This window comes from Gordonia sp. 34D (genome assembly GCF_056682775.1).
Genome location: NZ_CM155293.1, coordinates 2,416,989 through 2,530,578, shown reverse-complemented (window position 1 = coordinate 2,530,578; position 113,590 = coordinate 2,416,989). Strand labels below are relative to the sequence as shown.

The 113,590-nt window shown below is 63.3% G+C and carries 112 protein-coding genes (2 of these 112 only partly in view); 66 read left to right on the top strand and 46 right to left on the bottom strand.

The window, feature by feature from the left end:
• Positions 1-470, top strand: partial view of a M18 family aminopeptidase gene (locus AC1L34_RS11730; RefSeq protein ID WP_424296382.1) — the 3' end only. It extends 802 nt beyond the left edge of the window; only the last 470 of its 1,272 coding nucleotides appear in the window; its start codon lies beyond the left edge, outside the window; its stop codon occupies positions 468-470.
• Positions 471-499: 29 nt separating this feature from the next.
• Here AC1L34_RS11730 and AC1L34_RS11725 read toward each other — a convergent pair whose 3' ends face one another.
• Positions 500-1,357, bottom strand: coding sequence for an NmrA family NAD(P)-binding protein (locus AC1L34_RS11725; RefSeq protein WP_424296381.1), 858 nt, complete (start codon positions 1,355-1,357; stop codon positions 500-502).
• 118 nt (positions 1,358-1,475) lie between these two features.
• On the opposite strand from AC1L34_RS11725, the gene AC1L34_RS11720 reads away from it, so the two are divergent.
• Positions 1,476-1,877, top strand: a complete 402-nt coding sequence (locus AC1L34_RS11720) for a winged helix-turn-helix transcriptional regulator (RefSeq protein WP_424296379.1) — start codon at positions 1,476-1,478, stop codon at positions 1,875-1,877.
• Positions 1,878-1,971: 94 nt separating this feature from the next.
• Entirely contained in the window at positions 1,972-2,631 is a 660-nt protein-coding gene (locus AC1L34_RS11715) for a GAP family protein (protein WP_424296377.1), read from the top strand.
• A 22-nt stretch (positions 2,632-2,653) separates the two neighbouring features.
• Here the strand turns inward: AC1L34_RS11715 and AC1L34_RS11710 are convergent, their stop codons facing one another.
• Positions 2,654-3,916, bottom strand: coding sequence for a PQQ-binding-like beta-propeller repeat protein (locus AC1L34_RS11710; protein WP_480034799.1), 1,263 nt, complete (start codon positions 3,914-3,916; stop codon positions 2,654-2,656).
• 316 nt (positions 3,917-4,232) lie between these two features.
• Between AC1L34_RS11710 and AC1L34_RS11705 the strand changes: the two genes are divergently transcribed.
• The 4 genes from AC1L34_RS11705 (at position 4,233) to AC1L34_RS11690 (ending at position 10,129) form a co-directional block, all read left to right on the top strand.
• Positions 4,233-6,770: an ATP-dependent Clp protease ATP-binding subunit gene (locus tag AC1L34_RS11705; protein ID WP_424294778.1), complete on the top strand. Its 2,538-nt coding sequence runs from the start codon at positions 4,233-4,235 to the stop codon at positions 6,768-6,770.
• 328 nt (positions 6,771-7,098) lie between these two features.
• Positions 7,099-8,058, top strand: coding sequence for a hypothetical protein (locus tag AC1L34_RS11700; protein WP_424325136.1), 960 nt, complete (start codon positions 7,099-7,101; stop codon positions 8,056-8,058).
• A 193-nt stretch (positions 8,059-8,251) separates the two neighbouring features.
• Positions 8,252-9,031 carry a hypothetical protein gene (locus tag AC1L34_RS11695; protein WP_424325135.1) on the top strand — a complete coding sequence of 260 codons (780 nt, stop codon included), beginning with the start codon at positions 8,252-8,254 and terminating at the stop codon, positions 9,029-9,031.
• Positions 9,032-9,226: 195 nt separating this feature from the next.
• Positions 9,227-10,129 (top strand): SGNH/GDSL hydrolase family protein, encoded by a 903-nt coding sequence (locus AC1L34_RS11690; protein WP_424323809.1) that lies wholly within the window; start codon positions 9,227-9,229, stop codon positions 10,127-10,129.
• A 78-nt stretch (positions 10,130-10,207) separates the two neighbouring features.
• Here AC1L34_RS11690 and AC1L34_RS11685 read toward each other — a convergent pair whose 3' ends face one another.
• A complete protein-coding gene (locus AC1L34_RS11685) occupies positions 10,208-11,692 on the bottom strand; it encodes an acyltransferase (RefSeq protein WP_424324514.1) in 1,485 nt (494 codons plus the stop codon).
• Between the two features lie 309 nt (positions 11,693-12,001).
• On the opposite strand from AC1L34_RS11685, the gene AC1L34_RS11680 reads away from it, so the two are divergent.
• Complete coding sequence (locus tag AC1L34_RS11680; RefSeq protein ID WP_424296263.1) at positions 12,002-13,030, top strand: alpha/beta hydrolase; 1,029 nt, start codon at positions 12,002-12,004, stop codon at positions 13,028-13,030.
• A 113-nt stretch (positions 13,031-13,143) separates the two neighbouring features.
• Here AC1L34_RS11680 and AC1L34_RS11675 read toward each other — a convergent pair whose 3' ends face one another.
• The 8 genes from AC1L34_RS11675 to kstR all read right to left on the bottom strand — a co-directional run bounded on the left by AC1L34_RS11675 (position 13,144) and on the right by kstR (position 20,762).
• Positions 13,144-13,401 (bottom strand): hypothetical protein, encoded by a 258-nt coding sequence (locus AC1L34_RS11675; RefSeq protein ID WP_424296986.1) that lies wholly within the window; start codon positions 13,399-13,401, stop codon positions 13,144-13,146.
• Position 13,402: 1 nt separating this feature from the next.
• Positions 13,403-13,786: an SgcJ/EcaC family oxidoreductase gene (locus AC1L34_RS11670; protein WP_424296988.1), complete on the bottom strand. Its 384-nt coding sequence runs from the start codon at positions 13,784-13,786 to the stop codon at positions 13,403-13,405.
• Between the two features lie 11 nt (positions 13,787-13,797).
• Complete coding sequence (locus tag AC1L34_RS11665) at positions 13,798-15,372, bottom strand: FAD-binding protein (RefSeq protein WP_424296990.1); 1,575 nt, start codon at positions 15,370-15,372, stop codon at positions 13,798-13,800.
• Positions 15,373-15,425: 53 nt separating this feature from the next.
• A complete protein-coding gene (locus AC1L34_RS11660; RefSeq protein WP_424296992.1) occupies positions 15,426-16,226 on the bottom strand; it encodes an IclR family transcriptional regulator in 801 nt (266 codons plus the stop codon).
• A gap of 299 nt (positions 16,227-16,525) precedes the next feature.
• Positions 16,526-17,431 carry a biphenyl-2,3-diol 1,2-dioxygenase gene (bphC, locus tag AC1L34_RS11655; RefSeq protein WP_424322894.1) on the bottom strand — a complete coding sequence of 302 codons (906 nt, stop codon included), beginning with the start codon at positions 17,429-17,431 and terminating at the stop codon, positions 16,526-16,528.
• Between the two features lie 33 nt (positions 17,432-17,464).
• The gene (locus AC1L34_RS11650) at positions 17,465-18,643 is read right to left on the bottom strand and encodes an acyl-CoA dehydrogenase family protein (protein ID WP_424294294.1); all 1,179 of its coding nucleotides are present in this window, start codon (positions 18,641-18,643) and stop codon (positions 17,465-17,467) included.
• A 50-nt stretch (positions 18,644-18,693) separates the two neighbouring features.
• On the bottom strand, positions 18,694-19,845 hold the full coding sequence (locus tag AC1L34_RS11645) for a 3-ketosteroid-9-alpha-monooxygenase, oxygenase component (RefSeq protein ID WP_424294295.1): 1,152 nt from the start codon (positions 19,843-19,845) through the stop codon (positions 18,694-18,696).
• A 257-nt stretch (positions 19,846-20,102) separates the two neighbouring features.
• Positions 20,103-20,762 (bottom strand): cholesterol catabolism transcriptional regulator KstR, encoded by a 660-nt coding sequence (kstR, locus tag AC1L34_RS11640; RefSeq protein WP_424294296.1) that lies wholly within the window; start codon positions 20,760-20,762, stop codon positions 20,103-20,105.
• A 134-nt stretch (positions 20,763-20,896) separates the two neighbouring features.
• On the opposite strand from kstR, the gene AC1L34_RS11635 reads away from it, so the two are divergent.
• The 7 genes from AC1L34_RS11635 to AC1L34_RS11605 all read left to right on the top strand — a co-directional run bounded on the left by AC1L34_RS11635 (position 20,897) and on the right by AC1L34_RS11605 (position 29,750).
• Complete coding sequence (locus tag AC1L34_RS11635) at positions 20,897-23,083, top strand: acyl-CoA dehydrogenase family protein (protein WP_424294984.1); 2,187 nt, start codon at positions 20,897-20,899, stop codon at positions 23,081-23,083.
• A gap of 116 nt (positions 23,084-23,199) precedes the next feature.
• Positions 23,200-24,291, top strand: coding sequence for an acyl-CoA dehydrogenase family protein (locus tag AC1L34_RS11630; RefSeq protein ID WP_424294986.1), 1,092 nt, complete (start codon positions 23,200-23,202; stop codon positions 24,289-24,291).
• The gene (locus tag AC1L34_RS11625; protein WP_424325041.1) at positions 24,291-25,457 is read left to right on the top strand and encodes an acyl-CoA dehydrogenase family protein; all 1,167 of its coding nucleotides are present in this window, start codon (positions 24,291-24,293) and stop codon (positions 25,455-25,457) included. The genes AC1L34_RS11630 and AC1L34_RS11625 overlap by 1 nt, the downstream gene beginning before the upstream one ends.
• Positions 25,458-25,466: 9 nt before the next feature.
• On the top strand, positions 25,467-26,498 hold the full coding sequence (locus AC1L34_RS11620) for a bifunctional MaoC family dehydratase N-terminal/OB-fold nucleic acid binding domain-containing protein (RefSeq protein WP_424294989.1): 1,032 nt from the start codon (positions 25,467-25,469) through the stop codon (positions 26,496-26,498).
• Positions 26,498-26,905 (top strand): MaoC family dehydratase, encoded by a 408-nt coding sequence (locus AC1L34_RS11615; protein ID WP_424294991.1) that lies wholly within the window; start codon positions 26,498-26,500, stop codon positions 26,903-26,905. The genes AC1L34_RS11620 and AC1L34_RS11615 overlap by 1 nt, the downstream gene beginning before the upstream one ends.
• Complete coding sequence (locus AC1L34_RS11610) at positions 26,905-28,083, top strand: lipid-transfer protein (RefSeq protein ID WP_424294993.1); 1,179 nt, start codon at positions 26,905-26,907, stop codon at positions 28,081-28,083. The genes AC1L34_RS11615 and AC1L34_RS11610 overlap by 1 nt, the downstream gene beginning before the upstream one ends.
• 44 nt (positions 28,084-28,127) lie before the next feature.
• A complete protein-coding gene (locus AC1L34_RS11605) occupies positions 28,128-29,750 on the top strand; it encodes an AMP-binding protein (RefSeq protein ID WP_424322892.1) in 1,623 nt (540 codons plus the stop codon).
• Positions 29,751-29,909: 159 nt separating this feature from the next.
• Here AC1L34_RS11605 and AC1L34_RS11600 read toward each other — a convergent pair whose 3' ends face one another.
• Positions 29,910-31,526, bottom strand: coding sequence for an ABC-F family ATP-binding cassette domain-containing protein (locus tag AC1L34_RS11600; protein ID WP_424322279.1), 1,617 nt, complete (start codon positions 31,524-31,526; stop codon positions 29,910-29,912).
• Between the two features lie 248 nt (positions 31,527-31,774).
• A complete protein-coding gene (locus AC1L34_RS11595; protein WP_424296164.1) occupies positions 31,775-32,227 on the bottom strand; it encodes a MarR family winged helix-turn-helix transcriptional regulator in 453 nt (150 codons plus the stop codon).
• 114 nt (positions 32,228-32,341) lie between these two features.
• On the opposite strand from AC1L34_RS11595, the gene AC1L34_RS11590 reads away from it, so the two are divergent.
• On the top strand, positions 32,342-32,725 hold the full coding sequence (locus AC1L34_RS11590; RefSeq protein WP_424296162.1) for a DUF5313 family protein: 384 nt from the start codon (positions 32,342-32,344) through the stop codon (positions 32,723-32,725).
• A gap of 25 nt (positions 32,726-32,750) precedes the next feature.
• Here the strand turns inward: AC1L34_RS11590 and AC1L34_RS11585 are convergent, their stop codons facing one another.
• Both AC1L34_RS11585 and AC1L34_RS11580 read right to left on the bottom strand, forming a co-directional pair.
• A complete protein-coding gene (locus AC1L34_RS11585) occupies positions 32,751-33,632 on the bottom strand; it encodes an SDR family oxidoreductase (protein WP_424296160.1) in 882 nt (293 codons plus the stop codon).
• Positions 33,633-33,678: 46 nt separating this feature from the next.
• Positions 33,679-35,289 (bottom strand): MFS transporter, encoded by a 1,611-nt coding sequence (locus tag AC1L34_RS11580; protein ID WP_424296158.1) that lies wholly within the window; start codon positions 35,287-35,289, stop codon positions 33,679-33,681.
• Positions 35,290-35,373: 84 nt separating this feature from the next.
• On the opposite strand from AC1L34_RS11580, the gene AC1L34_RS11575 reads away from it, so the two are divergent.
• Positions 35,374-35,502, top strand: coding sequence for a hypothetical protein (locus AC1L34_RS11575; protein ID WP_424296156.1), 129 nt, complete (start codon positions 35,374-35,376; stop codon positions 35,500-35,502).
• Between the two features lie 38 nt (positions 35,503-35,540).
• Here AC1L34_RS11575 and AC1L34_RS11570 read toward each other — a convergent pair whose 3' ends face one another.
• From AC1L34_RS11570 to AC1L34_RS11540, 7 genes are all read right to left on the bottom strand, one after another.
• Positions 35,541-35,972: a DUF6918 family protein gene (locus AC1L34_RS11570; protein ID WP_424296154.1), complete on the bottom strand. Its 432-nt coding sequence runs from the start codon at positions 35,970-35,972 to the stop codon at positions 35,541-35,543.
• 12 nt (positions 35,973-35,984) lie between these two features.
• On the bottom strand, positions 35,985-36,845 hold the full coding sequence (locus AC1L34_RS11565; protein ID WP_424296153.1) for a MaoC/PaaZ C-terminal domain-containing protein: 861 nt from the start codon (positions 36,843-36,845) through the stop codon (positions 35,985-35,987).
• Position 36,846: 1 nt separating this feature from the next.
• Positions 36,847-38,601 carry a 3-oxosteroid 1-dehydrogenase gene (gene kstD / locus AC1L34_RS11560; protein ID WP_424296152.1) on the bottom strand — a complete coding sequence of 585 codons (1,755 nt, stop codon included), beginning with the start codon at positions 38,599-38,601 and terminating at the stop codon, positions 36,847-36,849.
• 192 nt (positions 38,602-38,793) lie between these two features.
• The gene (locus AC1L34_RS11555; RefSeq protein WP_480034798.1) at positions 38,794-39,552 is read right to left on the bottom strand and encodes a class I SAM-dependent methyltransferase; all 759 of its coding nucleotides are present in this window, start codon (positions 39,550-39,552) and stop codon (positions 38,794-38,796) included.
• Between the two features lie 21 nt (positions 39,553-39,573).
• A complete protein-coding gene (locus AC1L34_RS11550; RefSeq protein WP_424324151.1) occupies positions 39,574-40,371 on the bottom strand; it encodes a VOC family protein in 798 nt (265 codons plus the stop codon).
• A gap of 242 nt (positions 40,372-40,613) precedes the next feature.
• On the bottom strand, positions 40,614-41,000 hold the full coding sequence (locus tag AC1L34_RS11545) for a hypothetical protein (RefSeq protein WP_424296148.1): 387 nt from the start codon (positions 40,998-41,000) through the stop codon (positions 40,614-40,616).
• A complete protein-coding gene (locus AC1L34_RS11540) occupies positions 41,000-42,163 on the bottom strand; it encodes a 3-ketosteroid-9-alpha-monooxygenase, oxygenase component (protein ID WP_424296146.1) in 1,164 nt (387 codons plus the stop codon). The genes AC1L34_RS11545 and AC1L34_RS11540 overlap by 1 nt, the downstream gene beginning before the upstream one ends.
• 162 nt (positions 42,164-42,325) lie before the next feature.
• Between AC1L34_RS11540 and hsaA the strand changes: the two genes are divergently transcribed.
• The 6 genes from hsaA (at position 42,326) to AC1L34_RS11510 (ending at position 48,227) form a co-directional block, all read left to right on the top strand.
• The gene (gene hsaA / locus AC1L34_RS11535) at positions 42,326-43,510 is read left to right on the top strand and encodes a 3-hydroxy-9,10-secoandrosta-1,3,5(10)-triene-9,17-dione monooxygenase oxygenase subunit (RefSeq protein WP_424322267.1); all 1,185 of its coding nucleotides are present in this window, start codon (positions 42,326-42,328) and stop codon (positions 43,508-43,510) included.
• 42 nt (positions 43,511-43,552) lie between these two features.
• A complete protein-coding gene (gene hsaC / locus AC1L34_RS11530; protein WP_424296142.1) occupies positions 43,553-44,467 on the top strand; it encodes an iron-dependent extradiol dioxygenase HsaC in 915 nt (304 codons plus the stop codon).
• Between the two features lie 10 nt (positions 44,468-44,477).
• Complete coding sequence (gene hsaB, locus AC1L34_RS11525; RefSeq protein ID WP_424296140.1) at positions 44,478-45,053, top strand: 3-hydroxy-9,10-secoandrosta-1,3,5(10)-triene-9,17-dione monooxygenase reductase subunit; 576 nt, start codon at positions 44,478-44,480, stop codon at positions 45,051-45,053.
• Positions 45,044-46,246 (top strand): hypothetical protein, encoded by a 1,203-nt coding sequence (locus AC1L34_RS11520; protein WP_424296167.1) that lies wholly within the window; start codon positions 45,044-45,046, stop codon positions 46,244-46,246. The genes hsaB and AC1L34_RS11520 overlap by 10 nt, the downstream gene beginning before the upstream one ends.
• 66 nt (positions 46,247-46,312) lie before the next feature.
• The gene (locus AC1L34_RS11515; protein ID WP_480034797.1) at positions 46,313-47,095 is read left to right on the top strand and encodes an SDR family oxidoreductase; all 783 of its coding nucleotides are present in this window, start codon (positions 46,313-46,315) and stop codon (positions 47,093-47,095) included.
• The gene (locus tag AC1L34_RS11510) at positions 47,088-48,227 is read left to right on the top strand and encodes a sulfotransferase family protein (RefSeq protein ID WP_480034796.1); all 1,140 of its coding nucleotides are present in this window, start codon (positions 47,088-47,090) and stop codon (positions 48,225-48,227) included. The genes AC1L34_RS11515 and AC1L34_RS11510 overlap by 8 nt, the downstream gene beginning before the upstream one ends.
• 201 nt (positions 48,228-48,428) lie before the next feature.
• On the opposite strand, the gene AC1L34_RS11505 is transcribed toward AC1L34_RS11510, so the two are convergent.
• A complete protein-coding gene (locus AC1L34_RS11505; RefSeq protein ID WP_424296134.1) occupies positions 48,429-49,298 on the bottom strand; it encodes an alpha/beta fold hydrolase in 870 nt (289 codons plus the stop codon).
• Positions 49,299-49,459: 161 nt separating this feature from the next.
• On the opposite strand from AC1L34_RS11505, the gene AC1L34_RS11500 reads away from it, so the two are divergent.
• The 3 genes from AC1L34_RS11500 (at position 49,460) to AC1L34_RS11490 (ending at position 52,073) form a co-directional block, all read left to right on the top strand.
• Positions 49,460-50,692: an Nramp family divalent metal transporter gene (locus tag AC1L34_RS11500; RefSeq protein ID WP_480034795.1), complete on the top strand. Its 1,233-nt coding sequence runs from the start codon at positions 49,460-49,462 to the stop codon at positions 50,690-50,692.
• Positions 50,693-51,075: 383 nt separating this feature from the next.
• Positions 51,076-51,627, top strand: a complete 552-nt coding sequence (locus AC1L34_RS11495; protein ID WP_424325351.1) for a hypothetical protein — start codon at positions 51,076-51,078, stop codon at positions 51,625-51,627.
• A 155-nt stretch (positions 51,628-51,782) separates the two neighbouring features.
• A complete protein-coding gene (locus tag AC1L34_RS11490; RefSeq protein ID WP_424324147.1) occupies positions 51,783-52,073 on the top strand; it encodes a DUF4333 domain-containing protein in 291 nt (96 codons plus the stop codon).
• 70 nt (positions 52,074-52,143) lie between these two features.
• On the opposite strand, the gene AC1L34_RS11485 is transcribed toward AC1L34_RS11490, so the two are convergent.
• The 9 genes from AC1L34_RS11485 to AC1L34_RS11445 form a co-directional block, all read right to left on the bottom strand.
• Positions 52,144-53,238, bottom strand: a complete 1,095-nt coding sequence (locus tag AC1L34_RS11485) for an acyl-CoA dehydrogenase family protein (protein ID WP_480034794.1) — start codon at positions 53,236-53,238, stop codon at positions 52,144-52,146.
• Positions 53,235-54,206 (bottom strand): acyl-CoA dehydrogenase family protein, encoded by a 972-nt coding sequence (locus AC1L34_RS11480; RefSeq protein WP_480034793.1) that lies wholly within the window; start codon positions 54,204-54,206, stop codon positions 53,235-53,237. The genes AC1L34_RS11485 and AC1L34_RS11480 overlap by 4 nt, the downstream gene beginning before the upstream one ends.
• 3 nt (positions 54,207-54,209) lie before the next feature.
• The gene (locus tag AC1L34_RS11475; protein WP_424325349.1) at positions 54,210-55,376 is read right to left on the bottom strand and encodes an acyl-CoA dehydrogenase family protein; all 1,167 of its coding nucleotides are present in this window, start codon (positions 55,374-55,376) and stop codon (positions 54,210-54,212) included.
• Positions 55,376-56,287: an enoyl-CoA hydratase gene (locus AC1L34_RS11470; protein ID WP_424295890.1), complete on the bottom strand. Its 912-nt coding sequence runs from the start codon at positions 56,285-56,287 to the stop codon at positions 55,376-55,378. Before AC1L34_RS11470 ends, AC1L34_RS11475 begins: the two co-directional genes overlap by 1 nt.
• Positions 56,288-56,357: 70 nt before the next feature.
• A complete protein-coding gene (locus tag AC1L34_RS11465; protein WP_424295888.1) occupies positions 56,358-56,807 on the bottom strand; it encodes a hypothetical protein in 450 nt (149 codons plus the stop codon).
• The gene (locus AC1L34_RS11460; RefSeq protein WP_424295886.1) at positions 56,804-57,397 is read right to left on the bottom strand and encodes a helix-turn-helix transcriptional regulator; all 594 of its coding nucleotides are present in this window, start codon (positions 57,395-57,397) and stop codon (positions 56,804-56,806) included. Before AC1L34_RS11460 ends, AC1L34_RS11465 begins: the two co-directional genes overlap by 4 nt.
• Positions 57,398-57,399: 2 nt before the next feature.
• Positions 57,400-57,750 (bottom strand): ferredoxin, encoded by a 351-nt coding sequence (gene fdxA, locus AC1L34_RS11455; RefSeq protein ID WP_424295884.1) that lies wholly within the window; start codon positions 57,748-57,750, stop codon positions 57,400-57,402.
• Entirely contained in the window at positions 57,747-58,358 is a 612-nt protein-coding gene (locus AC1L34_RS11450; RefSeq protein WP_424295882.1) for a DUF2249 domain-containing protein, read from the bottom strand. Before AC1L34_RS11450 ends, fdxA begins: the two co-directional genes overlap by 4 nt.
• Positions 58,359-58,421: 63 nt before the next feature.
• Positions 58,422-59,297 (bottom strand): IclR family transcriptional regulator, encoded by an 876-nt coding sequence (locus AC1L34_RS11445; RefSeq protein WP_424295880.1) that lies wholly within the window; start codon positions 59,295-59,297, stop codon positions 58,422-58,424.
• 52 nt (positions 59,298-59,349) lie between these two features.
• Between AC1L34_RS11445 and cysD the strand changes: the two genes are divergently transcribed.
• Positions 59,350-60,318: a sulfate adenylyltransferase subunit CysD gene (cysD, locus tag AC1L34_RS11440; RefSeq protein ID WP_424295878.1), complete on the top strand. Its 969-nt coding sequence runs from the start codon at positions 59,350-59,352 to the stop codon at positions 60,316-60,318.
• Positions 60,318-62,213: an adenylyl-sulfate kinase gene (cysC, locus tag AC1L34_RS11435; protein WP_424295876.1), complete on the top strand. Its 1,896-nt coding sequence runs from the start codon at positions 60,318-60,320 to the stop codon at positions 62,211-62,213. Before cysD ends, cysC begins: the two co-directional genes overlap by 1 nt.
• 18 nt (positions 62,214-62,231) lie before the next feature.
• Here cysC and AC1L34_RS11430 read toward each other — a convergent pair whose 3' ends face one another.
• Together AC1L34_RS11430 and eccA are read right to left on the bottom strand one after the other, a co-directional pair.
• Positions 62,232-62,507: a hypothetical protein gene (locus AC1L34_RS11430; protein ID WP_480034792.1), complete on the bottom strand. Its 276-nt coding sequence runs from the start codon at positions 62,505-62,507 to the stop codon at positions 62,232-62,234.
• Positions 62,508-62,552: 45 nt separating this feature from the next.
• Positions 62,553-64,274, bottom strand: coding sequence for a type VII secretion AAA-ATPase EccA (gene eccA / locus AC1L34_RS11425; RefSeq protein WP_480034791.1), 1,722 nt, complete (start codon positions 64,272-64,274; stop codon positions 62,553-62,555).
• A gap of 154 nt (positions 64,275-64,428) precedes the next feature.
• On the opposite strand from eccA, the gene purL reads away from it, so the two are divergent.
• From purL to AC1L34_RS11390, 7 genes are all read left to right on the top strand, one after another.
• Complete coding sequence (purL, locus tag AC1L34_RS11420) at positions 64,429-66,714, top strand: phosphoribosylformylglycinamidine synthase subunit PurL (protein WP_424295873.1); 2,286 nt, start codon at positions 64,429-64,431, stop codon at positions 66,712-66,714.
• Between the two features lie 76 nt (positions 66,715-66,790).
• Positions 66,791-68,488 (top strand): alpha/beta hydrolase, encoded by a 1,698-nt coding sequence (locus AC1L34_RS11415; RefSeq protein ID WP_424295871.1) that lies wholly within the window; start codon positions 66,791-66,793, stop codon positions 68,486-68,488.
• A gap of 103 nt (positions 68,489-68,591) precedes the next feature.
• Complete coding sequence (locus AC1L34_RS11410; protein WP_424322253.1) at positions 68,592-69,146, top strand: CD225/dispanin family protein; 555 nt, start codon at positions 68,592-68,594, stop codon at positions 69,144-69,146.
• A 14-nt stretch (positions 69,147-69,160) separates the two neighbouring features.
• The gene (locus AC1L34_RS11405) at positions 69,161-69,619 is read left to right on the top strand and encodes a DUF2752 domain-containing protein (RefSeq protein ID WP_424322252.1); all 459 of its coding nucleotides are present in this window, start codon (positions 69,161-69,163) and stop codon (positions 69,617-69,619) included.
• Between the two features lie 153 nt (positions 69,620-69,772).
• Entirely contained in the window at positions 69,773-70,258 is a 486-nt protein-coding gene (locus tag AC1L34_RS11400; protein ID WP_424322251.1) for a CD225/dispanin family protein, read from the top strand.
• Positions 70,259-70,263: 5 nt separating this feature from the next.
• Positions 70,264-70,746, top strand: coding sequence for a DUF2752 domain-containing protein (locus AC1L34_RS11395; protein WP_424322250.1), 483 nt, complete (start codon positions 70,264-70,266; stop codon positions 70,744-70,746).
• Between the two features lie 12 nt (positions 70,747-70,758).
• Positions 70,759-71,475: a hypothetical protein gene (locus AC1L34_RS11390; protein WP_424322249.1), complete on the top strand. Its 717-nt coding sequence runs from the start codon at positions 70,759-70,761 to the stop codon at positions 71,473-71,475.
• A gap of 24 nt (positions 71,476-71,499) precedes the next feature.
• Here AC1L34_RS11390 and AC1L34_RS11385 read toward each other — a convergent pair whose 3' ends face one another.
• Together AC1L34_RS11385 and AC1L34_RS11380 are read right to left on the bottom strand one after the other, a co-directional pair.
• On the bottom strand, positions 71,500-71,862 hold the full coding sequence (locus AC1L34_RS11385) for a hypothetical protein (protein WP_424295864.1): 363 nt from the start codon (positions 71,860-71,862) through the stop codon (positions 71,500-71,502).
• Positions 71,863-71,967: 105 nt separating this feature from the next.
• Entirely contained in the window at positions 71,968-72,633 is a 666-nt protein-coding gene (locus AC1L34_RS11380; protein WP_424295862.1) for a TetR/AcrR family transcriptional regulator, read from the bottom strand.
• Between the two features lie 51 nt (positions 72,634-72,684).
• Between AC1L34_RS11380 and AC1L34_RS11375 the strand changes: the two genes are divergently transcribed.
• From AC1L34_RS11375 to AC1L34_RS11340, 8 genes are all read left to right on the top strand, one after another.
• Positions 72,685-74,127: a carotenoid oxygenase family protein gene (locus tag AC1L34_RS11375; RefSeq protein WP_424322247.1), complete on the top strand. Its 1,443-nt coding sequence runs from the start codon at positions 72,685-72,687 to the stop codon at positions 74,125-74,127.
• 87 nt (positions 74,128-74,214) lie between these two features.
• Complete coding sequence (locus AC1L34_RS11370; RefSeq protein WP_424322246.1) at positions 74,215-75,300, top strand: NAD(P)H-dependent amine dehydrogenase family protein; 1,086 nt, start codon at positions 74,215-74,217, stop codon at positions 75,298-75,300.
• Positions 75,301-75,341: 41 nt separating this feature from the next.
• Positions 75,342-75,851: a TM2 domain-containing protein gene (locus tag AC1L34_RS11365; protein ID WP_424295856.1), complete on the top strand. Its 510-nt coding sequence runs from the start codon at positions 75,342-75,344 to the stop codon at positions 75,849-75,851.
• A 42-nt stretch (positions 75,852-75,893) separates the two neighbouring features.
• Positions 75,894-76,769, top strand: a complete 876-nt coding sequence (locus AC1L34_RS11360) for a PHP domain-containing protein (protein ID WP_424295854.1) — start codon at positions 75,894-75,896, stop codon at positions 76,767-76,769.
• Positions 76,770-76,771: 2 nt separating this feature from the next.
• The gene (locus tag AC1L34_RS11355; RefSeq protein WP_424322245.1) at positions 76,772-77,161 is read left to right on the top strand and encodes a sterol carrier family protein; all 390 of its coding nucleotides are present in this window, start codon (positions 76,772-76,774) and stop codon (positions 77,159-77,161) included.
• 92 nt (positions 77,162-77,253) lie between these two features.
• On the top strand, positions 77,254-78,855 hold the full coding sequence (purF, locus tag AC1L34_RS11350; RefSeq protein WP_424295850.1) for an amidophosphoribosyltransferase: 1,602 nt from the start codon (positions 77,254-77,256) through the stop codon (positions 78,853-78,855).
• A gap of 112 nt (positions 78,856-78,967) precedes the next feature.
• Positions 78,968-80,053 (top strand): phosphoribosylformylglycinamidine cyclo-ligase, encoded by a 1,086-nt coding sequence (gene purM / locus AC1L34_RS11345; RefSeq protein ID WP_424322244.1) that lies wholly within the window; start codon positions 78,968-78,970, stop codon positions 80,051-80,053.
• A 244-nt stretch (positions 80,054-80,297) separates the two neighbouring features.
• Positions 80,298-81,299 carry an IS481 family transposase gene (locus tag AC1L34_RS11340; RefSeq protein WP_480034790.1) on the top strand — a complete coding sequence of 334 codons (1,002 nt, stop codon included), beginning with the start codon at positions 80,298-80,300 and terminating at the stop codon, positions 81,297-81,299.
• A 185-nt stretch (positions 81,300-81,484) separates the two neighbouring features.
• Here the strand turns inward: AC1L34_RS11340 and AC1L34_RS11335 are convergent, their stop codons facing one another.
• The 3 genes from AC1L34_RS11335 to AC1L34_RS11325 all read right to left on the bottom strand — a co-directional run bounded on the left by AC1L34_RS11335 (position 81,485) and on the right by AC1L34_RS11325 (position 83,941).
• Complete coding sequence (locus tag AC1L34_RS11335; protein ID WP_424322225.1) at positions 81,485-81,664, bottom strand: DUF3073 domain-containing protein; 180 nt, start codon at positions 81,662-81,664, stop codon at positions 81,485-81,487.
• Between the two features lie 175 nt (positions 81,665-81,839).
• Positions 81,840-83,006 carry a CAF17-like 4Fe-4S cluster assembly/insertion protein YgfZ gene (gene ygfZ, locus AC1L34_RS11330; RefSeq protein ID WP_424295514.1) on the bottom strand — a complete coding sequence of 389 codons (1,167 nt, stop codon included), beginning with the start codon at positions 83,004-83,006 and terminating at the stop codon, positions 81,840-81,842.
• A 77-nt stretch (positions 83,007-83,083) separates the two neighbouring features.
• A complete protein-coding gene (locus AC1L34_RS11325; RefSeq protein ID WP_424295515.1) occupies positions 83,084-83,941 on the bottom strand; it encodes an SDR family NAD(P)-dependent oxidoreductase in 858 nt (285 codons plus the stop codon).
• A 105-nt stretch (positions 83,942-84,046) separates the two neighbouring features.
• Between AC1L34_RS11325 and AC1L34_RS11320 the strand changes: the two genes are divergently transcribed.
• From AC1L34_RS11320 to cydC, 5 genes are all read left to right on the top strand, one after another.
• Positions 84,047-84,910 (top strand): aminodeoxychorismate lyase, encoded by an 864-nt coding sequence (locus AC1L34_RS11320; protein ID WP_424295517.1) that lies wholly within the window; start codon positions 84,047-84,049, stop codon positions 84,908-84,910.
• Positions 84,911-85,014: 104 nt separating this feature from the next.
• Positions 85,015-86,574: a cytochrome ubiquinol oxidase subunit I gene (locus tag AC1L34_RS11315; protein ID WP_424322226.1), complete on the top strand. Its 1,560-nt coding sequence runs from the start codon at positions 85,015-85,017 to the stop codon at positions 86,572-86,574.
• A gap of 12 nt (positions 86,575-86,586) precedes the next feature.
• Positions 86,587-87,651 (top strand): cytochrome d ubiquinol oxidase subunit II, encoded by a 1,065-nt coding sequence (cydB, locus tag AC1L34_RS11310; RefSeq protein ID WP_424322227.1) that lies wholly within the window; start codon positions 86,587-86,589, stop codon positions 87,649-87,651.
• Complete coding sequence (gene cydD / locus AC1L34_RS11305) at positions 87,648-89,330, top strand: thiol reductant ABC exporter subunit CydD (RefSeq protein WP_424295523.1); 1,683 nt, start codon at positions 87,648-87,650, stop codon at positions 89,328-89,330. The genes cydB and cydD overlap by 4 nt, the downstream gene beginning before the upstream one ends.
• Positions 89,331-89,346: 16 nt before the next feature.
• Complete coding sequence (gene cydC, locus AC1L34_RS11300) at positions 89,347-91,002, top strand: thiol reductant ABC exporter subunit CydC (protein ID WP_424324128.1); 1,656 nt, start codon at positions 89,347-89,349, stop codon at positions 91,000-91,002.
• A 64-nt stretch (positions 91,003-91,066) separates the two neighbouring features.
• Here cydC and AC1L34_RS11295 read toward each other — a convergent pair whose 3' ends face one another.
• Positions 91,067-91,684, bottom strand: a complete 618-nt coding sequence (locus AC1L34_RS11295) for a heme-binding beta-barrel domain-containing protein (protein ID WP_424293214.1) — start codon at positions 91,682-91,684, stop codon at positions 91,067-91,069.
• Between the two features lie 377 nt (positions 91,685-92,061).
• Between AC1L34_RS11295 and AC1L34_RS11290 the strand changes: the two genes are divergently transcribed.
• The 10 genes from AC1L34_RS11290 (at position 92,062) to AC1L34_RS11245 (ending at position 100,462) form a co-directional block, all read left to right on the top strand.
• On the top strand, positions 92,062-92,757 hold the full coding sequence (locus AC1L34_RS11290) for a 3-oxoacid CoA-transferase subunit A (RefSeq protein WP_424293215.1): 696 nt from the start codon (positions 92,062-92,064) through the stop codon (positions 92,755-92,757).
• Complete coding sequence (locus AC1L34_RS11285; protein ID WP_424293216.1) at positions 92,754-93,419, top strand: CoA-transferase; 666 nt, start codon at positions 92,754-92,756, stop codon at positions 93,417-93,419. The genes AC1L34_RS11290 and AC1L34_RS11285 overlap by 4 nt, the downstream gene beginning before the upstream one ends.
• A 178-nt stretch (positions 93,420-93,597) precedes the next feature.
• The gene (locus AC1L34_RS11280) at positions 93,598-94,506 is read left to right on the top strand and encodes a LysR substrate-binding domain-containing protein (protein ID WP_424294080.1); all 909 of its coding nucleotides are present in this window, start codon (positions 93,598-93,600) and stop codon (positions 94,504-94,506) included.
• Between the two features lie 138 nt (positions 94,507-94,644).
• Positions 94,645-95,031 (top strand): hypothetical protein, encoded by a 387-nt coding sequence (locus AC1L34_RS11275; protein ID WP_424294079.1) that lies wholly within the window; start codon positions 94,645-94,647, stop codon positions 95,029-95,031.
• Positions 95,032-95,072: 41 nt separating this feature from the next.
• The gene (locus AC1L34_RS11270; protein WP_424294078.1) at positions 95,073-96,023 is read left to right on the top strand and encodes a ferritin family protein; all 951 of its coding nucleotides are present in this window, start codon (positions 95,073-95,075) and stop codon (positions 96,021-96,023) included.
• The gene (locus AC1L34_RS11265; RefSeq protein ID WP_424294077.1) at positions 96,020-96,313 is read left to right on the top strand and encodes an MmoB/DmpM family protein; all 294 of its coding nucleotides are present in this window, start codon (positions 96,020-96,022) and stop codon (positions 96,311-96,313) included. The genes AC1L34_RS11270 and AC1L34_RS11265 overlap by 4 nt, the downstream gene beginning before the upstream one ends.
• Positions 96,314-96,356: 43 nt before the next feature.
• On the top strand, positions 96,357-97,901 hold the full coding sequence (locus AC1L34_RS11260) for a YHS domain-containing protein (protein ID WP_424323322.1): 1,545 nt from the start codon (positions 96,357-96,359) through the stop codon (positions 97,899-97,901).
• Positions 97,902-97,904: 3 nt separating this feature from the next.
• Positions 97,905-98,231 carry a phenol hydroxylase subunit P4 gene (locus tag AC1L34_RS11255; RefSeq protein WP_424294075.1) on the top strand — a complete coding sequence of 109 codons (327 nt, stop codon included), beginning with the start codon at positions 97,905-97,907 and terminating at the stop codon, positions 98,229-98,231.
• A 12-nt stretch (positions 98,232-98,243) separates the two neighbouring features.
• Positions 98,244-99,314, top strand: a complete 1,071-nt coding sequence (locus tag AC1L34_RS11250) for a 2Fe-2S iron-sulfur cluster-binding protein (protein WP_424294074.1) — start codon at positions 98,244-98,246, stop codon at positions 99,312-99,314.
• 209 nt (positions 99,315-99,523) lie between these two features.
• Complete coding sequence (locus AC1L34_RS11245; RefSeq protein ID WP_424323321.1) at positions 99,524-100,462, top strand: hypothetical protein; 939 nt, start codon at positions 99,524-99,526, stop codon at positions 100,460-100,462.
• A 72-nt stretch (positions 100,463-100,534) separates the two neighbouring features.
• On the opposite strand, the gene AC1L34_RS11240 is transcribed toward AC1L34_RS11245, so the two are convergent.
• The 4 genes from AC1L34_RS11240 to AC1L34_RS11225 form a co-directional block, all read right to left on the bottom strand.
• Positions 100,535-101,026 (bottom strand): hemerythrin domain-containing protein, encoded by a 492-nt coding sequence (locus AC1L34_RS11240; protein ID WP_424293998.1) that lies wholly within the window; start codon positions 101,024-101,026, stop codon positions 100,535-100,537.
• Positions 101,027-101,203: 177 nt separating this feature from the next.
• Positions 101,204-101,509, bottom strand: a complete 306-nt coding sequence (locus tag AC1L34_RS11235; RefSeq protein ID WP_424293999.1) for a DUF1416 domain-containing protein — start codon at positions 101,507-101,509, stop codon at positions 101,204-101,206.
• 58 nt (positions 101,510-101,567) lie between these two features.
• The gene (locus AC1L34_RS11230; RefSeq protein ID WP_424294000.1) at positions 101,568-102,395 is read right to left on the bottom strand and encodes a sulfurtransferase; all 828 of its coding nucleotides are present in this window, start codon (positions 102,393-102,395) and stop codon (positions 101,568-101,570) included.
• Between the two features lie 133 nt (positions 102,396-102,528).
• Positions 102,529-103,443 (bottom strand): LmeA family phospholipid-binding protein, encoded by a 915-nt coding sequence (locus tag AC1L34_RS11225; RefSeq protein WP_480034789.1) that lies wholly within the window; start codon positions 103,441-103,443, stop codon positions 102,529-102,531.
• A gap of 114 nt (positions 103,444-103,557) precedes the next feature.
• Here AC1L34_RS11225 and AC1L34_RS11220 point away from each other — a divergent pair, with 114 nt between their 5' ends.
• From AC1L34_RS11220 to AC1L34_RS11185, 8 genes are all read left to right on the top strand, one after another.
• Positions 103,558-104,301 carry a winged helix-turn-helix transcriptional regulator gene (locus tag AC1L34_RS11220; RefSeq protein ID WP_424294002.1) on the top strand — a complete coding sequence of 248 codons (744 nt, stop codon included), beginning with the start codon at positions 103,558-103,560 and terminating at the stop codon, positions 104,299-104,301.
• Entirely contained in the window at positions 104,294-105,238 is a 945-nt protein-coding gene (mshD, locus tag AC1L34_RS11215) for a mycothiol synthase (protein WP_424294003.1), read from the top strand. Before AC1L34_RS11220 ends, mshD begins: the two co-directional genes overlap by 8 nt.
• 303 nt (positions 105,239-105,541) lie before the next feature.
• Complete coding sequence (gene pstS / locus AC1L34_RS11210) at positions 105,542-106,612, top strand: phosphate ABC transporter substrate-binding protein PstS (RefSeq protein WP_424321852.1); 1,071 nt, start codon at positions 105,542-105,544, stop codon at positions 106,610-106,612.
• A gap of 23 nt (positions 106,613-106,635) precedes the next feature.
• Entirely contained in the window at positions 106,636-107,685 is a 1,050-nt protein-coding gene (pstC, locus tag AC1L34_RS11205) for a phosphate ABC transporter permease subunit PstC (protein ID WP_424295685.1), read from the top strand.
• Between the two features lie 14 nt (positions 107,686-107,699).
• The gene (gene pstA, locus AC1L34_RS11200; RefSeq protein WP_424321853.1) at positions 107,700-108,560 is read left to right on the top strand and encodes a phosphate ABC transporter permease PstA; all 861 of its coding nucleotides are present in this window, start codon (positions 107,700-107,702) and stop codon (positions 108,558-108,560) included.
• Positions 108,560-109,336 (top strand): phosphate ABC transporter ATP-binding protein PstB, encoded by a 777-nt coding sequence (gene pstB, locus AC1L34_RS11195; protein ID WP_424295679.1) that lies wholly within the window; start codon positions 108,560-108,562, stop codon positions 109,334-109,336. Before pstA ends, pstB begins: the two co-directional genes overlap by 1 nt.
• A gap of 133 nt (positions 109,337-109,469) precedes the next feature.
• Positions 109,470-110,087: a TetR/AcrR family transcriptional regulator gene (locus AC1L34_RS11190; RefSeq protein WP_424295681.1), complete on the top strand. Its 618-nt coding sequence runs from the start codon at positions 109,470-109,472 to the stop codon at positions 110,085-110,087.
• A 123-nt stretch (positions 110,088-110,210) separates the two neighbouring features.
• Positions 110,211-112,379: a CocE/NonD family hydrolase gene (locus AC1L34_RS11185; protein WP_424321854.1), complete on the top strand. Its 2,169-nt coding sequence runs from the start codon at positions 110,211-110,213 to the stop codon at positions 112,377-112,379.
• Between the two features lie 447 nt (positions 112,380-112,826).
• On the opposite strand, the gene phoU is transcribed toward AC1L34_RS11185, so the two are convergent.
• Positions 112,827-113,489 (bottom strand): phosphate signaling complex protein PhoU, encoded by a 663-nt coding sequence (gene phoU / locus AC1L34_RS11180; RefSeq protein WP_424293709.1) that lies wholly within the window; start codon positions 113,487-113,489, stop codon positions 112,827-112,829.
• A gap of 98 nt (positions 113,490-113,587) precedes the next feature.
• Positions 113,588-113,590 carry the 3' portion of an LCP family protein gene (locus AC1L34_RS11175; protein WP_424321855.1) on the bottom strand. It continues 2,211 nt past the right edge of the window, so the window shows 3 of its 2,214 coding nt (coding positions 2,212-2,214); the start codon falls outside the window, past its right edge; the stop codon is at positions 113,588-113,590.

The window sequence follows — 113,590 nt, the reverse complement described above, 5'->3', positions numbered from 1 at the left end:
GAGCGTCGTCGGACTTTTTGGTCACGGTGTGCGAGCGCATCCTTGCCGCGACCGGCGGCAACCGTGACGACTTCTTGCGCACCATGGCCGCGAGCATCTGTGTTTCCGGCGACATGGCGCATGCGACGCACCCGAACTATTCCGACCGGCACGAGCCGTCGCACCACATTGCGGTCAACGGTGGTCCGGTGTTGAAGGTGAACCAGAACTTGCGGTATGCCTCCGACGCGATCGGTGAGGCCGAGTTCGCGCTGGCCTGCCGCGACGCAGAAGTGCCGCTACAGCGGTACATTCACCGCGCCGACCTGCCATGCGGTTCCACGATTGGCCCGCTGACGGCCACTCGGACCGGCTTGCTGACCGTCGATGTCGGTGCCCCGCAACTCGCTATGCACAGTGCTCGCGAACTGATGGGCACCGACGACGTCCCGATGTACTCGGCGGCCCTGGCCGCGTTCCTGCGACGCTGACGACAAGCCGAGACGTTGAGCGGCTTCCCCTACGTGAGTGCAGCCTTGACGACCTCGATGAATCCGGTGCTGGGCTTGCCTCGCAGGTCGGCGAGGTCTGTTGAATCCGACGCGAGTGCACCGCGGGCGGCCGACGCATCGGAGTTTGCGAGGGTCGCGGCAAAACCGTCGGGAACGCCTGCCGCCACGAGTCCGGCCGCGTAGTCGGCTTCCGGTAGGTCCTGATAGCTGACGGGTCGGCCGCTGGCGGTCGCGAAGGCTCCGGCAATGTCGGCGTAGGTCAGTGACTCGTCACCAACAAGTTCATAAATTGCGCCGGCCGGGGCCTCGAGGAGTGCTACGGCAGCGGCGTCGGCGTAGTCGGCGCGCGCAGCCGGATTGACGACGGCGGTGCCGCCGCTGCCAGCGAAGACGCCGGTGTCGATGGCCGGTGCCAGCGACTGCACATAGTTCTCCGAGTACCAACCGTTGCGCAGCAGGACGGTGTCGATACCGGTGCTGGCGAGTAGCTTTTCGGTTTGCAGGTGCTCGTCAGCAAGCAGCATTTCCGTGCTGTCGGCGCGGAGGATGCTGGTGTAGGCGATGAGACGGACACCAGCTGTCTGCGCGGCTTTGATGACGTTGCTGTGCTGGGGGAAGCGTTGTCCCACTTCAGATCCGGAGACGAGTAGGAGCTTGTCGACGCCAGTCAAAGCTGCCTCAAGTGCGGCCAGATCGGCGTAGTCGGCCACGCGGACTTCCACGCCCGCGTCGCGGAGCGCGCCCGCCTTGGCTTCCTCGCGCACGATCGCCACGATGTCGGCGGGATTGGTGCCGCGTTCGATCAAAGCGCGAATTGCCCCGCCGCCGAGGCCGCCGGTGGCACCTGTCACTGCGTAGGTAGTCATGGGATCCCTTTCGTCTTGGTGACCACGAAACGGCCACTTCCACAACATAATGCACTTACTAAAAGTAATGTGCAATGGTTTCAGTCAGTGCAGGTAAGTCTGTGGGTAAAATGCTGGTATGCCGGAAGCCCAGCCGCTTGAGAACGACGTCGACCCCACCCTTGAGGCCGACGTCTTCTCGCGGAACTGCGCCTCGCGCGGAATCTTGCAGAACGTCACCAGTCGCTGGGGTCTGCTAGCGCTGGTTGCGCTCCTCGATGGAGAGCTGCGCTTCAATGCACTGCGCCGTCGGGTCGACGGTGTCAGTGAGCGAATGCTGTCGGTGACGCTGCAGTCGCTGGAGCGCGACGGATACGTGAATCGTGAGATGTTGCAGGCGATTCCGCCTCGCGTGGAATACTCCCTGACCGAAATGGGACGGCAGGTTGCACAGCAGTTGACGACCTTGATCGACCTCGTTGAAGGACACGTACCCGCGGTCGGCGATGCGCGCGAAGCCTACGACGGCCATCACGAGTAGGTAACTTGATTGCTTGCCGCATCACCGGGCGGCGAGCAACTCGAATCCCGTAGCTTTACCGCTACCACCGTTAACCATCAGAAGGGCTCATCCAGTGGGCACAGTGCTTGGTGATCTATTGCCATCCGCGATCGGCGTCGCCGTTTCGCCAGTACCGATTATCGCGGCCATCCTCATGCTGTTGGGGAAGCATGCACGGACGACGAGCCTGGGCTTCGCGGCCGGTTGGCTGGTCGGAATCGTCGCCGCCGTAGTGGTTTTCGTCTTCGTCGGTGGTGCCATGAATACCGACGACGGCCCATCGTCGACAGTCTCCTGGACCAAACTCGTCCTCGGCGTTTTGCTTCTGGCGCTTGGCGTTCGGGATTGGCGTTCGCGGTCTGCCGCCGCCGCCGAGCCTAAATGGATGGCCGCGATCGACGAGATGAAGGTGCCCGCAGGTTTCGGTATCGGCTTCTTACTGGCTGCGGTGAATCCGAAGAACTTGATGCTGTGCATCGCGGCGGGCGTCACGATCGGCTCGGCCGCGCTCAGCACCGGGGAGTCGATCGTTGGCGTTGCGGTGTTTTCGGTGATCGCCGCAATTAGCGTCGTCGGACCGGTGATCGCCTACCAGGTTGCGTCGACCAAACTCGCCGGCCCCCTGGCTTCCCTCAAGGTGTGGCTGCAGGCCAACAACCAGGCCGTGATGGCCATTCTGTTCCTAGTTCTCGGCGTCTCGTTGTTCGGCAAGGGGCTTGGCGGTCTGTTCTAGACAACAGCACGATCAAGGACGGTTAGTTCGGCTCCAGCGCCGTGAGTGTGCTGCCCTGGCGAAGTGTCAGATAGCCGTCGACGTCTTCGACGGCACCGAGGACGCTTCGCGTCCACGCCTGCTGGCCGGAATTAATGTCGATGGCGGTGATCTGGTTGGGATTGGCGAATACCGCAGTCTGGGTGGAGGCGCCGACGCAATTTGCAGCATCGAGGTTGGCATCGGGCTGGTCCAGTGCGGGCGGGGCCATTGAGCCGCGGCGGGTGCCGTCGGCCAGATCGAAGAACACCCGCGAGCGGTCCTTGCGTGCCACCGACAGGATTGGGCCGCACGGACGTGCATTGGCCTTCGATACTTCGGGATCACCGAGCTGCCACAGGGCGTCGCCGGTGGCCGGATCGACGACCTCATAGTGTCCGGTCGCGAGCAAACTATCCGGGCCAGCGGGTGCGATTACCGGGAACGTGGACGGTCCGCGCACCACTCCTATACCTTGGGCGATCCCCGCTGGCTCGGCAGACACCTTGCCCGATGTGACGGGATAGAAGCTCACCGACTCATGGGCGTACGTCGAACTGGTTACCGCCAGGCCACCATCGAACACATCGATCGAACATTGCGAACAGGACACCTGATCCGATCCGTCAGTCGGATCCACGACGAAGTGGGCGTCGTCGGAGGTGTCCACAATCAACAGGCCGTGCTGCGCGCGTACCTTCGCGGCACCGGCAAAGGTTCGGCTCCAGGCAGTGTGACCCGCGGCATCGCGCAGACTGACCTGGTAGCCGGTCTGGTTGACGTGGACGAACTTATTGCCGAATCCCAGCAGTGAACTGGTGTCATCGCCGTCGGCAGTTCGCGTCGCCTCCCCGCTGTCACGGTCGACGAGGTAGAAGCCGTTGTCGCGGCTGTCGAGGCCGGTTCGGACGGCGCACCCGATCTGGCGGGCGTCGTTCACGGCGCACGCGCCGAACCCGGCGTCGATCGGTTGATCCCACTGCGGGTTGCCGGTGCGCGCATCCACCAGTTGGTAGCGGTGCTTGATTCCCGCCGTATACGAGATGAGCCAGTCGTCATCACTGCTGGCAGCGACCCGCACGGCCCCCTCTCCGTTGGCATTGGGTAGAACGGCATCGTCGAGCGTCCACGCTTCTGCGGGCTCGGCACTGTACGACTTCAACACCCCGTTCGCGTCGGCCCCGTCGAGCGCGGTGGGCGCGCCCCACATGACGATTCCGGCGGTCGCCACCAACGCGAGCGATCCGAGAGCGGCAACCGCGGCCATCCCACCGGGAATATGTCCCCGGCGATTGCGAGACCGGCGCGGTGACGACGTTTGTGGCGACATGCAGAACAGTCAACCACGGGCCGAAAAACGCACGATTGCGCGACGTTCGCTCAGGGCGTACGAGGTCGGGAACATTGCCGTTGAGCGCGGCGTTATCAACCACAGAACCCCCACGCAGCCGCGGGCCCCCGCCCGAGGACTGGTGTAACCATCGCACTGTCACCAGGGACCACTAGACTGGAGGCAGGGCTGGTCGCCAAGCACGTCACACTGTCGTGGCAGCGGCCGGGGCGCAAGCTATAGAGGGAGAACAATGTTCGAACGGTTCACCGACCGCGCACGCCGGGTTGTCGTCCTGGCGCAGGAAGAAGCGCGGATGCTCAACCACAACTACATCGGCACCGAGCACATCCTGCTGGGACTGATTCACGAGGGCGAAGGCGTTGCCGCCAAGGCCCTCGAGTCTCTCGGGATTTCACTCGAGGCCGTCCGTAGCCAGGTTGAGGAAATCATCGGTCAGGGCCAGCAGGCCCCGTCCGGTCATATCCCGTTTACTCCGCGCGCCAAAAAGGTGCTGGAGCTGAGCCTGCGCGAAGCGCTGCAGCTCGGTCACAACTACATCGGTACCGAGCACATCCTGCTCGGCCTGATCCGCGAAGGCGAAGGCGTCGCGGCACAGGTGCTGGTCAAGCTCGGGGCGGACCTGAACAAGGTGCGCCAGCAGGTCATCCAGTTGCTGTCCGGATACCAGGGCAAGGAGCCAGCCGAGGCTGGAACCGGGGCCCGGTCGTCCGAGTCCGGCACCCCGTCGACGTCGCTGGTCCTCGACCAGTTCGGTCGAAATCTCACAGCCGCGGCGGCCGAGGGCAAACTCGATCCCGTCATCGGTCGCGAGAAAGAGATCGAGCGGGTCATGCAGGTCCTGAGCCGCCGCACCAAGAACAACCCGGTGCTGATCGGCGAGCCCGGCGTCGGCAAGACTGCCGTCGTGGAAGGCCTGGCGCAGGCGATCGTCAACAACGATGTCCCTGAGACGCTCAAGGACAAGCAGTTGTACACGCTCGACCTCGGCTCGCTGGTTGCGGGCAGCCGCTACCGCGGTGACTTCGAAGAGCGACTCAAGAAGGTCCTCAAGGAGATCAACACCCGCGGCGACATCATCCTGTTCATCGATGAGCTCCACCAGCTCGTCGGTGCCGGTGCCGCCGAAGGCGCCATCGACGCTGCCAGCATCCTGAAGCCGAAGCTGGCTCGTGGCGAGCTGCAGACCATCGGCGCCACCACTCTCGACGAGTACCGCAAGTACATCGAGAAGGATGCTGCGCTGGAACGCCGTTTCCAGCCGGTCCAGGTCGGCGAGCCGTCGGTGGAACACACCATCGAGATCCTCAAGGGTCTGCGCGATCGCTACGAGCAGCACCACAAGGTCTCGATCACCGACGGTGCCCTCGCTGCTGCGGCGACCCTCGCTGATCGCTACATCAACGACCGCTTCCTGCCGGACAAGGCCATCGACCTCATCGATGAGGCCGGTGCCCGGATGCGTATCCGTCGCATGACTGCACCGCCAGACCTGCGTGAATTCGACGATCGCATCGCCGATGCACGCAAGGAGAAGGAATCGGCGATCGACGCCCAGGACTTCGAGAAGGCTGCCAGCCTCCGCGACAAGGAGAAGCAGCTCGTCGCAGAGCGCGCTGAGCGTGAGAAGCAGTGGCGTGATGGCGACCTCGATGTGGTCGCTGAGGTCAATGACGAGGAGATCGCCGAAGTCCTCGGTAACTGGACCGGTATCCCGGTGTTCAAGCTGACCGAGGAAGAGACCACGCGGCTGCTCCGCATGGAAGATGAACTGCACAAGCGGATCATCGGCCAGGAAGATGCCGTCGCTGCCGTCTCGCGGGCGATCCGTCGTACGCGTGCTGGCCTCAAGGATCCGAAGCGTCCGTCGGGCTCGTTCATCTTCGCCGGCCCGTCCGGTGTCGGTAAGACCGAGCTCAGCAAGGCGCTCGCGAACTTCCTGTTCGGCGAGGATGACGCGCTCATCCAGATCGACATGGGCGAGTTCCATGACCGCTTCACCGCGTCGCGCCTGTTCGGTGCGCCTCCCGGCTACGTCGGCTACGACGAAGGCGGGCAGCTCACGGAGAAGGTTCGCCGTAAGCCGTTCTCGGTGATCCTGTTCGACGAGGTTGAGAAGGCCCACCCGGAGATCTACAACACGCTGTTGCAGGTCCTCGAAGACGGTCGCCTCACCGACGGCCAGGGTCGCACGGTCGACTTCAAGAACACTGTCCTCATCTTCACCTCGAACTTGGGCACCAGAGATATCTCCAAGGCTGTTGGCATGGGCTTCAGCAAGGGTGACGGAACTGGCTCCAACTACGAGCGGATGAAGCAGAAGGTCAACGACGAGCTGAAGAAGCACTTCCGCCCCGAGTTCCTCAACCGTATCGACGACATCATCGTCTTCCACCAGTTGACGAAGGACGAGATTGTCCAGATGGTCGACCTGATGATCGGTCGCGTCGAGGCGCAGTTGAAGAACAAGGACATGGATCTGGAACTCACGCCTCAGGCAAAGAGCCTGCTGGCCAAGCGTGGTTTCGATCCGGTGCTCGGTGCTCGCCCGCTGCGTCGCACCATTCAGCGCGAGATCGAGGATCAGCTGTCGGAGAAGATCTTGTTCGATGAGATCAAGGCCGGCCAGATCATCTTGGTCGACGTTGAAGGCTGGGATGGCGAAGGTGACGGTGAGGACGCGAAGTTCACGTTCACCGGCACCGACCGTCCCCGCGTGGTCCCGGAAGCCGTTGAGCTGACGAAGGCCGCCGACGGCGACGCGAGCTAGCGTGCCGCGCGACTGACGCACTACCGACGCTGGCCGCCATCGGGAGCAATCCCGCTGGCGGCCAGCGTCGTTTTCTCACCCCCGACTTTCCCCTTTTCTGTCACGATTCGACCAGACCGTCACCGATCACGACGATCGGTGACGGCCTGGTCGACGCGCGGTCCGCGAATGTGACAGAAAAGGGGACAAAACGACGCTCGTCGACCAGAAAGAACACCCGTCGTTCGCATGAACGACGTCAATCCCGTGCCGACACGACAAGTCGGACAGCCTCGTTTTACGATTACCCAATGCGGCCGCACGGCCGCACGAATTTTTGGGGAGATGTATGAGTTACGGCCAACCATTCCAACAGCCGATGCCTGCGGGGCCGCCAGCAGTGGCATCGTCGGGGTTCTTGGCTCCGACGTCACCGCCATCGCAGGTTCGCACCATCATCGGCGCGGTGGCCGCAGTTGGCGCATTTGTCCTCATTGTCTTCAGCTTCTTCTCGTTCTACTCCGCGTCAGTTAAGACCAGCGTGATGGGCCAGTCGTCGAGCATGAGCATGAGCGTCACCGGTATGGGCTCTGTCAGCATGTCGTCGAGTGAGAGCTCGGCAGGGTCGGACGACGAAGATATCCAGAAAGCAGAGGACGACACCAAGAGCCCCGGCATCTGGACGGTGATCCTTGGGCTGGTGGTTGCTGCGGGCGCGGTACTCCTTCTGATCGGCCGCTATACCGGAATAGGTGCAATCGTCACCGCGGTCGGCGGATTGGCGGCGTCAATCGCGGCCGTTGTCTTTGTTTCTGACCCGGCCGACGCGGTCTCGAAGTCCGGAACGAGCAGCACGCAGCCAACCGACATGCCGGACATGCCGAACATGCCAGACCTGGGCATTGATGTCAGCGACGGCGCTGGCTGGGGTCTGTGGCTGGTACTCCTGGGCGCATTGGCGGCGCTAGCGGCCGGGGTCGTGGCGCTTTTGCAGGCATTTAATCCGAGCATGTTCGGCGGGAAACCCGCTCACGCCGGGATTCCCGGTCAGCCGCAGCAGTTCGGACAGCCACAGCAGTTCGGTCAGCCACAGTCGTTCGGGCAGCCGCAACAGTTCGGGCAACAGCAGTACGGTCAGCCAGCTCCGCAGCAGTTCGGTCAGCCGCAGCAGTTCGGACAGCAGCCGCAGCAGTACGGTGGCCAGCAGCAATATGGCCAGCAGCAGCCGGGCAACTACCCGTCCTACCCACCTCAACAGCAAGGTGGCTACCCGCAGCATCCGGGACAGCAGGGATTTCCGCCTAGGTAGAACCCTGTAGTTCTGCGCGAATACGACGGGCACATCGGAGAGTAACTCCGGTGGGCCCGTCGTCTTTTCGTTTGGTCGCGTTGGGGCAGCTTGTCCGACTATGCCCATTGACGTGGGCTAGGTCACTTGGCTGACAGCCAAGCGGTTCGACATGAGTCCGCTAGCCAACGACCGCACCGACAGGGGAAAGACAATGACTAACGGACAACCGCTTCAACCGCCGGTTCCCTCGGCCCCGCCGACCGCGTCATCCCCGCCATCAACGATTCGGACGCTCCTGGCCGCGGTTGCCGGGATCGCGGCTCTACTGCTTATCGTCTTCAGCTTCTTCTCCTGGTACTCGGGTTCGGCCACGACAGACAAGGCTGGGATGACCATCAGCATGGATGTTTCCGTGACCGGTATGGGCTCGGGCACCGCAGATATGGAGGTCGCGAACGTACCGGCAGGCTTGGAAAACGCCATAAACAAGCAGATGGCAAAGGGGGAGCAGGACTTCGTCGATAGCGCGGCCGAAAAGTCGAAGAAGCCGGGTATCTGGACCGTCGTCCTGGGATTGGTAGTGGCGGCTGGCGCCGCCTTGCTGATGATTGGCGGATTGTCGCGCATCGGTGCGCTGGTTACTGCGCTCGGCGGATTGGCCGCGACCATCGCCGCGATCGTCTTCGTCTCCGACCCCGAAGGCGCGCTCGGTATGAAGGACCAGAGTAGTCAAGCCGAGGACTTCTCCTCCGGTGCTGGCTGGGGACTTTGGTTGGTGCTTCTCGGTGCGTTGCTGGCCCTCGCCGCTGGCGGCCTCGCGGTCGCCACGCTGGCCAGGTCGGGGCGTGCTAGCCGCGCTCCGGCGGTTGCGGGCGCACCGGGCGCGTATCCCGATCAGCCGCAGCAGTTCGGTCAGGTGCCCCCGTCGCAGCCGGGTGAATTTCCGCCCGCGCCGCCGCAGCAAGGTGGCTACCCACCGCAGCCGCAATAGGCGGCAGCACGAGTCGTGCCTTCGCTCCCTTGGTTGGTCTTCGCCCTATCCCAAAAGGAGTGAAGACCAACCAACAATGCGAAAGTGCTCTGCGGGCCTCGGTCGTGCGTCGTACGGGTGGGATTGCTTACAAGGCAGAGGCTTTGCGGGATGCAGTTAGGGAATTCCACAGGTGAGTATGTGAAGATTTCCGGTATGCGTTCGTCCGTCAACCGTCCCGCCGCCGTGATTGCCGCCGTCGTCGCAGTGGTTGTTACGGCAGTGATTGGGATTGTGCTGTCGAGTAGTCGTGGTGCTACGGCACCAAGTGCTGCGTCAGTGGTGGCCGCCTCGGACAAGAGTGCCTCACCGAACTACGTGGCAATGGGTAGTTCGTTTGCCGCAGGCCCCGGTGAAGGGCCCATCGTGGACCGTCGTTGTTTGCGTACCGGAGACAACTACCCGAACCGTGTCGCCGACAGTCTTGGTCTCCAGCTCATCGACGTGACCTGTTCGGGGTCCACCGCGGCCGAATTGGTGAGCGGCCCTACAAAGAACCGTCACCACCGTCGCCCGCAGGTTGAAGCGGTCAACCGGAGCACGACGCTCGTCACGATCACAACCGGGGGCAACGACGTCGATTTCGTTGGTCGCATCATCGCGCAGACCTGCGCCAACATGCGAGCACTGGGACTGGCGCACTGTGGCTCCGGGCGGACACCTCCGAATGGGCCCGGCGTGGCTGACTACGCGCGACTCGAAAGGTCCCTCGTGGAAGCGGTCGACGCAATCCGGGCGCGCGCACCGAAGGCACGCATCATGCTGGTCGACTACGCCCCCGTCGTCGCCATCGACTCGCCCCCGTGCGAACTGCTCCCGCTAATGCCGTGGGAGGTGCAGCAGGAATCGCTGATCGCCTCTGAGATGTCTGCGGTGAACGATCGCGTCGCGAAACGGACCGGCGCTACACATATTTCGACGGCTGGGTTGAGCGCACAGCATTCCGTGTGTGGCCCTCTGCCTTGGGTCCGTGGCTTCGGCAGCAAAATGGTGTACCACCCGAATGCAGCGGGCAAAGAGGGGATCGCCGACCTGGTGATCAGCGCGCAGGGCGGCTAGAAACGTTCGAGAAACAAAAGTGTGGCGTGTGACTGCTGGGCAGTCACACGCCACACTTTATTCGCGTCAGCTAGGTCGCTAGCTCGCAACCGGCTTGGCGTCGTGCCCGGCGTTGCTTTGCTTCACGCCGACGACAACCGCGGACAGCAAGAGCAATCCTGCAGTGGCCGTGACGAGGACGCCGAGTTTGGGATCGACGGTCTCGTAGGTGGCGAAACCGATCGCAGCGGCAATTACGGCGACGAAGGCCGACCGGCCCCAACGCTGGATACGCCAGTCGATCCGCTCGCGACCGGTGGTGATCAAGCTGATGGGGCTGCGACGAAGCACCTCGACCAGGAATACCGTGACGATGACGGTCACGACGTAGGTCACCACGATGTTGAGCCACAGCGGGACCATGAAGTCGCCCCACAGGGGCTTGTCGAGGTACGGCCGGGTGGCAGCCAAGACAGACGACAGCACGATGACGTGTGCCAGGTAAATGCCAAACGAGCGGTCTGCGGCGGTCCGCATGATGTTGTCGGGCACAGATCCGGGGTGGCGTCTGTCCTGCCAGATGGTGCCAACGATGTACAGGATCACGATGATCGCCACGAACATGAACGAGTTGTGGACCATGAACACGTTGGTGGCCCGGAACATCTCCTCGCCGCTGTTGACGTTAATCACGTAGTACACGAGGGTCACCACGATTGTCACCAGGGCGAGAAGGACCAACGGTCGGCGGAAACGGCGCATGAAGCCGCTGAATGCGTCGTAGTGGTAGGCGGCGAGACAGCCGGCCAGGATAAAGAATTGGTACGGGAGCAGCGTGACGCCGAGGTAGCGCCAGAGCAGACCGAAGGCACCGTCCTGGAAGATGTCGTGTGGGGGTCGCACCATATGGAACAGGAGCCAGAAGTGGAATGCCAGGCTGCCTGCCAGCAAATAGCGGTGGTAGCCCCAGGTCCGCTTGATGACCCACAGAACTGCCGGGAACACCAAGTAGATCTGCATCGAGACCGACAGGAAGTACAGGTGGTAGGCGGCATTGCCGGTGATCAGGTCGTAGACGAGACTCTTGAGCGCTAATCGTTCGGACGTGCCGTCTTGGAAGATCTCAGTGATCCCGCCCCAACCGCCGTGCTGATAGTGCCGGTTGGTCCAGTAGAACAGTGACCACATCAGGAACGGCAGGCCGATCAGCTTGTAGCGGCGACGCCAGAAGGTCGGCGCATGCAGGTCGCGGTTGCGGTACTGGTACGTCAGCACGAAGCCGGTGAGCGCAAAGAAGCAGTAGCGCGTGTACCGCAGCATGAGGCCCACGCCCTGGGCGGCGACGGCGGTTGCCGGTGCCAGGCCGAGGATGACGTGGTCCAGAATGACGCCGCCGAAGGTGAAGAGGCGAACGAAGTCGATCTGGTAAAGGTGGCCGTCGCGCTTCTTTTTCTTGGGAGCTTCGGGCGTCGCGACATCCTGGCCTGGTGTGGGCGTAGGCGCCGGGGGCGCATCCGCGGTCTGCTCAGTGCTGTCAGCGGCACGCTCGGGAGCGTCGTCGATCTTCGGTTGGGCGTTTACCACCTGGCTACCCTGTCATCGGTCGGTCAATCGTTGGCGTCAACTGATCGTCAATCGGCTGTCGGGGAAATTCCCTTGCGATGTGTTGTTGGCGCTGTCGCGACGTTACTAGCAGAAGCTTGGAAAATACATTTTGCTGCCTGATGATGTGCCGGATATGCCGGGTGAGGGAGCAGTCGTGTGTGATTTGCAACTATCTGATTGCAACTAGCTGCACGGATTCGACCTTTGATCACGCCCCGGACTAGCATGTTACGAGAGTGACTCATGTGATACGAGGGGTGCATGGTGCGAAAAGTAAGTATGCGAACGATGGTGCTGACCAGTGTCTGCGCCACGGTCCTGGCAGGTTCAGCGGTGGTTGGTGCGGGGGCGTCGCACGCTGAACCGACGGACACTCCTAAGGCGAGTACGCCAGCGACGGCCCAACTCCCGGCGCGACTCGTCTCACTGACGAAGGTCTCGCCGCTCGAATCAATGGCCGAGGTCTACTCGGGCGCCATGGGAAAAAACATCCAGCTGAACATTTTGCGGCCTGCGGCGGCCGACACCCCGGCTCCGATCTTGTATCTCCTCAACGGCGCAGGCGGCGGCGAAGACAGTGCGACGTGGCGCGCGAAGACCGACTACCAGAAGTTCTTCGCCGACAAGCACGTGAATGTGGTGACACCTATCGGCGGCGCGTTCTCGTATTACACGGACTGGCAGCGCGACGACCCGGTGCTTGGTCGCAACAAGTGGCAGACCTTCCTGACCGAAGAATTGCCCCCGATTCTCGACAAGGCGCTGAACGCAACCGGCGCAAATGCGATCGCTGGCATCTCGATGTCGGGCACCTCGGTGTTCAACCTGGCCATTGCCAAGCCCAAGCTGTACCGATCGGTCGCCGCCTACAGCGGTTGCGCTCGGACCAGCGACCCGTTGGGGCAGGCGTACATCCGCACGGTGATCGGCGACCGCGGGCGCGGCGACATCACGAACATGTGGGGACCGACAGACGGGCCGGGTTGGCGTGAAAACGATCCGTATCTGCACGCGAGCGCGCTCAAGGGCGTCAAGGTGTACATGACGTCGGGTACCGGTCTGCCCGGACGTTACGACACGCTTGACGCGCCGCTGATCGACGGTAATCCTGCCGTCCTTCTCGATCAGGTGGTTATGGGTGGCCTCATCGAGGCCGCAGTCCGCGGGTGCACCACGCAAATGGAACAGGCACTCAAGACGGCTGGCGTCGACACGACCATCGTCTCCCGTCCTCTGGGCACCCACTCGTGGGAGTACTGGGAACAGGACCTGCAGACCACCTGGCCGATGATCGCGAAGGATCTGGGTACCAAGTAGTTCTCGGGCCCGCCCTCCCGTTCTCGCATGATGCGTCGATTCCCGCTCTATGTCAGACATAGTGCGGGAATCGACGCATCATGCGAGAACGCCCCGTAGGGGCTGGGTGGTGGCTAGCCGATCTGGCCGGGAGTGGGTTCTGCGCGGAAGGAGTTGGTGGGGATCTTGCCGGTTCGGACTTGGTCGTCGATGCTGGCACGCAAGGCGGTGCAACCGGGGAACGAATCCATGTCCTGGCCCTGCTCGGCGGCCGCGACAAACTCCGGGCACGACGTCCGCGCGTCCGTCGTCCACTGGATGCTCGTGTGAATTGGGCTGAACTTCTCCACCAGCACCTTATTACTGCAGGTGGCACATGTGACCTCGTACATGTCAGCCGACCACCATGTCGGACGGTGCCCAGAAAGCGCGCATCGACGTGATGAGGCCAGCGTCGTTGAACGTCATCACGTCAATCGGCTCCACCGTGTACGACGCCCCGCCCGCCTTCGTGACGACGCGGAAGGAGAACGCGGCCTCCCGGCCGACAACCCGTGCGGCGATCAGTTCGGTGCTGACCTCGCCCTGCAGGCCGCCATAAAATTCAGCGATCGCCTCGCGACCCTGCCGGGGCGGTGAGCCGACCGGATCCTCAAGCGTCGCATCATCGGCGTACAAGGCGGCCACCGCGGCACCGTCGCCCGACGCGACCGCTGCGAGGTAAGTCTCGATGATCGACGTAATCTCCGGTGCCGCAGCATTACTGAATTCAGACATGGGGCTTCTCCTTACTTGCCGCGCGCGACGATGTCGCGAACAGCCAAGTGACTAAACAGCATTGACGTACCGATCGGGTTACCGCCACCGGGGTAGGCGTAGCCGCTGGGAGCGGCCATCGTATTGCCCGCCGCGTACAGGCCGTCGATGGTGGAGCCGTCGGCGCGCAGCACATTGCCCGCCACGCCGGTCTTGAGGCCACCCTTGGTGCCAAGGTCCGACAAGCCAAACGCGGCCGCATGGAACGGGCCGGTCTTGATGGCGGCCAATGGCGGCTTGCCGCCGGAGAACGCGCGGTCGTAGGCCTCGTCGCCGCGACCGAAGTCAGGGTCGACGCCGGCTTCCACATGCTCGTTGAAACGCGCGACCGTTGCGGTCAAGGCCTCGGCGGGGACACCGATCTTGGTGGCGAGTTCTTCCAGAGTGTCTGCGGTGTGCCAGAGGCCCTTATCTCGGTAGTCCTGCGTCGGATAGAACTCGAAGTTGGCCGCCTTCACCGGCGGCTGTTCGCCCTCGGTGTCGTCGTAGATCATCCAGAACGGCAGGCTCGCGGTGCCCGCGTCCATCTGCCGCAGCACTTCGCGGCCGAGGCGGTCGTAGGGTGCGGACTCGTTGACGAACCGCTCGCCATCTTGGTTGACGAAAATGCCGCCCGTGAACCAGAGGGCAAATGCGCTACGACCGTCCGGGTGCGTCAGACCCGGCGACCACCACGCCTGCTCCATCAAGTCGGTGTCGGCACCGGCGGCGATCCCCGCGAGGTGTGAGAGTCCCTGATTCGTGTTGGGGCCCATAGTGTCTCGAGCTGTGCCTGGCACCCCGTAGGTGGCGCGCAGTTCATCGTTGGCTTCAAAACCGCCCGCGGCCAACACCACACCGCACCGCGCGCGGATCGCTTCGCGCTTGCCGTCGATCTCGACGATCGCACCGGTCACCACGCCATCTTCGACGACCAAATCCACCAGCGGAGTGTTCAGCATCTTGGTGGCGTTTGGGTAGTCGTCGATCGCATTCAAGAAGCGGGCGATCAGCGCACGACCGCCAATGTAGTAATTGTCGGGAGTCTCGCTGCCATGGCGTTCGACGTCGAGCGGGCCGCGAACAAGGTCCTTGTATGCGGGGGCCTTCGCGACACCGAGGGGACGCGGGGCGATGTGGCGCATGCCGTCGGTCTTGGCCTTGGGGGCCTTGCCGAAGTAGTCGGGCCACGGCATGGCCGCGAACTTGAGTTTGTCGTCTTTCTCGAGGTACTCGATGAGGTCGGTGCCGCCGCGGACGTAGGTTTCTTGCAGCTCCATCGGGGTTCGATCGCCGACGACCGAGTGGTAGTAGGTGAGAGCGTCGTCGAGGGAATCCTCGACGCCTTCGCGCTGCAGCACCGGATTGCACGGGAACCACACGCCGCCGCCACCGGAGTACGACGTGGTGCCGCCATACTTGTCGGACGCTTCGACCATCAGCACCGACAAACCTTCGCGTGCTGCGGTGTATGCGCCGCACACTCCGCCCGCTCCCGATCCGGCGACGATGACGTCATATTCCTGAATCCAGGTGGGTGTGGCGGTTGACGATCCCGGTGCGGTCATGCGGCGAGGCTCTTTCTCGAGAGGGGGAGGGGCTAAATCAGCGACGGGCAGTCTTAACCAGCGACGGGCAGGGGTTGGGGAGCCATCATGCGGCGGCGCTGCAAAGTTGGGGTGATGTGGACATCGTCGCCAGCGACGTTGCGCCACATGCCAAGTGCTGCCATGCGCAAGGGTGCGGCGAGACGGTTGTCGAACTTCAACTGGTCGACGGGGCCGCAGATGGAGACGGCACCAACGGCTTGGCCTGGCTCGCCGATCGGAACCGCGATGCAGCCGAAGCGCGGGACGGCTTCTTCGCGCTCAATGGCGAGTCCGCGGTCGCGGACGGTCTGCAATTCACGCGAGAGTTGGGTGGCCGAGCCGATCGAGAAGCGGGTTTTGCGTTCCAGAGTTTCGTCGCTGGCTGGGGTTTCTTCGGAATGTGCGAGAAGGACCTTGCCGATTGCGGTGCAGTGCGCGGGCTGCTTGCCGCCGACACGGCTTGGGACCTTCTTGCCGAGTCCTTCACCAACCTTGTCGAGGTACACCACCTCGTTGCCCTGGAGGATGCCGAGATGGATGACGAAGCCGGTCATCCGGTGCAGTTCGTGAAGGAATGGGGCGGCGGAGCTGTGGAGACGGTCTTGATGGATGGCGAGTGAGCCGAGTTCCACCAGCCGCATTCCGAGCTCGTATTCGCGGCCCTCGCGGCGCAGCCATCGAAGGGCGACGAGGCGTTCGAGCATGCGGTGGGCGGACGAGCGGGGGAGACCGGTACGCCGAACAATTTGTGCCAGGCTCTGTCGGGCGTTGCCGTCGAAGGTGTCCATGACGACGGTCAAACGATCGAGGACGGCACTGGGTGTTTCAGTCATTGCTTTCCCTCCACGGGCGAACATGCAAGTGTGGTCGGGCGGCGTTTGTTTTGCCGAAGTGGGATCCGGCAAAACCTGGTGCGCACAGTGGGGAAACTGGCGCCACAGCGGACAAAATGACCGTCACGGCGGACAAAATGACCATCAAAAACGCTCTGACCACGGTTTTTCTATTAGATATATGGAGTATATGCGGTGATGAGAGCCGTGTCACGCTGTTGCACGAAAGTCTGCAAAAGGGCGCAAAAATGCGTTAGGTGCCACTCGAATCGAGTGGCACCTAACGCGAGGGGCGGAAACTACATGGCGGCGAGCGGTTCGCTGCCGGACCAGTCGTGACCCCAGTAGCTGTCGGCGGTGATTTCCTCCGCGGTGTAATGAGTTTCGTCGACGAGCATGCCGTCGGTGCCGAACTCGATATCCCAGCCGCCGGGTGCCCGGACGTAGAACGAGATCATCTTGTCGTTGGTATGACGTCCCAGCGTCGAGGACACTGAGAAACCGTCCTTCATGACGCGATCAAGCGCCTGACCAACGGCGTCGAGAGTGTCGACCTCAACCATGATGTGCACCAGGCCTGGTGCACCCCCGTGCGGTGCCGGGCACAGCGCCAGGCTGTGATGGCGCTGGTTGACGCCCATGAACCGGATACGGATGGGCCCAAACTCCGGCGGTGCCGGAATCCGCATCGCACCGCGCGGCAAGAAGCCCAGCACGTCCTGGTAGAAGGTGAATGCGCCGTTGAAGTCCATCACGGGCAGCACCACGTGGCCGAGACCTTGCTCTCCGGTCACAAACTTGGCACCGAACGGGGTCACCACGGGGCTGTGGTCGAGTGTGGGGCCGTGGAAGATCTCCAACTTTGCCCCGGCTGGATCAGTGAAGGTGAACGCCGCTTCGACGTGCCGCGCCTGCGCCTCGTCGTTGGTTAGGTCGGTGACCTCGATGCCGGCCGCCGTTACTGATTCGCGGACTCGAGTCAGGGCCGCGCCGTCGCGGACCTCCCAGCCGATGGTGGTGATCTCGTCGGTCTCGCCCGGAACCACGGCGATCCGGAAGGCCCGCTCATCCATCCGCAAATAGATGGCATCCTGGTCGGGCCCCTTGCCCTTGGCAAAGCCGAGGACGTCGAACGCGAAGGTACGCCAACGGTCCAGGTCGTTGGTTTGGATCGTGACGTAACCCAAACCCTTGATTTCAGTCATCGTGTTTCGCTCTCGCTGTCTTGTTTCGCCGGATCAGATCATTGCGCGCAGGTTCGCCGGCACATCGAAGCCCATGGAACTCAGGGCCGACGCGTGGCGCACGGTGCTGGGCACGTGGATAGCGTGGTTGAGGCCTGCGTGGGCATCGCGCCAGAAGCGCTGCATCGGCTGATCCATCCGCAGGGCATTGCCACCCGAGCGCGCAAAGATCTGATCGACGGCCATGACAGCCCGCCAGGCGGAACTGATCTGCGTGCGACGGCCCAGCGCACGACGCTCGAAGTCGATCTCCTTGCCCGCATCAACGAGGCTGTAGACCTCGTCGACGTTGGCAAGCAGTTCCTGGCGAGCGGCGTTGATGTCGGCTGCAGCCTCGCTGATCGCGAACAGGACGTAGGGATCGTCCTTGACGGCGACACCCGATGCACCGATGCGGTTGCGCTGGTAGTCGAGGTGACAAGCGAGGGCACCTTCGGCGAGACCGATGACGGCCGAAGTGATGCCCAGCGGGAACATCGTCGACCACGGCATCTTGAAAAGCGTCTCGGTCATGCCAGCCTCGATCTGCGCGCTGCCGTCAATCACGGCACTGCCGTCCATGACTCGGTACGACGGCACGAAGGCGTCCTTGACGATGATGTCCTTGGAGCCGGTTCCCTTGAGGCCCACCACATTCCACGAGTCTTCGACGATCGTGTAGTCGGAGCGCGGCAAAATCATGTGCAGCATGGTCGGGGGCATCGTCGGACCGTTCTCGTCGCCGACCATGGCGCCGAGGAAAATCCAATCGCAGTGATCTGTGCCCGAACTGAACTGCCAGCGACCGTTGAAAATGTAGCCGCCATCAACCGGCTTCGCGATGCCGGTCGGAGCGTAGGGCGACGCAATCCACGTGTTGTCGTCCTGGCCCCAGATCTCTTCCTGAACCTTAGGATCGGCAAACGCCATCTGCCACGGGTGCACACCCACGATGCCGCACACCCAGCCGGCGGCACCGTCGAAGCTGGCCGCCTTCATGACGGTCTCGGCGAACTCGCGCGGATGCGCTTCCAACCCGCCGTAGTTTGCCGGTGCCAGCAACTTCATGACGCCGGTGGCCTTGAGTTTCTTGGCAGTCTCGTCGGGGAGTTTGCCAAGTTCCTCGGCTTCGAGGGCCTGGTCGCGAATCTGGTCGGCGAGTTCCTCGATGGCTTCGATGGGTCGAACGGTCATGATGCCTCCGGTCTAAAGGGTTCAGGGGAAGGAGAGGGGGAGTTGCGGAGCTAGCGTGCAGCCCGGTGGACGCGGCCGGCCGCGATGTTCTCGTCGACCTCGGCCTGCCAGCTTTCGACGGCTCGAGTGGTGTCGATTTCGAACTCGAAACGCTTCGTCATGTCTTCGGTGACGTCGGCGATATCGGTGTAGAACTGCTGGTACCAGCGGCGGAGCTGATACACCGGGCCGTCTTCTTCGGACAGCAGCGGGTTGTCGATCGGGGCCTTGTCGAGCCAGATCGCCACGTCCTGCTCAAAGCCGACCTTGACTCCGTCGGTGAACTTCTGGGCCATCGCGTTGGCACGTTCGTCGGAGATGCCTGCTGGCTTCTTCACACGTGCGCCGTACATGAGCACAAACGAGTTGTTGTCGATCGGGTAGTGGCAGTTGATCAGGTCGGTTTCGACCAGGCGGTCGCCGACGTAGTTGCGCAGCACGTCCACCATGTACGACGGTCCGTAATAGTGAGCCTCCGACTCCAGCCGGGAATCGGGGTTGTCGTAGCTGGAGCCGATGCCGATGTCATCGCGCGGAGTCGAGTTCATGAACTGGCCGGCGACGTGCCCCTCGAACACGTTCTTGAAGTAGCGGGGGAACGCGAAGTGGATGTAGAAGAAGTGCGCCATATCGACGATGTTGTCGACGATCTCGCGGCAGTGAGAGCCTTCGATGACGATGGAACTCCAGTTCCAGTCGGTCCACTCGTCAGTGCCGTAGCCGGGGAGTTCGGGGATCGTGACCTCGTCGGTGGGCTTGCTGTTCTCCGGGTCGTGCCAGACGAACAATTGTCCGTTGCGTTCCAATACTGGCCACGACTTCGTTTTGGCGACCGGCGGGACGCGGCGCGCGTAAGGGATGCCGGTGCAGCGACCGTTGCCGCCCCAGCGCCAGTCGTGGAATGGGCAGGCGATGGAATCGCCCTTGACCTGGCCCTTGGCGAGGTTGCCGCCCATGTGTCGGCAGTAGGCGTCGAGGATGTGGAGCTGGCCGTCGTTCTCGCCCTGGAAAACCACCAGCTCGGTGCCGAACGCCTTGATCTGGTGGGGCTTACCATCGCGGAAGTCCTTCAGCAGACCAAGGCAGTGCCAGCCTCGAGCAAAACGAGTCGGGGCTCCGGCCGACTCAATCTCCCGGAATTCCTGGTCGTCAGTGGTGGTCATTGAGCGTCGCTCCTCCTTGTGGCCGACGCACTCTCAGTCGGCTCGGATTTGAGGCCAGGTGTGTAGACCCGGTCATATCCGATAGTGGGCTCAGTTCAAGACCGCGGCGGTTGCCGTTCCCGCTCAGTGGAATGCGGTATGCCCTGAGCAGGGAGCATGCGGCAAATTAGGGAACAACGGACCTAATGGTCGAGGTACTTGGCGACCAGCGGCGGAACCCGCCGAACAGCGAAGAACACCGGCGTGGAGGGAGAAAGTCAGTTGCGTTCGAGGAGCAGCTTGACCGTGAGTTCCATGCGGTTGGTGACATCGGTTGCCGACGCACGACGGGTCAGCCACTGCACGAGGTTCGACATCCACACGTCTGAGATAACGCGGGCGATTGCGAGGTCTTGTGCGGTCGGCACCGCATCGGGGTCTTGCGAAATCATCGCCCCAGCCAGCAGGCGGTCGATGATTCCGGCGACCCGATTCACTTCGCTGGTTGCCGAGGCATCGGCGAACATGAATGCTCGCGTCATGGCTTCGGTGAGCAACGGGTCCTTCTGCATGGCAAGCGTAATCATCGACAGCACGAAGCTGAGTCGTTCGACGGGAGTGTCGCCTTGGAGCACACTGCGGTCGGCGCGCGACTCGACCTTCTCCAGTTCGCGGGCAAGGGCGGTGACGAGCAAATGCACTTTGGACGGGAAGTAGCGGTAGAGGGTGCCGACGGCGACGTCAGCCTTGTCTGCGACGGCGCGCATCTGCACGGCGTCGTAGCCGCCCTTGGATGCCAAGGCGAGCGTCGCGTCGAGAATCCGCCTGCGCCGTTCGCGCTGTGCGGCCGAACCAACTTCCGCGCCGGACAACTGGGCGGGCGCAGGGGGAGGCGACGGTACGTCGGTCTTAGTGTTCGTCGTTCCCGCGCCAGCCATAGATATCGATCCCCTCAAGTTGAGCCACTTCTACGGCTCGTCAGTTGGCAGCCGCCCGCCGATGGTGTACACCCATTGAATATTAGAACAGGTTCTAATTGGAGTTATCAACAAATTCGCGGAGGAGTTCTTCGGTGACAATCGCCACGTCAGCGGACCAAAGGGTCGCTAGTGACAGTATCGCCGCCTGGGCAGGGGCTCGGGACGTCCGTTCCCTCGTGCGCAACGACCTCGATGATTCGGGTGATTCGTGGCGTTCGCTATGGACGCAGATCGCGGACCTTGGCCTGTTTGCGGCGGGAATCCCCGAGGTCGCAGGGGGTGCGGACGGCAGTCAGGAAGACGTCGCCGTGATGTTTGCGGCGGCCGGAGCTGAGCTAGTTCCAGGACCGCTCGCGCCGACGATGGCCGTTGCCTACGTGCTCGCCGCACAGGGTGTCGAACTAGCGGAATCGGTCATGGCGGGGGAACGTCCGGCCGTGATTCCCGCGACGGCCGTGACTTCGCCCAAGGCTGGGGGTGATGCCGGTTTCGCGGTGGTTGACGGCAACGTCGACTTGGGGTTGATTCCCGGATTCGTCGCCGATGCGGTAATTGCCGCACCGTTGCGTTTCGGCTCGGAAGCTGAAGGCTGGTTTGTCCTCGACACCGCATCGGTCCAGGTCGAGAAGGAATCGGTGGACGGACCGCTCGATGGCACCGCGATTCCGGTGCGCGTGCGTCTGGCGTCAGTCACTCGCGACAAGGCGATCGCGGTGACCGATGGCGACCTGCTGGTTGCGCTGTTGCACGCGGGTCTGGTCGCCTATCAGGCTGGCGTTGCCGCGCGGACGCTGTCCATTGCCGTGGATTATGCAAAGGTCCGCACACAGTTCGGGGCGGCCATCGGTTCGTTCCAGGCTGTGAAGCAGATCTGTGCCGACATGCTGACCCGCAGTGAGCAGCTCGGTGCCGCCGCGTGGGACCTCGCGCGGGCCCTCGATGAGATGCTCGTCGACAACACTGAGGCGGCTCGGGCTCAGGTGGAACTCAGTCGTCTCGCGGCCGGCGCGTTGACCGCCAAGTTGTCGCCGGAGAACGCCAAGGATGCCATCCAGGTGCTCGGTGGTATCGGCTTCACATTTGAGCACGACGCACACCTGTACCTGCGTTCCGCGCTGGCCGCACGCATGCTGCTTGCCGCCGGCGAACCGCAGCGTTTGGCACTGGCAGAACTTGGCCGAGCCGGAGGCCGTCGCGAGTTCTCTATCGATCTGGTTGAGGCCGAAGCGCAGCGGCCGGAGATTGCCGCCATCGCCGAAGGCATTGCCGCCGCAGCACCGGAGGATCGTCGTGCCGAGTTGGCGCGCACCGGGTTCTTGGCTCCGCACTGGCCGAAGCCCTACGGACTCTCGGCCGATCCCGCGGTTCAGTTGGTCATCGACTCGGAACTCGACCGGGTCGGCGTCGCTCGCCCCGACTTGGTGATCGCCGGCTGGGCACTGCCGACCATTCTCGAGCACGGCACCGATGCGCAACGCGAGAAGTTTGTCGCGCCGACCTTGGCTGGCGACATCCGCTGGTGCCAGCTGTTCAGCGAGCCTGAGGCGGGTAGCGACCTGGCGTCGCTCCGGACCCGGGCCGTGCGGACCGAGGGTGGCTGGCTGCTGAGCGGCCAGAAGATCTGGACCTCCGAGGCGCACATGTCCCAATGGGCCGTGTGCTTGGCGCGGACCAACCCCGACGTGCCAAAACACAAGGGCATCTCGTACTTCCTGGTCGATATGTCGGCGCCGGGAATCGATATTCGCCCGCTGCGCGAACTCACGGGTCGGGCCATGTTCAACGAGGTCTTTCTCGACAACGTCTTCGTGCCCGACGACATGCTGGTCGGCGAAATCGACAACGGTTGGCGCCTGGCGCGGACCACCCTTGCCAACGAACGAGTCGCCATGGGCGGCTCGGGCCTGGGCAAGGAAGTCGACTCGCTGCTTCGCCAACTCGACGACGGCGAGGTGACGCTCACCGAGGCGCAATCACTGGAGTTGGGTCGCATCATTGCCGACGCGCACATCGGCCGAGTGCTCGATGCTCGGTCGGTGGCACAGCGACTCAGCGGCACGGACCCGGGTGCCACGTCGAGTGTCCGCAAGCTGATCGGCGTGGTTCATCGCCAGGATGTACCAGACTTCGCGACCGACCTGCTCGGATGCGATGGATTGGGGGCCAGTGCGGCCACCGGATTCTTGTTGCTGAACCGGTGCCTGTCGATTGCCGGCGGCACCACGCAGATTCTGAAGAACGCCGCTGCAGAACGGATTCTCGGTTTGCCCCGCGGATGACGGGAGAGGGTCCGCCGAGATTGTGAAAATGCGCAGGTTGCCACCGTCGTTGTGATGGCGGTCTCCGTGCGTCTGATAAACTAGAACAAGTTCTAATACTGCTGAGGAGGAGCCGGGTGGATTTCACCCTGGAGCCCACTGCTGCCGCAGTCCAAGATGTTGCCGATGAGGTAATGCGACGACTGCAGCCAGACTGGGAAAGCAAATTTGCCAACGATGCGGGCGGTTTCGACCACGCCGCATGGGATGCGCTGGTTGGTGCCGGAGTCACGGTGCTGCCGCTGTCGGAATCGTTAGGCGGCGACGACCTGCCCATCGACGCCCTGGTGCCGCTCCTGACGCGCGCCGGAAACGACGCGACCGTCGCACCGCTGATCGGCACCCTGGTGTCCGGTCTGGTGCTGGCACGGGCCAACGAGACTGCCGATGTGAGTGCCTACGGCCGTGCCATCGCTGAGGGCGGCTGGCATGCCGTCGCCATCGGCGAACCGGGCCGTGCACTCGGTCAGGCCGCCACCGCGACTCTCACCGACACTGCAGACGGGGTCCGTCTCGACGGCAGCAAAACCGGGGTCTTGGCTGCCGAGGGTGCTTCGGCGATCCTCGTCGTCGCCGACCGCGGAGTGGTGGTCGTGCCAGCTGACGCCGCTGGAGTCACCGTTGCTCGGACCACCTCGTCGTCCGGCTGGGGTGAATACTCGGTCACATTCGACGGCGTGGCCGTCCCGAAGGCCGACATTGTCACCGACGACCCGCAGTTCGCGATTGACGCCTACCGCGCCTTGCTCGCCGCATACGCCGATGGACTGGTCGCCGGCGCCATCAAGCGCACCGCCGAGCACGTCTCCACCCGCAACCAGTTCGGCAAGCCGATCGCGGCCTTCCAGGCCGTCGGGCAGCAGTTGGCCGACGTGTACGTTGTCTCGCGCACCATGAACCTGGTTGCTACGGCAGCCGCGTGGGGCATCGCCAACGACGTGGACGCGGAAGAAGACCTCGCGACCGCGATGTACTGGGTGTCCGCCGAACTGCCCGCCACGTTGCGCATGATGACCCACCTGCACGGTGGTGTCGGTGTGGACGTGACCTACCCGCTGCATCGGTACTTCTCGCTGGTCAAGGACATTGCCCGCCTCGCGGGTGGGGCGCAGGCAACCCTCGACGTCCTTGCCGATGAGACCGTTCCCGCCGGACAGGAGACCCGCTGATGTTTGTCGCATTTACCGACGAGCAGATTGCGCTGCGCGACGAACTGCGCGCGTACTTCTCCAAGCTCGTCACCGCCGAAGAAGAGCGCATCATGCGCACCGAGCGGCATGGTCCCACCTACCGCAACATCATCTCCCGCATGGGTGACGACGGGTGGCTGGGCGTTGGCTGGCCGAAGGAATTCGGCGGCAAGGGCTTCGGTGAGATCGAACAGCAGATCTTCACCAACGAAGCCGTCCGCGCCGATATCCCGCTGCCGTCCGTCACCCTGCAGACCGTTGGGCCGACGCTGCAGCGCTACGGCACGCAGGAGCAGAAGGACTTCTTCCTGCCGAAGATTCTCGCTGGCTCCGTGCACTTCGCGATCGGCTACACCGAGCCCGACGCAGGCACCGACCTCGCGTCGTTGACCACGCGCGCCGTGCTCGATGAGTCGACCGGCGAGTACGTCATCAACGGCCAGAAGATCTTCACCACCGGCGGCCACGACGCCGACTACATCTGGCTGGCCTGCCGCACAGACGCCGATGCGCCCAAGCACAAGGGCATCTCGATCCTCATCGTCGACACCAAGGATCCCGGTTTCACGTGGACCCCGATCATCACCGCCGACGGTGCCCATCACGTTAACGCCACCTACTACAACGATGTCCGTGTGCCGGTCGGCATGCGCGTCGGTGAAGAGGGCGACGGCTGGAAGCTCATCACCACCCAGCTCAATCACGAGCGCGTCATGCTTGGTCCGGCTGGCCGCATCGGCGGTCTTGCCGACCGTGTCCGTGAATGGGCAACGCAGGCGCAGTTCGACGGTGCCCCGGTGATCGAGCAGCAGCCGGTTCGCCGCCTGATCGCCGAAATCGGTGCCTACGAGCGTCTCAACGAGCTGTTGAACTGGCAGGTTGCTTCGTCCGGTGAAATCTCGATGGCCGATGCGGCCGCAACCAAGGTGTTTTCCACCGAACGGCTGCAGGGCATCTACCGGTCCATCGACAATGCTGTCGGCCACTACGGCGATTTCCGAGACGAACTGACCAGTGAGTTCGCCATTTGGCTCGACCTTCAGGCCAAGCGCAATGTCGTCATCACCTTTGGTGGCGGCGTCAACGAAGTGATGCGCGACATGATCGGCACGGCTGGCCTCGGCTTGCCCCGGATGAAGCGATAGGGGACACCGATGACTGTGACGCCGGAATCCACCCCGGAACAGATCCTGGCCGCCGCCGACGCCATCAAGGCTGGCGGTGCCAGCGCACCCCGCAAGGGTCGCGACCCCATCAATCAGCCGATGGTCAACAACTGGCTGGAAGCCATGGGCGACGAGAACCCAATCTACGTCGACGAGGCGGCCGCACGCTCGGCCGGTCACGACGGCATCGTCGCACCGCCCGCCATGGCGCAGGTATGGACCATGCGCGGTCTCAACGGTGTGCGGACCGACGATGATCCGTTGGGCTTGGCGACGCAGTTGTTCGACGACGCTGGCTTCACCTCGGTTGTCGCCACCAACTGCGACACCGTGTACCACCGCTACACCCAGCCCGGCGAAGAGGTCATCATCTCCTCGGAGCTCACCGACGTGGTGGGCCCCAAGCAGACCGGGCTCGGCGAAGGCTGGTTCTTCACCACTCGCAACACCTGGAGTGTGCGACCGGCAGGTGCCACCGACGCGTCGACCGATGAGGTTGTCGCCGAGATGGACTTCCGGATCCTGAAGTTCCGTCCCGCAGCCAAGCAGGCAGCGGCCCCGGTCGCTGACTATGAGGGCCTGGACGGCGATAAGCTGATCCGCCCGAAGCGGTCGCGCGACACCGCCTTCTTCTGGGAGGGCGTCGACGCTCACGAACTGCGCATTCAGCAGGTCGAAGATGGCTCGCTGCGCCACCCGCCGATCCCGGCGACGTGGAAGGGCAAGGACGCCGAAGGCGTCTACGAGTCCACCGATTACACGGTGGCTGCAGGTACCGGCACGGTGTTCAGCTACGTGGTGCACCACGCACCGCGTGTCCCCGGCCGTGAACTGCCGTTCGTGGTGGCATTGGTGGAACTCGACGAGGGCGTGCGCATGCTCGGGCAGGTCCGCGGAGTCGATCCGGCCACCGTCACCATCGGCATGCCCGTCGAGGTGGAGTTCTTGGACTTCCCCGCAAACGACGATGGCGACGAAGCCTGGACGTTGTACGCCTGGCGCGCGAAGGAGGCCCAGTAGTGAGCGCGGAATCTACGACCATCGCGGTGGGTCAGGCACTGACCCCGCTGGTGATCGACGCACCCCCCACGTTTGTGGTCGCGACTGCCCTGGCGACGCGCGACTTCCAGGACGTGCACCACGACCGTGACTTGGCGCAGCAAAAGGGCTCCAAGGACATATTTGTCAACATCCTGACCGACACCGGCCTGGTGGAGCGCTTCGTCACCGACTGGGCTGGCCCGAATGCACGGATCACGTCCATCAAGCTCAAGCTCGGTGTGCCGTGGTACGCCTACGACACGATCACCTTCACCGGTGAAGTGACCGCCGTCGAAGACGGGGTCGTCACCGTGTCGGTTACCGGCACCAACTCCCTTGGCAAGCACGTGATCTCGACGGTCACCTTCACAGAAGGGGCGCAGTGATGAGTGACCGCACCCTGTCCGGGAAGGCCGCAATCGCCGGTATCGGCGCCACCGACTTCTCTAAGAACTCCGGACGTAGCGAGCTGCGTCTGGCTGCCGAGTGCATCAACGCCGCCCTCGACGACGCTGGCCTGAGCGCCACCGACGTCGACGGTCTGGTGACGTTCACGATGGACACCAACATGGAGATTGCCGTCGCTCGCGCGGTGGGGATCCCCGAGCTTAAGTACTTCTCGCGCATTCACTACGGCGGTGGCGCTGCGGCGTCGACCGTGCAGCAGGCCGCCATGGCTGTGGCGACCGGTGTGTGCGAGGTGGCCGTGGCTTACCGCGCGTTCAACGAGCGTTCGGGTCACCGGTTTGGTCAGGTCGATAAGGCGGTGGCCAGCCAGGAGAACTCTTCGGGCACCGACAATGCGTTCTCGTACCCGCACGGCCTGTCGACGCCCGCGGCGTTCGTCGCGATGGTCGCCAAGCGCTACATGCACGAGTACGGTGCCACCAGCGAAGACTTCGGCCAGATCGCCGTCGTTGACCGCAAGCATGCCGCGACCAACCCGAAGGCGTTCTTCTACGGCAAGCCGATCACACTCGCCGATCACCAGGCTTCGCGGTACATCGCCGAACCCCTGCACCTGCTTGACTGCTGCCAGGAGTCCGATGGTGGCCAGGCCATCGTCGTGGTGTCGGCCGAGCGTGCCAAGGACCTGAAGCAAAAGCCAGTCACGATCGCCGGTGCAGCATCGGGCAGCGGGAACGACCAGTTCATTATGACCAGCTACTACCGTGATGAACTCGCCGCGCTCGAGGAAATGGGCCTGGTGGGACGCCAACTGTTCGCGCAGTCCGGCCTCACACCCGCCGATATCGACATGGCGGTCCTGTACGACCACTTCACGCCCTACACCCTGATGCAGCTCGAAGAGCTTGGCTTCTGCGGCCGCGGTGAGGCGAAGGATTTCGTCTCGCAGCCCGGCGCACTCGAAGTGGGCGGCGTCTTGCCGTTGAATACGCACGGCGGACAGCTGGGCGAAGCCTACATCCACGGGATGAACGGCATCGCCGAAGGTGTTCGACAGGTGCGTGGCACCTCCGTTAACCAAGTCGATGGAGCCGAGCGCGTGCTCGTCACCGCCGGCACCGGAGTTCCGACCTCCGGTCTGATTCTCACCGCCTGACCAACCCGCCGCCCTGTCGGTACCTCCCAAGGAGATCTAGAAAGATGAAGTTCAACCTCGCCACCGTCTTCGAGTCTGTTGTCGACGCGGTACCCGAGCGCGCAGCCCTCACCTGGGAAGGTGAGGACATCACCTACGCCGATCTGGACAAGCTGTCGAACCAGGTCGCGCACCTGTTCACCACCAACGGCCTCGGCAAGGACGACAACGTCGCCCTGTTCCTCAAGAACAGTGTCGAGCACGTCACTTCGCTGGTCGGCCTCATCAAGGTCCGTGCCGTCCCGGTGAACGTGAACTACCGCTACACCGACGCCGAGCTTGAGTACATCTTCTCGAACTCCGATTCGGCCGCCATCGTCGTTGAATTGCCCGAGCACCAGATCAGCGTCGCGAACCTGCTGCCGAAGCTGCCCAAGGTCCGCACCGTCTTCGTCATGGGCGACATCGTCCCCGAACTGACCGAGGCTGCCGCTGCCCTCGAAGGCCGCACCGTTGGCGTCGTGAGCTTCGACGACTACAAGAACCTCTCCGACGAGCGTGACTTTGAAGAGCGCAACGGCGAAGAGCTGTACCTGATCTACACGGGCGGCACCACCGGCTACCCCAAGGGCGTCATGTGGCAGCACGACGACTTCTTCCGCAAGCCGATCTCGGGCGGCAACCCCTACGGACCGCCGCGTGAGGACTACGAGGACCTGAAAAAGGAAGTGAAGAACTTCCCGTCGCTGGCCTTCCTCGTCGCGGCTCCGCTGATGCACGGCGCAGCGTCGTACTCGCTGTTCACGTTCATCGCCCTCGGTGGTCGCCTCATCCTGGAGCGCGACTTCGACGCCGAGAAGATCGTCCGCAACCTGGGTCGCGACCGCACCCAGATGGTCCTCATCGTCGGCGACGCCATGGGCATGCCGCTGGCCGAGCAGATGGAAAAGCAGAAGGACACCGCCGACTTTTCGACGCTGTTCTCGATCGCTTCCGGTGGCGCCCTGTGGAGCCACAGCGTCCGCGACCGCATGCTCGCGGTGAAGCCGGACCTGATGCTGCGCGACAACTTCGGTGCCTCGGAGTCGGGCAACGACGGCGAGATCATGCTCGACGAGAACGGCAACCTGTACGTGCCGGCCAACCCGCGCATGATGGTCGTCAACGAGCAGTTCGAGCAGATCACGACCCCGAACGAGGTCGGTCACATCGCTCGTATCGGCAACATCCCGCTCGGCTACTACGGTGACCCGGAGAAGACCGCGCGCACCTTCCCGACCATGGCTGACGGTCGTCGTATCTCGGTCCTCGGCGACATGGGCTACGTCCGCGAAGACGATGCCATCGTCTTCCTCGGTCGCGGCAGCCAGTGCATCAACACCGGTGGCGAAAAGGTTTACGCCGAAGAGGTCGAGGGCGCACTGCACGCGCACCCGGCAATCTCCGACGCCCTCGTCGTTCCGGCACCGGACCCCAAGTTCGGCCAGCGCGTCGCAGCTGTCGCTTCCCTGAACGAGGGCTTCGAGGAGCCGTCGCTTGAGGACATCCAGGACCACTGCCGCAAGACCCTCGCCGGCTACAAGGTCCCCAGGACCGTCGTCTTCGTCGAAGAGGTCAAGCGCACCCCGGCAGGCAAGGCCGACTACAAGTGGGCCAAGTCGACCGCAGCTGAAGGCGTCAGCGTCTAGCAGCTAGCTGATCAACAACGTCCGCCGCGTTGCTCCCGTTAGGGGTGCGACGCGGCGGACGTTTTTGATCGCATCGAGACCTGCAGGTGCCAATCCGATTTGCGTTGCGACATGCCGCTCCACGCGGCATGTCGCAACGCAAATCAAAACCGTCGACGTCTAAACGGGTAGTTCCGCGTGCTGGCGGAGTTGGCCATCGGACGTCAGCTCTACAACAGTGTCCAAGCCCAGCTTGTCCAAGAAGGCGAAGTCGTGGCTCACGACAATCAGTGCTCCACGGTAGGTGTTCAGGGCCTCGGCGAGTTGGTCGACGCTGGCAATGTCGAGGTTGTTGGTCGGCTCGTCGAGGATCAAGACCTGCGATGGGGGTTCGGCGAAGAGGAGCTTCGCCAAGCAGACGCGGAACCGTTCGCCGCCCGACAACGTTGATACCGGGCGGTCGGCGGCCGCACCGCGCAACAGCAGACGCGCCAGGTGATTCCGGATCGTCCCGGAATCGGCATTCGGTGCCACTGCCTGCACGTTAGCGACGGCACTCGTGTCCTCGTCCAGGCCGTCGAGCCGCTGCGACAGATAGCCGGCGGGCTCGGCGAGAAGCGTTCCGCGGGGACGTCCCGGAGTGGGCTCCGCGCCGGTGAGCATCTGCTCGACGAGGGTCGTTTTGCCGGACCCGTTTGGTCCGACGATCGCGACCCGTTCGGGCCCTTGCACGACGATGGTGCGGGTGCCGTCGGTGAACTCGGCGATCCGCCGACTGCGCGGCACAGCGGGGTCTGGGAGGTCGAGGTTGATGTGGTCGTCGTCGCGGACCCGGGCGTCGGCCGCGTCGAGTGCCGACTGCGCGGCGTCGACCTTTTGGTCGAGCCCGGTGCGCAGGGAGCCTGCCGAGTTTTGGGCCGCGTTGGCTCGCATCCCCTGAATGATCTTGGGGAGTCCGCCTTCTCGCGCGGTCTTCTTCGCAGTGCGCTCCCGTCGGGCGAGTTTAGTTTCGGCCTCGATACGCTGGCGCTTCTCCGTTTTGAGAGTCTGCTGGGCGGTCCGCGCGGCCTGGATGGCGGCGGCCTGCTCCCGCTCGAGATAGGCCATCCACTCGCTGTACGGTCCGCCGAAGGTCTCCACGCGGCCGCCGTGCAGTTCGGCAGTATTGTCCATCCGCTCCAGCAACTCGACGTCGTGGCTCACCACGATCAGGGTGCCGGGCCAGTCGTCGACCATGGTGGCCAGGCGGGCACGCGTTGGGCGGTCGAGGTTGTTGGTTGGTTCGTCGAGCAGGGTCACTGCGGTACGGCGCAGCCGTAGTCCGGAAACGGCCACCAACATTGCCTCGCCGCCGGAGAGCTCGGCGACGCTGCGGTCGAGGTCGGCGGCGGAGAACCCGATGTGGCTGAGGCTTTCGTCGGCCCGGGATTCGATGTCCCAGTCGTCGCCGATGGTGTCGAAGTATTTCGGGTCGGCGTCGCCAGCTTCGATGGCTCGCAGCGCTGAAATGACATCGCTGATCCCCAGAAGATCGGCGACAGTCGTGCTGGCGGTGAGGGTCAGATCCTGGGGGAGATAGCCGACGTCGCCCGATACCTCGATCCGGCCGGACGACGGGGTCAGCACTCCCGCAATCAACTTCAAGAGGGTGGATTTACCGGAGCCGTTCCGGCCGACCAGGCCTGTGCGGCCCGGGTTGAATGCGCCGTCGACCCCGATGAGGGCGGTGCTGCCGTCGGGCCAGGAGAACGAAACATCGTGCAGCACAACAGATGCCGTGGAATGTGGTGCGGACATGGAGAGATCCTTTGAAACAAGCGAGAGGGAATTGGACAGACGGGTGCCGTGGGCACAGCGTCAGATTCTGTCGACCTCAATCTCCATAGCGGCCACCCTACGGGAGTGACCGCGGCGCGTCACGCGAGTTTTCGGCCCGCCACCGCCCCTTTTCTGTCACGTCGACGGGGATCGAAACCGCACAACCGTCACCGATCGGGCTGTTTCGTGATGGTTGGGTCGTTTTGTGACAGAAAAGGGGAAGGGGGTTAGGGGTTTTCGGAGGCGACGGCGGCGGTGTTGACCTTGGTGAGGACGGCGTGGAGTTCTTCGAGGAGGGGGAGGTCGCCGCCCAGGGCGTCGACAACCTGCTCGGGAATCTTCAGTGCCTGCTTACGAAGGTCGTGGCCCTTGGTCGTCAGGTGGATTTCGACGCTGCGCTCGTCGTTGTCGCTGCGTCGACGTTCAATGACTCCGTCGGCTTCCAATCGCTTGAGCATCGGCGAGAGGGTGGCTGAGTCGAGTTGCAGCAGGTTGCCGATCTCCTTGACCGGAAGCGGTGCGTGTTCCCAAAGCGCGAGCATCACCAGGTACTGCGGGTGAGTCAGCCCCATAGGTTCTAGTAGTCGTCGGTAGACGCGAAGCACCGAGCGATTGGCCAAGGCGAGAGCAAAGCACACCTGGCGTTCCAGCAGGAGGGGGTTCCCAGTGATCGCGGTCATGCGACCAAGTCTACGCGGAACTAAGTAGCGCACGATCGAATCGTGTACTAGATTGGACGATATTGAATAGTGCACGATCTAAATTCAGAGTTGCCAAACTGGGAGTGGGAACCAATGAGCGTTCGACCGAATCCGATCGAGTGGATCAAGTATGTCTACGGGGCGGCGCTTCCCGAATCTAAACGCGAATGGGTCCGCAACGACCTGACCGGACCCATGGCTGTGCCGCGTCACCTCATCCGCACGCAGATCGCGTTTTTGCCGCTTTACCTGGCGATGTACTTCGCCTTCGACGGGGCGGTGTGGATCCGACTGCTGATGGTGCTGCTCGCCGTGCTGCTGGCAGGAATCTTCTCCGCCTCGTACATGCAGCAAAACCGGGTGGTCCGGCTCCGGAAGAACGGACTCGGCGACTCTCCGCTTACCGCGCGTCAGCGAGTCCTCGCCGATGCCGCCAAGATCCGGTACGAAGAGGTCTACGCGGCGCGACGCACGTAGGCTGGCGCTCCTCGATGGGCTCCGCTTACTCGGAGATCGGGGGAGTGGAAATGTCTTGGGGATCGGTCAAGGACTGTTCGTAGTCGGCGCGCTCCGATGAACCGGCCACTGCCGCAACCTGATTGGGGACAGCAAAGCGGAGGACGCGGTCGCGGAGGGATTGCGGCAGAATGCCCGAGACTGCGACCAGTGGTCCGACATTGCCCGGTACCCACACCTGGAAGCGGCGAGATCCGATCGCGGATACGACAGCCGAGGCGACCTCGCTCGGGGAGAGAAGTTTCACCGAGCCGGAAGCGGTCCCCGCGGCGAGCTCAGTATCGACCACCGTCGGCATGATGACGGACAAGTCGACGCCCGAACCGCGCAGTTCTTCGCGCACGCCAGTCAGGTAGCCGAGGACGCCGTGCTTGGTGGCGGCGTACGTCGATTCGCCGGGAGGTGCCAACCGCGAGGCCGCCGACGCGACCGTCACTATCTGCCCGCGCCTTCGCCGGCGCATGGTTGGTGCGGCCAGTCGTACGCCGCGGATCACGCCGAGCAGATTCACCGCGACCATCCGCTCGGCAGCAACGGAAGGTTCGGCGTCGAACGGGCCAACCCACATCACGCCAGCATTGTTGACCAGCACATCAATGGGGCCCAAGTCTTGGGCGACCTGGTCGAGGAACGTGCTGAAAGAGGCATCGTCGGTCACGTCCAGGGCGTAGCCGCGAGTGCCCGAACCGAGTTCGGTTGCCGAACGCTGGGCGGCCTCGGCGTCGATATCGCCGATCGCGACGTGGGCCCCACGGGCCACCAGGTCGGTCGCGATGGCGAAACCGATACCGCGGGCCGCGCCCGTAATGGCGATGGTGGAACCGGCGACGTCGACCTGCGGCGGTTGCTTCAGGAAGGGGATGCGCATGGTGGTTAGTCTTGTCCTTTCGGTCGGGAATGCGAAAGCTGCGGGGCTAAACATCCTCCGGTGCAATAACCTCGCGGGGCGCGAACCAGCCGAGGAGGATGGCACCGGCGAGTAGCACCGAACCGAGCACCAGGCAGGCCGTCTGCAGCGGCGGCATGAAGGCTGCGGTGGCTCCAGCGGTGATCTGGTCAGCGAGGGCAGCACCCTGCGGCGGCAGTTGGCTCGCCACTTCGACCGCCCCGGCAAGCGAACTTCGCACACCATCGGCGGCCTGGTCGGCGGCGGCGGGGTCGACGGCCGACAACTGCGAGTGCACCAGGTCGGCGGTGCCTTCGATGCGCTTGGAGTAACCAGCGGCAAGCAGGCTTCCAGCGAGGGCGATACCGATGGCCGCGCCGAGTTCGCGGGCAGTGTCGTTGACTGCCGACCCAACCCCCTGATTCTCCAGCGGCGTATTCGACATGATGGCCGTGGTGGACGGCGCGGTCGCCAGGCCAATGCCGACGGCGCAAATGCCGAGCATGGTGCCGAGCTTCCAGTAAACGTCGGCGTCGATGATGCCGATAGCGAGCACGCCCAGCGCGGCAATCGCGATACCGGTGGCGAGCACAAACCGCAGCGAATCGAACCGCACGGCCACCCAGTTACCGATCATCGCGAAAACGCCAACACCAATCACCATCGGGAACAGTGCGACCGCCGACTTCAGCGCCGAGTAGCCAAACACCAACTGCAGTTGCAGAAGCAGCAGATAGAACACGCCGAACGAGGCAAAGAACTGCAAGCCGACCGACAGTGATCCGGCCGCAAAAGCGCGGTTGCGGAACAGGTCGACGTCGAGCAGTGGGGATTCGCGGCGCTGCTCAATCAGGATGAACGCGCCAATCAAGATGACGCCACCGATGAGGCACAGCAGGATCAACGGATCAGTCCAGCCGCGGTGCGGGGCTTCCAAGAGCCCAAAGACGACCGCCGCGATCGCCGTCATAGAAGTCAGCGATCCGACAATGTCGAACGCCCCCGGGTGCTCGTCCTTCGAATTGCCGATCGTGAAAGTCAGCAGCAGGATCAGCAGGGACGATGCGGCGAAGGTAATGAATACCGAATGCCAGTGGAAGTACTCGAGGAGCACCCCGGTGACGAAGAATCCCAGAATGGCACCCGCGCCGGCCACGCCCGCCCAAATGCTAATGGCGATGGCCCGCTTCTCGCGCGGCACGCCCGCGGTGATCAACGACAGGGTTGCGGGCATAATCATCGCCGCACCGACACCGGCGATGAGCCGAGTAATGATGAGTTCGGTCGGGGAGTCGACCCAGATGGCGGCGAGGGAGCCCAGGCCGAAGATGATGACGCCAACCATCAGAATGGGACGCCGCCCGAAGCGGTCGCCGATGGCGCCCGCTGGCAGGAGGAGTGCGGCCAGCACCAACGTGTAGCCGTCGATAATCCACGTCATTTGCCCGGTCGTGGCACCGGTGGCGCGGGCAATGTCGGGGAGAGCCGTGTTGAGGGCCGCCATCGCGGCGACCACGAGGCTCACGGCGACGCACGCGACCAGAATCAGCCAGGCGGTCCGGAAGGTCGTGCTCGATTCGCCGGTGCTTTCGGGCTCTGCCGCGGCCTTTTCGTCACTGGGAGTTCTTCCGACACGCATCGTTAGTTCATCGCCTTCTCTTGTAACTTATGACACATTAGTCACACGGACAACAAATCACGTTCGAGTGAAAGTTGATCAAACATGACTGCCAACCAGCTCTCATCGCGTTCCCAACAGGGCCGAATCCACATCTGGCGGTTGCTCGCCATGGTCGCGGTCCTCATCGGAATCATGACCGTTCTCCTGCTGATAGCAGCAAGCGCGGTCTGACCACTCCGATCAGACCGCGCTCGCGAACTCACAGTGAACTATCCGGCGTACTTCTCGACCACAGCGCCCACCGGGACGAGTGCGTCGACAACGTAATTCTTGGCCTTGCCGCGAATGCTCTTGTACGCCTTCGCCAGCACTGACGGCGCACTCTCGGCCTGGCCATCGGTAACAGCCAGCAGGCCCTCGGCGACAGCATCGCCATTGGCTGCCAGGTGATCACCGAAGGCCACACCGGCCGGCTTGGAATCCCAGAACGGCGACAGGGCCGTCAGGAAGTCCGGCAGCATCTTGCTCGTCGCAGTCTGAACCACACCCGGCTTGAACTTCGATGCGGCACCGTAGGCGGCCTTGATGGCGGTGCCCGACAGCCCGGACTGCTTCTTCACCTCCGCGTCAATGACGTCGGCGAAATCGGACGCCATGGCTTCGCGGTTGGCGTCGAGTGAGGGCAGGAGGGAGGCGGTCATTACGGCCTTTCGTCAGGATTTGATGAAGACGACATTGCCCAGGGCCGGTGCATCGTCACGATCGACGATGGTGGTGGCCACAAGCAGTCGATCGCCATCTTCCCAGGCTCGGACCCGCAATGTCTCACCGGGGAACACAACTCCGGCAAAGCTCACTCCGTAATCTGCGACCGCAGCCACGTCACCGGCGAAAATGTCGTCGACGACGGCCCGGCACACGCTTCCGTAGGTGCACAGACCATGCAGAATTGGGCGCGGGAAGCCAGCATTCGACGCAAATTCAGGGTCGCTATGCAACGGGTTGCGGTCGCCACACAGGCGGTACAGCAGGGCCTGATTGGGGTGCGTGGGAACGAGGATCTCGTGATCGGCGCCGCGATCAGGCAGATTCACCTTGGTAGACGAACCGCGGTCGCCGCCGAAGCCGCCCTCACCCTTGGCGAAGATCGACGAGCGTGCGGTCCACAGCGGGTCACCCGCAGCGTCGACGGTCACCGACTCTTGGATGATGACGGCGGCCGAACCCTTGTCCTGCACCTCAGCGATCTTGGTGCGGGTGGTCGCCGTGCCAGATGCGGGCAGCGGACGATGCACGCGCACCTGCTGGGCACCGTGCACCACCTTCGACAGGTCGATGTCGACACCGGGGAACACCACCTTCGGTGCCTCGGTGGCGTTGAAGGTCGCGGCGACCGTTGCGAACGACGGCAGCACCTTGGGGTTCACGTCGTCGACATACTGCAGGCCGACGGTGTCCATCGGGTCGTGCGCACCGCCCACGGCGAGGTTGTAGAGCGCCACCTCGCGCGGGGTCCACGAGAACGTGGTTTCGCCGAGGTCAGCGCCTACGGCAATCGAGGGATCGATAGGCATGTCAGGCTCCCGTCTTGGCGGCTGAGGCGTTCTTAGCCTTGTCGGCGGCGTCCAGGGCGGCGAGGTAACCGAAGACCATGGCGGGTCCAATGGTGGCGCCGGGGCCAGCGTAGGTGTGGCCCATCACCGGTGCGCTGGTGTTGCCCGAGGCATACAGACCGTTGATGATGCTGCCGTCGGCGCGCAATGCACGACCGGCGACGTCGGTGTTGATGCCGCCCTTGGTGCCGAGGTCGCCGGGGACCATGCGGCACGCGTAGAACGGGCCTTCATCGACGACGCCGAGGCTCGGGTTCGGCTTGTTGTTGATGTCGCCGTAGTAGTGGTCGTACGAGCTTTCGCCGCGGTGGAAGTCCTCGTCGACGCCGGTACGAGCAAAGTTGTTGAAGCGGTCCGTGGTGGCCTTCAACTTGTCGGCGGGCAGACCGGTCTTCTCGGCGAGCTCGTCAAGCGAGGCGGCCTTGATGACGGCACCGGACTTGAGCCAGCTCTTCGGGAGCGGCTGGCGTGCGGTGAGGCCAGCGAACAAGTAGCGGTTGCGGCAGCGCTGATCGAAGATCAACCAGCCGGGCACATTCTCGCCCGGGCCTTCGCCCTGACCGAACTTGCCGCCGTACATCTGGTGAACGGCCTCAACATAAGGCAGCGACTCGTTCATGAAGCGCTCGGCGCGCTCGTTAACGATGAAGGTGCCCGGAACCGAACGCTCCGACAAGGCAAACCAGGGGCCCTTGGGCAGCGGGATCGTCGGACCCCACCACGAGTCGTCCATCAGCGAGACAGCTGCGCCGACCTCCATGGCCGCGTTGATGCCGTCGCCGGTGTTCGACGGTGCGCCCGTGGTCCACTCGGTGCCAATCGGGGCGCGCTGATACTTCGCGCGCATCTCGGCGTTGTGCTCAAAGCCGCCGCTGCCGAGGATCACGCCGTAGCGGGCGTTGATCGTCGAAGCCGGAGCGTCTTCAGTGCCGCCGATCTTGACGCCAACGACGTCACCCTTGTCGTCGGTCACCAGACCGGTCAGCGGGGTGTTGAGGCGAATGTCGACGCCAGCCTGACGGCAGCCCAGCAGGAGTTCAGCGGCGAGAGCGGCACCCATGGCGATCATCTTCTTGCCGCGCAGGCGAGCCCAGAAGAAACGCATGCCGACCTTGGCCATGCGGACCGGTCCGCGCCAGTTGCGCATGCCGGTGTTGAGCCAGCGGTAGTCGGACTGCAAGACCACCATGTTCAGCGGGGCCTTGGTGTACTGCGGGTGCAGCGTGTCCAGGTCGGCACCGAGAGCGCGGGCGTCGAACGGCTTCGGCTCCACCGAGCGACCCATGGCGCGACCGCCGGGTGCCTCCGGGTAGTAGTCGGAGTAGCCCTTGACCCATTCGAGCTCGAGCGGCGAGTGCGCGATCAGGTAGTCGAGGGCCTCGGGGCCGCGATCGATGTAGGTATCGATGCGGTCGGCGGGCGCGGCGTCGCCGATGATGGCGTGCGCGTACTTGCGGGCCTCTTCGGGGGTGTCCTGGACGCCGTCGCGCTTCAGCACCGAGTTGTTCGGAATCCAGACGCCACCGCCCGAACGGGAGGTGGAGCCGCCCCAGTAGGGGGACTTCTCGATCAGGACGGTCTTGAGTCCCTTGTTGGCGGCAGTCAGTGCGGCGGCAAGGCCTGCGCCTCCGGCACCGACGACGACGACGTCGAACGTTTCTGCGTTCGAGTCAGCGGTCGCTGACTCTTGTGCACCCGGTTCTGCGGCGGCGGTCATATTGTTCCCTTCGGTCTGCGCTCTGCGTGATCTCCACGCAAAAGTAGAACGTGTTTCACTTCAGCCTAAACTAGGACACGTTCTTACTGAAAGTGCATGGTCGCGCATCTGGCGACCACTCATCTGCAACGATCCCGCTCCGTGGGAGATTCTGTCAACTTGGCGGGTACACGCATCGACGGTAAGTGGCGGTTATGCCCGCGCGGTTACCAACCAGCAGTAATTGGGGTGCGCGACAACGCCGTCGACCATGCTCGTCGCAATGTCGGCGCGCATCCGTGCCAGCGTCTCGTCGTCGACATCGGTATTTCCGGTCGCGCCGATCACCGACAGTCGTTCTTCGATGCCGTCGGTGGTGGTGCCATGGCCCTCCGGAGTGCCATAAGTACTGACGAACTCGAACCGATCAATGACAATGTCGTGCCAACCGGCGTCGGACAGATAGCCCCGCAGTAGATCGGCGTCGGCAAAGGCCATCGGCCCCGGAACTCCCGAAGGTGGCGGGTTCGGGGCCAGGATCCGAGTGCCCAACGTGAACATCAGATTGGGTTGATCGTCGCGCCAGCAGACAAAGGTCATGGTGGCGCTGGGGGCGGCGAAGCGCCGCAGGTTGGCAAAGGCGGCGGTCGGATCGGCAAAGAACATGACGCCGAAGCGGGAAACAAGTCGATCGAAACCCGCACCGACGTACTGCGATAGGTCGGTAGTTTGCCCATCGCCGAGAACAGTGATCGCCTGCGGAACACGTCGCTCGGCCACCCGGAGCATTTCCGGTGAGATGTCGACCCCGACGGCCTTTGCGCCCGCGTCGACAGTCGCCTCCAGTAGGGCACCGGTACCGCAGCCGACATCGAGCACGGTGCCCGCGAGATCCGCGGTTGCGACGATGGCTACGGCGGCCGGTGCCAGAATCTGGTCGAAGAGTTCTCCCTGTTCAGCCCAAGTGGTCACGGCTTCATTAGAGCAGGGAACTCACATGCCCGCCGGTGGGCTGGCGATACAGATGGCAGCACCCATCGGATCCTTGAACGACGCGAGCACGCCGTAGGGAGTGTCGTCCGGTGGCATCAGGAGTGACCCGCCGAGTTCGCTGACCTGGGAGAGGGTTGCGGCAACGTCGGCGACGGTGACGTACACCTGCCAGAACGACGGGTGGTCGTCGCCCATCATGCCCGCAGCGTCCATGAGTCCGGCCGTGCCTTCGCGGTCATCGCCGCTGCCGACCATGATTTGGGCGTACCGTCCCGGACCGGCGTCGCCGCCGCCGATCTCTTCCAGTTCCCACTCGAAAACCTTGGGGTAGAAGTCTTTTGATGCGTCGTAGTTCATAGACATTTCGTCGAACCAGTAGGGCGTCCCGACGTCGCCCCGTTCGACGAATCCGGGGTGCGTCCCGGCCTGCCAAATGCCAAAGACGCCGCCGACCGGATCGGCATAAACGGCCATCGTGCCCATGTCTCCGACTGCCATCGGTGGCACTAGAACGCCACCACCAGCGGCGGTGACGGCTTCGGTGGTGGCTGCGGCGTCATCGCTGCGGAAATACACCGACCACACATTGGTGGGGGAGGTGTCGCTGCCTTCCATCGGCATCAGGCCGGCAACTCGATTGCCGTTGGCCTGGAAGTTTCGGTAGCCGCCGAACTCGGCGGCGGGTTCTTCGGTGGTCCAGCCAAAGAGGGTGCCGTAGAAGTCGGTGGCGCGGTCCACGTCACTGGTCATGAGGTCGAACCAGACGGGGGCGCCGGGAACTGCGGAGTAGGCGGGCATGACGATCTTTCTTTCGATTGCGTGGCATTCGCGGAAATGGATGTCGGGTCCAATCCTTGTCGATCACGGCGGACGTGTCGACGGCAAATGCGTAGTTTCGCCCCGCCCCGTCGTTCTCGCATGATGCGTCGATTCCCGCACTATGTCAGACGTAGTGCGGGAATCGACGCATCATGCGAGAACGCAAAACTGGGCCGCCACGGGAAGTCCGTGGCGGCCCAGCTTTGTTGTTTCGACCTAAGTCACCAGTAGCCGTCGGGGTCTTCGGCGGGGGATTCGTTGGGAATGATGCCTTCGGCAACACCGTGATCGATGCTTGCCGAGAGCCGGGGGCAAGTCGGCAGCAACGCGGCACGACCACCGTCGGCGAGAATCGCGGAGATCTCGACGCACTGCTCCAGAGCGGGCTCATTCCACTGCACGCTGGTGTGGTGAGCGCCGGTCTTTTTGACCATCACCTGGGCGTGGCAGGTACGACATTCGAGCTCGGTCATCCCGCCGGACAGGTAATGCCGACGGTCGCGGGCCGTGGCCGCAGCGACTTCCGCGGCGCGGTCCGGGTCATTGGCCCACGCGGGAGCCTTGGCCCAGCCCGCACCTGCGGCGTCGCGTTCGTCGGCGCGAGTCATCAGACTGACGCACCCTCGGAGTCGGCGGCCTTCTCGGCAGCTTCCTTCTCAGCCTTGACGCGGAGGTTTTCCGCAACCTCCACGCCCCAGCTTTCGAGCGCCTTCTCGGTGTCGATTTCGTACTCGTAGCGGCCGGTCATCTCTTCGGTGACGTCGGCGGCGTCGACGTAGAACTGCTCGTACCAGCGGCGAAGCTGGTAGACGGGGCCGTCCTCTTCGACGAGCAGCGGGTTGTCGATGCGAGTCTTGCGCTTCCAGATCGCGACGTCCTGCAGGAAGCCAACCTCGACGCCCTTGGTGATCTTCTCGACCATTACCTGAGCCTGATCGGCGTTGAGGCCCTCGGGCACCTTCGCCATCACGCCGAACATCAGCGCGAACGAGTTCTCGCTGATCGGGTAGTGGCAGTTGGTCAGGATCGTTTCGATCGAGTAGTCGCCGTAGTACTGGACCATCGGGTTCAACATGTACGACGGGCCGTAATACGCGGCGATCGATTCCAGGCGGGTGTCACCGTAAGCGGTCGAGATGCCCACGTCGGGACGGCCGTGGCTGTTCATGTACTGCGCGGCGATTTCGCCCTCAAAGACGTTCTTGAAGTAGTCCGGGAGTGCGTAGTGCACGTAGAAGAAGTGCGCCATATCGACTACGTTGTCGATGATCTCGCGGCAGTTGGAGCCCTCGATCACGATCTTGTTCCAGGTCCAGCCCGTCCACTGGTCCTGACCGAACTCTTCGAGTTCGGGGATCACGATGTCGTCCGACGGAGCGTTCTCCTCGGGATCGTTGTAGACGAAGACCTGGCCATTACGGACCATGGTCGGCCAGGTGCGGGTCTTGGCCAGCTTGGGGTGACGCTTCGCGTAGGGCACGTTGGCGGCGCGACCCTTGCCGTTCCACTCCCAGCCGTGAAAAGCGCAGGCGACGTTATCGCCCTTGACGGTGCCCATCGACAGGTCGGCACCCATGTGCCGGCAGTAGGCGTCCAGCGTGTGGATCTGGCCTTCGCGGTCGGCCCACACGACGAGTTTGGTGCCGAAGATCTCAAGCGAGTGGGTTTCGCCGTCGTTGTATTCGTCAACCAGTCCAATGCAGTGCCATCCGCGGGCGAACCGCGCGGGGGGCGTGCCCGTGTCGATCTCCCGGATTCCGGTGTCAGTCATTTCTCTTGACTCCCTCGTCGGTGTCTTTGGTCGGGCATTCGCCCGTCTTGTATCGATACTAGAGCACAATTACGTCAAAATGAGAACGTGTTCTAGTTTTGAATGAGAACGTGTTCTAATATTAGTAGAAATTCGACGCCAAGACGAACAGGAGCAACCCTCATGGCAGCACAGCGAAGCGAAGCCGCACAACAGGTTCTGGACAAGATCGACGCATTGCTGCCGGAGTTGGCCGCACGCGCGCAGTCCACCGAAGATGCACGACGCATCCCCGACGAGGTCGCCACTCTCGTTGAAGAGACGGGCTTCTTCAAGCTCCTGCAACCCGAGCAGTGGGGCGGCTACCAGACCGACCCGGTCACCTTCTATGAGGCCGTCCGTCGTCTCGCCACCGCATGTGGCTCCACCGGTTGGGTCGCAGGAATCGTCGGCGTCCACAACTGGCACCTCGCACTCTTCAGCCAGCAGGCACAGGAAGACGTCTGGGGCGAAGACACCAGCGTCCGCATCTCCTCCTCGTACGCGCCGATGGGTATGGGCGAGGTCGTCGAGGGTGGCTACAAGGTCAACGGATCCTGGGCTTGGTCGTCCGGTTGCGACATCGCCGACTGGGTGGTCGTCGGTGGCCCGGTGATCAAGGACGGCAAGCCGGTCGACTTCGTCAGCTTCCTGATCCCGCGCAGCGACTACAACATCAAGGACGTCTGGAACGTCGTCGGCCTCCGCGGCACCGGTTCCAACACCATCGAGGTTAAGGACGTCTTCGTCCCGACCCACCGCATGCTGAGCTTCCGCGCCATGAGCATGGGTGAAGCGCCCGGCCTGGAGAAGAACACCGCCCCCGTCTACAAGATGCCTTGGGGCACCATCCACCCGTCGACCATCTCGACACCCATCGTCGGAATGGCCTACGGCACCTACACCGCTCACGTCGAGCACCAGGGCAAGCGCGTCCGCGCCGCCTACGCTGGCGAGAAGGCCAAGGACGATCCGTTCTCGAAGGTCCGCCTCGCAGCAGCCGCTAGCGACATCGACGCCGCATGGCGCCAGCTGTCGGGCAACCTGCAGGATGAGTACGACCTCATCGTCGCCGGCGAAGAGGTGCCGATGGAACTGCGTCTGGCTGCTCGCCGCGACCAGGTCCGCGCCACCGGTCGCGCCATCGACTCGATCGACCTGCTGTTTGAAAACTCGGGTGCGCACGCCCTTGAGAACGGCACCCCGATTCAGCGTTTCTGGCGCGACGCCCACGCGGGCCGCGTCCACGCCGCCAACGACGCCGAGCGCGCCTACGTCGCATTCGGTAACGGGGAGTTCGGTCTCCCCATCGGCGACACGATGGTCTAATCGGCTCGAGAAAACACCTACTAGATAAGAGGAAGACAGTAGATGTCTGACGACCAGAGCCCCATCCGGTCACTCGGTTACATGCGCATTGATGCCACCGACATGGATGCGTGGCGCGAATACGGTCTGAAGGTCCTCGGCATGGTGGAAGGTTCCGGGTCTATCCCCGGTGCCCTCTACCTGCGGATGGACGATTTCCCGGCGCGCCTGGTTATCGTCCCCTCCGATCGCGATCACCTGGCCTGCTCGGGCTGGGAGTGCGCGACCGCCGCCGGACTGCAGCAAGTGCGTGACAACCTCGCCGCCGCGGGCGTCGAGTTCCGTGAAGGCACCGACGAAGAGCGCGCGGACCGCCGCGTCGACGAGCTCATCGTTTTCGCCGACCCCGACGGCAATGTGCTCGAAGCGTTCCACGGTGTCGCCTTGCAGCACCGTCGTGTGGTGAGCCCGTACGGTCACACCTTCGTCACCGCCGAGCAGGGTCTGGGCCACGTGGTCCTGACCACGACCGACGACGCCAAGGCTCTCGCGTTCTACCGCGACGTCCTCGGCTTCCGACTCCGCGACTCGATGCGACTGCCTCCGCAGGTGGTCGGGCGGGCCGAAGGTGAAGAACCGGCATGGCTGCGGTTCTTCGGCTGCAACCCGCGTCACCACTCGCTGGCATTCCTGCCGATCCCGAACAGCACGGGCATCGTGCACCTCATGGTTGAGGTCGAAAACTCCGACGATGTCGGTCTCGCCCACGACCGCGCCTTGCGCAAAAAGGTGCCAATGTCAGCAACTTTGGGTCGCCACGTGAACGACCTGATGCTGTCGTTCTACATGAAGACTCCGGGCGGGTTCGACATCGAATTCGGTTGCGAGGGTCGCACTGTAGATGACAATGAATGGATCGCGCGCGAGTCCACGGCAGTTAGCCTGTGGGGTCACGATTTCACTATCGGAATGAAGTAGAGGGCACTCGATGGCACCGACATCCCCGTACGGGACCGACGATTTCAACTCCAGGCAGTTCCGCACTGCCATGGGTCAGTTCTGTACGGGGGTGACGGTGATTACGACCCTCGATCCTGACGGGAAGCCTGCGGGCTTTGCCTGCCAGTCGTTTGCGGCGCTCTCGCTGGATCCGCCGCTCATCGTTTTTTGCCCGATGAAGACCTCGGGCACCTGGCCGCTCATCGAAGCCAACGGCAAATTCGTCGTCAATATTCTGTCGAACCGGCAGGAGGACGTCAGTGCGACGTTTGGTGCACCGGGTTCGGATAAGTTCAGAAGCATCGCTTGGGATCCGTCGCCCGCCGGGCTGCCGGTCCTGCGCAACAACCTCACCTGGGTTGAGTGCTCCGTCGACTCCGTCAGCGACGGCGGCGACCACTGGGTCGTCATCGGCCGCGCGCTGACGCTCGGCGAAGTAGTCCAAGACAAGCCGCTGCTGTTCTACCGCGGTGGTTACCTGTCGACCGAGCACCCCCGCGTCACACCTGCCAAGGCAGAACTCGAAAACTTCCTCACCTGGAACGACGGGGACACCTGGCTGTGACGGTCGAAACGAGTGCCCCGAGTGCAATCACGGCACCTTTCACCGCCGCGATTGCTGAAGCCGAGGCCATGGTTTTGGGTGCCGAGTTTGCCGAGACCGACGCGGATCGCGCCGAGGGGCTTGAGTATCTCTCGGGCAGCATCGCGTCGATCCTCGATTTGGCTCGCGCCCACGACAAAGCGCACCCGTACTTCGTCACGTCTACCGGTCCATACGCCAAGATGGGCCTCGACAATCCCGACACGATCTACTACCACGCGACCGTGGTGCCCGAAGCTACCTATGTGGTACGCGGCGTTCGGGGAAACACCGCTGACCTCAGTTTTCAGGTGCTGCGCGGTGATTACACGGCCACCAAGGTGCCCGGTGGTGACGGGGCATTCGACGATCGTCGCATCACCATCGCCGACGACGGCAGCTTTGAACTCACCTTTGGTCCGGCGATCGACAATCCGCCCGCCGACTACTTTGTGCTCGGCGAGGGCGCGTCCATGCTGGCGGTCCGCGAGGTTTACGGCGACTGGGCGACGCAGACGCGCGGTTCGGTCACCATCGAACGTGTCGACACCGTCGGGACGGTCCCCGCAGAGCTAACGACGGCACGGATGGCCCGACGCTACGCGATCGCCGCCAAGATGCTCACCACCCGCATCAATACCTGGTTCAACTTCCCGAAGTGGTTCTACCTGGACGAGCCGGTCAACACCTTTACCGCGCCGCGCAGCACGCCGGGCGGACTGTCGACGCAGTTCTCGTCCGTCGGCCACTACGACCTCCCCGCCGGTAAGGCGATGGTCGTGACGGTGCCGAAATCGCAGGCCCCGTACCAGGGTTTTCAGCTCGGAAGCATGTGGTACATCTCCCTCGACTACGTAAACCACCAGACGTCGTTGAACTCGGCCCAGGCCCAGGTGGACCCGGACGGCATGATCCGCATGGTGATTTCCGAGAATAATCCGGGCATCGCCAACTGGATCGAAACCACCGGTCGCCGCCGCGGCATTTTGCAGTTCCGGTGGCAGCGAATCGACAATCCCGTGACACCCGAACTCGGTCCCAGTGCCGTGGTGGTCGATGATGCCGATGTGGCTGCGCATTTGCCGTACTTTGCTGATAATCAGATCGACGATCCCGGCTGGTCCGAGCGAATTGCCGTCCGGCAGCGAGCTTTTGCCCGCCGGATGCTCGGCTAGTCTCCGCTACCGCATTCGCTTTGGTGCCTGTCTGACTTTGGTGCCTGTTCTAGGAGGGCTTTTTCGATGACTGGACTACTCGACGGCAAAGTGGTCGTCGTATCGGGTGTGGGGCCGGCACTGGGGCGCTCGGTGTGCCTGAAGTCGGCCGCGGCCGGAGCGAAGGTCGTGCTGGCTGCCCGCACCGAGTCACGGTTGGCGGAGATCGCCGACGAGATTCGGGCTGCTGGCGGCCAGGCGCTGACCGTGCCGACGGATATCACCGACGAGGCCGCCGTGCAGAACCTCGTTGAGCGCACCGTCGCCGAGTTCGGTCGGGTTGATGCCCTGGTTAACAATGCCTTCGCCATTCCGTCGATGAAGCCGTTGGGGCGCACGGACTTTGACCAGATCACCGATAGCTTGAACCTGACGGTCCTCGGCACACTGCGAGTCATCAAGGCGTTCACGCTGGCGCTCGCCGAGAACGACGGTGCCATCGTCAACGTGAACTCGATGGTGGTTAGGCATTCCGAGCCGCGCTACGGCAGCTACAAGATCGCGAAGTCGGCGCTGCTGGCGATGTCGCAGACACTGGCGAGTGAGCTCGGCAGCGACGGTATTCGCATCAACAGCGTGGTGCCCGGCTACATCTGGGACGACCAGCTGAAGTGGTACTTCGGCGAGGTCGCCAAAAAGTACGGAATCACCCCGGAACAGGTCTACGAGCAGACGGCGTCGCGCAGCGATTTGAAGCGGCTTCCGGAACCGGATGAGATCGCCGATGCGGTCGTGTTCTTCGCGTCGAGCATGTCGCGGTCCATTACCGGTCAGACCCTGGACGTGAACTGCGGTGAATACCATGTCTGAGGCGCGAACCCTGGTTGGGGAAGTCGACGAACTGCATGAATCAGCCACTCGCACAGTCGGTTTAGATGATTTTGGCGATCGGTCGGAGTACCTCGAAGGTTTGCAGGTGCTTCTCGACTCGTACCGCGACGAAGCAGAACTAACCCCCACCGGCAGCAAGATGTTCCGCTACTTCCTCAAGGGTGCGCTGATTGCGCGGCTGCTCAGCGAGGCCGGTTGGAAGAACAATCCGGGCTACGCCGACGTTGAGATCAAGCGCCCGGTGTTCGTGACCGGACTTCCGCGCACCGGCACTACCGCGCTGCATCGCCTGCTGGCCGCCGACCCCGCCAACCAGGGGCTCGAAATGTGGCTCACGGAGTTCCCGCAGCCGCGCCCGCCGCGCGAGTTGTGGGACGCCAATCCCGTCTACCAGCAGATCAACGCTGGGCTGTCTCAGCATCACGTCGAGAACCCGGAGTTTATGGGCCTGCACTATATGAGTGCGGGCGAGGTTGAGGAGTGCTGGCAGTTGCTGCGGCAGTCCTTGACGTCAATCTCGTACGAGTCTCTGGCGCACATCCCGTCGTACTCGGCGTGGCTGGCCAAGCAGGATTGGACCCCCGCATTTGAGCGGCACCGTCGCAACTTGCAGCTGATCGGGCTCAACGATCAGGACCGTCGTTGGGTGCTCAAGAACCCGAGCCATCTGTTCTCGCTCGACGCCCTGATGAAGGTGTATCCGGATGCGATCGTCGTGCAGACGCACCGCGCGCCGGAGACGATCATTGCGTCAATGTGCAGCCTGGCCGAGCATGCGACCGAGGGCTATTCGACGGCGTTTACCGGCAGCAGTATCGGCGAGACCCAGTTGGACTTGTGGTCGCGGGGACTCAAGTCGTTCTCGCAGGCACGCCAAAAGTACGATCCCGCCCAGTTTGTGGACGTCGACTTCGCTGACTTGCGGTCGGATCCGTTCGGCACCGTCCAACGCGTGTACGACGCGGTCGGCACCGAGTTCACGCCGGCGGCCCGCGAAGCTATGGAGGATCTCGACAAGGACTCCCAGTCCGGCGACCGTCGTCCCCAACACAAGTACTCCTTAGCGGACTACGGCCTCACTACCGAGCAGGTCCAGGCCGCCTTCGCGTAGCCGGGTTTTCTCCGCCCCCGCCCCGCCGGTTTCCCCGCGTTTCTCCGCTCCGCTCCGCCCCTTTTCTGTCACGATTCGACCGTTCCGTCACGACACGCCACGGTCGGTGACGGAACGACTGACGATTTCGTGTCGGATGTGACAGAAAAGGGGGAATTCGGGGGCGGATAAACCGCGTTTTTTGGGGGCTGTCTGATGGGCCTACAGGCCGTTACGGTCGAGGAAGGCCTCGATGGCGGCGGCGAAGACTTCGTTGTCGTCGCCCGCGACCATGTGACCGGCACCGGAGACGTCGGCGATCTCGGCGTGGGGGACGAGACGCTTCATCGATGCGATGCCGGCATCGCTCACCACATCCGACTTTCCGCCACGTACGACGAGCGTCGGGACCGAAACCTGGCGGGCAGCGGCAGCCAGGCGGACCGGATCGGTGTGTCGACGCGGCTCGTCGCCTTCACCGGAGTGAATGAACTCGGGATCCCAATGCCAGTACCAACGACCGTCCTCCCGTTGGCGGACGTTCTTCTTGAGGCCCTCTAGGTTCTTGGTTCGCTGGCGCGCCGGGTTGTAAGCGGCAATCGCGTCGGCAACATCGTCGAGAGTGTCAAAACCGTCGACGTGGTCGGTCATAAAGGCTTTGATGCGGTCGATGCCCTTCTGCTCCACATCGACGACGACGTCGACCATCACCAGCGCAGCTACCGCATCCTCGTCCTCGCCGGCGGTGCACAGGGCTGTGATGCCACCCAGTGAGGCGCCAATGACGACCGGCTTCGCGGGCGACGTCGACAGGATGTTGCGCAGATCGTCGACAAACCCTTCGAGTCCGTAGTTTCCATCGGCGGCCCAACTGCTGTCGCCGTGGCCGCGCGCGTCGAGCGTGTACACCTCACGACCGCGGGAGGCGAGAGCTGCGGCGGTGCGGTCCCACGAATGCCGTGTTTGGCCGCCGCCGTGGAGGAGGAGCGCGGGGGTGGTGCCGGAGCCGGACCCGGTGGCTGGCCAGTGATCGCCACGGAGTTCGAGTTCGCCTGACCTGACTACGAACGGCTGGGGTGTTGCGTCGACCATGTGACGTCCCTTCACAAAAGAGAATCTCTCTCCTTGTGGTTACTACATATCGGCGTTGGCGGAGTCTTTGGGGTGCGGTTCGCCCACGACGACGTCGTCATGACGCACCTCATACCTAATTTCGGTTGGCCGAAACTAAAGCTACCGGCTACCCTCAAATAATGCTGCAACCGGGACGTCGACGAAGCCTCGCGCGTGCTGCCGGACTCATGGGTCCGGCATTTGTCGCCGCGATTGCCTACGTCGATCCCGGTAACGTCGCGGCCAACATCACTGCGGGCGCCAAGTACGGCTACCTGCTGGTTTGGGTGCTTCTGGTGGCCAATGTGATGGCGGTGATGGTGCAGTACCAGTCGGCGAAGCTGGGCGTGGTCACCGGGAAGTCCCTGCCTCAGACCCTCGGCCTACGACTGCCCCAGCGGTCCCGCCTACTGTTTTGGGGGCAGGCGGAATTGGTTGCTGGCGCCACCGATATCGCCGAGGTGATCGGCGGCGCCATTGCCTTGAATCTGCTGTTTGGTTTGCCGCTGCCGGTGGGCGGTGTGATTGTTGGCGTGGTGTCGATGGCTTTGCTGACGATGGCGAATCGGCGCAGGCAGCGACGGTTTGAGTTCGTGATCATCGGTTTGCTGGCGATCATCGTGATTGGTTTTGTGTCGGGCCTGCTGGTGAACCCACCGGACGTCGGCGGCCTCGTGAACGGCATGGTCCCACGGTTGGCTGGCGCGGAAACGGTGCTGCTGGCGGCGTCGATGCTGGGCGCGACGGTGATGCCGCACGCGATCTATTTGCATTCGACGCTCGTCATCGACCGGCACGGGTTGCCTGACAATGAGCGACGGACCCGCAAACTGCTGTCGATCACTCGGGTTGATGTGGTGATCGCGTTGGTGATTGCTGGCACCGTCAATATTGCGCTGCTGGTGCTCGCCGCGACGAGTCTGTACGGCCGCGAAGGGACCGACAGTATCGAAGGTGCGCATGCTGCGGTTGGCGATGCGCTCGGCCCCGTCGTCGCTGCGGTCTTTGCGGTCGGCTTGCTGGCCTCCGGGATTGCCTCGACTTCAGTGGGTGCCTACGCTGGCGGCTCCATCATGGAAGGTTTGTTGAAGAAGCAGATCCCGATGCTGGTGCGACGCTCGGTCACGCTCATTCCCGCGGTCATCATCCTGGCAGCCGGCATCGATCCGACGACGGCGCTGGTGATCTCGCAGGTGGTCTTGAGTTTCGGTATCCCGTTCGCGATCATCCCGTTGCGTCGCTACACGTCTAACAAGGCCATGATGGGCCAGTTTATTGATGGACCTTGGCTTCGCTGGGGTTCAGCGGCAGCAGCTTTCGCGATCGTGGTGCTGAATGTGGTGCTGATTGTGTTGACCGTGACCGGGGGCTAATTTGTCGCCCTAAGGGGCAGAGGTGAATTGAGTTCGACCCACATACATTCATATTTGGCTGAATAGTCAGTCTAGAACTTTACCAACGCCGCTTGTGAGCGGGTGTGTCAACAAGGTTGATCGCTATTGAAACCCGGTCAGGGCTGCCCCGGGTCGGGTGATAGGTTGGGCCGCAGCGCATTACGGAAAATCGCTAATCGCAGACACGTCGGGGACGGGTCCAAGCGGACAGTGGAGTGGATGGGGAGCAAACTTTATGACGCCGAAATTGAGAAGGCCTGTCGAACAACCGACGCCAGCGCCGCCGCAGGTGGCACAACCCGCGCGGTCGACTCCGGTTGCACCTAACACTCAGAAACTCTCAAATTCCCCAGGGAGTTCCGGTGTCTCAAACTAACCCGGCGGCACCGCAAGTGGCGGGCGCGGGTGAATCGGTTGAGGGTGCGATCACGCGTTTGCGAAGCGTTGCCGAGGCGCAGGGCATCGTCTTTGAGGTGGTCTCTGACACCGAATTTAGGGTTAAGACCCCCGATGAGACTTTGACAGTGCGCCTCGATCCGGCCTCGCATTCCTACACCTTTGATCAGGTGCAAGTCTGGGAACAGCAAGGAGTAGGCGACCATTTTGCAGGTCCTCGAACATCGCCAGCCGATGGGGTATCTCGACCATTCGTGCTGGCCAGCGGTCAAGGGAAGTCCACAACGGTCTCTGTTGTCAAAGAGCCTGCCACGGGTAAATGGGAAGCCAGTGCGAATACGCCAGCAGAGCGGTTTCTCTACTCGAACCTGGTCCAATATGGTTGGCATAACCAATTGAGCGACGATCCAATGCGCATGTTTAAGTGGACGCTGATTGCTGTCGCAGCAATCTTTGCCGTTGGATTTCTCATGGCGGGAACTTTGGCGGCTGTGGCTTGGTATGCAGGCGCTTTTTAGATTTTGGTAAACGCTCACCCAATGAGCGATGCAGAGAGGCGAAGTTAGTGAGAGTACGGATCGCACGAACGGGACTCATCGTAGGGTCGATTGCCGCATGTGCAGGGCTGATGGTCGGGTGCTCGAGTTCTGATCAGGGATCCACGAAGAGTGAAGTGACGTCGGCAACGACGACTTCGACGGCAGCGTCGGAGGCGTCGGGTCTCGATGCTCGAACGCTGGAAACGTCGGTCAGCAAAGAACTGACGAAGATGGCTGGACAGTCTCCCGACGAAGTCCGCTGCGAAGGAAAGTTGATCGCCGAGGTGGGTGCGACGCAGAACTGTGCCCTTCGGAGCGGATCAACGTGGTTGCCCGTCACCGTGACGTCGACCGGACTGGTAGGCACCACGCTCGAGTTCAAGATCAAGGTTGGCGAGACCGCGATTCCTGCGCCCTCCTATTAGGCCTGGCCCGTAATTGACGAAGGCCGCTCCGCTGAACATTCAGCGGAGCGGCCTTTGTTGGTCTGCCTAGTTACAGGCTGATGAGCGAGAGTGCCTCGTGTGGCTGCCCGAACAACTGGGCGTCGGCCTGGGCGCGCTTAAAGAACAGCCCGATGTCGTGCTCCCAGGTGATGCCGATTCCGCCGTGCAGTTGCACGGCCTCGCCGGTCACCGACATGTAGTGCTCGGAGCAGTAGACATGCGCAGCGGCAGCGAGTTCGGCAGCCTCGGGGCGCTGATGCACGACGGCGTCGATGGCCGCGCCCGAGATAGACCGCATGGTCTCTACGGAGGTGTACATGTTGGCCATCGCGTGCTTGAGTGCCTGGAAAGACGCCAGCGTGCGACCAAACTGCTTGCGGGCCGACGTGTGCTCCACGGATAGTTCGACGGCGCGTGCGGCACCGCCGACCTGCTCAGCTGAAAGCATGGCCCAGGCGAGCGTGCGGACGCGGTCGGCGAGGTCGGACGGCGACGCGATGGTGGTCGAGGGGACCTCGTCGAAGTGCACCCGCGACAGGGCGCGCGTGGGATCGAGCAGGGGGAGCGGAGTCACGGTGACACCTTCGGCGTCGGCCGGAACCTCGTGCAACGTCAACGGCGCGTCAACGTCGCCCGCCCGACCAGCGATCACCAGGAACACGTCGGCGGTCTCACCGTCGATCACGTATTCGGCTGTGCCGGAGAGCAATCCGGCCTCTGCCGTAACGCCGGGAACCGACCATCCGGAAGCACTAGCCCAGCAGAGCGCACCGATCTTCTCGCCCGACGCGAAGTCCGGGAGCAGGCGCGCGGCCGCTTCAGTATCGCCCGATGCCATGACGGTGCCCGCAGCCAACACCGCCGACGAGAACACGGGGACCGGTGCCAGCACGGCGCCGACCTCTTCGACGGCTAGCGCGGTCTCGGCGAGGCTGGCTCCAGCGCCGTCGTAGTCTTCGGGAACCGCGAGGGCGGCTACGCCGATCTCACCGCACAATGTCTCCCACAGCGTGCGATCGATACGACCATCGTTGGTGATGGCGGCACGCACCGCGGCCGAATCGGAACGACGACGCAGCACGTCGCGGATCGACTCGGCGAGGGCCGCTCGGTCCTCGGCGCTAATGGCCTCCGGCGTCGTCACAGTGTCTCCAGAATGCGGGCGCGGTGCTGGGCCGGGGTACCCCAGGCCGACACGAGTGCGCGGGTTTTGGTGAGGTACAGCGACAGATCGTGCTCGGCGGTGTAGCCGATGGCTCCGAGCACCTGCAGGCTGCGACGCGATGCCAGGTAGGCGGCGTCGGCGGCGGCGACCTTGGCTGCCGAGATGTCACGCGAGACGGCGACCGCCGACGAATCGGGGGCATTTCCGTCGAGTCCCACGGCTGCACCCCACACCAGCGGGCGAGCCATTTCGACGGCCACGGCGACGTCGGCCAAGTGGTGCTTCACGGCCTGGTACGCGCCGATGGCACGCCCAAACTGCTTGCGGCTCTTGGCGTATTCGGAGGCGAGATCGAGCATCGCGGATCCGAGGCCGATGAGTTCGGCAGCGGTCGCGAGGGCTGCCAGGTCGGCGACGGCGGCGGCGTCAGCCGAGCCGAGTTCAGCCTGTGCCGCCAGATCGGCCAGCGTGCGAGTCGGGTCGACCGACTCGTGTTCGGCGAGGATGCTCGCGGACGACAGGGTGCCGTCGCGCAGCAGGTAGACGTCGGCGTCGGTGGGGCTGGCGGCGCGGAAACCGGTGGCCTCGGTGCCGATGGTCGCGGGACGACCGCCGAGCAGCGACTCGAGCGCATCGGTGGCGCCGGCTGCGGCGAGTGCGGTCGGCACGGCCGCGAGGGTTTCGGCGACCGGACCGGGCAGCGCGATGCGACCGATCTGTTCGGCGGCGACCACCATTTCGGTGGCGCCGGCGCCGGAACCGCCGAGCTCATCGTCGACGATGAGTCCGGTGATGCCGGCTTCGGCGAGCTGACGGTACACGTTCAGGCCGGGAGCACGATCGCCCTCGGACCAGGCGCGTGCGACGGACGAACCGCCGGCCTTCTCACCAATGGCGGCGACGGTCGACGCGAGGTCGGTGTGGATGTCGTTAAGCAGAAAGTCCATGATCTATCGGTCTCCGCGGGGCAGGCCGAGAAGTCGCTCGGCGATCACATTGCGCTGAATCTCGTTGGTGCCGGCGTAAATCGGGCCGGACAGCGAGAAGAGGTAGCCGTCCATCCAGGGGTCGGCCAGTTCGGCGTCGATGCCCTGCAGGTCGAGGGCGGTCTCGTGGGCGGCAATGTCCCACTGCGACCAGAACACCTTGTTGATCGACGACTCCATGCCGAGCTGTCCGCCAGCGGCCAGACGGCTCACGGTTTGGTACGTCGACAGCTCGTAGGCGCGCGAACCGATCCACGCGTCGGCGACGCCCTTGTCGGTGGCGGCGGTCGACGGCGCGTCGGCGCCGTTGGCCTTCCAGAGGTTGACCAGACGGTCGGTGGCGGCGAGGAACCGGCCGGGGGAGCGCAACGACAGTCCACGCTCGTTGGCTGCGGTGCTCATCGCGACCTTCCAGCCGTTGTCGACCTGCCCGATGACGCCGGAGTTTGCCGGGTCGGCCGGATCGTCGGGGACAAAGACGTCCTCGAGGAAGAGCTCGGCAAAGCCGGCTTCGCCGTCGAGCTGAGCGATCGGCCGGACGGTGACGCCAGCTGCCTTCAGATCGAACATGAAGTATGTGATGCCCTTGTGGCGCGACTCATCCGGGTTGGTGCGGAACAGGCCGAAACCCCAGTCCGCGAAGCTCGACCGCGAGCTCCAGGTCTTCTGGCCGTTGAGCAGCCAGCCGCCCTCGGTGCGGGTCGCCGTCGAACGCAGCGACGCCAGGTCGGAGCCGGCTTCCGGCTCACTCCAGGCCTGACCCCAAATGTCTTCCGAACGGGCCATGCGCGGCATGATGCGCGCCAACTGCTCGGGGCTCGCGTGCTCGAAGAGCGTGGGGGCCAGCAGGAAGATGCCGTTCTGGCTGACGCGTCCGGGCGCACCCGAGCGGTAGTACTCCTCTTCGAAAATCAGCCAGTGCAGCAGCGGCTCGTCGCGGCCACCGAACTCCTCCGGCCAGCTCACCACCGACATGCGGTCGGCAGCCATTTCGGCTTCCCACTTGCGGTGGGCCTCAAAGCCTTCGGCGGTGTCCATCGACGGAAGTGGCTCGGCGGGCACGTGCTCGGCCAGCCAGGCGCGCACCTCGGCGCGGAACGCCTGCGCGGCGTCGTCGAACAACAGGTCCATCAGGCTTTACCCTTCTCAGCAGCGTTCTTCATACTCTTGGCGTCCATGCCACCCAGCGAGTCGCCGGAGTCGGCGTCGTTGGCGGCGTGGGCAAAGTGGTGCCAGCCGAAGACCGAGTCCATGGCATTGCGCATGCCCATTTGGTCTTCGCAGATATTGACGGCCTTCTTGCTCAAGAACAGGCCCTGCATCGGCATCTCGGTCATCTGCGCGCACAGCTCGTCGACCTTGGCGGCGAGCTCATCGCGCGGGACCACGTGGTTCACCATGCCCCAGTCGAGGGCCTGCGCCGCGGTGAAGCGCTGGCCGGTAAAGAGGATCTCCTTGGCGCGACGAGTACCGAGCACGTAGGCGTGCGCGAAGTATTCGACGCCCGGAATGCCCATGCGGGCGACGGGATCGGAGAAGAAGGCGTCGTCGGAGGCGACGATGAAATCGGCCGACCACGCGAGCATCAGGCCGCCGGCGATGCAGGCACCGTGGACCTGCGCGATGACGGGCTTGGGAATGTCGCGCCAGCGGCGGCACATGCCCATGTAGACCTCGATCTCGCGGGCGAGGCGCTGGTTGCTGTCGAGGGCTTCGCCGTCGGCGCGGGTGTGGTCCCAGTGCAGGGTCGCGGTATTCGGGTAGAACGTGTTGAAGTCGCGTTCGGGGGTGCCGATGTCGTGGCCTGCGGAGAAATGCTTGCCGTTGGCGCGCAGCACGATGACCTTGACGTTGTTGTCGTCGACGGCCTTGCGGTAGGCGGCGTCGAGCGAATAGGTCATCACCGAGTTCTGCGCATTGCGGAAGTCCGGGCGATTCAGCGTCACGTAGGCGACGGCACCGGACGTCTCGTACGCGATGGGTGACGTGTCGGGACCGAGTTCGTCGGGCCCCAGGGCTGGCGGGATGACGGCATTGCTCATACCTCCGACTCTAACCTAGCAAGTGCTTGGTTGGTAGCCGGGAGGTGTGCATTTCCCGAACGGGCCGCGGTTACCGTACGGACAGCGCCATTCCAATGGGGGCGCTGACCGCCAAAACCAGCAAGATTGCGACATAGACGTATGCCCAGGCGTGCCGTGTGCGTACAAGGTTGAGGCCAACCCAGGCGGTCAACAGCAGGATTGCCAGGAGCAAGATCGACCCGATCGCCGTCAGTGCCGCGATGTCGACAAGGGCACCCACCGCGACGAGGCCGTTGGCGAGGAGCCATCCGCCGAGTTGAACCAGACGCGTTCGGCGCGGCACCGGTTCTGTGCTGTGCTGCTGAGCAATCCCGATCGCAATCAGGGCAACGCCGCACACCAGCACCATGAAAGCGGACAGCCAACTGCCCTTCGACCAGTTCAGCGGTCCGGTCGCCGCCGCGACCAGTCCGCCCGCGATTACGAACACCATGCCGGCAACGGTGAATTCGTCGACCTTCACGCTCGGTTGGCTCACGCAGTTTCTCCTGTCAGGGTGGCCATGCAGTGGTCGCCGTCGACGAAAGCGTCGAGTCTTTCTAGTCGCAGCGGGGTGTCGTGTGAGGCCAGCACGCCCTGCATGATTCCCCGGTGAACCGCGCAGGTGACGGTGGGATGAGACTTCGCCAGTTCCAAGAATGGACAACTATTAAGGCGGATGCCGTCGCCGGCCGGTTCGGGAGCAAAGCCGAAATTATCAAGGGTGGCAACCAAATCGGCTACTGGGTGGGAACCGGTCGCAGCCTGCCGCTCGCCCCAGGCGCGTCCGGCTTCCAGTGCATGTTCGACGGCGTTTGGTGCCGCAGCGAGGGCTTCCACCATCACCTCGGCGAGCAGCACAAAATTTCGCGCGCCCGACGGATCCATGACCGCATGTGAGCGGTACAGCATGCGTGGCCGGCCGCGGCCCGATCGCGGTTCGGGGTCGGCCGCCACGACCCCGTCGTCGATCAGGGAGTGCAAATGGAAACGGACGGTCGTGGCGGGGATGCCGGTGATCGCCGCCAGGTCGGCGACGGTCATCGGCCCCTCGGCGTTTCGCAGCGCGTTAAGGATGGTGGCGCGCATGACTATTCGTCGGCGCTCTGCGGCGGCACCTGTGCGACCACCGGGGCGTCGGCCGGGATGGGCCCCAGCTTCATGGCACCACCGGGAGAGCCGAGAGGCTCGTCCTGGCCGGGCAGCGTCAGCACAAAGAAGTCGGCGTTATCGGTGATGTACGGGGTCCACTCGTCGGGGACGTCGTCCTCGTAGAAGATTGCCTCCACCGGGCAGACGGGCTCGCAGGCGCCGCAGTCCACGCATTCGTCGGGGTGGATGTACAGCGCGCGGCCGCCCTCGTAGATGCAGTCAACCGGGCACTCTTCGACGCAGGCTCGGTCCATGACGTCGACGCACGGTTCGGCGATGACATAGGTCATGACGTTGCCGCCGGGCGAAGGCTGAGCGGCTCAATGGTGAGCGACGGCTCGCGATGGGTGTGCACGGTCAGGTAGCTGAAGCCATCGGGGCCCGCGGTGAATGACCGCTCGGAGCCGTTGGGGAGCCACAGCAGATCGCCAACGACGGCGTCGACGTCGCCGGCTTCGGTGCCGAGCGTGCCCGACCCGGCGATCACGTGAATCAACACGTCCACTTCGCCGCCCTTGTGCTTACCGATTGATCCGCCGGGTGCCAGGCGGATCAGATTGGAGTCGAGGCCCCGGTCGTCGAAGTCGAGCTTCCAGGCGACGTCCGCAGCGTCGACCTCGTTTGCGGTCAAGTCGGCGGTATTGCCGAGCTTGCGGGGCGGGGCAGCTGCTGTGGTCTTGCTAATGCGAATCCGGTAGTTCCGCTTTTCGCGGATCTCGTAGTCCCAGCCGTAACCACCGGGGAGTTTTGCCTCGAACTCATCGTGGAGGTGTCGGGGGTCGTGGTCGTTGGTGAGGATGACGGCCTCGCCGACATCGAGCGAATCGAAGATCCCGAAGATCTTGGGATGTCGCGCAGGTTTTGGGATCTCGCGAACATCCAATTCAACGTCGGCCATGGCGCATCCTCTCAATAAAAACAATCGGTACTTGTAAATATATACGCCGAATTGTTTGGAGGCTCAGATTGAGGTGGTCACTTTGGCTGCGGCCGCTTGGGTTTGCTGGCCGAGGGTGGCCAAGTCGGCCACCGGCATTACCGCGTTGGGGCATGAGACAAACGATGCGATGACGGTGCCGTCGGCGTCGAAGATGGGAGCGCCGACACTGACCGCGCCCACCTCGCCGGTGAGTTCGGATGGCAGGTAGTCGATGGCTGACAACTCGGATACGAGTTCGGACATTCGCTCGCGTAAGTGCGCTGGCATCTCGTCCAGGTCGCCGAGGGTGTCGATGATGGCACGATGGTTGCCGGTGATCCGCTCGATGGAATAGCCGCGATCGGCGATGGCGGTGAGGACCGCGTCCAGGCGTGGGCGTTGATCTACGGGAGCCTGGCTCAGCCAGTGTGTGCGTTCAGTCGGCCGGGCCCACGCGACGAACTCGCGACACAGTGGCGGTCGCAGCGACATCCGTCGCAGGGGCGACGTCCACTGGTCCGGATTGTTTTCGGGCATCATCTGATCGGCGACGGAGATGACGTCACCCGAGCGTCGCGCAAGAAAGGTCGGAATGCCGGTGAGTTCGACCAGCGACTTCAGTGCCGGGGATGCGGCGGCGGCAACCATGTCAAGGCGCGCCGCGCGTCGGCTCGCGGTCAAGAACTCTGGGCCCAGGCGGAATTCGTTGGCGTCGTCGCGGATGAGCCAGCCGAGGTCGCATAATTGGGCGGCGATGGCGTGCGCGGTGCCGCGCGGAATGCTGGTGGCGCGCACGATCTCGGCAAGGGTCAAAGACTCACCGGCCTGATCGATCAGCAGCGACATCACGTCAACGACGCGACGAGTCGGCGGGGACGATTGACGCTCGTGCGCCCGATCACCTACCGTGTCTGTCATATAGTCAACATTAGGTGTCGAATATTCGACACGTCAAGGGAAGCGCTGGAAGATGATCACCTCGCCTGACGGAACGCATCCGCCCGTCGCCAACGGTGCCCACTCGGGTTCGCGTCCGCGATACGAGCTCACGACTCTCGAAGAGCTCGAAGCCGAAGCCATCTACATCTTCCGCGAGGTCGCCGCGACGTTCGAACGTCCGGCCATGCTGTTCTCCGGCGGCAAAGACTCCGTCGTCATGTTCCACGTTGCACAGAAGGCGTTCTGGCCCGCGCCGGTTCCGTTCCCTCTAATGCACATCGACACCGGTCACAACTTCGACGAAGTGATCGAGTTCCGCGACCGCGTGGTTGCCGAAACCGGCGTCAAACTCATCGTGAGCAGCGTCCAAGATGACATCGATGCCGGTCGTGTGGTCGACCAGACCGGCCCCGGCACCTCCCGCAATCGACTGCAGACGGCAGCCCTATTGCGTGGCATCAGCGACAACAAGTTCGATGCCGTTTTCGGCGGTGCCCGCCGCGACGAAGAGAAGGCCCGAGCCAAGGAACGCATCTTCAGTTTCCGTGACTCGTTTGGTGCCTGGGATCCCCGAAACCAGCGGCCAGAACTGTGGAACCTCTACAACGGTCACTGCAAGCGCGGTGAGAATATCCGGGTGTTCCCGCTCAGTAACTGGACCGAACTCGATATCTGGAACTACATCGAAGCGGAGAACATCGACCTCCCGTCGATCTACTACGCACACGAACGCGAAGTGGTCCCGCGCGACGGCATGCTGCTGGCCCAAACAAGGTTCCTTGAGACCTACCCCGGCGAAACCGCGCACGTCGAACGTGTCCGGTTCCGGACGGTCGGCGACGCCACCTGCACCGGCTGCGTCGAGAGCGACGCCGACACAATCGAGAAGGTGATCGCCGAAATCGCCTCCACGCGGATCACCGAACGCGGCGCCACTCGCGCCGACGATCGTATCTCCGAAGCCGGTATGGAAGATCGCAAGAAGGAAGGCTACTTCTGATGAGCTCTGACCTGCAGACGCCCAACGTGGGGGCAGAGTTTGAGACGGAGACGGTCGCACCGGCCGAACTGTTGCGTATCGCGACAGCGGGCAGCGTCGACGACGGTAAGTCGACCCTCATCGGTCGACTGTTGTACGACTCGAAGTCGATCCTCACCGACCAACTCGAAGCCATCGAACGCACCTCCGCCCAGCGTGGTGACGAATATGCCGACCTCGCACTTCTCACTGACGGCCTGCGAGCCGAACGCGAACAGGGCATCACCATCGACGTGGCGTACCGCTACTTCGCCACTGCGGCGCGGAAGTTCATCATCGCCGACTCTCCGGGGCACGTGCAGTACACGCGCAACATGGTGACCGGAGCGTCGACCGCCGACCTCGCGATCATTCTCATCGACGCCCGCAAAGGTGTTTTGGAGCAGACCCGACGGCACGCCTTCTTGTCGTCGCTGCTCGGGATCCCGCGACTGGCGGTCTGCGTCAACAAGATGGACCTCGTCGACTATTCGCAAGAACGGTTCGACGAGATCCACGACGACATGGTGTCGTTTGCGGCCAAGCTCAATATCAGCGACCTGACCTTTATCCCGATCTCTGCGTTGCGCGGCGACAACGTGGTTGACCGCTCCGAGAACATGCCTTGGTACAGCGGTCGCCCGCTGCTGAGTCACCTCGAGAACGTCTACATCGCATCCGACCGCAACCTCCGCGATGCCCGATTCCCCGTCCAGTACGTGATCCGACCCCAGCGCAGCGACGGCTTCGACCACCGCGCGTTCGCCGGAACCGTCGCTGGCGGCACCTTTGCCGTCGGCGACAAAGTGGTGGCATTGCCGGGCGGTTTCGGCACCACGGTCGCCAAGATTTGGGGGCCGGGCGGCGTCGAACTCGACGAAGCCTTCGCTTCCATGGCGGTGTCGATTGCCCTCGAAGATGAGATCGACATTGTGCGCGGCGACATGCTGGTGCGACCCAACAACCGCCCGCACGTGGGCCGCGAACTCGACGCCATGGTGTGTTGGTTCTCCGAAAGCAGCCAACTGTCGGCGGGCAGCACCTACCTGATGCTGTGTGGAACCCGCGAGACTCGAGTCCGGGTCGACGGCCTCAACTACCGCCTCGACGTCAACTCGCTGCACCGGGACGAAGAAGCAAAGTCGTTGGCGCTGAACGAGATCGGGCGCCTGTCATTGCATGCGCAGCAGCCGGTGATGTTCGACGAATATCGCCGTAACCGGGCGACCGGTAGTTTCATCCTGATCGACGAAGCCACCAATGCAACCGTCGCCGCAGGCATGATCAGTGCACCGCTGGCCCACGACACCCAGGTGGTGTGGCAGTCGACCAAGGTATCGCGCGAGGCGCGTGCCAACCGCGGTGCCACGTTGTGGCTCACGGGCCTGTCCGGCTCGGGCAAGTCGACCATCGCCATGGAATTGGAACGCCGACTCGTTGCTGAAGGTCGTGCGGCCTACCTGCTCGACGGGGACAACCTGCGGCATGGTCTCAACAGTGATCTCGGTTTCAGTGACGACGACCGTCGAGAGAACATTCGTCGCACGTCGGAGGTGGCATCACTGTTTGCCGACTCGGGTGCCGTCGCGCTGGTGTCGCTGATCAGCCCCTTCGCCGCCGAACGGCAGCGGGCCCGCGAGATTCACGAGGCCGCCGACTTGCCGTTCTACGAAATCTTTGTCGACACGCCGCTCGCCGACTGCGAGGCTCGCGACCCGAAGGGCCTGTACGCCAAGGCTCGCGCTGGCGAGATTACTCAGTTCACCGGGATTGACTCGCCGTACGAGCGGCCGGAGAACGCCGATCTGGTGGTGGTGCCGGGCGACGGCTCCCCGGCTGAGATAGCCGACCGAATTTTCCGAGAGTTGGGGCTGTAGGGCCGGAACTGTCCGGTACTACCGAATGCCTGCTTCGACCGTCGCGAGGTCGGCCAACACCTTCTTGCGACGCTGAAAGCACAGGATCGACGCGATGATGGGGATGCCGATCATGACAAACATCGCCACCAGTCGTCCGGCGAGGTAAGCGATTCCTCCGGACGCGACGGGTACGGGGTTAGCGAGGGTGCCCATCACGGAGAGGAAGCCGACGAACCCGGTAAGGATTCCGGCAACCAGGTACAGTCGCGACTTTCGGCGCAGGCTCGTGACGTGGACTTGCGGATCAATCATCGGCCGATCGTAGCGAGGGGCCAGCGCTTTGCCGCCGAACGCTGGCTATCGGCGCGTCAACGCGGCGTGGACGTCGGCACCGGTGAGCGTCATGAGATCGACGTCCGTCAGCGCCGCCAAATCGGCGCTGGCCGCCAATCTCAGTTCGCGCTCTTCCTCGGCCGCTTCGATGATGTTGCGAACAAACCGGCCGTTGCCCGCGATGTCGGAGGCCCGGCGACCTCCTGATGTGTCGTCATAAAGCGCCGCGAACTCTGATTCCAGCACTGCGGCCGCATCTGCAGATAGACGGGTATCGCGTTGCGCGGCCAGAGTTTCGGCAATGCGAATGAGCTCACCCGGGGTGTAGGAGGCGAACCGGATCCGGCGGGCAAAGCGCGAAGCGAGCCCCTCGTTCGCCGCGAGGAGTCGGTCGATCTCCTCGTCGTAGCCAGCAATGATGACGACAAGGCGGTCGCGGTTGTTCTCCATGCGGGCAAGTAAGGTGTCGATCGCTTCGCGGCCGAAGGCGTCACCGCCGGAGAGCCCCTCCTGAATTAGGGCGTATGCCTCGTCGATGAACAGCACACCGTCGAGAGCCGAGTCGACCACGGCCGAAGTTTTGGGGGCAGTGGCACCGAGATGCTGGCCAACCAGGTCTTTGCGACTGACCTCCACCACGGTATCGGTCGCGAGAAGCCCCAGCGCGCAATACAGTCGGGCCACCAGGCGGGCGACAGTGGTCTTGCCGGTTCCGGGAGGGCCGGTGAACGCCAAGTGCAGGCTCCGCGATTGAGTTCGCAGTCCCTTGTCTGCGCGCACAGCGGCCAGAGTCACCGCCGCGCGGAGTCGTTCCACCTGTGCCTTCACTTCAGTGAGCCCTACCTGTGCGTCGAGTTCGTCAGTCACGGCGCGGACCGCTACCTCACGACCAACGCTTTGTGGCGATGCGGACTTCGATGCTGTCCGCGAGGAGTCTTCGGTGCCGATAGCGAGTCGGTAAGCCGGTTCGGCGAGGGCACGTGCCGCCTCGGACAGTCCCGGGTCCAGCGCGCAGGCCTCCTCGAAACAGGGGTGAGCCAGCGCTTCATCGCCACGAGTCCGGTGCGCCATCCCAATCATGAACACTGCCTGCGGGTGGGCGTTCGTCAGTGCTGAGCTTCGCACGGATTCGAGTCGGCGAAGGCCTTCGTCGAACAGTCCTAGTTGCACGCAGGCGGTACCGCCCAGGAAGTCGGCAGCGGCGCACAGATATTCGTCGACCCAAGAGGTGGCGGCGAGCGTATCGAGCACTGCCCGCCACCTCTTGCGACGCAGATCCAGGAGTGCGCGGCAGAAGACGACGGACGGGTCGCTGCCGGTCAGTTCGGCAAGCACGTCGGCGGCACCGTCAAGGTCTCCGCCGACCAGCAACGACGCGGCATACGCCGCGGCAACCTGGTCGGTATTGGTGATCGGTAGATCGATAAACAGCCCGGTCGGTAGATGCCCGGAAAGTGTCCCGGGTCGAAGTCCCATCCGCCGCTGATCGGCACCCACCGAAGCGCGTGCCCGATACAACCCCAGCAGTGTGGGCCCGGACCGATCGCCAGCCGCCACCCGACCAAGCCACGCGTCGCCGCTGTTGGGGTTCAATGCGGTGGCCCTACCGAAGGCTCGGAGTGCGCGCTCGCGGTCGGGAGGAGTATCGCCGACGAGTAGTCCAAGAGCCGTCAGTCCGGCGATGAAGTAGTCCCTAGCTGCAGGTTTAGTGGCTACTCCGCGTGGTGTCCGGCTTCCGACGTTCATTTCTGATCCCCCCGAATCAAGAAGCGTGTGGAGGCGACTTTAAAGCAGCGCGGCCCAGCCGCAGGGCCGTTTCGGTGCATTCGCCAATGGCTTGATTACTCGACGTGATCAACCGCATCTACACCTCGCGCGGGACTCGCATAGACTGTGGGGCGTGAGTGCCCAGGTCGATACCGTTTCCCACGCCACCGATACCCCCGATTTGCCGCAGCCCTTTGCTGAGCTCGGCCTCAAGGACGACGAATACGCCCGGATCCGCGAGATCCTCGGTCGTCGCCCCACCGACGCCGAATTGGCGATGTATTCGGTGATGTGGTCGGAGCATTGCAGCTACAAGTCGTCGAAGGTGCATCTGCGCTACTTCGGTGAAACCACCACCGAAGAGATGAAGGCGGGCATGCTCGCCGGCATTGGTGAGAACGCAGGCGTTGTCGACGTCGGCGACGGTTGGGCAGTGACCTTCAAGGTGGAGTCGCACAACCACCCGAGCTACGTCGAGCCCTATCAGGGTGCGGCAACCGGCGTGGGCGGCATCGTTCGCGACATCATGGCTATGGGTGCCCGCCCGATTGCCGTGATGGACCAATTGCGTTTCGGCGCGGCTGACGCCCCCGACACCCGACGCGTGGTCGACGGCGTGGTCCGCGGAGTTGGTGGCTACGGTAACTCCCTCGGCCTGCCGAACATCGGTGGCGAGACCGTCTTCGACGCCAGCTACCAGGGCAACCCGCTCGTCAACGCCCTCTGCGCCGGCGTCCTCCGCACCGAAGACCTGCACCTGGCATTCGCATCGGGCACTGGCAACAAGATCATCCTGTTCGGTGCGCGCACCGGCCTCGACGGCATCGGCGGCGTATCGGTGCTCGCATCGGAAACCTTCGACGACAGCGATGAGTCCGGCCCCAACCGCAAGAAGCTCCCGAGCGTCCAGGTTGGCGACCCCTTCACCGAGAAGGTGCTGATCGAGTGCTGCCTCGACCTATACAAGGCCGAGTTGGTTGTGGGTATTCAGGACTTGGGCGGTGCCGGCCTGTCGTGCGCCACCAGCGAGTTGGCTGCTGCCGGTGACGGTGGCATGCACATCGACCTGGATCTGGTTCCGACCCGCGCGGTCGGTATGACTGCCGCGGAGGTTCTGTCGTCGGAGTCGCAGGAGCGCATGTGCGCCGTTGTGACGCCCGAGAACGTCGAAAAGTTCATGGAAGTGTGCCGCAAGTGGGATGTCCTCGCGACCGTCATCGGTGAGGTCACCGACGGCGAAAACCTGGTCGTCAACTGGCACGGCGAGACCGTCGTCGACGTGCCGCCGCGCACTGTCGCCCACGACGGCCCGGTGTACGAACGCCCCGTCGCTCGCCCGGATTGGCAAGACACCGTCATCGCTTCGACTACCGCAAACTTGGCGCGTCCGAGCACCGATGAGGAACTGCGTGCCACGTTCTTGAAGTTGCTCGCCAGCCCCGCGCTGTGCAGCCGTAAGTTCATCACCGAGCAATACGACCGCTACGTCCGCGGCAACACTGTTCTCGCAGAGCACGCCGACTCCGGTGTTATCCGCATCGACGAGGAGACCGGTCGCGGCATCGCGATCTCGACCGACGCCTCGGGCCGCTACACCTACCTCGATCCGTACACCGGCGCGCAGCTGGCGCTGGCCGAGGCTTACCGCAACGTGGTGGTGACCGGTGCCAAGCCGCGCGCCGTCACCAACTGCCTGAACTTCGGTTCGCCCGAGGATCCGGCTGTCATGTGGCAGTTCAGCCAGGCCGTCCGCGGTCTTGCCGATGGTTGCGCCACGCTCGGCATCCCGGTGACCGGCGGCAACGTGAGCTTCTACAACCAGACCGGTTCCACCCCGATCCTGCCGACGCCCGTCGTCGGTGTGCTCGGCGTGATCGACGACGTTCGTCGTCGTACCCCCACCGACATTGGTACCGAGCCGGGCGAGACGCTGATCTTGCTCGGTGAGACCCTCGACGAGTTCGACGGTTCCATCTGGGCCCAGGTGGAGCACGATCATCTCGGTGGCGTGCCGCCGAAGGTTGACCTCGAGCGTGAGCGTCTGCTGGGGGAGATCCTGATCGCCGCCTCGCGCGACGGTTTGGTTTCGGCTGCACACGATCTTTCCGAAGGCGGCCTCATCCAGGCTGTTGCCGAAGCCGCACTGGCTGGCGAAACTGGTTGTCGGATCTTGCTTCCCGCGGGTGCCGACCCGTTCGTCACCCTGTTCTCGGAGTCGGCTGGCCGCGTACTGGTTGCCGTTCCGCGCACCGAGGAGTCACGGTTCACGTCGATCCTCGACGCTCGCGGCATGCCGTGGACGCGCATCGGCGTCGTCGACCAGGGCAGCGACGCACTCGAGGTCCAGGATCACTTTGAGGTGAAGCTCGACGAACTGCGCGCTGTCCACGAGGGAACGTTGCCCGCACTCTTCGGGTAGTTACTTGACCCGGTCTACACCGACGACAACGGCGGCGCGGCGGAGAAATCCGCGCGCCGTCGTTCGTCATCGATCAATGTGGGCGGGATCGGCCATTACGCGGGTAATACGGGTGTTTCGCATCGATCTCCCGGGGTTGGCGCTCGGCACGCTCTTCTACGTCCTGTCACTGACACCGTCATTGCTTCCGCGCGATTGGGCGTTTCAGGGGCTGATCGGGGGAGTCACCGCGGCCACCGGCTACGGGGTCGGGGTGTTGCTGTCGTGGGCAGCTCGACGACTGCTGTTGCCCAACCTGTCATGGTGGCCGTTGCCGGTGCGGGTCCGAAGGCTGGTCCGGATCGGACTGCCGCTGGTTTGCCTCGCGGCGGCCTTGATCGCCTTGTTTTACGGTGTGCGCTGGCAGGACGAGTTGGCGATCCTGATGGGGTCGGAGCGGCCGACCTTCTTCGGCTATCTGCGCGCGATGCTGTTGAGTGTTGTGATCGCGATGGGAATCGTCGCGGTGGCCAGGGTTTTGCGTGACATTTTCCGGTGGCTGGCGCGAAAACTGAATCGGGTGCTGAAGATTCCGCGCCGCGTGGCGGGGATCGCGTCGATGACGGTGATGCTGGTGGTGATCTACGGGCTGATTGACGGTGTTGCGGTCCGCGGTACCTACGCGGCGATGAATTCGGTGTTCAGCGTCCAAAACGACAGCACTCGCGACGGTGCCGAACGGCCGACGCTCCCCGAGAAATCAGGCAGCCCAGAGTCGCTGGCTGCATGGGACTCCTTGGGATTTGAGGGCCGCAACTTTGTGTCCGGGGGGATAAGTGCCGCCGAACTCGCCAAGTTCAATGGTGCTCCGGCCAAGGAGCCGATCCGCGTCTATGCGGGACTAGAGTCGGCCGACGGGCTTGACGCACAAATGAAGCTGATCGTCGACGAGTTGGAACGGACCGGGGCGTTCGACCGCAAGACGCTCGTCATCATCCCCACGACGGGCACCGGCTGGGTAAATCCAACGGCGGCACAAACTTTCGAACTGGTTGCAAACGGCGATAGCGCGTTGGTTGCCGCCCAGTACTCGTACCTGCCGAGTTGGATCTCGTTCCTCGCCGACCGGGAGAAGGCCGCCGAAGCTGGCCGGAAGCTGGTGACTGCCGTCCACGACCGGTGGCTGACGAAGCCACCCGATCATCGTCCCAAACTGTTTGTGTACGGGGAAAGCCTCGGTACCCAGGCGGGCGAGGGGGCGTTCGACGATCTCAACGACATCCGCTCCATGGTCGATGGCGTGCTGTGGGTGGGGCCCCCGAACTCCAATCCGCTGTGGAGTGCTTTGGAGAAGCGCCGAGACCCAGGGACACCGGAGGCGGAACCGACCTATGCCAACGGTCTCGTCGTCCGGTTCGCGAATGATGCGGCCGGTATTGAGCGAAACCCCACCGAGTGGCTTGCACCGCGGGTTCTCTACATCCAGCACCGCTCCGATCCGGTGGTGTGGTGGTCGCCGGACCTGATGTTCACCAAGCCCGATTGGTTGAAAGAGCCTGCGGGCGGGGATCGAACCGCCACCATGCGCTGGTATCCGATCGTCACGTTCTGGCAGGTCAGTGCGGACCTTGGAAATGCCGCCGGGGTACCGGATGGGCACGGACACAACTACGGCACCGTCATTCTTGATGGCTGGGTGGCAGTGACGCAGCCGGCGGGCTGGACGAGCGCCGACACGGCGCGCATCCGGGCCGCGCTCGAAGCGTTGCGCGGGCACGACGGTCCGGAGAAGTAAGCGCAAACAGAGCGACCTCAGCGGTCTCGCGTTCCGCACATTGTCGTGTTTCCTACGTTAGGGTTCGATGACTGAAGTACATCGAGAGGAACTGGATAAGCTAATGACGAACCCGAATGACTACCCCGGGCAGAACCCGGACGAGCAGCCAATCGGCGGCCAGAACAATCCCGATCCTCAGTTCGGCGGCTACGGAAGTACGCCGAATCCAGGCGGCGACCCGAATCTCGGAGGTAATCCGAATCTTGGTGGAGATCCCAACTATGGCGGCGTCCCCAATTACGGAGCCCCACAGTATGGGCAGCCGCAGTATGGGCAGCCGCAGGTGGGGATGCCGGCTGGGCCCCCGCCGCCCAACAGTATGGCATCGTCGATCGTGGTTACCGTTTTGAGCTTCCTGTTCATGTGTGCGAGCTGCATTAGCCTAGTTGGCGGTGTTTTCGGCATCATGGCGATTGTGAAGGCCAACTCGGTCAACAGTCTGTGGTCAATGGGTGATGCTGCCGGTTCGCATGCGGCAGCAGCCGAGGCTAAGAAGTGGTCGAACATCGCTTGGATCATCTTTGGCGTGTCGATTGTGTTGTGGATCGTCTTGCTCATCGTGCTGGCTGTCACCGGTTCGGGTGTTGGGTACTACGACTTCAGCACCACGAACTAACAAATTCGTAGTAGTTGACTGACCACACGCTGACCAGTGACCGGGGCGTCGCCGCCGCAAAGAAGGTGGCGACGCATCCGGTCATTGGTCCGGCGTTGGTCCTGGCTGGAGCGATAGCGGTCGGTGTTGGCGTGTGGATTGCTGACCCGACGACGCCGGGCGGGGTGATACCGCCCTGCCCGACCAACGCCTTACTGCACATCAACTGCCCGGGATGCGGGTTGTCTCGGGCCATCTACAGCTTGATCCATGGCGACATCGGCGCGGCATTGCACTTCAACGCGCTCGCCATCGCGGGACTGTTTCTGATTGCCGCGGTCTACATCCGCTACGTGGTCCGGACATGGCTGGGCAGGCCGCCGCGTAGTTTGTTTACCCACCGTCTTGTTCCCACGGGAATCGTGACAGTTCTCGTGGTGTGGTTTATCGTCCGCAATCTTCCGTTCGCGCCATTCGCTGCACTCAAAGTTTGAACCTCCATTTGGATGCGGCGGCGAGCCAATTAGCGCCGCCGGGTGGGGACTCGTCCACTGGCTGATTGACGCGCAACCATCCAATGATGCAGGTGATGCGGACTTCCGGTTAGAGTTTCGAGGACTCGTTCTTTGAAAGGAACCCGCCCAGCCATGACGAATCCGAATGATCCCAACTTCAATCCCGGTGATCCGCAGTTCGGTGGAACTCCCAGCGATCCGCAGGGAGGCTCTCCTTACGATCGGACTCAATTCGGCGTTCCGCAGCCACAGTACGGTGCCCCACAATCTTCGTATGGCGCTCCGCAGTACGGCGGCGCTCCGCAGTACGGCTACCAGGGAGCAGCGCCGGGAATGGAACCCGACAACAACCTGGTTTGGGCCATCCTGTGCACCGTCCTGTGCTGCCTCCCCCTGGGTATCGTCTCGATCGTGAAGTCAACGTCGGTCAGCAAACTGTGGGCTATGGGCGATTTTGCTGGTGCGCAGCAGGCCGCTGACGACGCGAAGAAGTGGGCAATGTGGGGTGCCATAATCGGGTTTACCGTGACCGTTCTCTCGGTGATCGCGTACGTTATTTTCATTGCGGTCCTCGTCAACAATGTTGATACAACGACGACTTACACAACCCCGTACTAATCGACATGAGTGGACCTAAGGTGGATCGGCCCTTGGCTGGCGCTGCTTCCCGGGGCAGTGTTCTTGCCGCAGCGGAGGCTGTGGCGAAGCACAAGGTTGCCGGTCCAACTCTCGTGGTCATCGGCGCGATCATGGCGGGAACCTTCATTTGGTTCGCTGATCCGACAACACCTGGCGGCATCATCCCGCCTTGCCCAACGAACGCGTTTCTGCACATCAACTGTCCGGGATGCGGTTCGACGCGCGCCATCTATTCGCTGTTGCATGGCGATATCGGGGCGGCACTGCATTTCAACGCTTTCGGCGTAGTCGCACTGGCATTGCTGGCATTCGCGTTCGTGGCGTGGGTTCGCGGCTTGTGGACCGGAGTTAGGGTCCGAAGTTGGCAGCATCTGCGTTGGGCGCCAATGGTGGTTCTCGTGGTCACCGTAGGGTGGTTTGTGATCCGCAATATCCCGATCGAGCCGTTTTCTAGTTTGAAAGTGTGAGAAAGCCGGAGCATGGTTGATTCAGATAAGCCCGACGAATTTCGCGACCCGAAAACGGTGAACTTGGAGAAGTCCAGCACCGGCGACGCCGCACCAGTTTCGTCGCCAGATGAGGTGAGCGCCGCGCCGACTGAAGCTGTCGGAACGCCCTACTTCGAGACCGAATGGACGCCCGCGTACGCGGAAACTGAAATTCGGGGGATTGGCGACCAGCCACCTTTCGGTACACCTGCGCCGCCGGTGCCTCCACCGTCGACGCCGCAGTCCGATCCGGCCGCCTTCCCGCCCAACCCGGCATACCAGGGCTTTACTGCGGACCCATACGGCCAGCAGCAGGGAGGCTATGCGCCCCAGCAGCCGATGCCGTACTACCCAGCTCCGGTTCCGGCATATCCGGGTCTCGGCTATGGCGGTGTGAACCGCGGGCCAGCACCGGCGACCAGTCAGGTTTCATCGATTTTGGCGATCGTGATCGGCGGATTGTTGACGTTCAGCTGCTATGGCTTCCTTTTGGGAATCGCGCCGCTGATCCTTGGCATTGTGGGGGTTGTGAAGGCAAATTCCGTTTCGAGGCTGTGGTTCATGGGCCAGGAACAGGAAGCCTATGCCGCTGCAGAATCGTCAAAGAAGATGGCGATGTGGGCATGGATAGGGATGGCCATTGGCTTGGTCGTCACGATCATCATCGTCATTGTCTTCGTCGTGCTCTACAACAACTCGCTCAACTGAGCCCGATGCCCGACTCTCGGGTGACTATGCGAACGTCGAGCCCAAAGAACGCGCATAGTTCACTCGGTTGTGAACATCGGCCACCATCATGTCCGACTGCACGGGCACCGATGTCACGTGGACAAAGTTCCCGTTCTGAACCATAACCTGCACCACGCCCGTGGTGCGACGTTCCTTTACCAGCAGGAAAAACAGGCTAAACAGGCAGATCAAGAAGGCTCCGACAATCGCGCAGATAATGGCCCACTGCGGGATCTCTTCGCGGGTCTGCGTCATGTTGGTAACGGTCCAGTGGGCGCCGGCAGTAGGGCACGACCCGGACGGCGTAATTACCTGGGTTTGCGTGCACTGAATGTCGCCGATCATGACGAGCGGGCCGCTCGGCATGGAGAAATTAGGCCCGGAGGCACCTAGGTTTGGGGGCAGAGGACCTGACATGCATGGAATCGTACGGGGAGTATTGCGCGCAGGCGGTGATTGGGAGACCGCGAGTCACTCCATGCGCTTTTCGGCGCGGGCGAAAGCCGCTTCCGCCTCTGCCCGTGCCACGCCGTAGCCAGCAGCGAGGGTAACGAGACCGCTGCGCGCAACGAGATCGTGTGCGCCGCCGAGATGGCCAGCGATCGAGAGCATCGCCAATCCGTGGACCGTGCTCCACACCACGCCAGCGTGAATGAGGAGGGCCGTTTCGTCGGTATCGGCAGGCGAGGCCCGTCGCACGGTTTCGGCCATTGCCGTGAAAGCGGCACGCCCCGACACCGAGTCGGTGGGACTGCCCTCTTGCAGCAACGACTTTCGGTGTGAGGTCGCCCATTCCTTGGACGTGTATTGGAACATCAGCGTGTAGAGCAGAGGGTTGGCCGTCGCGAAGCGCAGGTACGCCAGGCCCTGGCACATGAGGTCGGCTAATGGGTCGTCAGTTGTGCCCGCGACCGTGAGGGCGGCTCCGAAGTCGACGAAGGCGCGTTCAGATACTTCGCTCGCGACCGCGCTGATGCTTCCAAACCGGGAGTAGACGGCCATCGTCGACGTCCCGGCTTCTTGCGCGAGGCGTCGGACGGTGAGCGCCTCGATTCCCTCCTCGGTGATCAGGCGGTACGCCGCGTCAGTCAACGTCGCACGCACTGGATCTGACTTTGCCTCTTTACCTTCGCTCATAACAGCGTTATCGTCTCCCTATAACAGTGTTATAAGCAACTGGAGGCGAGCATGAGTACCAACCGATTTCTCGCCGGCGAATACGCGCCGGTGCGCACCGAACTCACCGAACGCGACCTTGCGGTCACCGGGACCCTGCCTGACTGGCTCGATGGCCGCTACCTCCGCAACGGGCCCAACCCCATCGCAGACGTGGACCCTGACACCTACAACTGGTTCACCGGCGACGGGATGGTCCACGGCATCGCCCTCGGCGACGGTCGTGCACGCTGGTACCGCAACCGCTGGGTCGACTCCACCCGCACAGAGCGACGACTCGGTCGGCCAGCGCCCGACGAGGCCGGACGGTCGTTCCTGCACGGGGCCGGCGCCAACACCAACGTCATCGAATTTGGCGGTCGTACCTTAGCCCTTGTCGAAGCCGGTCTCGCGTGTGCGGAACTGTCCGACGATCTCGATACCCTCGGCATCTGCGATTTCGACGGAACCGTGACCGGCGGCTTCACCGCCCACCCCCTAGAAGACCCCATCACCGGCGAACTGCACGCCGTCAGCTATCACTTCGGTCGCGGAAACAAGGTGCGGTACTCGGTGATTGGGACCGATGGGCGCGAACGCCGCCACGTCGACATCACCGTCGGCGGCAGCCCGATGATGCATGCGTTCTCGCTAACCGAGTCGACTGTCGTCGTGTACGACCTTCCCGTCACCTTCGACGTGCGAGATGCCGTCGGCGGGTCGGTGCCTGCCGCCGTTCAACCCCTGGCCAGGCTGGCCTTGGGGGCGATGGTCGGGCGAGTCCCGATGCCGCACGCGCTGTCCGATCGACTGCCCTCGAGCGGCGCCGGGTCGCTGCCGTACCGGTGGAACCGGAAGTACCCGGCGCGCGTCGGCCTCATGCCGCGCGAAGGAGGGGACGCCGACGTGGTGTGGATCGACGTCGACCCATGCTTCGTCTATCACCCGATGAATGCATGGGACGTTGACGGCGCGGTGGTCGTGGATCTGGTGGTGCACGAGAAGAGCTTCGACCGTGACCATCAGGGCCCGACCGAAGGGGCGCCGCGACTGGAACGCTGGATTCTCGATCCCGCGCGCCGGACGTGCAAGCGTGAACCGCTGTTGGACCAAGCTGTGGAGTTTCCGCGGATCGACGACCGGTACATCGGCCGCGAGCATGCGTCCGGTTGGGTGGTTGGTGGCGAAGGTTCCGACCTGTTTGGTGGGCTGCTCGCCCGCACGAAGGCCAATGGCAGCGAGCCGGTGACCCGCCGATTCGGTAGGGGAATCCGGTTGGGGGAGTTCACCTTTGTGCCTCGATCGGCGGAAGCCGACCTCGACGACGGCGCGGTCCTCGGGTTCGTCACCGACCTGGCCGCCGATTCCACGCGGCTCGCCATCCTCGATGCCCGCACCCTCGAAGACATCACCTCCGTCGCGTTGCCACAGCGAGTCCCGGCGGGATTCCACGGCAACTGGCTGCCGTCGAAGTAGTCCGCGAACATGCTCCGCCGCACAACTCGTGCGACGCATTAGCCGAACGACTCACCTGGAACCGGGGTGCTCGCTAGCGTGACGCGCATGACACTTTCAGTTGTGGAATGGTCCACCGGAACCGTCGGCAGGCACGCGATCGCGGGCATCGATGCGCACCCGGAACTTGAGTTGGTCGGCGTTTGGGTGTCGGACCCCGCAAAGGTCGGCAAGGACGCGGGACAACTCGCCGGGCTCAACCGCGACCTCGGCATCCTCGCCACCAATGACCGTGACGCCCTAATCGCCCTGAAACCCGACGCCATCGTCCACACCGCCATGACCGACGATCGCGTCGCCGAATCCATCGCCGACCTGACCGCCTTCGTCGCCGCCGGGATCAACGTCGTCTCGTCAGGCCCGGTAATCCTGCAGTACCCGTACGGCGTGTTGCCCGACGCCATGATTGGGCCCATCCAGGACGCAGCCATTGCGGGCGGGGCGAGCCTGCACGTCAACGGTATCGACCCCGGCTTCGCCAACGATGTCCTGCCCCTCGCGATGACCAGCCTGTCGCAGGAAATCGACGAGATTCGCTGCCTGGAAATCGCCGACTACTCCACCTACTACCAGCCGGTCGTCATGGGGGAACTCTTCGGCTTTGGCAAGCCGATGGACTTCTCGCCGATGATCTTCGCTCCCGGTGTGCTGTCGTTGGCGTGGGGGAGTGTGGTCCGGCAGATTGCGGCCGGGCTGGGCGTTACCCTCGACGAACCGCTCGTCGAACGGCACCAGCGGGTAGCGGCCGACCGCGACTACGAAACCGTGTCCGTGCCCATCCCGGAAGGCACGATGGCCGCCGTCCACTTCGAGATCGCCGGGCAGGTAGACGGCGTGGACCGCGTCGTGTTGGAGCACTACACCCGCACCCACCCCGATCAGTGCCCCGAGTGGCCGCGACCCAACGAGGGCGACGGCTGCTACCGGATTATCGTCACCGGTGAACCCGCGATGACCGTCGAAATGAGTCATCACGGTCGCGACGGCGACCACAACGTGTCGGGCATGATCGTCACCGCGATGAGGCTCGTGAACTCCGTACCCGCGGTGGTCGCAGCCGATCCGGGGATCGTGACGGCCCTCGACATGCCGCTGGTGACCGGGCGCGGGCTAGTTACCGGGTCCGCGCGGTAGCTGCGATCGAGGATGTCGGAGGTCCGTGCCATCATGCAGCTATGAATTACGACGGCCATCCGACACCACCCGCGCAGAACGCTAGCGCGGGCGGTCCCGACTTCTATCCGTCGCCGCCACAGTTCGGTGGACCGTCGCCAACCAACTACCAGGCGCCGCCCTCGTACCCCGTCGTGCCTACTTATCCCGCGCAGGCGAGTTACCCGGTGCCCACGCCGTACGTGCCGATGGTCGTCCCGTACGGAGTCATGGGTCAACTGCCCGCGCCCTACGGTCAAGATCCGGCGACGGGACTGCCGTATTCATCCCGAACGAAGGCTGTCGCCGGGCTTCTGCAGTTCTTCCTGGGGTCCTTCGGCGCGGGCCGCTGGTACATCGGAAGCTACGGCGTCGCGACCGCGCAGCTGCTGCTCTTCTTCTTCGGTCTAGTTACCAGCGTGGTTCTCATCGGTATCTTCGTTTTAATGGGCCTCGGAATCTGGGCTTTCATCGACGCCATCATGATGTTCACCGGCGCAGTCCGCGACGGTGACGGGCGCGTGCTGCGCTAATCTGCGATCAGGACTGTCGTACCCGCGGCTTACAGTGAGGTCATGGCGAACACGATGACTGCGGACCTCCACACGCACAGCAACTTCTCGGACGGGACCGATACGCCCGAAAAGCTGATTGACGCTGCGGTGGCCGCAGGTTTGACCACAATCGCCCTCACCGACCACGACACCGCAAACGGGTGGGACGAGATCGCCAAACACATCCCCGCCGGGATGCGTGTGCTGCCAGGTGCTGAGTTCTCGACCAAACATCCCGACGAGAATGGCGAGCTCGTCAGCGTGCATCTGCTCGGCTACCTGTTCGACCGCGACAATCCAGCCATCGTCGCCGAGTGGAAAAGGATGCACGATGAGCGCGCCCAGCGTGGCGCGCGGATCGTCGGGAAGCTGATCGACGGGGGCTTCCCCATCACGCTTGAGCGAGTCGAGGAGATTGCCGGTTCGGCCAACATTGGCCGCCCGCATATCGGTAAGGCACTCGTCGAGGTCAAAGCTGTGAAAGACGTCGGGGAAGCGTTTGTCGATCTACTCCACGACGGCAGTCCCTACTACGTGCCGCTGCAGTCAACCAGCCTTGCCGGAGGCATCAAGTTGATCAACGACGCCGGCGGCGTGGCCGTCATCGCGCACCCGCGCGCCCGTGAAGCTGCCGCCGTGCTGACCGAGGATGTCCTTGCGTCGCTGGTTCCGCTCGGCCTCGCCGGTCTCGAAGTGAACCACTACGGCCACGACGCAGACGCGCGCGCCGAACTCTCCGACATCGCCACCCGCCTCGGACTTCTGCAGACCGGCTCCAGCGATTACCACGGCACTAACAAGAAGGACGTGCACATCGGGATGAACTGCACCCCCGACGACGTCGTCGAAGAGATCATCGCGCGGGGCGCTATCGCACCGTTCGGTCCCGCGCAGTAGCAGTGGGACCTCGTGACGCGGCAGATCCCGCGCAGACCCGGGCTGCAGTCCTCGCCGTTGCCGACTGGCTGCGCGACGAAAACCTGCCCAAACCCAGCCGGCCAGCACTCGCTGCTGCAGTCCGCCTCACCGCCCGGACCGTCGGGCAACTCGCGCCCGGCAACGCTGTCGAACTCCGCGTGCCGCCGTTTGTCGCCGTCCAATGCATCGAAGGTGTTCGTCACACCCGCGGGACCCCGCCCAACGTTCTCGAGATGCCGCCGCGCGAATGGCTCCTCCTCGCGACCGGACTCCTTGCCTTCGACGATGCCGTGGCCTCCCATCGCGTTAGCGTGTCCGGGCATCGTGCGGGCGACGTCGCGAACATGCTCCCGGTGGTTCCGCTCGCGTAGACTCGTCCTGCAATTTCGAGTTGTCCGCGTCCACGCCGTAGACTGTGGTAACGGTAACGCCCGCCGAACCCCTGAATACGGAGCGTCTTTACGTGACCGAGAAGTCGATTCACTCTCCGAACCTGCTCGATCAGACTGGATGTGGCACGCCGTCACATCCTCTTGATGCCATGGAGCCCGAGAACGAACCCCGTGAAGAATGCGGTGTTTTCGGTGTCTGGGCACCGGGGGAAGCAGTCGCGAAGCTGACCTATTACGGCCTGTACGCACTTCAGCACCGCGGTCAGGAAGCGGCGGGAATCGCGGTCGGCGACGGCTCACAGGTCCTCGTTTTCAAGGATCTCGGACTCGTGAGCCAGGTCTTTGACGAGCAGACTCTGGCCTCCATGGTTGGGCATGTCGCCGTCGGCCACTGCCGTTATTCGACCACCGGATCGACGACGTGGGAGAACTCACAGCCCATCTTCCGGAACACTCCGGCGGGCAACGGCGTGGCACTCGGGCACAACGGCAATCTCGTCAATACGTCCGAGCTTGCCGATCGCGCTCGCGCCCTCGGCATCTACGGGACCGCGGCCAACAGTGCTGCGACGTCTGACTCCGACATCCTGGGTGCCCTCCTGGCCCACGGTGCCGCAGATAAGACTCTTGAACAGTCAGCGATGGAACTGCTGCCGACGGTCAAGGGCGCATTCTGCCTCACCTTCCAAGACGAAAACACGCTTTATGCGGCCCGCGATCCGTACGGTATTCGCCCGCTCTGCCTCGGCCGGCTCGATCGGGGCTGGGTTGTGGCCTCCGAGACGGCCGCGCTCGACATTGTTGGTGCTTCTTTTGTGCGCGACATTGAGCCGGGCGAACTCTTGGCCATCGACGCCGACGGCGTCCGTAGCCAACGGTTTGCCGATGCCACCCCGAAGGGTTGTGTCTTCGAGTACGTCTACCTGGCTCGCCCAGACAGTGTCATCAACGGGCGTTCGGTCCATTCGACGCGCGTTGAGATCGGTCGTCGGCTGGCCCGAGAACAGCCCGCTGACGGCGATCTGGTGATTCCTGTCCCCGAATCCGGCACGCCCGCCGCCGTCGGGTACGCGCAGGAATCGGGAATTCCCTACGGACAGGGCCTGATGAAGAACGCCTACGTGGGCCGTACTTTCATTCAGCCGTCGCAGACGATTCGCCAGCTCGGCATCCGATTGAAGCTCAACCCGCTGCGCGAAGTGATTCGCGGTAAGCGTCTGGTTGTGGTCGACGACTCGATCGTCCGCGGCAACACCCAACGCGCCCTGATTCGCATGCTCCGTGAAGCCGGTGCCGCCGAAGTTCATGTGCGCATCGCGTCGTCGCCGGTTCGGTGGCCTTGTTTTTATGGCATCGATTTCGCGTCGCCAGCGGAGCTCATCGCCAATGGATCCGATGGTTCTGACTCGTACGGGGCCATGGTCGAAAGTGTTCGCCAGGCGATCGACGCTGACTCCCTCGGGTACATCACGATCGACGAGATGATCAACGCGACCGAGCAGCCACGTGAAAACCTTTGCGCCGCTTGCTTTGACGGTAGTTACCCGATTGAGCTCCCCAGGGAGACAACCATGGGTAAGGCTGTCCTCGAAGGGATGCGTACCGCGAGTTCTGAGGCGGCCGACCCGCTCACTGCCGATAATGACAACGTCAGTGCCCTGATGCGTCCATAACGAGGATTGGCCCTCACCGGGACCATCCACGCAGCGCACTCAGGTACCGTAAGTGCGTCCAACCACCGAATAGCCGAACTTTTAGCTGTCAAATTTCAGGAGAATCACCACTATGACCGACGGGTCTGCCGACAATTCGATCGCCGGAGCTTCCTACGCGGCAGCGGGTGTTGATATTGACGCCGGTGAACGCGCCGTCGAACTCTTCGCACCGCATGCGAAGCGTGCGACTCGCCCCGAGGTGCTCGGTGGTCTCGGCGGTTTCGCCGGACTGTTCTCCCTGAAGGGCGACTACAAGGAGCCCGTCCTCGCGGCCTCGAGTGATGGTGTCGGCACCAAGCTCGTTATCGCGCAGGCGATGGGCAAGCACGACACCGTTGGCCGCGACCTCGTCGCCATGGTGGTCGACGACCTCGTGGTCTGTGGTGCCGAGCCGTTGTTCCTGCAGGATTACATTGCCGTCGGCAAGGTGATTCCCGAGATGGTGGCCGACATTGTCAAGGGCATCGCTGACGGCTGCGTTGAGGCGGGTTGCGCTCTCCTCGGTGGCGAGACCGCCGAGCACCCCGGTGTTATGGAAGACGGGCACTACGACATCTCCGCCACCGGCGTCGGTGTTGTGGAGGCTGATTCGATTCTCGGACCCGACCGTGTCCGTGCGGGCGATGTTGTTATCGCGATGGGTTCGTCGGGCTTGCACTCGAACGGCTACTCGCTGGCCCGCAAGGTCCTCTTGGACTGGGGTCACATGGACTTGAACGGGCACGTTGAGGAGTTCGGTCGCACGCTGGGCGAGGAGCTTCTTGAGCCGACTCGGATCTACGCTAAGGATTGCCTGGCGTTGGCCGCAGAGAGTGATGTTCGCACGTTTGCGCATGTGACCGGTGGTGGCCTGGCTGACAATCTTGGTCGCGTGCTGCCTGCTGGTTTGACGGCTGAGTTGGAGCGCAATACGTGGACGCCAGCCCCGATTTTCTCGTTGATCGCCCAGCGCGGTCGTGTGGAGCGCTCGGAGATGGAGCGCACGTTCAACATGGGTGTCGGCATGGTTGCGATTGTGGCTCCGGAAGACACGGATCGCGCGCAGGCCATCTTGACTGCCCGCCACGTCGACAACTGGGTTTTGGGCACGGTGAAGCGTGGCGAGGCCGGCGCTGCCGGTTCCGCTGTGCTGGTCGGAGACCACCCGCGCTTCTAGCTTTCTAGACTTAAGGCCCGGGTCGCAGGCAGCGACCTGGGCCTTCGCATTCCCGAACCGACCCCTGTAGGACAATCGTTCAACAATCGAGAACAGGCTTGGGTGGGGCGACTTCTGAAGAGCCCTCCGCAGTGACGGAGCGCTAGCTGTAATTCCTCGGGACGTTGTGAACACCTGATGTAGGCGAAGACCTCCGGGCAGGATGTTGGGTTACCACACTCACCATCAACACCCGGAGGTCTTCGTGACACACGCTAACGCATTTCTCACCGCTGAGGGCCGCCGCCGGCTTGCTTCCCTGATCGTCGATCAAGGATGGTCACTTCGACGTGCCGCAGAACGTTTTCAATGCTCCCCAACAACAGCCAAAACATGGGCCGACCGTTACTGGGCTGGCGAAGAAATCACTGACCGAAGCTCACGGCCGCATTCCTCACCGAGACAAACAGACAAGCGAACCGAACGGCGAATTATCGCCCTGCGGTTCTCCCGTCAATGGGGTCCGCACCGCATCGGCTACCACCTAGGCATAGCCCGATCGACGGTCGAACACATCCTCAAGCGCTACCGCATGCCGCTGCTATCGGCGCTCGACCAAGCCACCGGACTGCCAGTGCGCCGGCCAAAGACAGTCCGTTACCAGATGAAGGCCCCCGGCGACCTCGTACACATCGACATCAAAAAGCAGGGCAAGATCCCTGATGGAGGCGGGTGGCGTACCCACGGGCGAGGCTCGCCAGAAGATCGTCGATCTGCTGTCGCCCGAGAAAAAGCCGGACGCAAAGGAGCATCATCGGCTCGCGGCTACCGCTACCTTCACCACGCCGTCGACGACTTCTCTCGTGTGGCGTACTCAGAGATCCTCGACGACGAACGTAAAGAGACCGCGGCCGCCTTCTGGAAACGTGTCAACGCCTACTTTGCCTCACTAGGCATCACCGTTCGGGCCGTCATGACCGATAACGGCGCTTGCTACCGATCAAAGTCCTTCGCTGAGGCACTCGGACCGAAGGTGAAACACCGACGTACCAGGCCCTACCGACCCCAAACCAACGGCAAAGTAGAACGGTTCAACCGGACTCTTGCTACCGAATGGGCCTACGCCGCCCGCTATCAAAACGAACACGAACGCGAGCTCGCGTACACAGCATGGCTACATCACTACAATCATCACCGACCCCACACCGGCATCGGTGGCCTCACACCGGCACAACGCTTTCACAACGTCACGAAGAAGTACAGCTAGCGTAGGAGCGAGGACTGCCGAAGCAGAAGTCGCCCACCCAAGTCGGCAACGGCTTCTAAGGCGACCAGCTTCAGCGGCGAACAAAAAGAATAAAAACCCCGCGTCTAACCGACGCGGGGTCTTTTATTTGCTGTGTACGGCAATCGATGAGATTGCCGGTATGAGCGGGTTGGTGAGGTACGACGCTAGGCGCGTCGCCACTCGTCCTCTGTGTTCCAGCTCTGCTCGTCCGTCCACGCATCGTGGGACTTGTCGCTGCCGCCAGAGAGTTCTCGCTGGAGACTATCGAAGTCAGTATTCGGAGCGGAGTACTTCAGCTGACGAGCAACCTTCGTCTGCTTTGCCTTAGCCCGGCCGCGGCCCATATGGGACCCCCTCGCACAGTGACGGGGCGGCCATCGGTGTGGCGGCCCCGTTCTATTCGTTAATAGTTTTCGTACTGACAGTCTAGCGCGCCCTCGCAATTAAGTCTCATCGCTGGACGTGTTAATAAAAAAATGGCTGTGAGCAGGGGTTTTTGGTGTGGCGTGGGTCGCTAACTTAGCGCTTGCCGCGTAGACGGTCGACGGCCGCGCGCCCGGGGGGCACTTGGTCGTCGTGGTTGTACAGGTCGGGGTCGATGCTGGCGCTCAGCGATTCGTCGGGGGATTCGGCGTTGCCGACGGTGAGTTCGGCGTCGACGGGGGTGTTTCGTTTGACGAGGGCGAGGGCGATGGGGCCGTTTTCGAAGTGGTCGACGACGGTTCCGATACGGCCGATGGCACGACCGCCAGCGTTGACTGGGTCACCGGTGGTGGGCCGGTACGACGAACTGCCGTCGAGGTGCAGTAGTACGAGGCGGCGGGGTGGGCGGCCGAGGTTAGCTACCCGGGCAACTGTTTCTTGACCGCGGTAGCAGCCTTTGTCGAGGTGGACGGCTCCGCCTTCGTCGGGGCCGCCGATCCAGTCGACTTCGTGGGGGATGGTGCGCTCGTCGGTGTCGAGGTGGAGTCGTGGGCGGGCCGCGCTGACGCGGAGGGCCTCGTAGGCCCACATGCCGGCGGGGGTGGCACCGGACTCGGTGAGGAGTCTCCACCACTCGCGGAGATCGGTTTCGGGAACGACGAGGTCGATGACGGGTGTTGCGCCGCCTTCGCCGATGGATGGCATTAGCCGCCAGAATCCGGCGGGCTCGTCGTCGTGCCGCAATTCGGGGAGGTCGCCGGCCTGGTAGGTGGTGGCGCCTTCGGTGAGCCCGATGGCTTTGGCGATGGGTCCGCTCAGGACGTCGGGGCCCAGCAGGGTCAGGACGACCATGTCGGGGCGGGCTACAGGTGCGGCCTTGGACCAAAACACCATCTTTTTCAGGAAGTCCGCGAGGATGTCACTGCGCTTGGCTTCGGTGTCGATCCACGTCGTTCCTTCGATATCGGTGAGAACGAAATGATCTTCCACTCGGCCGTTGCCGTCGAGGGAGAGGTTTTCCGCGCTCCGCCGATCGCCGAGGTGGGTGAGGTGCTGGGTCGAGATGGTGTGAAGCCAGCTGAGTCGTTCGTCGCCCGAAATCTCGATGACGCCGCGATCGGATCGGTCAACGATCGCCGCTTTTCGCGTCGCTACCCGTTGCTCGCCGAGCGGGTCGCCGTAATGCCAGGCCACGCCGGGGCTCAAATCATCGTCAGGAGTGGGGATGGCACCGGGTTGCGAACTCAAAATCGGGGAGACCATGCCTCTGAGTGTAGGCGCGCCCGGAATTGTGTTGAGTTTGCGACATTAGAGGTAGCAAACTCAACACGATTCGAGCCTTACTCGATGACGACAGACGAGAAGGTCGGCGGATCGCCCAGGAACGGGCGGTGCGACGGCGGCTGGTTGCCTTCGATGTCTTTTACGCCGAGTTCGATGGCGACTTCGGCACCGACCCACACCTTGCCGGACCGTTCGAGCAGGTTAGGTTCGCGCGACAATGCGTCGATGACGCGGCCGGGGAATTCGGCTGATTCGGCTGTCGCGGCCAGGCCTTCGTACATTTCCGGGCGTGCCGCGAACGCGGCCAGGGTCCGCTCGGTTTTGAGAAGACCCATCCAAAGGGAGATCACGGTGACGTTGAAAGGTTTGAAGTCGACTGCCATGTCGTGCGCCATCTTGTCGACGGCGGCCTTCCCTGAACCGTAGGCGGGCCCGTGCATGTAGCAGGTCCCACCGAACGACGACGTATTCACCACGAGACCGGCGGGTGCTTCGACCAACAGCGGTGCTGCGTAATAGGTCGCAACATAGGCCGAACGCATGCCGACGTCGTGCAGGTCGAGCAGGGAGAGCGGTTTCGTCCAGAACGGCCCCTTTTTCGTCAGTTCGGGAGGCAGATTTATGGCGTTGTTGACAAGGATGTCGAGGTGCCCGTGTTCGGCTCGGATGGTCTCGAATAGGGCGGCGACCTGCGCATCGTCGGAATGGTCGACGGCGACGGCGATTCCGACGCCACCGCGCCGGGTGATCTCGGCGGCAGTCTCGCCGATGGTTCCGGGGAGGTCGGCGTGGCCGGGGTTCACGGTGCGGCCGGTCACGTACACGGTGGTTCCGGGCTGCGCCAGCGCGAGGGCGATGCCCTTGCCTGCGCCGCGACTGGCTCCGGTGACGACGACGATGCGTTGATTGCTCATACCTTCATCCTTTACCTGTTGCGGCCCGGTCGACGAAGGGGTTCGGCAATACCGTGCACTCGTTTGATGAGGGCTCGGGTCGGCGGTTCGTGAGATTGTTGACCCATGCCGACCGTTCTGGTTTCCGCCGAGGGCCACCTGCTCGATCCCGCCGTGCCGATCGTGCATGCCGACGACCTGGGCTTGATCCACGGGGATGGGCTGTTTGAGACGCTGTTGATCCGCGGCGGCCGAGTGTGCGGGGTCGACCGTCACTTGGCGCGCATGGTCGCCAGTGCCGCCGTCGCGGGACTGCCTCCGATCGACGTCGCCTCGTTGGGACGCATGGTGGATGTGGCTGCGCGAGGGTGGCTGTCGGTGGCGGGGGACATGGAGCGCGAGGGCATGCTGCGCGTGATCGTGACTCAGGGCCGCGAGCACGATGTCCATGCCGGGCCGACGATGTTTGCCACCGTCGATCCGGTGCCCGATCGCGTGGCGGTTGCCCGGCGCGACGGCGTCCGCGCGGTAACCCTGCCGACCGCCTATGAGCCTGGTCTGGCACAGCGGGCGCCGTGGCTGCTGAGGGGTGTGAAATCGCTTAGTTATGCCGCGAACATGGCGGCTCTGCGGCAGGCGCGATCGCTTGGCGTCGACGACGCGATCTTCGTGTCCGCTGCGGGGACGGTGTTGGAAGGTCCGCGCAGTTCGGTGGTTGCCGTTTTAGGCGGCACGCTGGTGACACCGCGGCGCGACGACGGTGTGTTGCCCGGGACTACCCAAGACGCGCTGTTTGAGTTGGCGGCGTCGGAGGGGATTACCGTTGCTGAGCGGGAACTGACTGCCGAAGAGCTGGTGCGCGCCGACGAGGTGTGGCTCGTCTCGTCAGTCACCCTGGCGGCACGAGTTATTGAGCTGGATGGACGCCCATTCCCCGGCGGTAGCGTGATCGACGTCTCCGCCCTGGTCCGCAGGTCCGCTGGGGCATAGGACCTTCGACCGTCGGCTGCGTCACGACACCTTTACAAGCACCAATCCTCTACTACCGTAGGTAGTAACACGCGACAACAACGGCGTGCGGAATAGAGGGCGTAGTGGACGTTGTAGACATCTCACGGTGGCAATTCGGCATCACCACCGTTTATCACTTCATCTTGGTTCCATTGACCATCGGCCTGGCACCGTTGATTGCGGTGATGCAGACCATCTGGCACCGAACTGGCAACGAACAGTGGCTGAGAGCCACCAAGTTCTTCGGGAAAATCTTCCTCATCAACTTTGCCCTCGGCGTTGCTACCGGCATCGTCCAAGAGTTCCAATTCGGCATGAACTGGAGCGAATACAGTCGCTACGTCGCTGACGTCTTCGGAGCTCCCCTGGCACTCGAAGGCCTAATGGCCTTCTTCCTGGAGTCGACGTTTATCGGACTCTGGATCTTCGGCTGGGGTCGCTTGCCCCGCCGTATCCACCTCGCGTCCATTTGGATGGTGGCGATCGGCGTCAACCTGTCGGCGTACTTCATCATCGCCGCCAACTCCTGGATGCAGCACCCCGTCGGTGCCGAGTGGGATACCGAGCGCGGGCGCCCGCGGATGAACAACATCGTTGCCGTCCTGACGAACAACACCACGCTGGTCGCGTTCCCGCACGTCATCATGGGTGCGCTCCTGACCGCGTCGACCGTGGTTGCGGTGATCGGCCTTTGGTGGATGGCGCGCAATACCTTCCGCGCCAACAAACTCGAGGAAGCAGCCAAGCTCGGCGACGATTCGATCGTTCCGCACACCGACTCGCCCAGCCAGATCGGTGCCTCCCCGGCCGACCTGCGTCGCGACAACGCCACCCTGTGGCGACCGGTCAGCCTGCTCGCCCTATGGGTGGTGATCGGTTCGGGACTCGGACTGTTCATCACCGGCGACATGCAAGCCCAACTGATGTTCAAACAGCAGCCGATGAAAATGGCGGCCGCCGAATCGCTGTGCGAAACCGAAACCGGTGCGCCATTCTCGGTGCTCAGTATCGGACGGCAGAACAATTGCGACGGCATCGAGCACGTCATTGCGATCCCCAACATGTTGTCGTTCCTCGCTGACCACCGCTTCGACACCGAAGTGAAGGGCGTCAACGAACTTCAGAAGCAGTACCAGGAAGCCCTCAACATGCCGGGGCAGAACTTCGCGCCCAACCTGTTCGTGACCTACTGGAGCTTCCGCGCCATGATCACTTGGGCATTGGGATCGGTGGTGGTCGCGGTCGGTGGCCTCTGGTTCTTGCGGCGCAAACGGACCGACGTGCCGACCTGGTTCGGCAAACTGGCCCTGTGGATGCTGCCGACACCTTTCCTAGCGAATGCCTCCGGGTGGATTTTCACCGAAATGGGCAGGCAGCCGTGGGTCGTCGTTCCCAACTGGGCCGACCCCGACGGCAATCCGCTCCAAATCCACATGCTGGTGCAAGACGGCGTCTCTAACCACACCTCGCCAGCGGTCTGGACCACGTTGATCGGCTTCACGCTCCTGTACGGCGCGCTCGGCGTCGTCTGGTTCTACCTAGAACGGCGCTACGTGATCCAAGGGCCGGGAGACAAGGACGGCGTCGCCCCCGACCCTGGCAGCGACGACGACGATGCCAACGAACTCTCGTTCGCGTACTAGGAGAAGATTGCAATGACTCTCGAGACTCTCTGGTTCGTGCTGATCGCGGGCGCGTTCACCATGTACTTCGTCCTCGAAGGCTTCGACTTCGGCGTCGGGATGCTGCTGCCATTTCTCGGCAAGCACCCGAAACCGGGGACACACGAATCCGTCGAGGACGGCGACAAGCGTCGCCGACTACTGCTGACCACCATTGGACCGCTGTGGGATGGCAACGAAGTGTGGCTCATCACCGGCGGCGCGGCTCTGTTCGCGGCGTTCGGTGGCTGGTACGCCACCATGTTCTCGGCCTTCTACCTACCGCTGTTCTTGATCCTGATCGGGTTGATCGTGCGCGTAGTCGCCATCGAATGGCGCGGCAAAATCAACGACGTGAAGTGGCGCCGCTGGTGCGACGTCGGCATTGGCCTCGGGTCGTGGATTCCGTCGATCCTGTGGGGCGTCGCATTCGCGAACGTGGTGCGCGGTGTCCCGATCGACGCCGACCAGCAGTACACGGGCGGCTTCTTTAACCTGCTGAACCCGTACGCGCTGCTCGGCGGTGCGACCACGCTGCTGGCCTTCCTGACGCACGGTGCGGTATTCATCGCGCTCAAGACGTCGGGCACCATGCGCGACGACGCGCAGACTGCCGCAATGCGACTGTCGATCCCGACCGCGGTGGTGGCGGCGGCCTTCCTGCTCTGGACGCAACTGGCATACGGCCACGGCTGGACGTGGATTGTGTTCGCGCTGGCCGCGATTGGTGCCGTGGTAATGGTGGTCGGCACCATCACCCGACGTGAGGGATGGGCCTTCGCAGCCACCAGCCTGGCCATCGCCGGGACCGTCGTCATGCTGTTCGGGTCACTGTTCCCGAACGTGATGCCGTCGTCGACCGACGAAGCGTTCAACCTGACGGTGCAGAACACGTCGTCGAGCCACTACACCCTGGTCATCATGACGTGGGCGGCAGCGATCATGACCCCGGTCGTCATCGCCTACCAGGGCTACACGTACTGGGTATTCCGTAAGCGACTGTCGGTGGAGCAGATTCCGGCGTCGATCGGGCTGCCGCTGCAGCGCACAGGCAAGTGAGCGAGCGCCGGGCCCCGCTGGATCCGCGACTCCTTCGGGCGTCGCGGTCCGCGCGGCGGTACGTGATCGCCAGTGCGGCATTTGCCGTCGGCGACGTGATCGCGGCCGTCGCCGGGGCCATCGCCCTGGCGGGGCTGCTGTCGGAACTGATCACGGACCCGGCCCGGCGCAGCTTTACCGACCAAGCCGTGCACCTCACGGTGGTCGCGGTGGCGTTGGCAGCCCGCGGCGCCATGACCTACTTCCAAGACGTTGTCGGTCGTCGTGCCGCGCATGCCAGCATCGACGAACTCCGCGTCGCCGCGCTCGACACCCTCACCGACCCAGCCCGCACCGGGCCGCGGCAGCTACTGACGGCCCGCGAACACGCGCTCACGGTGACCCTGCGCGGACTGGACCGACTGTCGGACTACCTCTCCGGCTACCTGCCCGCGCTACTCGGCACCGCCATCATTACGCCGCTGATTGTCGCGGTAGAACTGTGGACCGACTGGCTCAGCGGCGTCATCATCATCGTGACCCTGCCGCTCATCCCAATTTTCATGGTCCTGATCGGGCTGGTGACCCGGGAACGTACGCGCCGCAAACTCGACGCCATGAGCAAGCAAAACGCCCAGCTCGTCGACCTCATGACCGGTCTGCCGACGCTGCGCGCCCTCGGCCGGGCGCAAGGCCCAGCGGAGCAGGTGGCCACCCTGGGTGAACGCCTCCGCAAGTCGACGATGGGTTCGCTGCGGATCGCTTTCCTGTCGGGTGCGGTCCTCGAACTTCTCGCGACCCTCAGCGTTGCACTGGTCGCCGTCAGTATCGGTCTGCGCCTCGTGTTTGGTGAGATGTCGTTGTACGCGGGCATTCTGGCGTTGATCCTGGCACCTGAGGCCTACTTGCCGCTGCGTCGAATTGGTGCTCAGTTCCACAACGCCGAAGACGGTGTTGCCGCAGCCGACGACGTGCTCGACATCCTCGATGCCGCCGATGCTGATTCACGTGGAACATTGCAGGTCACGGTAGCTGGTGCGAGCATCGAACTCGATGGGGTCGGTGTCTGCGGACGCGACGGATGGGCACCTCGCGGGCTCTCCGCCACAATTCGGCCGGGGGAACTGACGGTCGTGACGGGACCTAACGGCACCGGCAAGTCGACCATCTTTGCGGCAATCCTGGGGCTGCAAACCCTCGACGAAGGCAACGTGCACGTCCGCGACATCGCCGTCCGCGACCTCGATCCCGACAGCTACTTCGCCCAGATCGACTGGCTGCCACAGCTTCCGGCGATCGTGCCGGGTACCGTCCACGAGAACCTCGAACTGTTCGGCGCGCTCCCCGCCGACGCAACAGCCGAAGCCATGCGGGCCGCGGCCTTCGACGAGGTGCTAGCCGACTTGCCCTATGGCCTCGACACCCGACTGGGAAGCGGTGGCGTTGGCCTATCGGCCGGGCAGCGGCAGCGTCTCGCCTTGACTCGCACGCTGGCCGGGACCGCGCCGTTGCTTCTCCTCGACGAACCCACAGCCCATCTCGACGACGACACCGCCGACCGCGTTATCGCGGCCTTGCTCGCGAGAGCCCGCGCAGGCGCGACAGTCATCGTGATCTCGCACCGACCGGCGGTCGTCGCCGAAGCCGACCACGTCGTCGAACTACCGGCCCAACTCGTGCAGGAGGCCAGCCGTGTTTGACCGATCAACCGATCCGATGATTGCCGCGCTCAAGTTCACCGGGATGCGTGGGCGGGCACTGGTGGCACCCATCCTTCTCGGTGCCGCAGGGGCACTGTCGGCGCTGGGCCTGGCCGCAGTCTCGGCGTGGTTGATCACCCGAGCCTGGCAGATGCCGCCCGTCCTATGGCTGTCGGTGGCGGTGACAGCCGTGCGGGCCCTGGGTATTTCGCGTGGGGTGTTCCGCTACCTGGAACGCCTCGCCACCCACGACGCAGCCCTCCGCGCCATGGCCGATGCCCGCACCCGCGTATACCGCGCGCTGTCGCGGGGATCCGCCGGCTACACCGTGGCGCTGCGGCAGTCGGAGCTGATGTCGCGCACCGCCGACGACGTCGACGAAATCGGCAACGCCGTGATCCGCGGCCTGATCCCGATGACAGTCGGAGCCGTCACCTCAATCGCAGCGGTCATCATCATGGCCTTCGTATCGATCCCGGCTGCGGTGGTCCTGGCAGTCGCGCTCCTCATCAGTGGCGTTCTCGCCCCGTGGATCGCCGCCCGCGGGGCCTCGCGGAAGGTCGCCGACGCGGCCCGTGCCAGGGAAGACGCGGCGGAAGCCGCGTCGTCGTTGCTGTGGCACGGACCGGAACTGGCGGTCGCGCGGGCGCGGCAGCGAGTCCTCAACGCAGTCCATGATGCTGATCGTCGGACCGAACGTGCCGAAGACACCGGCATGCGATGGCAGGCGGCAGCTCAGGCCATGACGCCCCTGTCGTTGGCGGCCAGCGTGGTCGCCGCAGCCATCATCGCGGTGCAACTCGCATCCGGCCTGCCCGGCTCGCTCGCCGACGTTTCGTCCGGTGCGGGCATCACGCCCATGGTGTTCGGCATCCTGGTGCTGCTGCCGCTGTCGTCGTTCGAGTCCACGGCACCACTCACCGAGGCGAGCATCGCGTGGGAGAGCGGACGGCAAGCTGCCCGGCGGGTTTTGGCGCTCGTCGACGGTGCGAAATCTGATGTGTCCCAGGATGATCCGATCGTCGATCCGACGCCGGTGAAACTGGTCGCGAACCAACTGGCGTGGGGCTGGAGCGAACCGCTCGGAACTCCGCTCAACCTCGACCTGGCACCGGGCAGCAGGCTGGTGGTCGTGGGACCCAGCGGGATCGGCAAATCCACGCTGCTGATGACCCTCGCGGGCTTGATACCGCCGCTGTCGGGGACGGTCGAAGTTTCCGGCGGATCGTTGCGGGAAAGCGTGTGCTTCTTTGCCGACGACGCGCATATCTTCTCAACCACCGTCCGCGAGAATCTGCGCGTGGTGCGCGGTGACGCGTCCGACGAGGAGATGCTCGTTGCGCTGGAGAAGGTGGGACTGTCGGAGTGGCTCGGCAAGCTACCCGCGGGCCTGGACGAGAAGCTCACCGGTGGCGAGTCCGCCCTTTCCGGTGGTCAGCGGCGCCGACTGCTCTTGGCCCGCGCGCTACTACACCGTGCTCCGGTGGTGCTCCTCGACGAACCGACCGAGCACCTCGATGCCGCCGACGCCCAGCGACTGATGGCGCTGATCTGCGGGGACCTCTTCGGTGATCGCACAGTGGTCGCGGTGACACATCAGGACGTCTCGGGCGTAAAGGTGCCGGCATTGGGGCTCCACAGCCCAGGTGCGGCACACGCTCTACCTGTCTAAAGCGATTTGCGTGGTGACACGCCGCGCAGTGCGGCGTGTCACCACGCAAATCGTTTCTGGAGTCTCAGCCGATAACGCGGGTGAGCTTTGCCGACAGTCGTGGCGTTAGGTCGCCTTCGGCGTCGACGCGCTCTTCCACATAGGCGAGGTCACCGTCGGGGACCAGGCCGAGAAGGCGCTTGGCACCACCGGTGTGGGAGCCGGTCTCGCTGCGAATGGTGACGTCGGTGGTGAGGTTCCACGACGTCTGATTAAGTGGTCGGCCGTAGTAGAGCTCGATGGAGCCCTCGGCGTGCGTCAACAACAGTTCGATGGTGTCGTCTTCGCTGATCCGCCAAAAACCCGATTCGCGCAGGTCGGGGCGCACAAACGTGCCTTCGTCGTCGACCACCCATGAGCGCGACTGCCACACAAGGTAGTTGCCACCGTCGTGCGAGACGATGATCTGCTGCCCGAACTGGTAGTCGGTGCCTGCCACTGGATCGTGGCCTTCGCCGGTGCCTTCCCAAACGCCAACCAACGGCAACAGTGCGAGGAGACCCGCGTGCAGGTCTGCACCTTCGCGCAAGTTAGCCGTGTCGGCTGGAACGGGGAGGTCTCCGACGGGGGTGAGGTTCTTGGTGCCAGTTTCCTGGGCCCGCACCTCGGCGTCGGAGATCGCTTCGTTTCCGGAGCGGGTCACGACTCGTCGTTCACCAAGCGGTAGACGGTGTACAGCGCGAACCAGATGATCAGCAGCGAGGCCAGACCGAGGAGGATTTCGAAAAAGAGGACCATGCCTCGATGCTACCGCGCGAGGTGTCGGCACCGAAACGAGCGGCCCAACTGCACGCTAGATCACATCCCCGCCCGTCGTCGCTCCGCTCCTTTGCGTTCTCGCATGATGCGTCGATTCCCGCTACATGTCAGACGCCGGGCGGGAATCAACGCATCATGCGGGAACGGAAGCGCGGAGCGCTGGACCGGACGGGAGGGGTATCAATTGGGCGCAAATGAGTAATTGTCAGTCTCAATCGGGGCGCTTAGCGTGGAATCAAACTACGAAAGGGGTCCACGCACATGAGCGCCGCCATGTTTTGCGCCGATGTCGACCAAGCTGTTGAAGGGATCGCCGACGGATCCACCGTCCTCATCGGCGGATTCGGCCTCGCCGGAATGCCCTTCGACCTCATCGACGCCCTCATTCGTCAAGGAGCCGGCGACCTCACCGTCGTCAGCAACAACGCGGGCAACGGTGACCTCGGGCTCGCCGCACTCCTCGCCGCCGGTCGCGTCCGGAAAATCCTGTGCTCATTCCCGCGGCAGTCGGACTCATGGGTCTTCGACGGCCTGTACCGCGAAGGCAAGATCGAACTCGAAGTCGTCCCCCAGGGCAACCTCGCCGAACGCATGCGGGCCGCCGGTGCAGGGATCGGTGCCTTCTACTGCCCGACCGCCGTCGGCACCCCAATCGCCGAAGGCAAGGAAACCCGCGTCATTGACGGTCGTACCTACTTGCTCGAGTACCCCATCAAAGGAGATGTCGCGCTGATCGGCGCGCACCGTGCCGACCGTGCGGGGAACCTCGTCTATCGCAAGACCGCCCGCAACTTCGGTCCGGTCATGGCTGCGGCCGCAAATACGACCATCGTTCAGGTCGACGAAGTGGTTCCCGTCGGTGACATCGATCCAGAAGTAGTGGTCACACCCGGTATTTATGTTGATCGGATAGTTGCGACGCCCACGCGTCGTTTCGCTGTGGAGGGAGCACGATGAGCAATAAGTTGCGGTTGTCGCCGGATGCGGCGCGCACGTCGGACGAGGTGTTGACGGGCGATCAGCTTGCGGCGCGCATCGCGTCGGACATCCCAGCCGGCTCGTTCGTGAACTTGGGGATTGGGCAGCCGACGCAGATCGCGGACCATTTGGACCCGTCGAGTGCCATCACTTTGCATACCGAGAACGGCATGCTGGGTATGGGTCGGCAGGCGGTCGGCGACGAGATTGACCTCGACCTCACAAACGCGGGCAAGGTGCCGGTTACGGAAGCGCCGGGGGCGTCGTACTTTCATCACGCCGATTCGTTCGCGATGATGCGTGGCGGCCACCTCGATGTGTGCGTGATGGGTGCATTTCAGGTGTCGTTCGACGGCGATCTGGCGAATTGGAGCACCGGCGCGCCCGATGCGATTCCGGCGGTCGGCGGCGCCATGGATTTGGCGATCGGCGCAAAACAGGTCTTCGTCATGATGTCCCTGTTTGCCCGAAACGGTGACGCGAAACTGGTTCCCGCATGTACCTATCCGTTGACGGGACTGACTTGCGTTGACCGGGTCTACACCTCGCAGGGCATTATCGCGATCGACGACGCTGGCGCGAAGATCGTCGAAACCTTCGGTATTGAGCCGGCCGAGTTGCTGGCGTCGCTCCGCAGCTAGACCCTCCCGTCGTCGCTCCGCTCCTTCCGTTCTCGCATGATGCGTCGATTCCCGCACTACGTCAGACGTAGTGCGGGAATCGACGCATCATGCGAGAACGGGCAGGGGGCGCGGGGGGCGGGGGCTAGAGTCGAGGCCAATTGCGAAGGCGATGGCGCGACTTGGATGAGGTGGACTCGTGGAACTTCGGCACCTGCGGTACTTTGTCGCCGTCGCTGAGGAGTTGCATTTCGGGCGGGCTGCGCTGCGTCTCCACATTGCGCAACCGCCGCTGTCTCAACAGATCAAGCAACTCGAGGGCGAGCTCGGCGTCACTCTGCTCAACCGGTCGACGCGCAAAGTGGAACTGACCGACGCCGGGCAGCGCTACCTGGAACGGGCGAGGGAAATCCTGTCGTCGGTCGACGCCGCAGCCGACGAAGCCGGTCGTGTCGCCACCGGCGAAGTGGGCCGCGTATCGATCGGGTTTACCGGCTCGGCGACCTATCACCTCCTGCCGGCAATCGCGCGGCACCTGCGAGCCGAACTGCCCGACATCGTCCTTGACCTCCACGGTGAGATGCTGACCCCGCAACAGGCCGCAGCCCTGCACGATGGCACCATCGACCTCGGCTTCCTGCGGCCTCCCATCCACGACCGCCTCCTACGTTACGAACTGGTGAGCACCGAACCAATGCTTGCCGTCCTCCCGAAAGCGCACCCGTTGGCGCAGCGGCAGTTCATCGAAGTGGCCGACCTGGCGGATGAAATCTTCATCACCTACTCGGCGTTCGGTCGGTCGGTGGTTTTCGAAGTGGTGATCGACGCCTGCCAGCGGGCGGGATTCACGCCCAACATTCAGCACGAGGTCGGGGAGACGGCGACGCTCATCGCCTTTGTCGCCGCAGGCATGGGTGTGGCGCTTGTGCCGCAATCCGTGCGGCACATGCAGATCACCGGTGCTCAGTACGTCCCGCTTGGCGGCGAAGTGCCGACCGTCGAATTGGCTTTGGCTCGTCGTGCCGAGCCTCCGTCGCCACACCTGAAGCGCGTGCTCGAGTCGTTGCGTACGGCATTGCCGACAATCGCATCCGACAATCCAGACTAAGATCTGAGCCCTCTTAATCAGGCCCTTTCTGATACTTCACACCTTCTCGAACCTATGTGATGCTCGTCTCGACGCATAAACAGATATGCGCTAAGTCACAACAGGTCCGACTCAGTTGAACTCGGAAACGGAGAAGGCATGACCCCCTTCATGCAACAGGTGCAAGAACTCCTCGACGGCGGCGAACAAGTTGAGCCCCGCACAGTGCCCAGCGAAGAGGTCACCGTCGCCGAAGCCGCCGACACCCAGGTGATCATTCGTTCGCTCGCCGAACAACTGGTCAGCGAAGCCAACGCAATCCTGGTCGATGATCCGGCGACCGGCATCATCTCGCTAGTCGACGAGACCGGACCGGGCGCATTGGCCTTCACCCTCGGATACGGCGGCCGCAGCGCCCGCGTCGAAACCGTCGTCTCCGGGCACACCGCGACAGCCCAACTCATTGTCGGCGGCGTACCCCAATCTCGACGCCTCGCAGGCGAAGACGAGATGGCCGCGCTGGTCCTCGACCTCATTGCCGGCTGACGAACCCGTTCCCCCCCGATATCTCGAGCAGGAGAGATTCGATGCAATTCGAACTTCGCTACCAAACGATCGAACCCAAGCGCCAGACCTACCAAAACATCATCGAACGATTCGGCGATGAACCCGCGACCCGCTACCAGGAAGCGACTCTCGATATTGAGCCGCGGGAAAACTTCCACTACCGGCCAACCTGGACGCCGGACCACGAACTGTACGACGCCAACTACAGCGTCCTGAAGCTCACCGACCCGTACACGTACGCCGACCCACGGGGCTACTACTACACGCCCTACGTCACCAACCGGGCTGCGCTGCACGATGAATTCGGTAAGACGCTCGGCTACCTCGAGAACCGTGACCTGCTGGCCAAGCTGCCCGAAGGATGGGAAGCGGTCCTTGCCGAGGTGGTGGTGCCGTTGCGTCACTACGAGGCTGGCGCACAGTTGGTGAGCGTCGCCGGAGCTCGGTTTGCCTACGGCTCATCGCTGTCGCAGTGCGCGAGTTTCGCCGCCTTCGACCGCATCGGCAACGCGCAGATGATCTCCCGGGCCGGTATCGGCGCGGGCAGTGGCACGGCCGACGTTCTCACCGCGGCCAAAGAAACCTGGATGACGGCCGACCACATGCAGCCACTCCGCCGCCTTGTTGAAGAAATCATGGTCGAGGGCGATTGGGCCGAAGGGATCCTCGCGATCGATCAGATCGACAAGCTGCTTTACCCGGCAATCTACAGCGGGCTCGACGAGCGTGCCCTCCTCGGTGGCGCCGGTGCCTACAGCCTGTTCGCCCAGTACCTGACCAAGTGGTTTGCCGACCAGCGCAAGTGGCTCGACGCCCTCGTCGAAGCGTGGCGAAACGACCCCGAACACGGTGAAGCCAACACCGCCATCTTGGAAGGCTTCGAAGCCAAGTGGGGCACCCGTGCCGCCGAAGCAGTCAATGCACTCGTCGCCGTCATCGACACCAACATTGGAATGGAGGTTTCGGCATGACCGCCGCAGCCCGCCCCGTACGACAGGTCGGCATCGACCTACAGGAATCCGAAGAGAACCGGGCACTCGTTGCCGCCATCCGGGCCGACAATCCCGAGGTCAGCGTCCGGCAGTTGCCCGGGTTGGTGAAGCTATCAGCCCCCGGCCAAATCGTCATCAACCGCGAAACCGTTGAAGCCCAGCTCGGACGCGAATGGGAAACCGGCGAGTTTCAGCTCGCCATCGTCACCTACACGGGCAACTTCGCCGAATGGGACGACGACCAAATCGTCGTCGCCTGGGAACACTGACCCGCCCATCCCGCTTGCCGAGCCACCAAGGAGATCATCCACAATGACTACCGCCAAAGCCCCAAACCGTCCCAAGAAGCTCCCGCTCAAGAAGCGCTATTCGCTGTTGACCCGCGACCTCGACTGGGAACCGTCGTACGTCAAGCACGAAGACCTTTACCCGTACACGCGTTACGAAGGCATCAAGGTCCATGACTGGGATGGCTGGGAAGATCCCTTCCGCCTGACCGTCGACGCGTACTACAAGTACCAGGCGGAGAAAGACAAGCGCCTGTACGCCGTCCTCGATGGCTTCGCCCAGAGCCAAGGGCACCTGACGGTCTCGGACGCGTCGTATCTGAACGCGATCAAACTGTTCATTCAGGGAGTCACCCCACTCGAATACCAGGCGCACCGGCACTTCGCGTACCTCGCGCGCTACCTGGAAGGGCCAGCCCCGCGGTTCGCCGCCCTGTGTCAGAGCGTCGACGAACTGCGTCACTGCCAGACCCAGATCCACACCATCAGCAACTACAACAAGTACTACTCGGGCTTCCACTCGTGGTCGCAGATGCACGACCGCGTCTGGTACCTGTCGGTGCCGAAATCGCTGTTCGACGACGCCATGACCGCCGGTCCGTTCGAGTTCCTCATCTCGATCTCGTTCAGCTTCGAATACTTGCTGACCAATCTGCTGTTTGTGCCGTTCATGTCGGGTGCGAGTTTCAATGGCGACATGCCGACCATGTCGTTCGGGTTCTCGGCGCAGTCGGACGAGAGCCGGCACATGACCCTCGGCCTCGAAGCGATCAAGTTCCTGCTGGAGCAGGACGAAGACAATGTGCCGATCATCCAGGAATGGATCGACAAGTGGTTCTGGCGTGCGTACCGCATGTCGGCGCTGGTCGCCGGAATGATGGACTACATGCTTCCCAAGCCGGTTATGAGCTGGAAGGAAGCCTTCGAGCTGTACTTCGAGGAGCAAATGCTGGGCGGACTGTTCCCAGACTTGGAGTTCTACGGCATCAAGCCGCCGCGCCACGTCAAGGACGCCATCGCCGAGAAGGACAAGCTCTCGCACGAGGTCTACAAGATCCTGCACAACTTCTCGTTCGCGGCGTCGTTCACCACGCAGGTCCCGACGCCCGACCACATGAAGTGGCTGTCGGAGCAGTACGGCGAAACCTTCGACAAGCACTACGGCCCCAACTGGGAAAAGCACCGCAAGATCGAGGAAGCTGGCGGTCGGGTGTTCTTCCAGGGCCTGCCGCAACTGTGCCAGGTGTGCCAGGTGCCGATGGCGTTCACCGAGGCGGACGATCCGACGAAGATCTCGTTCCGCCGCAGCGAATACGAAGGCGAGACCTACCACACCTGCAGCGATGGCTGTCAGTGGATCTTTGAGCGCGAACCCGAGAAATACGTCCAAGCGTGGCTGCCTGTGCACCAGATCTACCAGGGCAGTTGCGGCGGTCCGACAGTCCCCGAGGTGCTCGACTGGTACGGGATCCAAGAGGGCGACAACGGCGAGTACAAGGGTTCGCCCGACCACGTTTCGTGGCAGGAGTGGCACCCGGACACCAACCAGACGCAGAACCAGGAGGCTTAAGCCATGGCTGTCAAGGCTCTCTACGACTACAAGTATCCCGCGGCCGACCGTGCCGAAATCTTCGGTGAGGATCAACTCCTCTACGTGCACTGGCTCGGGAATCCGCTGTTCTGTTCTGCTGGCTGCTTCCGGGCACCGCAGGCGATGAGTTTCAACGACTTCGTCTCCGAAATGGTGGTGCCCTTTGCCTCGACCGACCCGGAATTTGATCCGGCGTCGATCGCGAGTTGGCAGCTGTTCGACGACGCCTTCGACCCCGGGGACGGGACGTCGTCGTTGAAGGATCTCGGCGTCGGCCACAAGGCGCTGTTGAAGTTCACTACTGCCTGATCGGAGCGTTCGATGACCACAACCCACACGATCACGGTGGAGCCGCTCGGCACCGAGCTCACTTGCCGTGAGGACCAGTCGATCCTGGACGCCTGCCTCCGCAACGGCGTCTGGTTGCCACACGCCTGTACTCACGGGACGTGCGGAACCTGCAAGGCGGAGGTGCTCGACGGCACCATCGACTACGGCGATGCGTCGCCGTACGCACTCTTGGAGAGTGAACGGGACGACGGGGCCGCGCTGATGTGCGTGGCGACGCCGCGGTCGGACGTGGTCATCGAAGGCGACGTGGAGATCGAGGAGGGGATCACCATGTATCCCGTCCGCGACTTCACGGGCACCGTGGAGATCCTCGACGAGGTGGCACCCGACGTGCGTCGTCTGGTGATTGAACTCGATGAGCCGTTGAACTTCAATCCAGGCCAGTATGTGCAGCTCAACCTGCCCGACGGCGACAACCGCCCGTATTCGATTGCGAGCTCGCCGCACGATCCGCAGCGCATCGAACTGCACATCAAGCGGACCGAGAACGGTGTCGCGACCGACGGCTGGGTTTTCGACACCTTGGCAGTTTCCGACGCCGTCTCGCTGTCCGGACCGTATGGAAAGTTTTACTTTCGGCCCGACCGCGACAAGCCCCTGCTGCTACTCGGCAGCGGCACCGGTCTCGCACCGCTGGTGTCGATCCTCAAGACCGTCATGGCGATCGAAGATGAGGAAGGGGAGTGGGAACACGAGGTGGTGCTCTACCACGGTGTCGCGATGGGCGACGGCCTCTACGACCGCGACTGGTTCCAAGAACTGGCCGACGAGCGTGACTGGTTCTCGTACCGTCCCGCCGTCTCCCGGGAGGAGTTCGACGGTCGGCAGGGTCGCGTCCCCGCCCTGCTCACTGAGGACTTTCCCCGCGCTGGCGGCAACGTCGCCTACATTTGCGGTAACCCCGCCATGGTCGAAGACACCATGCGTGCCCTGATGAAGGCCCGACTCTTCCCGCGCGACATCTACCGCGAAGACTTCTTCGACGCCGCCGACCGCGCCAGCGGCGCCCACGTGGTCCGAAGTCCGCTGATAAAGCGGTAACCCGGCGGGTAGTCGTGCGGGTAGCGGGTAGCGGGTAGTCGTAGGGCGTTCGCGTAGTTCGTTGGTTCTCGCTCCCGCACAGACGGAGCGAGAACCAGCGAACTACGCGAACTCCGTCGTCGGGTGCTGCTCGCTCGCGGAGTGCCGGAGCCTGCGGATAGCGATGGAACCGGATTGGGCTCGGCTGCGTCTAAGTATGTATGCGGGGAATGGATGAGCACGGGCTGATCTGGCGGACGTTGGCACTCGACTCGGGAGTGAGCGAGGCCAAAATGAATCGGGCGATTCGACAACAGTGGATCCTGCCTGTTGGACGAGGCGTCTATGTGCGTGCCAAGGACCTGCCCGAGGATCCTGGAGAACGTAAGCGTGAACTGTTCCGGCGCCGATCGCTGGCCGCAGCGATCGGTCTTGAAAGAAATGCGCCCGACGGTGGACGGACACTCAGCCATCAGTCGGCAGCGTCGTTGCTTGGCTTGCAGTTGCTCCTGCCGGATCTCGGAACAATCCATATCACCAACGGCCGATCTGCTGGTGGGAAGCTCATCGAGGGCCGCATGGTCCATGCAGGTCTGCTCGACGAAGACGACGTCACCGTAGTCGGTGGAGTCCGCGTCACTAGCCTCGCCAGGACTGCCGTCGACGTCGCGCTCTCCCTCTCCGACTTTGCGCAGATTCTCACGGTCTTCGACAGTGCTCTGCGCGCCGGCGTCGCCAGGGAAGAACTCGAGCGTCGTCTGATGGGGCCTCGCCATGGTGTAGCCGCTGCGCGACACGCTTTGGCTTACGCAAACGGACTGTCGGACAATCCTGGCGAGTCGTGGAGTCGCGCGCAGATCATCGAATGTGGTCTGCCCGTACCGATCCTGCAATCGAAGTACGAGCTGCGAGACGGCGCGATCGTCTTCTGTGATTACGACTGGGAAGGAAAAGCCGTTGGGGAGTTCGACGGTTTCAAAAAGTACCGACGCACACTGCTCAAGCCCGGCACCGATCCTGAAGACGCGGTGACCGCGGAGAAGATCCGCGAAGACAAACTCCGCGACCTCGGCCTCGGGGTGATCCGCTGGTGGTGGGAGCACCTTGTGACGCGGACGTTGGAAGCTCACTTGCGCCAGAATCTGCCGCGCTGGGGCGTCGTCCTTTAGGTCTTCGCGTACTTCGTTGACTCTTGCTCCCGCACAGACGGAGCGAGAACCAGCGAAGTACGCGAACGCGACCTACCCGGCGGCGCGGGCGGGTTCCCAGCCTTCGGGGGTGGTGCCGTCGGTGAGGAAGTCGCGGAGGAAGGCTTGGGAATCGTCGTCCATGTCGGAGTCGAGGTGCGGGTAGATCACCGGCTCTTCTTTGGAATTGTGATTGTCGAGAAGTTCAAGCATCGCGCTGCATTCCGCGACGACGGTGCTTCGCGTGGGCTCTTGGTCGACGTCGTCGGCCGACAATTGTTCGTCGAGGGCGGCCATGCGGCGCCACATTTCGCCGTGCTCGTTGAGCATCACCATGATCGGCATCATCAGCGGGCCGTTGCGGAGCTGCGGAAATACCAGCTCCTCTTCCAAATAGATGTGCCTGCGCAAAGCATTCATCGCCTCGGTGAGGGGCGCCGCCCACTCGCGGACGTTTCCCGAAGGCGACGCCGCCACGAACTTCTCGATGCCCGCATCAATCGCGTGATGTTCGACGGTGAGGACCTCGGCGAGGGTGGCGGACATGGCTGGCTCCTTCTAGGACGTGGCGATTTGTGCGTGATGTCCACGTTACGCCCGTTGGCCAAACCCTCAGCCCGAGAAAAGCACAGCAAAACGCACAGTGCCCCAACCCGCGAACGCGGACAGGGGCACTGCGACTTGGAACCGTCTGCGACTCGAAGGCACAGGCGGAAGATAGAGCTACTTGGAGACGGTGACGTCCTGGTTGTGAACGCCGGGGCCCTCGGGGGCGATGGTGACATCGCCATTGCCCTGCGAGCTCAGCGCACGCAGAGTCCAGGTGCCGGGAGCGGCGAAGAAACGGAAATCGCCGGTGGCCGAAGCGACAACCTCGGCGGTGAACTCGCCGGTGCCGTCGAGCAGACGCACAAAGGCGCCAGCGACGGGGTTGCCCGAACCGTCGACGACCTGACCGGTCAGAACGGTTTCCTTCTCGGTATCAACGCCAGCCGGAAGGGTCTGACCCTGCTTAGGTGCTGCGCACATGTCGTAAGTCCTCTCAGAGACTTTCAGTTAAGGGGGACTGAAGTATTGGTAGAAGCGCTTAGCGCTCGATGGGGGCGCCGACCAAAGAGCCGTACTCGACCCAGCTGCCGTCGTAGTTCTTGACGTTGGTCTTGCCGAGGAGTTCCTGCAGCACAAACCAGGTGTGGCTCGAACGCTCGCCAATGCGGCAGTACGCGATCGTTTCCTTCGAATCGTCGAAACCCTTGTCTGCGTAGAGGGCAGTCAGGGCGTCGTCGGACTTGAAGGTGCCGTCTTCGTTGGCGGTCGACGACCACGGGATGTTGATAGCGCTCGGGACGTGGCCGCGCTGCTGTGCCTGTTCCTGCGGCAAGTGAGCCGGTGCGGCAATCTTGCCGGAGAACTCGTCAGGGCTGCGAACGTCAACCAGATTCTTGGAGCCGATCGAGTTGATGACCTCGTCGCGGAAGGCGCGGATTGAGGTGTCTGCGGCCTGGGCAACGTAGTTGGTGGCTGCGCGGGTGACATCGTCGCTGCTCAGCGTGCGACCGTCGAGTTCCCACTTTTTGCGGCCACCGTCGAGCAGACGGACGTCCTTGTGGCCGTAAATCTTGAAGTACCAGTAGGCGTAAGCGGCGAACCAGTTGTTGTTTCCGCCGTAGAGAACCACGGTGTCGTCGTTGGCGACGCCGCGCTCGCTCAGCAGGGCACCGAACTGGTCGGCGTCCAGGAAATCGCGACGCAGACCGTCCTGCAGGTCCTTGCGCCAGTCGAGGCGGATGGCGCCCGGGATGTGGTTCGTGTCGTAGATCGAGGTGTCTTCGTCGACCTCAACAAATACGACGTTGTCGGTGTTCAGATTCTCTTCAGCCCAATCAGCGCTGACGAGCACATCGGAGCGTGCCATGGTGGTTCCTTTCGATGGGTCACTGCACGACAAAACTGCAGATGACGGCATGGGAAAATCGCGGGTTTGTGGCACAAGGAGACGTTGTTTTACCGACCCCGGTGCTGCATGTGAACGACCCTACAACAGGAATTTAGGGGCCAGCGGGGAGCGGATTTGCGTAGTCAATTCCGCGTACGGCAACCGCTGGGGTCTCCCCGATGGCGACCAAGTCGCTTCCCCTGCTCAGGGCGTGTTTTGCGGTCGCTCCCCATGCCATTTGGAGGGCTGGGAGGGTGGTTGAAAACCTTTTTAATACCGCTGAGCGAAACTCCTGTGGAACGTCCGCGGAGTAGTGCTCCTCTGGTCCGTTGTAGAAGTCCGTCGCCTCAATCCGGATACGACCGTCAACTACCGAGACCTTCGCCGAGACGCTGACCTTTACTTTCGGCGCGGTATAGGCGGCAGCTGACGGCGGAAAGCCATTCTGCGTCTCCGGTGAGCCCGGCAGGGGTACGGTGCCGCTGATCATGATGCCCTCGGTGCGCTCGAGAAGACCGTCGCCGGGACCGCCGCCGCCAGCCTTATCTTCGGGGGCTGGCGTATTGACGTAGAGATCGATGATGCCCATGAGGCGACCAAGGGTGGGGGAGTCGATGCGCGTCTCAGCCGTCATCGACGTCGCGTGCAGCACAGTCTCCGGCCCGATGTTGGAAGTGTTGCCCAGCGTCGCCGAGTGCAGTCGTGCATCGACGGTCGATGTGCAACGCGGTGTGTCCGCGCATCCGCCGATCGGTACGCCAGCGGCACTGATAAGGACCGAGCTGAACTCGCCGGAACTCTTGTGCGCCAAGAAAGGGAAGCCGCCCAAGATCACGTCGGGCTCAAAGGGAACTCCCGGTGATGCCTGGATGGCGCGCGCCAACCGATGCTCGGCGCGGGACGCGGAGAAGTCGTTGACCACCAGCGCCACCAGGGCGCCAACGACGACGACAACGAGGGCCCACGCGGCCGCTTGCAGGAAGCGACGGGGCGCGCGCTTTGGGGTGAGGGAGGATGTTTCGGGCATCGGCGCTATTCTGTCACTAGTGTTTCTCGTTTTACGAGGCACTCACTACCGGGAGCTGCGACCAGCGTCGATCGACAGCCCAACAACTGAGCCACGACTTGATTGGAGTCATACGTGGACCTGTTGCTGTTGACCGACGAGCAAACTGCCGAAGCTGTCCTGGGATCACTCTCCTTGCTTCCGCACCGCGTAGCTCTGCTTCCCGCAGAGACATCAGCGCTGGTGCAATTGGGTGAGCCGCAAGCAATTTTGGTGGACGCTCGCACAGATTTAAGTGCTGCCCGCACCATGTGTCGGCTCGTTTCCGACACCGGGACGGCCCCCGTGGTGGCCGTCGTCGCCGAGGGTGCACTCGTCGCAGTGAATGCCGACTGGGGCATCGACGACTTCCTGCTGCCCAGTACCGGGCCCGCCGAATTGGACGCCCGACTGCGCCTGGTCACCACACGCGCCAACGGCACCATCGACGAGCCACAAGACAAGGTGACGCTCGGTGAGCTGGTGATTGACGAGTCGACGTACACCGCACGACTACGCGGTCGGCCCATCGATCTGACATACAAGGAATTTGAGCTCCTGAAGTTCCTCGCCATGAACGCAGGCCGGGTGTTCACTCGTGCTCAACTGCTCCACGAAGTGTGGGGTTACGACTATTTTGGTGGCACCCGCACCGTCGACGTCCACGTGCGACGACTGCGCGCCAAGCTCGGCAGCGACCACGAGTCGCTGATCGGTACGGTCCGCAATGTTGGTTACAAGGCGGTGAAGCCGTCGCGCCGCAGTGAACGCGACGGGTCCGGGCAGGCGAGTCCCGGCCCACGGTCGGATTCGGCCGATACATTGGACGGTGATGAGTGAGCACCGTGAGCCCCGAATTGTTGCCGACGCACTAAGCGCGGCGGACGTCGCCTTTGCCCGCGACCTGTGTGAGCGCGCCGAACGCGTCGACGGCATTGCGCCGCTCGCCGAGCAGGCGCGGTTCGCGATCTCGTCCGGCGCCGACCTGCACCTGTTGTCCGAGCACGGTTACGCCAACGTGATTGCCGCCCGCGATGGGGGCGCAGCGATGGTGGAAGCCGTCGTCGACCCGGAGTTCCGTGGACGCGGCGAAGGTCGTGCCCTGGTTGATGCGGCGCTGTCCGCAGCCGAGGGCGTGCCGGGGTCGGAGAAACCGCAGGTGTGGGCCCATGGCGACTTGCCTGCCGCAACCTTTGTCGCCGCCGCTTTGGGCTTGGAGCGGGCGCGTGAACTGTTGCAGTTGCGTCGGCCAGTGTCGGTGGAGGCCGGTGCCCAGCCCTTGCCGGAGATTCCCGAGCGCGACGACATCGTCGTACGGACCTACGCTGGGCCCGCCGACGACGCGGAAATTTTGCGCGTCAACAACGACGCCTTCTCCTGGCATCCGGAGCAAGGCGGCTGGACCCAGGCGGAGATCGACGAGCGCACCGGCGCGGACTGGTTCGATCCCGCCGGGGTGTTCCTGGCCTTCGACTCCACCGACCCTGCGAAGTTGTTGGGCTTTCACTGGACCAAGATCCATCCCGCGGTCGGCGACGAACCGGCACTCGGCGAGGTGTACATCGTGGGTGTGGACTCCGCAGCCCAGGGTCGCGGACTCGGTTCGCTACTCACCTTGGCTGGCTTGCACTACATGGCCGCGCTGACCGACGACGACGGTCCGCTGCTCAAGGAAGTGGAACTGTACGTCGAAGGCGACAACGCCGCCGCCCTGCACACTTACGAACGCCTCGGCTTCACCCGCTACACCGCCGACATCGCCTACCGTCGCGCTTAGCCTTCGCCGGCCTTCTCCTCCGCTCCTCCCTCGCGGCGTTCTCGCATGATGCGTCGATTCCCGCACTATGTCCGACGTAGTGCGGGAATCAACGCATCATGCGAGAACGGCGGGCGGAGCCCGCGGAACGGGGGCTGGGAGCGGGGGTGACCGACGTCAGACCGGGTGACACCGGGCAAACACCAACCGTTCATGTTGCGGTCCGCACTGTTCCCCGATGCGTAACTCGCACGTTCCTCTGTCCTAACCGGGCGTCGATACTTTCGCCTCGTACCTGAACAGATGAAAGGCGACACCACCGACATGAGCGCGTCCCCCAAGCTCGCCCGCAATGCGGGCATCGCTGTAGCAGGCCTTGCTGCAGCCTCCATCGTCCTCACCGCTTGCGGTGGAGGCGACTCGTCAACCGGCACGATCACCGGTGAGGGTTCGACCGCGCAGCAGAAGGCGATGGAACACTTTTCCAGCGTGCTGACCGACAACGACGGCGCGATCCTCGACTACACCGGATCCGGTTCGGGCGACGGCGTCAAGAAATTCCTTGCCAGCGACGTCAACTTCGCGGGCTCCGACTCGCCGCTCAAGGACGCTGAAGTGGCATCTGCCAAGACGCGTTGCGGGGGCAACGACGCGTGGCACCTGCCTTTGGTTGCCGGTCCGGTCGCCATCGCCTTCAACGTTCCCGGCGTCGACAAGCTCAACCTCAACGCTCCGGTCCTGGCGAAGATCTTCGACTCCAAGATCACGAAGTGGGACGACGCCGCCATCAAGGCCCTGAACCCGGGCGCCACGCTGCCGTCGTCGACCATCATCCCCGTGCACCGCAGCGACAGCTCGGGCACCACGGACAACTTCACCCGCTACCTCAACACCGCCGCTCCCACGGAGTGGCCGTACGAGCACAGCAAGGAGTGGACGGGTCACGGTGGTTCGGGCGCAGCCAAGTCGACCGGCGTCGGTGACACGGTCAAGAAGACTGAAGGCTCCATCACGTACGTCGAGTGGGGCTTCGCGACTGAGAACAACCTGTCCGTCGCCGCGATTGACTTCGGTGCTGGTGCCACGGAACTGACCAAAGAGACCGCAGGTAAAGCGCTCGACGCCGCCAAGTTCGTTAAGCCCGACAGCAAGGACCTCGTCGTTGACACCAGCGCGCTCTACACGCTGAAAGAAGCCGGTGCGTACCCGCTGGTCCTGACGACCTACGAGATCGTCTGCTCCACCGGCTACGCCGATGCCGAGGTCTCGAAGAACCTCAAGGCATCGTTCACGACCATCCTCGACAAGGGTCAGGAAGGCCTCGACAAGCTCGGCTACGTGCCGCTGCCTGAAGCCTTCAAGACCAAGCTTCGCGGAACGATCGACGCGCTGTGACCAGGTCGGACACTCCCGTGACCATGCGTCCCGACGGTGACGCGGGCCCGGCCGTGTCCGACGCGGTCGCCGGCCCCCAGCATCAACTTCCCGATGTTGGGGGCCCCGGCCAGCGGAAGACCGCCGAGCCGAGCGCCCTCACCGGTTCGACGATCTCGCGCATCGGCGACAAAATCATGTCCCGACTCGCCACGGGCTCTGGTCTCCTGGTGTCGATTGTCATCGGCCTGATCGCCCTGTTCCTGCTGATTCAGGCGATCCCGTCGCTGGTGAAGAACTCGGCGAACTTCTTCGCGTACACCGGTACGTGGGAAGTGTCGGGCGAAACCATCAAGTTCGGTATCCCGCAGCAGTTCTATGCGACGGTCCTCGTGGCCGTGATCGCCCTGATCATCGCCATGCCGATCGCCCTCGGTGTGGCACTGTTCGTCACCGAATACGCGCCGAAGAGGATTGCCGGTCCGGTTGCCTACATCGTCGACCTGTTGGCCGCGATCCCATCCATCGTCTACGGGCTTTGGGGCATCCTCGTGTTGGGGCCAGCCATGGTGGGGCCCAACCAGTGGCTCGTCGACAACCTGGGCTTTCTCCCGTTCTTCAAACAGCCAGAGAACGCGGCAAACATGTCGACCGGCGGCACCCTGCTGACCGGTGGCATCGTGCTGGCGATCATGATCCTGCCGGTCATCACCGGCGTGACCCGGGAAGTTTTTGCCCAGACGCCGCGCGGTCACCGCGAGGCCGCGCAGGCCCTCGGTGCCACGCAGTGGGAAGTGGTTCGCTACGCGGTTTTGCCCTTCGGCTTCTCCGGCTACATCAGTGGTGCCATGCTCGGCCTCGGTCGTGCGCTCGGTGAGACGATGGCGCTGCTCCTGATTATTTCGGCCGCCGGTCCAATCAACTTCAATCTGCTCGAAAGCGGCCAGACGCTAGCCACGGTGATCGCGAACAACGCCGCCGAGTTCGATTCACCCGTCAAGACGGGTGCCTACATTTCCGCAGGCCTCGTCCTGTTTGCCCTCACGTTCATCGTGAATGCGGCGGCGCGCAGCGTCATCGCCCGTCGGGCCTGAGTCAAGGAGAGACAGTGGAACTGACTCAACAATTATCTGGCCGACGACGCGGTACCGACGGCCTCGTCCGCGGTGCCGTGATGGCGTCGGTGGTCGTGGCGATCCTGCCGCTCGGGTGGCTCGTCTACACCCTGATTTCCCGCGGTATCGGGCCGGTTTTGGACATCGGCTGGTGGACGCAATCTGAACGGTACGGCGGAGCCGTCAATGCCATCCTCGGCACCCTGATCCAGACGGGAATCGCTGCTGTCGTTGGTATCCCGCTCGGTGTTCTGGTGGCGATCTATCTCGTCGAATACGCCGACACCAGCAAACGGCTGGTTCGAATCACCACCTTTATGGTCGACGTCCTCTCCGGCGTGCCGTCGATCGTCGCCGCACTGTTCATCTACGCCGTATGGCGCACCACCTTCGATATGCCGCGCTCCGGTTTTGCCGTCGCGCTGTCGTTGGTGCTGCTCATGGTGCCGCTGGTGATCCGGGGGACCGAAGAAATGTTGAAGATCGTCCCGCAAGACCTCCGTGAGGCCGCGTACGCGTTGGGTGTGCCGAAGTGGAAGACGATCCTGCGGGTGGTCCTCCCGACCGCGATGTCGGGCATCATCACCGGCGTCATGCTGGCGATCGCTCGCGTGATGGGGGAATCAGCACCGGTCTTGATCCTGGTCGGTGCCACCCAGGCGACAAACCTGAATCCGTTTGTCGGCAACCAGCAGTCGTTGCCGCTGATGATGCTGCAGGACTACAACAAGGGTCCAAGCGGCTACGAGACAGTCTGGGGTGCGGCCTTAACCCTGGTCATCGCGGTTGCAATCGTTTATGTCCTCGCTCGGGTGCTGGCCCGGTTTACTGGACCCCGAATGGAGAAGAGCTAATGGCTAAGAGCCTGACTTTAGAAGATCTCAACGTCTACTACGGCGACTTTCACGCGGTGAAGGACGTGTCGGTGAGGATCGCGCCGAAATCGGTGACCGCTTTCATCGGCCCGTCGGGCTGCGGTAAATCGACGGTGCTGCGCACGCTGAATCGCATGCACGAGGTGACGCCCGGCGCCTACGCGACCGGCACCGTGAAGTTGGACGATGTGGACCTGTACGGCAAAAACGTCGACCCGGTGGCAGTTCGCACCAGTATCGGCATGGTTTTTCAGCGGGCCAATCCGTTCCCCACCATGTCGATTCGGGACAACGCCGTCGCCGGCCTGAAACTGGCCGGGGTGCGCGATAAGGCCAAGCTTGACGAGGTTGCCGAGGCCAGCCTGCGGGGTGCCAACCTGTGGAATGAGGTGAAAGACCGCCTCGACAAGCCGGGCGGTGGACTGTCGGGTGGGCAGCAGCAGCGACTGTGCATTGCGCGCGCGATCGCAGTCTCGCCCGAGGTGCTTTTAATGGACGAGCCCTGCTCGGCACTTGACCCAATTTCGACGTTGGCTATCGAAGATCTGATTGCCGAATTGAAGAGCAATTACACGATCGTCATCGTTACGCACAACATGCAGCAAGCTGCCCGCGTTAGCGATAAGACGGCTTTCTTCAACCTTTCCGGTGCAGGTCAGCCGGGGCAGTTGGTGGAAGTTGGGGCCACTCGCGAGGTGTTCTCCAACCCGGTCCGCAAGGAGACTGAGGACTACATTTCGGGTCGATTCGGCTAGTCCGAACGCACGCTCCGTAACGACAAAACCCCGGTCGCGCCCCCTGCGCGGCCGGGGTTTTGCCATTCCCATCCCCAGTGACTACCGTCACGAGAAGACATCGTATCGATCAAACGATCAACTTGAAGGCGACATGGCTAGGCTCACAGTTCAGCAGCGACGCGAGGCCGCGATCAGCGCGACCATGCGCGTTATTGCGCGCGACGGAGTGGAAGCAGCCACTACCCGCCGGATCGCCGAGGAGGCCAATGTCGGCCAATCGAGCCTCTTCTACGCCTTCGACTCGCGCGCCGAACTCCTGGCCGCCGTCGTCGAATACGGCATCGGACAAGAACTCGCAGCGATGGACACCTGGCTGAGCGAAGCCTCCCAGGTGCTCTCCACCGCCAAAATGAGCATCACCGATGTACTCGAAGGTGCCTTCGATGTTTTCCTACACGACCTCATCGAGAACCGAGATCGCGAACATGCACTCGTCGAACTGGCGCTCTACGCTCAGCGAACCGACGACCTGGCACACCTAGCGGACAAGCTCTATCGGGGCTACTACGAACTTGTTGGCGGACTCTTAACCGTGGCCGCGGAAACCACCGGCACAGTATGGACCCTGCCTGCAGAAGAACTGTCGACGATCGTCGTCGCAATGACAGACGGCATGACCCTCAGCTATTTGAGTACCGGCGACCGCAAGGTGGCCCAGCGAATCGCCGACGGCGGCGTGCAACTGATGCTCGGATACATCAAGCGATAGCAGTGCAAGGCCCCGACATTGGCGGGGCATCGAACAAGATCGGGGATGAAAGTGTTCAAAGGCCAATTCGGCCTGCGCTCAACGGTGGCCACGGCAGCCGTTCTCGCAGTAACAGTCGCGAGCGTGAACGCGGCGCCAGACGCCGCTGCCGCGCAGCGCGTTCATGTTGGCGGAGGTGTCAGTCAGGCGTACCTGACCGATGCTCGGCCAGGTACCTCGTTGACGCTCGTCGACTCGGCTGGAAACCAGGCTGGTTCGGGTGTCGCCGACAAACTCGGTTCGCTGATCGTGCGCGACTTGCAACCCGGCCAGTACCGCTTCGTTGGCAAGGGCATCAGCGCGGCACCGGTTGCGGTGACCAGCAAGGACTCCCCGCCGCCGAACCCGTCACTGTACGGCCAGAAGCTGCACGAAGGGCTCAACTATGTCACCATGCGTGATGGCATCTCGATCGCCGCAACCGTTCGTCTCCCGATCGGCAAGAAGCTGTCCGACGGTCCATTCCCGACCGTAATCGAGTACTCGGGCTACCAGAATGCCGCTCCCGGCGACCTGATTGTCGGTGCCGCTGGCGAAAAGCTCGGCGTGAAGGATCCGCTGGCGCCGGCGTCGTCGGTCATCGTTGGCGCAACCCTCGCCCCGCAAATGTTGGGCTTCGCTTCGGTTAGCGTGCAGATGCGTGGATCAGGTTGCAGCGGTGGCGATTTCGGACTCTTCGACGACGCGGCGGCGTTCGATGCCTACGACATCATCGAGACGCTTGGCCGCCAGAACTGGGTCAAGGGCGGCAAGGTCGGCATGGTCGGCATCTCGTTCTCGGCAATCTCACAGATGTACGCCGCGGGCACCCGCCCACCGCACCTGGCAGCCATCGCCCCCATGAGCACCACCGATGACCTGTACTCCACCGGTCTGCCCGGCGGTATCTACAACAAGGGCTTCGCCAACACCTGGCTCAAGGAACGGGTCCAGAACGCGCAGCCTGCACCCAAGGGTGGCCAGCCGTGGGCCATCGCCCGCGTCAACGGCGGCGACAAGGTTTGCAAGAACAACCAGAAGCTCCGTCTGCAGACTCTTAACGCCTTCAAGCTGATCCGCGACAACCCGACGCGTGCAGCCCAGATTTACCGCGACCGGTCGATCGCTGACTGGGCCGAGAAGATTGACGTCCCCGTGTTCCTCGTTGGCGCAGGCCAAGATGAGCAGACCGGCGCCAACTGGGTTAACGTCATTCCGCACCTCGACCACAACCCCAACGTGTGGGTCAACATCATCAACGGCCACCACTTTGATTCGCTCGGACCGCAGATCATGTCGCGCTGGGCCGAGTTCCTGCAGATTTTCGTTGCCGATCAGGTGCCGCACACGCCGCCGCAGATGCAGCCGCTCGGAACCGCAGTCTTCCCTGCGGCCACCGGTGCACCGGGTCAGACGATTCCGAACATGCGGTTTAGCAACTCCACCTCGGTCGCTGACGCCAAGGCACGCTTCAAGGCGAACACCCCGCGATTGTGGGCCCTGTTCGACAACGGTGGCGGTTCGGCCGGATTCGGTGGACTGTCGTCGCCGTGGCAGAAGTCGCTGAACGGTTGGCCGTCGAGCACCGAGAAGATGCACCTCAACGCCAAGGGCAAGCTGGGTACTTCGGCGACGGGCGGCGAAGTGTCGTTCAACCCGAATCCCGCTAACCGGCCGATGAACACGCTCAAGGACGCATCGACCGACACCGCCGCAGCGTGGGGTATCAATCCCGACTACAACTGGCAGCAGGCGCCCGGCCGCAGTGGCCTGGGATTCATCAGTGCACCATTGCCGAGCGACAAGATCATGCTGGGCAACGGCTCGGTGACGCTACGTGTCAAGAGTTCCGCACCCGTCACCGACCTTCAGGTCACGGTCACCGAGGTCGACAAGGCAGGCAACGAGACGTCGGTGTCGACCGGTGTGCTGCGGTCGACGTTCCGCGGTGACGGCACCGCGCCGGACTACTACCGCCAGGTCCCGATGGCTGACGGATTCAACCTGATGACCGTTGCGCTGAACCCGATCATGCACGGCTTCCGTAAGGGGAACCGGATCCGCATCCTGGTGTCCGCGCCCGGCGGCGATCTGCCAGCATGGCAGTTCGAGACCCTCCGCACCGGTGGCAAGGTTGTCGACACGATCGACCTGAGCGGTTCGTTCGCGACACTCCCGGTGATCTCGGGTTCCGTCCCGGGTAACGCACCGCCCTGCGGCTTCCTCCGCGGTGCCGCCTGCCGGCCTTACAAGCCCGCCTTCAACGGCGGATAGTCGTAACGGCAACGCAACACGGCCGTCGGACCTTCGGGTCCGGCGGCCGTCGTCGTTCGTCCCCGGCCGCCCCGCGCCGCGTCGTTCTGCGCCCGATCGGCCTCGCGCCGCGCCCGATCTGCACTTTTCTGTCACGATTCGACCCAATCATCACCAAAGGGCCAGATCGGTGACGGTTGGGCCGACGCAGGACCGTCGTATGCGACAGAAAGGTGCAGATTCAGACGTTCGACGACGCGTCGAACCTACGGCGCTTACCTAACGTTGCGCCGAACTTGGGTTGGGCCCGGAGACCGGTTTTGGAACTTTTCTGTCACCGCTAGCTGAAAATCTGCTGCACAACCGTCGCCAAATGCATGGATCGGTGACGGGTAGGCCGAAACGCGACAGAAAAGCGGAACTTGCGCGGAGCGCGGAACGCGAACGCCGCGCGGAACGACGGCGGGACTAGCTGGCTTCGAGAAGTTGCTCGGGAGTTTTTCCGGTGGCCTGGAAGACGACGCGGCGGGCGATGAGGACGGCGTGGTCGGCGAAGCGCTCGTAGTAGCGACCCAACAGGGTCACGTCGACGGCGGCGGCAACACCGTGGCCCCACTCGCGGTCCATCATTACCGTAAACAGGTGACGATGCAGGTCATCCATGGCGTCATCGTCGTCCATCAAGCTCAACGCGTCGTGGTAATCCTGGTTCTCCAAAACCCGTCGCGCGTTCTGCGCCACTTCGACCGCCAAGCGGCCCATCTCTTCAAAATAGCCCTGCACCTCGTCAGGAAGGACTTTCGCCGGATGCCGGCGGCGTGCGACCTTCGCGACATGTAAAGCGAGCGCACCCATTCGGTCGATCTCCGACACCAGCTGGAAACCACTGACCACCGACCGCAAGTCGCCGGCCACCGGTGCCTGCAAGGCGAGTAACCCGAAAGCCTGATCCTCGGCCTTGGCAGACATCTCGGCGACTGCATCGTGGTCGGAAATCACCTTCTCGGCCAACTCCAAATCCCCCTCGAGGAGGGCCTGGGTAGCTTGGGCCATGGCAATGCCAACCTTGTCGACCATGTCGCCGAGAACCGTGTTCAGTGCAGTCATCTGCTCCTGATAAGCGTCACGCATAATGCCAACTTTACGGAAGCTGTTTAGCTTCTCAACGAGGGCAGGGTGAAGTCGTCGTTAACTCTTGGCGGACGACGAGTACCGGCAACAACAGGCCGTTA

Excerpts from the sequence above, each read along its gene's own strand:
- AC1L34_RS11550 (WP_424324151.1), bottom strand. The coding sequence starts at position 40,371 with ATGCCCGCCTACTCCGCAGTTCCCGGCGCCCCCGTCTGGTTCGACCTC.
- AC1L34_RS11390 (WP_424322249.1), top strand. The coding sequence starts at position 70,759 with ATGGTTGATTCAGATAAGCCCGACGAATTTCGCGACCCGAAAACGGTG.
- AC1L34_RS11395 (WP_424322250.1), top strand. The coding sequence starts at position 70,264 with ATGAGTGGACCTAAGGTGGATCGGCCCTTGGCTGGCGCTGCTTCCCGG.
- AC1L34_RS11605 (WP_424322892.1), top strand. The coding sequence starts at position 28,128 with ATGAAGTTCAACCTCGCCACCGTCTTCGAGTCTGTTGTCGACGCGGTA.
- purM (WP_424322244.1), top strand. The coding sequence starts at position 78,968 with ATGACCGACGGGTCTGCCGACAATTCGATCGCCGGAGCTTCCTACGCG.
- AC1L34_RS11590 (WP_424296162.1), top strand. The coding sequence starts at position 32,342 with ATGAGCGTTCGACCGAATCCGATCGAGTGGATCAAGTATGTCTACGGG.
- AC1L34_RS11270 (WP_424294078.1), top strand. The coding sequence starts at position 95,073 with ATGCAATTCGAACTTCGCTACCAAACGATCGAACCCAAGCGCCAGACC.
- AC1L34_RS11660 (WP_424296992.1), bottom strand. The coding sequence starts at position 16,226 with ATGACTGAAACACCCAGTGCCGTCCTCGATCGTTTGACCGTCGTCATG.
- AC1L34_RS11460 (WP_424295886.1), bottom strand. The coding sequence starts at position 57,397 with ATGCGCGCCACCATCCTTAACGCGCTGCGAAACGCCGAGGGGCCGATG.
- AC1L34_RS11450 (WP_424295882.1), bottom strand. The coding sequence starts at position 58,358 with ATGGCCGACGTTGAATTGGATGTTCGCGAGATCCCAAAACCTGCGCGA.
- AC1L34_RS11245 (WP_424323321.1), top strand. The coding sequence starts at position 99,524 with ATGGATGAGCACGGGCTGATCTGGCGGACGTTGGCACTCGACTCGGGA.
- AC1L34_RS11365 (WP_424295856.1), top strand. The coding sequence starts at position 75,342 with ATGAATTACGACGGCCATCCGACACCACCCGCGCAGAACGCTAGCGCG.
- phoU (WP_424293709.1), bottom strand. The coding sequence starts at position 113,489 with ATGCGTGACGCTTATCAGGAGCAGATGACTGCACTGAACACGGTTCTC.
- AC1L34_RS11445 (WP_424295880.1), bottom strand. The coding sequence starts at position 59,297 with ATGACAGACACGGTAGGTGATCGGGCGCACGAGCGTCAATCGTCCCCG.
- AC1L34_RS11580 (WP_424296158.1), bottom strand. The coding sequence starts at position 35,289 with ATGCGTGTCGGAAGAACTCCCAGTGACGAAAAGGCCGCGGCAGAGCCC.
- AC1L34_RS11480 (WP_480034793.1), bottom strand. The coding sequence starts at position 54,206 with ATGGACTTTCTGCTTAACGACATCCACACCGACCTCGCGTCGACCGTC.
- AC1L34_RS11335 (WP_424322225.1), bottom strand. The coding sequence starts at position 81,664 with ATGGGCCGCGGCCGGGCTAAGGCAAAGCAGACGAAGGTTGCTCGTCAG.
- AC1L34_RS11505 (WP_424296134.1), bottom strand. The coding sequence starts at position 49,298 with ATGGTCGACGCAACACCCCAGCCGTTCGTAGTCAGGTCAGGCGAACTC.
- AC1L34_RS11565 (WP_424296153.1), bottom strand. The coding sequence starts at position 36,845 with ATGCCTATCGATCCCTCGATTGCCGTAGGCGCTGACCTCGGCGAAACC.
- AC1L34_RS11650 (WP_424294294.1), bottom strand. The coding sequence starts at position 18,643 with ATGACCGTTCGACCCATCGAAGCCATCGAGGAACTCGCCGACCAGATT.
- AC1L34_RS11625 (WP_424325041.1), top strand. The coding sequence starts at position 24,291 with ATGTTTGTCGCATTTACCGACGAGCAGATTGCGCTGCGCGACGAACTG.
- AC1L34_RS11690 (WP_424323809.1), top strand. The coding sequence starts at position 9,227 with ATGCGTTCGTCCGTCAACCGTCCCGCCGCCGTGATTGCCGCCGTCGTC.
- AC1L34_RS11510 (WP_480034796.1), top strand. The coding sequence starts at position 47,088 with ATGTCTGAGGCGCGAACCCTGGTTGGGGAAGTCGACGAACTGCATGAA.
- AC1L34_RS11710 (WP_480034799.1), bottom strand. The coding sequence starts at position 3,916 with ATGGCCGCGGTTGCCGCTCTCGGATCGCTCGCGTTGGTGGCGACCGCC.
- hsaA (WP_424322267.1), top strand. The coding sequence starts at position 42,326 with ATGGCAGCACAGCGAAGCGAAGCCGCACAACAGGTTCTGGACAAGATC.
- AC1L34_RS11725 (WP_424296381.1), bottom strand. The coding sequence starts at position 1,357 with ATGACTACCTACGCAGTGACAGGTGCCACCGGCGGCCTCGGCGGCGGG.
- AC1L34_RS11675 (WP_424296986.1), bottom strand. The coding sequence starts at position 13,401 with ATGTACGAGGTCACATGTGCCACCTGCAGTAATAAGGTGCTGGTGGAG.
- AC1L34_RS11255 (WP_424294075.1), top strand. The coding sequence starts at position 97,905 with ATGGCTGTCAAGGCTCTCTACGACTACAAGTATCCCGCGGCCGACCGT.
- AC1L34_RS11620 (WP_424294989.1), top strand. The coding sequence starts at position 25,467 with ATGACTGTGACGCCGGAATCCACCCCGGAACAGATCCTGGCCGCCGCC.
- kstR (WP_424294296.1), bottom strand. The coding sequence starts at position 20,762 with ATGGCTGGCGCGGGAACGACGAACACTAAGACCGACGTACCGTCGCCT.
- pstS (WP_424321852.1), top strand. The coding sequence starts at position 105,542 with ATGAGCGCGTCCCCCAAGCTCGCCCGCAATGCGGGCATCGCTGTAGCA.
- AC1L34_RS11290 (WP_424293215.1), top strand. The coding sequence starts at position 92,062 with ATGAGCGCCGCCATGTTTTGCGCCGATGTCGACCAAGCTGTTGAAGGG.
- bphC (WP_424322894.1), bottom strand. The coding sequence starts at position 17,431 with ATGACTGAAATCAAGGGTTTGGGTTACGTCACGATCCAAACCAACGAC.
- AC1L34_RS11595 (WP_424296164.1), bottom strand. The coding sequence starts at position 32,227 with ATGACCGCGATCACTGGGAACCCCCTCCTGCTGGAACGCCAGGTGTGC.
- kstD (WP_424296152.1), bottom strand. The coding sequence starts at position 38,601 with ATGACCGCCGCCGCAGAACCGGGTGCACAAGAGTCAGCGACCGCTGAC.
- cysD (WP_424295878.1), top strand. The coding sequence starts at position 59,350 with ATGATCACCTCGCCTGACGGAACGCATCCGCCCGTCGCCAACGGTGCC.
- cydC (WP_424324128.1), top strand. The coding sequence starts at position 89,347 with ATGATTGCCGCGCTCAAGTTCACCGGGATGCGTGGGCGGGCACTGGTG.
- AC1L34_RS11410 (WP_424322253.1), top strand. The coding sequence starts at position 68,592 with ATGACGAACCCGAATGACTACCCCGGGCAGAACCCGGACGAGCAGCCA.
- hsaB (WP_424296140.1), top strand. The coding sequence starts at position 44,478 with ATGGCACCGACATCCCCGTACGGGACCGACGATTTCAACTCCAGGCAG.
- AC1L34_RS11240 (WP_424293998.1), bottom strand. The coding sequence starts at position 101,026 with ATGTCCGCCACCCTCGCCGAGGTCCTCACCGTCGAACATCACGCGATT.
- AC1L34_RS11670 (WP_424296988.1), bottom strand. The coding sequence starts at position 13,786 with ATGTCTGAATTCAGTAATGCTGCGGCACCGGAGATTACGTCGATCATC.
- AC1L34_RS11375 (WP_424322247.1), top strand. The coding sequence starts at position 72,685 with ATGAGTACCAACCGATTTCTCGCCGGCGAATACGCGCCGGTGCGCACC.
- pstC (WP_424295685.1), top strand. The coding sequence starts at position 106,636 with ATGCGTCCCGACGGTGACGCGGGCCCGGCCGTGTCCGACGCGGTCGCC.
- AC1L34_RS11225 (WP_480034789.1), bottom strand. The coding sequence starts at position 103,443 with ATGCCCGAAACATCCTCCCTCACCCCAAAGCGCGCGCCCCGTCGCTTC.
- AC1L34_RS11695 (WP_424325135.1), top strand. The coding sequence starts at position 8,252 with ATGACTAACGGACAACCGCTTCAACCGCCGGTTCCCTCGGCCCCGCCG.
- AC1L34_RS11360 (WP_424295854.1), top strand. The coding sequence starts at position 75,894 with ATGGCGAACACGATGACTGCGGACCTCCACACGCACAGCAACTTCTCG.
- AC1L34_RS11430 (WP_480034792.1), bottom strand. The coding sequence starts at position 62,507 with ATGATTGATCCGCAAGTCCACGTCACGAGCCTGCGCCGAAAGTCGCGA.
- AC1L34_RS11545 (WP_424296148.1), bottom strand. The coding sequence starts at position 41,000 with ATGACTCGCGCCGACGAACGCGACGCCGCAGGTGCGGGCTGGGCCAAG.
- cydB (WP_424322227.1), top strand. The coding sequence starts at position 86,587 with ATGACTCTCGAGACTCTCTGGTTCGTGCTGATCGCGGGCGCGTTCACC.
- AC1L34_RS11285 (WP_424293216.1), top strand. The coding sequence starts at position 92,754 with ATGAGCAATAAGTTGCGGTTGTCGCCGGATGCGGCGCGCACGTCGGAC.
- pstB (WP_424295679.1), top strand. The coding sequence starts at position 108,560 with ATGGCTAAGAGCCTGACTTTAGAAGATCTCAACGTCTACTACGGCGAC.
- AC1L34_RS11585 (WP_424296160.1), bottom strand. The coding sequence starts at position 33,632 with ATGCGCATCCCCTTCCTGAAGCAACCGCCGCAGGTCGACGTCGCCGGT.
- AC1L34_RS11665 (WP_424296990.1), bottom strand. The coding sequence starts at position 15,372 with ATGACCGCACCGGGATCGTCAACCGCCACACCCACCTGGATTCAGGAA.
- AC1L34_RS11700 (WP_424325136.1), top strand. The coding sequence starts at position 7,099 with ATGAGTTACGGCCAACCATTCCAACAGCCGATGCCTGCGGGGCCGCCA.
- AC1L34_RS11325 (WP_424295515.1), bottom strand. The coding sequence starts at position 83,941 with ATGAGCAATCAACGCATCGTCGTCGTCACCGGAGCCAGTCGCGGCGCA.
- AC1L34_RS11720 (WP_424296379.1), top strand. The coding sequence starts at position 1,476 with ATGCCGGAAGCCCAGCCGCTTGAGAACGACGTCGACCCCACCCTTGAG.
- AC1L34_RS11265 (WP_424294077.1), top strand. The coding sequence starts at position 96,020 with ATGACCGCCGCAGCCCGCCCCGTACGACAGGTCGGCATCGACCTACAG.
- AC1L34_RS11575 (WP_424296156.1), top strand. The coding sequence starts at position 35,374 with ATGACTGCCAACCAGCTCTCATCGCGTTCCCAACAGGGCCGAATCCAC.
- AC1L34_RS11500 (WP_480034795.1), top strand. The coding sequence starts at position 49,460 with ATGCTGCAACCGGGACGTCGACGAAGCCTCGCGCGTGCTGCCGGACTC.
- AC1L34_RS11370 (WP_424322246.1), top strand. The coding sequence starts at position 74,215 with ATGACACTTTCAGTTGTGGAATGGTCCACCGGAACCGTCGGCAGGCAC.
- eccA (WP_480034791.1), bottom strand. The coding sequence starts at position 64,274 with ATGAACGTCGGAAGCCGGACACCACGCGGAGTAGCCACTAAACCTGCA.
- fdxA (WP_424295884.1), bottom strand. The coding sequence starts at position 57,750 with ATGACCTATGTCATCGCCGAACCGTGCGTCGACGTCATGGACCGAGCC.
- AC1L34_RS11610 (WP_424294993.1), top strand. The coding sequence starts at position 26,905 with ATGAGTGACCGCACCCTGTCCGGGAAGGCCGCAATCGCCGGTATCGGC.
- AC1L34_RS11275 (WP_424294079.1), top strand. The coding sequence starts at position 94,645 with ATGACCCCCTTCATGCAACAGGTGCAAGAACTCCTCGACGGCGGCGAA.
- AC1L34_RS11380 (WP_424295862.1), bottom strand. The coding sequence starts at position 72,633 with ATGAGCGAAGGTAAAGAGGCAAAGTCAGATCCAGTGCGTGCGACGTTG.
- AC1L34_RS11385 (WP_424295864.1), bottom strand. The coding sequence starts at position 71,862 with ATGCCGAGCGGCCCGCTCGTCATGATCGGCGACATTCAGTGCACGCAA.
- hsaC (WP_424296142.1), top strand. The coding sequence starts at position 43,553 with ATGTCTGACGACCAGAGCCCCATCCGGTCACTCGGTTACATGCGCATT.
- AC1L34_RS11570 (WP_424296154.1), bottom strand. The coding sequence starts at position 35,972 with ATGACCGCCTCCCTCCTGCCCTCACTCGACGCCAACCGCGAAGCCATG.
- AC1L34_RS11235 (WP_424293999.1), bottom strand. The coding sequence starts at position 101,509 with ATGTGCGCAGCACCTAAGCAGGGTCAGACCCTTCCGGCTGGCGTTGAT.
- ygfZ (WP_424295514.1), bottom strand. The coding sequence starts at position 83,006 with ATGGTCTCCCCGATTTTGAGTTCGCAACCCGGTGCCATCCCCACTCCT.
- AC1L34_RS11680 (WP_424296263.1), top strand. The coding sequence starts at position 12,002 with ATGGTGCTGACCAGTGTCTGCGCCACGGTCCTGGCAGGTTCAGCGGTG.
- AC1L34_RS11320 (WP_424295517.1), top strand. The coding sequence starts at position 84,047 with ATGCCGACCGTTCTGGTTTCCGCCGAGGGCCACCTGCTCGATCCCGCC.
- AC1L34_RS11600 (WP_424322279.1), bottom strand. The coding sequence starts at position 31,526 with ATGTCCGCACCACATTCCACGGCATCTGTTGTGCTGCACGATGTTTCG.
- AC1L34_RS11470 (WP_424295890.1), bottom strand. The coding sequence starts at position 56,287 with ATGAGCAATGCCGTCATCCCGCCAGCCCTGGGGCCCGACGAACTCGGT.
- AC1L34_RS11475 (WP_424325349.1), bottom strand. The coding sequence starts at position 55,376 with ATGGACCTGTTGTTCGACGACGCCGCGCAGGCGTTCCGCGCCGAGGTG.
- cysC (WP_424295876.1), top strand. The coding sequence starts at position 60,318 with ATGAGCTCTGACCTGCAGACGCCCAACGTGGGGGCAGAGTTTGAGACG.
- AC1L34_RS11645 (WP_424294295.1), bottom strand. The coding sequence starts at position 19,845 with ATGACCACCACTGACGACCAGGAATTCCGGGAGATTGAGTCGGCCGGA.
- AC1L34_RS11190 (WP_424295681.1), top strand. The coding sequence starts at position 109,470 with ATGGCTAGGCTCACAGTTCAGCAGCGACGCGAGGCCGCGATCAGCGCG.
- AC1L34_RS11230 (WP_424294000.1), bottom strand. The coding sequence starts at position 102,395 with ATGGCACGCTCCGATGTGCTCGTCAGCGCTGATTGGGCTGAAGAGAAT.
- mshD (WP_424294003.1), top strand. The coding sequence starts at position 104,294 with ATGAGTGAGCACCGTGAGCCCCGAATTGTTGCCGACGCACTAAGCGCG.
- AC1L34_RS11250 (WP_424294074.1), top strand. The coding sequence starts at position 98,244 with ATGACCACAACCCACACGATCACGGTGGAGCCGCTCGGCACCGAGCTC.
- AC1L34_RS11515 (WP_480034797.1), top strand. The coding sequence starts at position 46,313 with ATGACTGGACTACTCGACGGCAAAGTGGTCGTCGTATCGGGTGTGGGG.
- AC1L34_RS11260 (WP_424323322.1), top strand. The coding sequence starts at position 96,357 with ATGACTACCGCCAAAGCCCCAAACCGTCCCAAGAAGCTCCCGCTCAAG.
- AC1L34_RS11540 (WP_424296146.1), bottom strand. The coding sequence starts at position 42,163 with ATGACTGACACCGGAATCCGGGAGATCGACACGGGCACGCCCCCCGCG.
- AC1L34_RS11705 (WP_424294778.1), top strand. The coding sequence starts at position 4,233 with ATGTTCGAACGGTTCACCGACCGCGCACGCCGGGTTGTCGTCCTGGCG.
- AC1L34_RS11400 (WP_424322251.1), top strand. The coding sequence starts at position 69,773 with ATGACGAATCCGAATGATCCCAACTTCAATCCCGGTGATCCGCAGTTC.
- AC1L34_RS11415 (WP_424295871.1), top strand. The coding sequence starts at position 66,791 with ATGTGGGCGGGATCGGCCATTACGCGGGTAATACGGGTGTTTCGCATC.